This window comes from Mesorhizobium sp. 8, assembly GCF_006351905.1.
Classification (GTDB): Bacteria; Pseudomonadota; Alphaproteobacteria; order Rhizobiales; family Rhizobiaceae; genus Mesorhizobium; species Mesorhizobium composti.
Map to the genome: position 1 here is coordinate 2952501 of NZ_CP040914.1, position 111611 is coordinate 3064111.

Here is a 111611-nt window from a genome sequence, read left to right on the forward strand (position 1 = left end):
GTGCGCTTTGTCGCCCATATCGACCTGCCGGGCAGCATCGAGGCCTACTATCAGGAGACGGGACGCGCCGGGCGTGACGGCCTGCCCTCCGACGCGCTGATGCTCTACGGCTCCGAGGACGTCGCGCTGCGCAGCCGCTTCATCGAGGAGTCGGAAGCGCCCGAGCAGCGCAAGCGCATGGAGCGGCAGAAGCTCGACGCGCTGCTCGGGCTTGCCGAAACGGCGACCTGTCGCCGCCAGGCGCTGCTCTCCTATTTCGGCGACCGCTGCGAGCCTTGCGGCAACTGTGACACCTGCGCCGAGCCGCCGCGCCTGTTCGACGGAACCATCGCGGCGCAGAAAGCGCTTTCCTGTATCCACCGGACTGGCGAACGCTTCGGCCAGGCCTATGTCGTCGACGTTCTTCTGGGCGTCGAAGATGAGCGCATCCTTCGCTTCGGCCATGACGGCATTTCCACCTTTGGCATCGGCAAGGAGCACGACAACCGCACGTGGCGGGCGATCCTGCGCCAGCTGGTCGCGCTCAGGCTGATCGATGTCGATCTCGCCGGCCACGGCGGCCTGTCGATTTCAGAGGCGGGCCGGCGGTTCCTGCGCGAAAAGCAGACCCTCATGCTGCGCGTGCCGGCGGCACCGCGGGCGCGGCAGGGGAAAGTTTCGCGCCAGCAGGCGTCGGCCACCCTGCCCGACACCGATCGCGCGTTGTTCCAGGCGTTGCGGGAAAAGCGCATGGAGATCGCCCGCGCGCAGAACGTGCCGCCCTACGTGATTTTCCATGACAGGACGCTAATTGAAATCGCCGCCGCGCGTCCTACGTCGCGCCGCGAGATGGCGGCCGTTCCCGGTGTCGGCGAGGCCAAGCTGGAGCGTTATGGTCCTGCTTTCCTGTCAGTGATTACCGAGCATGCGGACTGACCGGCGCATGCCAGTACTTCCGCATTTAGCCGGCTTATTATAGATTGGCGAATTGAGAGACAAAGACGGCGGGGAGGCATTATTCCTCCGCGAGCACTCTGAAAAATCGCCTGCTTTCAGTCCTGCTTGAGACGCCGACACAACTCGTCGAGCTGCTCCAGCGTGCGGTAGCCGATGCGGACCTCACCGCCCCGGTCCTTGTGCGCCACCTGCACCTTCATGCCGAGCGTGTCCGACAGGAGCTTTTCCAGGGCCAGCGTGTCGGCATCCTTTTCGGCCGGCGCGCCGGGCTTGGCTTCGCGCTGTGCGGCAGCTGGCATCTGCGCCAACGCTTCCGCCTGGCGCACGGACAGGCCCTCCTCGACGATCCGCTTGGCCAAGCCTGCCGGGTCCTCCGCCGTGACCAGCGTGCGGGCATGGCCGGCCGACAGCGCGCCGTCCACCAGCATGTCGCGGATAACGGGCGGCAGCTTCAGAAGCCGCAGCGTGTTGGCAACATGGCTGCGGCTCTTGCCGATCACCTGGCCGAGATCGGCCTGGCTGTAGCCGTGCTCGTCGATCAGCTGCTGGTAGCCTTGCGCTTCCTCGACAGGATTCAGGTCGGCGCGCTGGACATTCTCGATGATCGCCAGTTCGAGCGCCGTCCGGTCACTGACCTCGCGAACGATGATTGGGATCTCCGTCAGCCCGGCGCGTTGCGCCGCGCGCCAGCGCCGCTCACCAGCGATGATCTCATAGCGCCCGGATTGCGACGGGGAGGGGCGTACCACCACGGGCTGGACGATGCCGTGTTCGCGGATCGACTGCGCCAGATCCGTCAGATCGGCCTCGGCGAAGCTGCGGCGCGGATTCTTCGGGTTCGCCGAAACGAATTCGATCGGCGCCTTGCCATCGGCCGCCGCGCGCTTTTCCGGAGCGGGAGCAGGGCGGTCCATTTCGCCGATCAGCGCGGCAAGGCCTCGCCCAAGCCGCTTTCTGGAAGGATCTTCATTCATTCTTGAATCGTTCCGGTATCGAATCGTTTATGCGGCACGCAACCGGCGCTCGCGGCGGATAACCTCGGACGCCAGTTGCAGATAGGCTTGGCTGCCCGAGCATTTGAGGTCGTACAGGATCGCCGGCTTGCCGTAGGACGGCGCTTCCGAGACCCGCACGTTGCGCGGAATGACCGTCTCATAGACCTTGTCGCCCATATGCGCGCGCACGTCCTGCACCACCTGGTTGGCGAGATTGTTGCGGCCGTCGAACATCGTCAGAACGATGCCCTGGATCGTCAGGTCCGGATTGATGGAACCCCGCACCTGCTCGACGGTTTCGAGCAACTGGCTAAGGCCCTCGAGGGCAAAAAACTCGCATTGCAGTGGCACCAGCACCGAATCGGCAGCCGCCATGGAATTGAGCGTGAGCAGGTTGAGCGAAGGCGGGCAGTCGATCAGCACATAGCTGAACATGCCCGACCGCTGGGCCGCGTCGCGCAACGCGTTGCGCAGCCTGAGCACCCGGTCTGGTGCCGAAGCGATCTCCATTTCGATGCCAAGAAGATCGAGCGTGGACGGCACGATCGACAGACCCGGGACAGCCGTCGGCATCGCCGCGGCCTCGATATCCAGTTCGCCCGTCAGCACATCATAGGAGGAAACCGTCCGGTCGCGGCGATCGATGCCGAGGCCGGTACTGGCGTTGCCTTGCGGATCGAGATCGACGATCAGCACGCGCTCGCCGATCGCGGCCAGCGCCGTGGCGAGATTGATCGCCGTTGTCGTCTTGCCGACGCCGCCCTTCTGGTTGGCGACAGTGATGATCCTGGGTGCGGTCATGCTCATCATATATCAGAACTGCATATATCAGGACTCGACCCGGTGAAGATTGGATATCTCGAGGATAACGCCGTCCGGATCGATCAGACTCGGATGTTGTAACAGATCGAAGGACCAGCGGTGAACGCTTTCTTCGATCTCGCGCCGGTAATCCCGGCCTTTGTGGAACAGGGCCGTGGCGCCTGCCGAAAGCCACGGTGAAGCAAGGTCCAGTAGGACATCAAGGGAAGCCAGCGCGCGTGCTGTGACCACCTGCGGCTGGGTCACCGCAGCCGGGGCGTCCTCGATTCGAAGCGGGACAACGCGCGCGGGCAGGGCGAAATGGCTGATCGCGGCCTGCAGAAACCCCGCTTTCTTCCGATTGCTTTCAACCAGTTCGACGAAGCCGCCGCGTTCCTTTTCAATGAGCGCGACAATCAGACCGGGAAAGCCGCCACCGGAGCCAAGATCCAGCCATCGCTGCGCTTGCGGCCGCAATACCGCCAGCTGCGCACTGTCGAGGATATGCCGCGACCAGAGATCCGATTCGGAGGATCGAGCGGCAAGATTGATGCGCTGGTTCCATTTGCGAAAAAGCGCTTCGAATTCGACAAAGCGGTCGAATGTTTCACGTGAAACGGGACCAGCGACCCTTTGCAGCCCTTCAAGAGACTGCAGGCTCACGCCGCGCCCCTATCGGCCAGTTCACTGGCGCGCACATGCGCGACGATGAGCGCCAGCGCCGCCGGCGTCATGCCCTCCATGCGTTGCGCGTCCGCCACCGAGCGCGGGCGCCGCTCGCGCATCTTCTGTCGCAATTCGTTGGATAGGCCGGGCACGGTCGAAAAATCCAGTGAGGTCGGGATGGCACGCGCCTCTTCCTGCTGCAATTGCGCGACGTCGGCCTTCTGACGCTCCAGATAGACGGAATATTTCGCTTCTGTTTCAAGAGCTTCCGCCGTCTTGGCATCGATCTTTGCGAAGGCAGGATCGACGCCGGCAAGCCAGGCGACGTCCACACCGGGCCGCGTAAGCAGATCGTAACCGGAACGACGCACGCCATCCTGGTTAATTTCCAGTCCGTGGCGCGCCGCTTCATTGGGCGTCAACTGCAAGGACAGCGCCAGCGACCGCGCCTCATCGATCCGCGCCTTCCCTTCGCCGTAACGTCTCGCCCGTTCGCTTGAGACAATACCCAGCGCGATCGCCTTCGGCGTCAACCGTTCGTCCGCATTGTCGGCGCGCAGAGACAGCCTGAACTCTGCCCGCGACGTAAACATTCGATAGGGCTCCTTGATGCCACGGCTTATAAGGTCGTCGATCATCACCCCGATGTAAGCTTCGCCGCGGCCGATCAGGACCGGTTCCGACCGGGACGCGGAGTTTGCCGCGTTGAGGCCGGCGAGCAAACCCTGCGCGGCAGCTTCCTCATAGCCGGTGGTGCCGTTGATCTGGCCAGCCAGAAACAATCCCCGGACTTTCGCAGTCTCCAGCGTCGGTTCCAGCTCGCGCGGATCAATGTGGTCGTACTCGATGGCATAGCCTGGCTGCAGCATGACGGCCCGCTCGAGCCCCGGTATGGTCTTGAGCAATTCGAGCTGCACGTCCTGCGGAAGCGATGTGGAGATGCCGTTCGGATAGATGGTGTGATCGTCGAGGCCCTCAGGCTCCAGGAACACCTGATGGCCTTCGCGATCGCCGAACTTGACGATCTTGTCCTCGATCGACGGACAATAGCGCGGACCGATGCCTTCGATAGACCCCGAATACATCGCCGACCGGCCGAGATTGGCGCGGATGACTGCGTGGGTATCAGACGTCGTCCGCGTTATCCCGCATTCGACCTGCGGGGTCGTGATCCGGTCCGTCAGCAGGGAGAAAGGTACGGGCTCGTCATCCCCCAGCTGCATGTCGAGCGAGGCCCAGTCGATGGTGCGGCCGTCGAGGCGAGGGGGCGTGCCGGTCTTCAGACGGCCCAGCCGAAAGCCGGCCCCGGCCAACGTTGCCGACAAGCCTTCGGAGGCCTGTTCGTTCATCCGCCCGGCAACGATCTTGCGCTCCCCTATGTGGATCAGCCCGCGCAGGAATGTCCCGGTGGTGAGCACGACGGCGCCGCAAGACAGCCTCCGACCGTCGGCCAGCATGACCGCTGCGACCTGTCCGCCAATGATCTCGAAATCGACCGCCTCGCCCTCTATAACCTCAAGGCCTTCCTGTTCTTGAATGGCAGCCTGCATTGCCACACGGTACAGCTTGCGATCCGCCTGGGCACGCGGGCCGCGCACAGCCGGCCCCTTCCGTCGGTTCAGCAAGCGAAACTGGATTCCGGCGGCATCCGCCACCCGGCCCATCAGCCCGTCCATGGCATCGATCTCCCGCACCAGATGGCCTTTCCCAAGACCACCGATCGCAGGGTTGCAGCTCATCACGCCGATCGTATCGAAGCGCAGCGTCACCAACGCCGTCCGCGCGCCGGAACGCGCTGCCGCGCTCGCGGCCTCGCAACCGGCATGCCCGCCACCGATGACGACGACGTCGTAGTTTCTGGTCATGGTCCTTCCATCCTTGGGCGCGACACTTGGGCGTCGGCCACGCTCCTGTCAAGCCAGCCGTTTCACGTGAAACAATCTCGACCGCGATGTTTCACGTGAATCATCGCTCAATAGCGCAACGCTGTTTCACGTGAATCACTTGCCGATGCAGAACTGCCCGAAAATCACGTCAAGAAGATCTTCCACGTCGACCGCCCCAACAATCCGGCCCAACCGATCCGTGGCCAGGCGCAGCATCTCGGCCTGCACATCGCGTTCCTCATATCGCTCCACCGCCTGGCGTAGAAACCCAAGCGTATCCCTGAGCAATTCGACATGCCTGAGGCGCGACGGAAGGATGTCTCCGGCGCTTTCGACCTGAGCTTTCGCGCGGCGCGCGATCTCATCCGTCAGCTCGGTCAGGCCGGCGCCGGTTCTAGCCGATAGGACGAGTTCGTAGGGCTTGTCCCGGCCTGAGGGTTCGAGGTCCGCTTTTGTCCCGATGTGCAGGACTGGCACGGATCCAACCCCTGCTGGATCGATCTGATCGGCCCCGGCCATATCATGCAGCAACAGCACCAGATGCGCATCGCGGGCGCGGGTTTTCGCCCTTTCGATACCGATCGCTTCGACCGCGCCTGCGGCTTCCCGCAATCCTGCGGTATCGACAATGCGTACATAAAGTCCGTTCAGGTCGAGCGAAACCTCCAGCAGGTCGCGCGTCGTGCCGGGTTCGTCCGTGACAATCGCCACGTCACGCCGGGCCAATGCGTTGAGAAGGCTGGATTTGCCGGCATTGGGTGGGCCTAGAATCACGACCTCGAAGCCGTCGCGGATGATCTCGGCAGCCCGAAACCCCTCGATATGCGATCCGATCTCACCAGTCAGGATGCCAATATCCGCCATGACCGCATCGGCGACCGAACCGGGCACATCGTCTTCGTCGGCGAAATCGATCTCCGCTTCGATCATCGCGCGCGCGTGAATGAGCCGCTTGCGCCAGCTCTGGTAAAGGCGACCCTGTGCGCCATCGGCATTGCCCACCGCGAAACGCCGCTGCGCTTCCGTCTCGGCATTGATGAGGTCGGCAAGCGCCTCGGTTTGCGGAAGATCGAGCTTTCCGTTCAGAAAGGCGCGCCGGGTGAATTCGCCGGCCTCCGCATGGCGGACCCCCTCAAATGCCGTCAACCGATCAAGCAGAGCGGAAACAGACGCCTTGCCACCGTGAACCTGGAATTCCGCTACATCCTCGCCGGTAAAACTGTTGGGTCCGGGGAAGAAAAGGACAATCCCATGATCGATAGTGCCACCGTCGGCATCACGCAACCGGCGAAAGACGGCGACGCGCGGTTCAGGAAGGATTCCAGCAATCGTTTCGATAACGAATCGAGTTTCGGGACCGGAAACGCGGACGACCGCGACGCCCGCCGGCAAGCGGCCGCTCGACAATGCGACTATGGAACCAGAGAAGATCATTTGCCTGCCCGGCTGGTCCGCCCTACGTTCAGTTCCCAGCGGAGATAAATATCACTCATGCCCCTGCCTCCGGAAAACCTGCTGGCCCGCGAGGCGAGCCCCTACCTGCGCCAGCATGCCGACAACCCCGTGCATTGGCGGCCCTGGTCGCGGCAAGCCCTCGCCGAAGCAGAGGCGACCGGCAAGCCCGTTCTCGTTTCGATCGGCTATGCCGCGTGCCACTGGTGCCACGTCATGGCGCACGAAAGCTTCGAGAACGCCGAAGTTGCTGACGTCATGAACCGGCTGTTCGTCAATATCAAGGTCGACCGGGAGGAACGGCCGGACATCGACCAGATCTACATGGCCGCGCTTGCCGCCATGGGAGAGCAGGGCGGCTGGCCGCTCACCATGTTCCTGACCCCGCAAGGCAAGCCATTCTGGGGCGGAACCTACTTCCCGCGCGAACCGCGCTACGGCCGGCCGGGCTTCATCCAGGTGCTGGAAGCGGTCGACAAGGCATGGCGGGACAAGGCCGAAAGCCTTACCCAAAGCGCCGACGCGCTGATCGCGCATGTCGATGCCCAGCTATCGGCAAACGCCGGCAAGACGCAACTCGGTTCCGGAAGCCTCATCGCTTTGGCCGAGGGCATAGGCGGCATGATGGATGGCGAACGTGGCGGCTTGCGCGGCGCGCCGAAATTCCCGAATGCGCCCTTCATTCACACGCTTTGGTTGTCGTGGTTAGCTTCCGGCAACCACCAGCATCGCGACGCCGTCCTGATCAGCCTGGAAGCCATGCTTTCCGGCGGCATATACGACCATATTGGCGGCGGGCTCAGCCGATACTCGACCGACGCCGAATGGCTGGTGCCGCATTTCGAGAAAATGCTCTACGACAACGCACAGCTGCTGCGCCTGTGCAACTGGGCCTATGCCGCGACCGGAAAGAAACTGTTCCGGACCCGAATCGAGGAAACCATCGATTGGCTCTTGCGCGAAATGCGAACCGATGACGGTGCCTTCGCCGCCAGCCTGGACGCCGACAGCGATGGAGAAGAAGGGCTTTTCTACACCTGGACGCGGATGGAGGTCGCCGCGACAGTCGACCCGGCCGATTTCGACCGATTCTTCTCGCTCGCCAGCCCGCCTGGCTGGGAAGGCAATCCCATCATCTTCCAGACCGTCGACCAGCGCGAGCGCAGCCTTCAAGAGCCAGAGCGCGTCCGGACGTTGAAAAGCGCGCTGCTCTCGGCGCGCCAACCCCGTGCCAGGCCGGGTCGCGACGACAAGATCCTGGCCGACTGGAACGGGCTCGCCATCGTCGCCCTTGCCGAGTGCGGCCGCAGTCTCGATCGGCCGGACTGGATCGAAGCGGCGCAAGCGGCATTTGCCCACATCCTCGCTGCGCGCGCGCAAGATCGGCTACCGCATTCCATCCTGGGTCCGGCGCGATTGTATCCCGCCCTCTCCAGCGACTACGCCGCCATGGCCAACGCCGCCATCGCACTATTCGAGGCAACCCTCGAGCAGGACTACGTCGCAGCGGCAGGTGCACTGCTCGAACAGCTCGATGCCTGGTACCGCGACGAGGAGGGTACAGGGTATTATCTGACAGCCTCAGACAGCATGGATGTACCGCTTCGCGTTCGCGGCGACGTCGACGACGCGATCCCGTCGGCGACGGCGCAGATCATCGAAGCGCAAGTCCGCTACGCCAGCCTGACCGGCGACGCCGCTTTGGCCGAGCAAGCCTATCTGATCGCCGAACATGCGGCGGGCCGCATCGCCAGACAGGCCTATGGCCAGGCCGGCATCGTCAACGCCTGCGCCATGGCGATCGAACCGATGAAACTCGTCGTGATCGATACACCAGAAGCACCAAGGCTCGTTCCGGTGGCGAATCGGAATCCGGATCCGCGCCGCGTCGATATCCTGCTTGCAGTTGGAACGGAGGCGAATCGACCGATTCTGCCGGGAAACATGCTGCCGCCCGTGGACAGACCCGGCGCTTATCTGTGCACCGGACAGGTTTGCCTGCCGCCGGTCACCGATCCGGGCGAACTGAACGACCTCCTGCGCCGCCGGTGACGTCCAACATCTCGACCCACGCATCAGGAACCAAAACAGAAACGGCCGCTTGCGCGGCCGTTCTTCATTCCGAGATGCCGTGCCTCGCGGCGCGGTTCAGGTGTTCATCGAATCGAAGAAATCCGCATTCGTCTTGGTCTGCTTGAGCTTGTCGATGAGGAACTCGATCGCATCGGTCGTGCCCATCGGCGCCAGGATGCGGCGCAGGACGAAGATCTTCTGCAGGTCCGCGCGGGGAACGAGCAGGTCTTCCTTGCGCGTGCCGGACTTGAGGATGTCCATGGCCGGATAGATGCGCTTGTCCGCCACCTTGCGGTCGAGCTGGATCTCGCAGTTGCCGGTGCCCTTGAACTCCTCGAAGATCACTTCGTCCATGCGGCTGCCGGTGTCGATCAGCGCGGTGGCGATGATGGTGAGCGAGCCGCCTTCCTCGATGTTGCGCGCCGCGCCGAAGAAGCGCTTCGGCCGCTGCAGCGCATTGGCGTCGACACCGCCGGTCAGCACCTTGCCGGAGGAGGGGACGACGGTGTTGTAGGCGCGGCCGAGGCGCGTGATCGAATCGAGCAGGATGACCACGTCGCGGCCGTGCTCGACCAGGCGCTTGGCCTTCTCGATCACCATTTCAGCGACCTGCACGTGGCGCGCCGCCGGCTCGTCGAAGGTCGAGGAAATCACCTCGCCCTTGACCGAGCGCTGCATGTCGGTGACTTCCTCCGGCCGCTCGTCGATCAAAAGCACGATCAGATAGCATTCCGGATGGTTCGTCGTGATCGAGTGCGCGATGTTCTGCATCAGCACCGTCTTGCCGGTGCGCGGCTGCGCGTTGATCAGCGCGCGCTGCCCCTTACCGATCGGCGCCACCAGGTCGATAACGCGCGGCGAAATATCTTTGCCAGCCGGCACTTCCGTTTCCATCTTCAGCCGCTCCGTCGGGTAGAGCGGCGTCAGGTTGTCGAAGTGGATCTTGTGGCGGATCTTCTCGGGATCGTCGAAATTGATGGTGTTGACCTTGAGCAGCGCGAAATAGCGTTCGCCTTCTTTCGGGCTGCGGATCGGTCCTTCCACCGTATCGCCGGTCTTCAGCGAGAAGCGGCGGATCTGTGAGGGCGAAATGTAGATGTCGTCCGGACCCGGCAGATAGTTCGCATTGGCCGAGCGCAGGAAGCCGAAGCCGTCCTGCAGCACTTCCACCACGCCGTCGCCGATGATCTCGACGTCCTGCGCCGCCAGTTTCTTCAGGATCGCGAACATCAGCTCCTGCTTGCGCATGACGCTGGCGTTTTCGACCTCGAGCGATTCGGCGTAAGCGATCAGCTCCGGCGGCTTCTTGTTCTTGAACTCTGCGAGTTTCATTTCCTGCATAGGCGGACTCTGAATAGGCGATGGGAGAAAGATCGGCGGAATGCGACGATTGCCGACGCGGCCGCAAGCAGACAAAGGCGGGCGCATGGCGGGAGGAAGACCCGTCTTTTATCGCTCGCCCCGGCAAAGAGCAAGCGGGCTTTTCATCAGGGTCGCGGCGCTCAGAACGGCTTCACGATTACCAGGATGACGATGACGATCATCAGCAATGTGGGGATTTCGTTGACGATCCGCCAGTGCCGCGCCGGCTTTTCGTTGCGATCCTGCGAAAATTTCCGCACCGCCGCCGACAGATAGCCATGCACGGCCGACAGCGCGATGACGGCGGCAAGCTTGGCATGCAGCCAGCCGTCGGAGAACCAGTGTCCCTTCCAGGCGAGCCACAGGCCAAACGCCCAGGCAACCACCATGGCCGGATTGATGATGCCGCGCAGCAGGCGCCGTTCCATCACCTTGAACGTCTCGGACTGCACCGAGCCCTTCTCGGCCTCGGCGTGGTAGACGAACAGCCGTGGCAAATAGAGCATGCCGGCCATCCAGGAAATGACGGCTATGACATGGATCGCCTTGGCCCAGGGATAGAAATCGTCCGGGCCGAACAGGAAGAGCAGCCCTGCCAGGACGAGGAAGATGACGATGGCAATCGCCGCCCGCTTCAGCGCGGTCGCTCCGCTGTCCGCCGTTCCGCTGCCGCTCGTCATCGCACCGCGCTCCGCACCTGCCTTACCATCGTCTCAACATGGGCGATCGGCGTCTCCGGCACGATCCCGTGACCGAGATTGAAGATCAGCGGACCATTGCCGAGCGCCTTCAGGATGGCATCCACCCCGTCTTCGAGCGCCCGCCCGCCGGCCACCAGCCGCAACGGATCGAGATTGCCCTGCACTGCGCCTTCGCGCTGCAAGGCCTGCGCCGCCGTCAACGGAACGGTCCAGTCGAGCCCCAACCCGTCTACGCCGGTCTTTTGACGATAGGAGGCATAACCGGCGCCGGCGCCCTTCGGGAAGCCGATCACCGGCACATCGGGATGCGCCGCCTTCACCCGCGCCACGATCTCCCTGACCGGTTCCACGCAGAAGGCCTCGAACGAAGCCTCGTCCAGCACCCCCGCCCATGAATCGAAGATCTGCACCGCATCGGCGCCCGCCTCGATCTGCCGGATCAGATAGTCTGCCGATTGCGCCGCAAGCAGTCCGAGCAACTTGCGAAAGGCTTCCGGCTCCCGATAGGCGAACAGCCTCGCCGGCGCCTGGTCCGGCGTGCCGTGGCCGGCGATCATGTAGGTCGCCACCGTCCAAGGCGCCCCGCAGAAGCCGATCAGCGTCGTCTCGGCCGGCAATTTCCGCCGCAGCCGCCGGACCGTTTCATAGACCGGTGCCAGATTCACGTGAAACGCTTCCGTCTCCAACGCGTCGATCTCGCGTGCCGTTATCGGCGTCATCTGCGGGCCGCGGCCTTCCTCGAAGCGCAGCATCCGGCCCAGCGCATGCGGCACGACAAGGATATCGGAAAACAGGATGGACACGTCGAAGCCGAAGCGCTCGATCGGCTGCAGGGTCACCTCGACGGCCAGATCCGGATCGTAGCAGAGATCGAGGAACGATCCCGCGCGCCTGCGGGTCTCGCGATACTCGGGAAGATAACGGCCGGCCTGCCGCATCATCCAGAGCGGCGGCGGAAACACCGTTTCGCCCTTCAGCACCCTCAGCACTGTCCGTTCCGGTGCCATCGCGCTCGCTTTCACAAGGTGTCCTTAAATCAAAGAAAAGAGATTTTAAGGAATCTTCTGATTCTAAGAGTCTGTTTGAATCGGGAATGCGCAGCTGTCCAGTTCCGGCGCCTTAAAGTCCAGTCGCCATAGTGTCGCGACCAGTATTTCGCCTTCGGGAAAAGACGGTGGATGGCCAGGAATCACAAAGAAAATACAAAGCCTTGAGCTCGCCTCCATAGGCTGTGGCCTGTGGATAGTGCAGGAACGGTTCGGCTCGTCCCCGAACTTGTCCCCACCCAGCCGGAGGATACCGATCCGGCCTCGATTGTGGACAAATCGGCTTCTGATACAGTCGCCTTGGCGGCGGCCGTCCGGCTCTCCCGCTTTGTCCACACCGGCCCACAGGGTGCAAAGAAGATCGTGAACAAACCGCAAAGCTTCTTCCATCTGCACCTGATTTCGGATGCGACCGGCGAGACTCTGCTGGCCGCCGGCCGCGCCGCGTCGGCGCAGTACAAGGATGCGCGCGCCATCGAGCACATCTATCCGCTGATCCGCACGGACAAGCAGTTGATGAAGGTGTTCGAGGATATCGAGGAGGAACCGGGCATCGTCCTCTACACGGTGGTCGACCAGGCCTTGGCGCATCGCATCGACGAGCGCTGCGCGGCCATGGGCCTGCCCTGCGTTTCGGTGCTGGAGCCGGTGCTGACGGTCTTCCAGTCCTATCTCGGCACGCCGGCCGGCCGCCGCGTCGGCGCCCAGCATGTGCTCGACGCCGACTATTTCCGCCGTATCGATGCGCTGAACTTCACGATGGAGCACGACGACGGCCAGCTCCAGCACGATCTCGACGAGGCCGACATCGTGCTGATCGGCATCTCACGCACGTCGAAGACGCCGACCAGCATCTACCTCGCGAATCGTGGCATCAAGACCGCCAACATCCCCATCGTGCTCGGCGTGCCGGTGCCGCAAAGCCTGATCGAGCTGAAAGGCCCGCTGGTTGTCGGCCTCGTCGCCACCGCCGAACGCATCTCGCATGTGCGCCAGAACCGCTTGCTCGGCACCACGCCGGGCTACGATTCGGCGACCTATGTCGATCGCGCCACGATTGCGGAAGAACTCGCCTATGCCCGCCAGCTTTGCAGCCGCCATGGCTGGCCGCTGATCGACGTCAGCCGCCGCTCGATCGAGGAGACGGCGGCCGCGATCCTGGGACTGCGCAGCAAGGGGCGGTAGCGGCCGGAGCAATTCCAGGAAAAGTGGGAACCGGTTTCCGTCCGGACTTGTGAGGAAAGAATCTATTCCGCCGCCAATGCCGTCACTTCCCGCCTGAACGGCAGGGCGTCGCCGATGTCCGGTTCGTCCAGCTCGCGCGCGAAGCGGTGGCCGGCATAGGTGGCCCAGGCGATGGGTCCGGGCGCCTCGGCATCGCCGATCACCCTGATCGTGCGGATGCCGTTGTCGGCCCATTCGCCGCGGCGGCCCTTCAGCTCCTGCCACAACGCGTCGTTCTGTTGGCGCGAGGCCACCAGCACCACCGCATCGGCATCCATCTCCCGTTCGGTGCCGGTATAGACGCAGGCCGTCTTGACGCCGCCGCCGGCGATCCGCGTCACGGAGCGGTTCAGCACGATCTCGACGCCCAGTTCGGCCAGCCTGCGATGGATGGCGCCCTGTTCCAGCGTGTTGCGGGTCCAGTCCGAGACATAGGCGGAAGGCGTCACCAGCGTGACCTTCGCACCCTGCCGCGCCATCAGTTCCGCCAGCACGCCGCCCATATAGTAATGGTCGTCGTCGAACAGCACGACGTCGCCGGAAGGCACCTTGCCGTCCATCAGGTCGTCGGGGGTGTAGACAGGCATGGCGGGGTCGATCGGCATCGGCACGACATGGGCGCGTGCAACGCCGTCGCGTCGCCATGTCGAGCCTGTGGCAATCGCCACGTTCTGGAAGCCGAAGGCGAGGATGTCGTCGGCGGTGAGCCGGCTGTCGAAATAGACGTCGACATTCGCCATCTTGCCGATCTGAAACTGGCGGTAGTCGCGCACGCGGCCCCAGGCCGAAAGGCCGGGCAGCCTGCATTCGCGCGCCACGCGTCCGCCGAGCTCGGCGCCGGCTTCGGCCAGCGCCACCTGGTAGCCGCGCAGGCCGAGCGCGCGCGCCGCTTCCAACCCGGCCGGACCGGCGCCGACGATCAGCACGCTTTCGCTGTCGCCCTTGGCCTGCATGCGTTCGGGGTGCCAGCCCTTGCGCCATTCCTCCATGAAGGTCGGGTTCTGCGTGCAGCGCGAGATCGACATGGTCATGTCGCCGGTGATGCACATGTTGCAACCGATGCACTCGCGGATGTCCTCGATACGGCCTTCCTCGACCTTCTTCGGCAGGAACGGATCGGCGATCGAGGGCCGGGCGCAGCCGATGAAGTCGAGCGTGCCGGATTTGATCATCCGGACCATGACGTCCGGCGAGGTGAAACGGCCGACGCCGACGACCGGCTTTGACGACAGTTCGCGGATGCCCTTGACTAGCAGCTCCTGCGCAGCCTCTTCCTTGAAGCGCGAGGGGCCGGAGCAATCCTCCCAGGCGCCGTGGGCGAGATCCCAAAGGTCCGGAAGGTCGGCGTTCATTGCGACGAACTCGCGGACCTCGGCGTTGGAAAAGCCGAGTTCGCCGATCGTCTCGTCGAGGCTGACGCGCATGGTGATCGCGGTCGTGTCGCCGACGGCTTCGCGGATATCGGCCACCACCTCGCGGGCAAAGCGCGAGCGGTTTTCCAGACTGCCGCCGTATTCGTCGGTGCGCTGGTTGGTGGCGCGCGACAAAAAGTGCTGGAAGATGCCGAAGCCGTGGGCGCCGTAGAGGCAGATCAGGTCGAAGCCGGCGATCTTCGAGCGTTTCGCCGCGTTGACGAACCAGCGGCGGAGATTTTTGATGTCGGTGAGGTCGAGCGCGCGCGCCTGCACCGGATCGTTGGTGAAGGTGCGGATCGGCAGGGCGGAGGGGGCCAGCGGCACTTCCTTGGTATAGAAATTCGGGCCGTTGATGCCGGAATAGGCGAGCTGGATGCCGGCGAGCGCGCCATGCACCTTCATGGCGTCGGACATGCGGCGAAGGCCGGGGATATCCTGGTCCTCCCACAGGCGCAGCTCGATGAAGGGCGTGATCTCCGAGGTGTGGTGCATCTCGGTCTGCTCGGTGAAGATGACACCCCAGCCGCCCTCGGACTTGATGCCGCGCATGGCCGCTGCCGCGGAAGGATCGCGATAGCCGCCGCCATTGCAGTGCGGCACCTGGTAGAACCGGTTCTTCGCGACATGCGGGCCGATCTTCATCGGCTCGAACAGGATATCGTAGCGTGCGTCGCGCATGGAAACTCCTCCTGCTGTCGCGGCGGGTCCGGCACGGCGAAGCCGTGGCCGCGGACGTGAAGCCGGATGGCGCCATCACTCTTAGATCGCGCGACGGGGCGGGAAACAAAAGTTTTCTTCTGCATCGATTAGGAGGGTCCTAATGGGTGTCACCGGCGGTGTGGATTAAGACGCGGCGATGCCGCGCGTCGTCAAAAGCGAGTTTCGGATCGCCGTGGCAGGATGCTAGACATGACCGGAACAAAGAGGTCGCGAGCATGGACAGCATCGAAATCCTTGAAAGGCTCATCGCCTTCCCGACGGTGAGCCGGGACTCCAACCTCGACCTGATCTCCTACGTGGCCGGCCTGCTCGAGGCCCATGGCATCGCATCGCAGATCATCCACAGCGAGGATGGCCACAAGGCGAACCTCTTTGCCACGATCGGACCGGCGGGTGGCGCCGGCGTCATGCTGTCCGGCCACACCGACGTCGTTCCCGTCGACGGGCAGGACTGGACGCTGCCGCCGTTCGAGATGACCGCGCGCGACGGCAAGCTCTACGGGCGCGGCGCCGCCGACATGAAGGGCTTCGTCGCCAGCGCCCTCGCGGCGGCACTCAAGGCCGCGAAGATGGAGCTGAAGACGCCGCTGCATCTGGCGCTTTCCTATGACGAGGAGATCGGCTGCATCGGCGTGCGCAGCTTGGTCGAGATGCTTCGCGCCGCGCCGCGAAAGCCGGCTTTGTGCATCGTCGGCGAACCGACGGCGATGCAGGTCGCCACCGGCCACAAGGGCAAGATCGGCGCGCATGCGATCTGTCGGGGGAGGGAAGGCCATTCGGCGCTGGCGCCGCTCGCTCTCAACGCCATCCACCTCGGCTGCGATTTCGTCGCCGCCTTGCGCAAGGAGCAGGACCGGCTGGCCCGCGACGGCGCGCGCGACGGCGACTACGACGTTCCCTACACCACCGTGCATGTCGGCAGGATGAATGCCGGCGTTGCGCTCAACATCGTTCCGAATCTGTGTCGGATCGATTTCGAGATCCGCAACATCGCCGCCGACAATGCCGAGGCGATCCTTGAACGGATCAGGAAGGAAGCCGCGCGCATCGCCTCCGAGGCGTCTTCCATCGCGCCAGAAGCGGCGATCGATATCGAGGTCTTCAACACCTATCCGGGTCTCGACACGCCGACGAATTCCGAGGCCGTCGCCTTCGTGAAATCGCTCATCGGCGCGAACGGCACCATCAAGGTCGCCTTCGGCACCGAGGGCGGACTGTTCAGTCGCGATGTCGGCACGCCGACCGTGGTGTGCGGGCCGGGCTCGATGGCGCAAGGCCACAAGCCGGACGAGTTCGTCAGCGTGGAACAGATGCAGCGTTGCGACGCCATGCTGGACAAGCTCCTGGAGCGGCTCGTCGCCGGTATTGCCTGAAGCATGTCTCCCGAAAGTGGGAACCGGTTTCGGGACGAAGACATGCGTAGACTCGGGAAGCCAAAGCGTACGGAGCGAATCTGAAAGATCGCGACGCGCTTGGGCGGGCAGGGCGGCTGGCCTACCTCACCACGCGCTCGATGCCGAACACGCCCTGCTCGGCGACGAAGCGGCGGCAATGGTCGATGAAGGCCTGCACGGTTTGCGTGCGGTGCTCGGCATTGGGCAGGAGCACGCCCATGGTGAGGGGTCGGATATCGCCCTTGATCGGCACGAACACCAGCGGCTTGCCGTCGGGCGACATGGTGTTGAGCGGGCGCATATTGGCGATGCCGTAACCGAAGCCGTTGGCCACCATCGAGCGCATCACCGCGATATCGCCGGTGCGCTCGGCGATGTTGGGCCGCAACCCCTTCTGCTGGAAGGTGGAGAGGAAGTATTCGCGGCTGAACGGCAGGTCGAGCAGCACCATCGGCTCGTCTACCAGTTCCTCCGCGGTCAGCACCGTCTTGCCGGCGAAGCGGTGGTTGGCGGGCAGCATGGCGTAGGCGGGCAGCACCATCAGCGGTTCGAAGGTGATATCCTGCGACAATTCGAGGTCGTAGGTCAGTGCCGCGTCGATCTCGCCGGTCTGCAGCATCTGCAGCAACTGGCCCTGGTCGCGCTCCAGCTGCCTGACGCGCACGTCCGGATAGGCCTGCTCGAACTTCAGCCGCAGCGCCGGCAGGACGATCTGCGCGAAGGTCAGCAGGCAGCCGATGGCCAGCGGGCCGCGCACCTTGTCGGCGATGTCGCCCGCGATGTCGTGTAGCGCCTCGGCGTCGGCGAGCAGCCGCGCCGCCTCCTTCAGGAACACCCGCCCGCCGGCCGTCAGCGACAGGCCGTGCGAATGCTTGCGCACGAAGAGCTGGACGCCGAACTCGGTTTCCAGCTGCGCGATCGAGGCCGAGATGGACGGCGGCGAGACGTTGACCTGCTCGGCCGCCTTGGCGATGGAGCCGGCTTCGCCCACGGCGACGAAGTATTCCAGTTGTCTGAGGGTGAAACGGAGCGGCATGAGCCGCACTCTTGCCGCTTCGCGGGGCGGCAATCAAGCCGTGGCGGCCGTCAATACTTGATCCAGGTCGTCTTCAGCGCCGTGTATTTGTCGAAGGCGTGCAGCGACAGGTCGCGGCCGAAGCCCGATTGCTTGAATCCGCCGAAAGGCGTCATCGGGCTCAAGGCATCCACGGTGTTGACCGAAACCGTGCCGGCTCTCAGCCGCTCGGCGATGCGGTGGGCGCGCGACAGGCTGTCCGTCCACACGGATGCGGCCAGCCCGTAGACGCTGTCGTTGGCGATGCGGATGGCCTCGTCCTCGTCGTCGAAGGCGACGACGGCAAGCACCGGGCCGAAGATCTCGTCGCGGGCCAGCACGTCGTTGGGCGCGACGTCGTCGAAGATGGTCGGCTGCACGAAGCTGCCGCGCCCGTTGACGCTGATTTGCTCGCCGCCGGCAACCAGCCGCGCCGTCTTCCGGCCGGCCTCGATGAAGCGCATGACGTTGGCGGTGTGGGCGGCGTCGACCATGGCCCCCATCTTCGAGGCCGGGTCGAGAGGATCGCCGGGCTGCATGCTTGCGGCGCGCTGCACCAGCTTGTCGACCAGCGCGTCCTTGACGCTCCGCTGCACGAGCAGGCGCGAGTTCGCCGAGCAGACCTCGCCCTGGTTGAAGAAGATGCCGAAGGCCGCCATGTCGGCCGCCGCATCGAGATCGCTGCAATCGGCGAAGACCAGGTTGGGGCTCTTGCCGCCCGTCTCCAGCCAGACCTGCTTCATGTTCGACTGGCCGGAGTATTGCAGGAACATCTTGCCCACCGCCGTCGAGCCGGTGAAGGCGAGGCAGTCGACGTCCATATGGCGACCGAGCGCTTGGCCGGCGGTTTCGCCCAGGCCCGGCACGACGTTGAGGACGCCGGCTGGCAGCCCCGCCTCCATGGCGAGTTCCGCCAGCCTGAGCGCCGAGAAGGGCGACTGCTCGGCCGGCTTCAGCACCACCGAATTGCCGGCGGCGAGCGCCGGCGCGCATTTCCATGTCGCCATGTCGAGCGGGAAGTTCCACGGCACTACGGCACCGACGACGCCGAGCGGCTCGCGGCGCACAAGGGCAAGATTGCCGGTGCCAGTCGGGGCGACCTCGTCGTAGAGCTTGTCGATGGCCTCCGCGTACCACTGGAAGATCGCCGCCGAGCCCGGCACGTCGACGGTGGCGGCGTCGTTGACCAGCTTGCCCATGTCGAGCGATTCCAGGAGCGCCAGCTCATGCAGGTTTTCGCGCAGCAGCCTGGCGAGCCGCAGAAGCACCTCCTTGCGGTGCGCTGGCGCGGCGCGCGACCAGACGCCGCTTTCGAAGCTGCGCCGCGCCGCGGCGACGGCAAGGTCGATGTCCTCCTCGCCACAGGAGGCGACTTCCGCCAGGATCTCGCCGGTTGCCGGGTTGATGCTGGCGAAGGTGCGGCCCGAGCGCGCGGCGACCGGTTTGCCGTCGATGAAGGCCTTGTCGCGAAAGCGGATCGTTGCCGCCTTGCCGATCCAGTCCTTGTGGCCGAGTTCGCTCATGACGGCTCCTGCTCGCTTGGTGTCGTCGGCTATTCGTCGCCCGGCACGCCGTAACTCGGCGCGTCGGAAGGATTGAGGGCGCGGGTCACATAGGCGTCGAGCTGCGGCTTGTAGATCTCCCAGATCGTCGCCAGTTCCTCGATCGGGCAGCCCTCGGTCCAGTCGCAGCGCAGGTCGGCGACCGGCCAGGCGACATCCCGCACCAGCTTCATGCCGGCCGAGCGCACCGGCCCGGCCTCGCCGCCGGCCTTCAGCGCGGCACGCATGGTGGCGACGATGCGGTCGCCGAGATGGCCTTCGGAGGCGAGGAACGCCTCGACCATGGCTTGCGGCACGCCGTCATGGGCAAGCAGGTTGCCGCCGCAGGCGACGTTTTCCGCCCGCGCCTCGGCCCAGGTGCCGAGCGCCTTCGGGCCGGAATGAATGGCGCTGATGCCGTTCGCGTCGACCGCCAGCACCTGCCGGTATTCGGGATAGGCGCCGGTGCGTTTCAGGATGGCGACGGCCTCGGTGGCGGACGCGCCGCGCGCCATCAGCTCCAGCCCGCGCGTCCCCAGCGTCGGGTCGGTGACGTTCTGGCTGGCGACGGCACCGACTTTCGCCTGCGCATAGGCGCAGCGCGCCGCAACCGCCGGCGAGGAGGAGGAAACGGCGACACCGAACATGCCGGTCTTGGCGCAGCGCGCGACGATCGAGAAGGTCATGGCGTGGAGACTTTCCGTGTCATTGTGAAACGTTCAAGGGGTCGATTTCCACGCATGTCTTTGTCCCGAAACCGGTTCCCACTTTCGGGAGACATGCGTTAGTCCGGAATGACGGCGGTGCCGTCGATCTCGACCAGCCAGTTGGGACGGGCGAGCGCGGTCACCACCAGCCCGGTCGAGACGGGATGCACGCCTTTGATGTATTCGCCCATGGTGCGGTAGACCGCCTCGCGGTGGCGTACGTCGGTGATGTAGACCACCACCTTGACCAGGTGTTCCATCTTGCCGCCGGCTTCCTCGATGAGCTGCCTGATGTTCTGCATGACCTTGTGGGTCTGCTCGACCGGATCGTGGCTGCCGATGTCCTTTGCGGTGTCGAGGTCCTGCGGGCACTGGCCGCGCAGGAAGATCGTCGTGCCGCGCGCCACCACCGCTTGGCACAGGTCGTTGTCCAGCTTCTGCTCGGGATAGGTGTCCTTGGTGTTGAACTTGCGGATTCTCGTATGCGCCATGGTGCTCTCCGTCGGGGTGGATCGGGCATGCGCCATGCTGCGCATGCCGTGAAAGGGTTTCGGCTCGCCTTGCCGCTCAGCCGTTCGCGGCGCGGGCCAGGTCTGCGTCCTTGCGGTTCGCGGCCGCGTGATAGGCCAGATACTTGCCCTGCGTGGAAATGCGGTCGGCGAGATGCTTGGCGTCGTGCCAGACGCCCCAGATGAAGCTGGAGCCCCGGCGCGACTGCCACGGCAGGCCGAGGAAATAGATGCCGGGCTCGGCCGAGACGCCGCGCTGGTGTTTCGGCCGGCCCTTCTCGTCGAAGGCGTCGACCTTCAGCCAGCCGTAGTCGACCGCGTAACCGGTCGCCCAGATGATCGAGGTGATGCCGGCCTCCTTGATGTCGAGTTCGAGGATGGGGTTCTTCAGGCAGTCCGGATCCGGCCCGATCGTGCGTGCCTCGGGTTCTTCCGGCAGGTCGATGCCGTTGCGGGCGACATAGGCGTCGGCCTCGTCGAGCAGCGACATCAGGTTGGCGTCGCCGCGCGCGACGTTTTTGCCAAGGTCGGGCGCAAAGCGCATCAAGCCGTCCTTGTAGGATTCGGTGAGGCCGACGAGCGTCATTCCCTGCTGAGCCAGGCGGCGGAAGTCGATCGTCTCGCCGCCGCGCGCGCCACTCACGGCGATCGTCACATGCTCGGTTCCGGGACCTGGTGTCTCCATGTCCCATTTGCCGAGCACGCCCAGCCACCAGCAGAAGTCACGCCCGCGATAGGCGCGGGGCGGGCGGTCGTGGGGTCCGACTGACAGATAGACGCGCTTGCCGGCGCGCAGCAATTCGTCGGCGATCTGCACGCCCGAGGACCCGGCGCCGACCACCAGCACCGCACCCTCGGGCAACTGGCCGGGATTGCGGTAGTTGTTGGAGTGCATCTGCGTCAGGCCCGCCGTCTCGGGAACGAGGTTCGGCCAGACCGGGCGCTGGAACGGGCCGGTGGCGGCGACGACGTTGCGGGCCTCGATCACGCCCTGCGAAGTCTCGACGCGGAAGCCGGCGCGGCCGACGTTGCGGCGCACTTCCTTCACCTCCACGCCGCAGCGGATGGGCGCGCCGATCTTTTCGGCATAAGCGACGAAATAGTCCGCCACCTCTTCCTTCGGCGCGAAGCCGTCGGCATCGGTGCGGGGGAACTCCATGCCGGGGAAGCGGTCGTGCCAGGCCGGGCCGTTGGCGACCAGCGAATCCCACCGCTCCGAGCGCCAGCGCTCGGCGATGCGGTGCCGTTCGAGCACGAGGTGAGGCACGCCGCACTTGCTCAGGTGCTCGCTCATGGCCACACCCGCCTGGCCAGCGCCGACAACGAGCGTGTCTACCGTTTCAACCGACATGTCTGCGTCCTTTTCTGGCTCCCCGCGAGGCGTCGCGGGTGCGGCGGAGGTCTTCTTGCTGGTTTACCGGAGGGCCCGGATGGCGAAAATTACGATTTCACGTGTCAGTGGTTAGCCTGTCCCTAAATGCCGGCCGGAGCGAAAATCCCGGTCCGGACTAAAGGTAGAGGCTGCGGGCCGTCCGCGACGACAGAAGCTCCCTGGCCGGTCCCTCCTGCGCCACCTTGCCCTTGACCAGCACGTAGCCGCGGTCGGCGATGCCGAGCCCCATTTCAGCGTTCTGCTCGATCAGAAGCACGGTGGTGCCGCGACGGTGGATTTCCTGCGTGATCTCGAAATATTCGCCGATCAGCTTGGGCGAAAGGCCGAGCGACGGCTCGTCCATCACCACCATCTTCGGTTCGCCGATCAGCGCGCGTGCCAGCGCCACCATTGCCTGCTCGCCGCCCGAGAGCGTGCCCGCCGCCTGGCGCAGCCGCTCGCGGATGCGCGGGAACAGCGCGCACATCTTTTCCAGCTGCGGCTCGAAATCGGGTCCCCTGCCGGAAACGGCGTCGTAGCCGAGGCGCAGGTTCTCCTGCACGGTCAGGCCGGGGAACAGCCGCCGCCCTTCCGGCACAAGACCGACGCCGAGCGCCGCGAGGTTTTCCGTGCCCAGCGCGGCGATGTCCTTGCCCATCACCTCGACCTTGCCGCGCTGCGCCTTGACGACGCCGCACACGGTCATGAAGGTCGTCGTCTTGCCGGCGCCATTGGGGCCGAGCAGGCAGACCAGTTCACCGGGCCTGACGCTGATGGTGACGCCGCGCAGCATCGGCACCGCGCCATAGGCGGTGTCCACGTCCTTCAGCTCAAGCATCGGCCGCCGCCTTTCCGAGATAGGCTTCCTGGACACGCGGATCGCTGCGGACAGTGGCGAAGCTGCCTTCGGCGATCTTGCTGCCGTAGTCGATGCACATGACGTTGTCGGGGAAGGCCTCGACCACCCGCATGTCGTGCTCGATCAGGATCACCGCCAGCTCCGGATTTTCCACCCGCAGCCGCCTGATGTCGGCGACCAGGGCGTCCGTCTCTGTTTCGTCCATGCCGACGGAAGGCTCGTCGAGCAAAAGCAGCTTCGGTTCGGAGGCCAGCGCGCGGGCGATCTCCAGCCGCCGCCGGTCGGCCTGCGCCAGCGCGCCGGCAGGGCGGTAGCGCTGGTCGTAGAGGTCGCCGGAGCCGGCCTTGAGCAGCGCCTCGGCCTTGGCGACGCAGGCGGCCATCTCGCGCTTCGATGCCGCGGGACGGAACAGCGCGTCGAGCACACCGGTGAGGGTGCGCGTGTGCATGCCGATGATGACATTGTCGAGCACGCTGAGGTCGCCGAACAGGCGCGACGACTGGAAGGTGCGGGCGATGCCGCGCTCGACCACGTCGTAGGCGGGCTTGCCGGTGATCTCGGCGCCGGCGAACGTCACCGTGCCGGCGGTCGGCTTGTAGACGCCGGTAATGACGTTGAACAGCGTCGACTTGCCGGCACCGTTCGGGCCGATCACCGAAAGCACCGCGCCCTTCGCTAGCGAGAAGCCGACGTTGTTGACCGCCACCAGCCCGCCGAAGCGCATGGTGACGCCCTCGACCGTCAGAAGCGCGCTCACGAACGGCCTCCGTAGCTGCGCATGCGCTGCGGGAACAGGCCCTGCGGCCGGATCATCAGGAAGCCGATGATGACGACGCCGAAGAACAGCAGCCGGTAGTCGGAGAAGGCGCGCAGCTTTTCCGGCAGGATGGTGAGCAGGAAGGCGCCGACGATGACGCCGAAGATGTTGTCCATGCCGCCGACGATGACCATCGTCATGATGGTGACGGAGACGAGGAAGGTGAAGTTGTCGGGCGAGATGTAGGAGACATAGAAGGCGTAGATGGTGCCGGCGAAGGCGGCGAGGAAGGCATCGACCGCGAAGGCCAGCACCTTGAACCAGGCGACGTTGATGCCTTGCGCCCGCGCCGCGATCTCGTCGGCGCGCAGCGCGTTCCAGGCAAGTCCGATGCGCGAGCCGTGCAGCCGGTGCGCGGTGACGATGGCCACCACCACCAGCGCCGCCGAGAGATAGTAGAAATTCGCCTGGCTGGGCAGCTTGTGGCCGAAGATCACCAGTGGGTCGGCGAAGGAATGGCCGAACAGGCTTGGCGCCGGAATGCCGACCAGCCCGTTGGGACCGCCGGTGAAGTCGAAATTGTTGAGAAGCTGCTGCACCACGACGCCGAAGGCGATGGTGACCAGCGCGAGATAGGTGTCGCGCGTCCGCATCGAGGGGATGCCGATGACGAAGCCAAACAGCGTCGCGGCAAGGGCTGCGAGCGGCAGCGTCAGCCAGAAGCTCAGGCCGAAGTTGATGGCGAGCAGCGCCGAGACATAGGCGCCGATGCCGTAGGAGGCGCCGGTGGCGAAATTGGGAATATTGGCGCTGCCGAGCTGGAAGTTGAGCGCCAGCGCCAGCACGGCGTAGAGCTGCGCCACGATCAGAAGGTGCAGCATGTAGGTGTTGGAGCCGACGGCGAACGGAAACGCCACGACCACCACGGCCGCCACCACCATGGCGAGAAGCGGCAGGCTGGCGAGGCTCGCCCTGGCGAACTCCGCGACCTGCGGGAATTTTTCCAGAAGAGTGAAGCCAAGCCCGAGCACGGCGAGCAGGCCAACGACCTGCCAGCCGCCGTCGGCCTTCAGCAGGAAATAGAGGAACGCCGCGCCGCCGAGTTGCGAGAGGACGACGAAGGCGGCGGCCGCCGCCTTGCTTGGCGTTGCCGGGGAAGCCGCGACGGCGGAAGCTTCGGCCTGCATGCTACACCTTTTCCATGAGGGGGCGGCCGAGCAGGCCGGCGGGGCGGAAGACCAGCACCACGATGACGAGCACGAAGACGAAGACGAGGCGGTAGGAGGCGCCGTCCGGCACGAAGGTCTGCGCCAGCACCTCGATGCCGGCGATGATGAGGCCGCCGAGGATGGCGCCCGGCATCGAACCCAGGCCGCCGATCACCGCCGCCGAAAAGCCGAGCAGGCCGGCCATGATGCCGAAATCGAAGCGCGTCACCCCGGCGTAGCTGGCGAACAGCAGCCCGGCGATGGCACCGATGGCGGAGGCGATGAAGAAGGTTGCGCGAAAGACGCGCCCGTCGCGGATGCCCATCATGCGCGCCACCACCCGATCCTCGGAGGCGGCCCGTATGCGCAGGCCGAGCGGCGTCATGCGCAGGAAGACGAACAGCAATCCGATCAGCACGACGGTCAGCACCGTCACCAGCAGCGCGAACCAGTTCACCGGCACGCCGGCGATCTCGAAGGCGACGCCCGAGACCAGTCGCGGGAAGGCATGCGGGTTCGAGCCTTCCGGATAGAGGTGGCGGATCGATTCGCGGATGACGATGCCGAGCGCCACCGTCGACACCAGCGCCATCATCGCCGGCGCGTCGCGGAACTGGCGGATGACGACCCGGTCGAGGACAACGCCGATGATGCCGACGGCGAGGATCGCGATCACCAGCGCGAGAACCAGCCAGGTCGGGCTCGTCGCGCCGAAGGCGGTCGCCAGCGCCAGGCAGATGAAGGGCGCCGTCATGGCGACGTCGCCATGCGAGAAGTGGATGACGTTGAGCACACCGAAGATCAGGCTGAAGCCGATCGCCAGCAGCGCATAGATGCAGCCGAGGGTGATCCAGTTCAGGCCTTGCTGGATGAGCAGTTCCGCCATGCGCCACATTTCCGATTGGAGCCGGCAGGAATACCAGCCGTGCATACGGGCGCACATAATGAATCTCCGAAGTCACGGATCGCAATTTCCGAATTTCGCATCCCCGCGCCCGCCCATACTTTAGCGTCAACCGACATTCGGGATCGGACGGGCCGCTACGCTGGCGGCGATAATCTAAAAAGAGGTGGAACTATGCAGAACCGGAGAACCGTGTTCATTCGTGTCTCGTCGATGCTGGCCGGCGCCGTGCTCGCCGTCTCGCTGGGCGCTGCCCAGGCCAGGGCCGACCAGATCAAGCTCGGCTTCATCGGCCCGCTTTCGGGCGGCAACGCCCAGCAGGGGCTCGGCGCCCGCAACGGTTTCCTGCTCGCCATCGACCAGGCCAACGAAAGCGGCTACCCGCACCAGGTGGAAGCCGTCGTGCTCGACGACGCTTCCGATCCCGCCGTCGGCGTCTCGGCCGCGCAGAAGCTGATCAACGATCCGGCCGTCGTCGCCGCGACCGGCCACTGGAACAGCCCGGTGGCGCTGGCGACGATGCCGATCTTCAACCGCGCGCAGATGCCCTTCATCGTTTGGGGCGCGGTCAGCCCGAAGATCACCGACCAGAACATGCCCAACGTCACGCGGGTGACGCCGACCCTCGTGAACGAGAACAAGCCGCTCGCCGAGGCGATCGCCAAGGAGGGCAAGGTCAAGAAGATCGCCATCATTTCCGACACCACCGACTATGGCGCGGCCAACACCAAGTGGTTCGGCGACTTCTTCAAGGCCGCCGGCGGCGAGATCGTCTTTTCCGACGCGGCGGCCGTCGGCACCACCGATTTCCGCGCCATGCTGACCACGGCCAAGGCGGCTTCGCCCGACGCCGTCTATTTCGGCGGCGTGGTGACCGAAGCAGCTTTGGTGCGCAGCCAGATGGCCGATCTCGGCATGGGCTCGCTGCCGATGTACGGCATTTCCGGCATCTACGATCCGAAGTTCATCGAGATCGCCGGCAAGGCGGCCGAAGGCACCATCGTCGGCATCCCGGCGGACCAGAACAACCCCAAGCTCGACGCCTTCTACAAGGCCTATGAAGCCAAGAAGTATGCCGAGCCGGCCGGCTCCTATGCGAAATACGCCTACGAGGCCGCCCAGATCCTGCTCGAGGCGATCAAGGAGAAGGGCATCGAGGACAAGGAGGGGCTGAGCAAGGCGATCCGCGAGATGCATCACGACGGCATCCTCGGCAACATCTCCTTCGACGAGAACGGCCAGATCGAGATGAACGTCGTCATCGACACCTACGCCGTCAAGGACGGCAAGTGGGTCAAGCAATAACCTGCCAGCAATCGAAACCGCGCCGCCCGACAGGGCGGTGCGGTCCGTTTTTCGGGCCGCACCTCCTGGGGCGACCCCATCCCTGCCGGGGGCAACCGCATGGACAACAACGGCTCGTCTGAGCAGGCCAAGGCCATCGAGATCAGGGGCGTGTCGAAGAGCTTCGGCGGCTATCAGGCGCTGAAGCCGGTCACCTTCGACATCCGCGAGAACGAGTTCTTCACCTTGCTGGGGCCTTCCGGCTGCGGCAAGACCACCTTGCTGCGCATGATCGCCGGCTTCGAACAGCCTTCCGGCGGCGAGATCCTGCTACGTGGCGCCGACATCAGGGGCCTGCCGCCGCACAAGCGGCGCGTCAATACCGTGTTCCAGAGCTACGCGCTGTTTCCGCACATGACGCTCAGCCAGAACGTGGCTTTCGGGCTGGAGAATCTCGGTTGGGCGAAGGAACGCCGCGAGGCGCGCGTCGCCGACATGCTGCGTCTCGTGCATATGGAGCAGTTCGCGGCGCGCAGGCCACAGCAGCTCTCGGGCGGCCAGCGCCAGCGCATCGCGCTTGCAAGGGCGCTGGCCCCAGAGCCGGAAGTGCTGCTGCTCGACGAGCCGCTGTCGGCGCTGGACCTCAAGCTCAGGCAGGCGATGCGCGACGAGTTGCGCACGCTGCAGCGCCAGACCGGCATCACCTTCGTTTTCGTCACCCACGACCAGGAAGAAGCGCTCGACATGTCCGACCGCATCTGCGTGCTCGGCGACGGCGAGGTCCAGCAGATCGGCACACCGGCCGCGATCTACGAGGAGCCGTCCAACCGCTTCGTCGCCGACTTCATCGGCGAGACGAACTTCCTGGAAGCCGGCGTCCTGTCGGTCGACGGCGATAACGCCACGGTGTCGACGCCGCTCGGCGTCACGCTGAGCGCGCCGCAGAAACGGGCGGCGGCGGGCGGGCAGGCCTGGATGTCGATCCGTCCGGAAAAGATCAGCCTGCCGGCGCGGCCCGGCCAGATCGCTGTCGACGGCACCATCGAGGGCGCCAACTATCTCGGCGGCTACACCCATTATCTCGTCGATGCGGGTGCCGCGAAGCTGCGCGTCTCCAAGCGCAACGCCGCCTCGCGCGGCCGCATGTTCGAAGTCGGCCAGCCGATCAAGGTGAGCTTCGCCGCCGAATCCGTCAGGATCCTGGGAGCATGAACGCCGAGGCGAGAAACGCCCGCTGGAACGTCCTCGGCCTGCTGCCGGCGCAACTGATCATGCTCGCCACGCTGATCGTCCCGGTCGGTATCATCGTGCTCGTCTCGTTCTCGACGCGCGGCCCCTATGGCGGCTTCGACTATATCTTCACCACCGCGCCCTACCGTCAGATCCTGTTCAACGAGGGCTGGACCGGCGAGCTGGAGTTCAACCCGCAATATCTGATCGTCGTCGCCCGGACCATGATCCTGGCCGCGGCCACGACCTTCATCTGCCTGCTCCTGTCCTTTCCGGTGGCCTATTTCATCTCGCTGCAGAAGGCGACGGCGAAGATGCTTTTGATCTATCTGGTGACGCTGCCCTTCTGGGTGTCGATGATCGTGCGCGTCTATTCCTGGATCATCATCCTCGGCAACGACGGCGTCATCGCCAAGACCCTGCATGCGCTGGGACTGGTCGACAGCATGGGCAGCCTGCTGTTCACCGACACGGCCATGCTGATCGGTCTCGTCTACTCCTATATCCCGCTGATGATCCTGCCGATCTTCGCCTCGATCGAGAAGCTCGATCCGGCGCTGGTCGAGGCCTCGCACGATCTCTACGGAAGCCGGCTGACGACCTTGCGCCGGGTCATCCTGCCGCTCTGCCAGCCGGGCATGATGGCCGGCTCCATCCTGGTCTTCGTGCCCTGCCTGGGTGCGGTGCTGGAGCCGATTCTGCTCGGCGGCGGCAAGACGATGATGATGGGCAACCTCATCCAACTGCAGTTCGGCGCCGCCCGCAACTGGCCGCTGGGCGCCGCTATCTCCATCGTGCTGATGGCGGCCGTGCTCGTCTTTCTCGTCTGGCGCGGCTTGCGCGCGATCCGCAGGGAAAGAGCGGAGGCTGCGGCATGAGCGGCAATTCGGACGTGCGGCGCTATCCCGGCTTCGGCCCGCTGAGTGTGCTCTTCTTCGTCTATCTCTACCTGCCGATCGCCGTGGTGGTGTTCTATTCCTTCAACGCCAACCGCATCGTCGCCAACTGGGGCGGTTTCTCGCTGCACTGGTATTCGACCGCCCTGTCGAACGCGGCCCTCGTCGGCGCGGTCAAGACGTCGCTGCTGGTCGCCGCCGTCGCCACCACCTTGTCGACCGTCGTTGCGCTGATGGCCGCCCTTGTGATTGTCCGCGGCAGGCAAGTGCGTTTCCGCCGCGCCTCCGAGACCATCGTCAATCTGCCGCTGCTGTTGCCGGAGATCGTCGTCGCCGTCGCCGTGCTGATCCTGTTTTCCGAGCTCGGCCTGACCAGCGGCCTGCTGAAGCTGATGATCGCCCACACCACCTTCTGCATCCCCTTCGCCTTCCTGCCCATCCGCGCGCGCCTGCAAGGCATGGACGCCGACCTGGAGGAGGCGGCGCGCGATCTCTACGCGTCCGGCTGGGTGGCGTTCCGGCGCGTGACGCTGCCGCTGATCATGCCCGGCGTGTTCAGCGGGGCGATGCTCGCCTTCGTCATCTCGATGGACGATTTCATCACCAGCAACCTGTTGAATTCCGGCGGCGCCACCACCTTGCCGGTCTACATCTTCTCGCTGATAAAGCAGGGCGTGTCGCCGCAGCTCAACGCCATATCGACGCTGATCATGATCGTCTCCGTCGTCCTGGCGACGGTCGCCTTCCTGGTGCAGCGCCGGCGTTGAGGAGCGAGCTTTTTCCTAAGCAGCGCGTCGGGCAATTCAAATTTATCGATGCAAGGCGTTTGCTATCGTCCCCTCCGGGACAAGAACTTCCAGGGGAAAACCATGACCAGAAAAACCTCCATCTCGTTGCTCGCGGCCGTTGCGGCGGCAGGCCTCGCCTTTGCCGGATCGGCGCGGGCCGACGGCAGCCTCTCGATCTATGCCTGGGCGGATTCGATCTCGCCCGACATGGTGGCGAAGTTCGAGAAGGAAACCGGCATCAAGGTCACCGTCGATGCCTTCTCCTCTAACGAGGACCTTCTGACCAAGCTGCAGGCCGGTTCGTCCGGCTACGACATCGTCACGCCCTCGCAGCATTTCGTGAAGATCATGGTCGACAGCGGCCTGCTGGAGGACATCGGCGCGTCCTCGCTGCCGTCCTTCGAGCGCATCCTGCCGGACTGGCAGAAGCAGTGGTGGGACCCTACCGGCAACTATTCGGTGCCGCTCGCTTTCGGCAATGCCGGCTTCACCGTCAACCGCGACCTCTACAAGGGGCCGGTCGATAGTTGGAAGGTCTATTTCGAGCCGTCCGACGAGTTGAAGGGCAAGATCGCCAGCCTGGCGCAGCCGGACGAGGTGATCCCGGCGGCTGAAAACTATCTCGGCATCCCCTATTGCAGCGAGGACCCGCAGGAGATGAAGAAGGTGCTGGACCTCCTGCAGGCCCAGAAGCCCTTCGTTGCCGCCTATTCCAGCGACAACATCGAGAACCGCGTCGGCAGCGGCGAGGTGGCGGCGCATTTCTGGTGGGACGGCAACACCATGCGCCTGCGCCGCAACGACCATGCCAACGTCGAATATGCGATGCCGAAGGAAGGGCTGGTCGGCTGGCTGGATTCCTATGCCGTGCCGAAGGGCGCGGCCAATCTCGACAACGCCAAGAAGTTCATCGACTTCATGACCCAGCTCGACAACGCCACCGAGCAGTACAACTATTACGGCCATTCCTCGCCGATCAAGGTCGATCCGGCCAAGGCGCTCTACAACAAGGAGAACGCGCCTGAGCTGTTCCCAACGGTGCCGGTCAAGATGGGGCAGGCCTGTTCGCCGGCGGCGCAGGAACTCGTCACCAAGGTCTGGACGCAGCTTCTGCAATAGCGCGTGTCGGCCAGGATCGTCCGCGCTCCCGGCTTCTGCCTAGGCGAAGCATCGAACTGGTGAGGGCCGGGTGCCAAGCGATAGCTATGACTATATCGTCGTCGGCGCGGGGTCGGCCGGCTGCGTGCTGGCCAACCGCCTCAGCGCCGATCCGGCCGCGCGCGTCTGCCTGATCGAGGCGGGCGGCAGCGACGACAGCCTGCGCGTCAGGGTCCCGGCCGGCATCCTGTCGCTCTACGGCAATCCGAACTACGACTACTGCTATTTCGGCGTACCGCAGCCGCACCTGAACAACCGCTCCATACCGGTCAACCGCGGCAAGGCGTTGGGCGGCTCGTCGTCGATCAATTCGATGGTCTATATCCGCGGCGCGGCACAGGACTACGACGAATGGGCCGGGCTTGGCTGCGCCGGCTGGGCCTATGACGACGTGCTGCCCGTGTTCAAGAAACTGGAGCGCAACCTGCTTGGCCAGGACCCGCGCTTCCACGGCACCGGCGGCGAGCTTCTGGTCGACAACCCGCGCGACCCCAACGTGCTGTCGGCCATGTTCGTCAAGGCCGGCGCCGATGCCGGCCTTCCGGAGAATCGCGACTTCAACGCCGAGAGCCAGTTCGGGCTCGGCGTCTACAACGTGACGCAGGATCGCGGCCAGCGCTTCAGCAGCTATACCGCTTTCGTCCGGTCCGTCCTCGACCGGCCGAACCTGACCGTGCTCAGCGGCTGCGAGGTTGCCGGGATCGTCGTGGCGGACGGCCGCGCGACCGGCCTGCGCGTGCGGCAGGACGGTGGCGAAAGGGCGCTGACCGCCACGCGCGAGATCGTGCTGTCGGCGGGGGCGATCAACTCGCCCAAGCTGCTGCTCGCCTCCGGCATCGGACCGGCGGCGGAGCTGCGGCAGATCGGCATCGAGCCGGTGCTCGACCTGCCCGGCGTCGGCAAGAACCTGCGCGATCACGTCGACGGCATGATTACCGTGCGGTCGTCGAGTGCCCTCACGCTCGGCCTGTCGGTGCAGAACCTGCCCAGGATGCTGGCGGCGCCCTTCAGCTATTTCGCCCGGCGCAAGGGCATGCTGACGACGAACTACGTCGAGGCCGGCGGTTTTGCCCGCACCCGCTATGCCGACGGGCTCCCCGACATCCAGTTCCATTTCGTGCCGGGCTATCGCAGCCATCGCGGTCGGCTGGTCGAATACGGCCACGGCTATGCGATCCACACCTGCGTGCTGCGGCCGAAAAGCGTCGGCGAAATCCGCCTTTCGGGCGGAGACGGGCGTAAGGTCCTGATCGACCATCGCTTCTTCTCCGACGAGCAGGACGCCAGGGTACTGGTTGAAGGCATCAAGGTCGCGCGCCGGATCTTCGCTTCGCCGGTGTTCGATGCCATACGCGGCAAGGAGATGCTGCCGGGCAGGGACGTTCGCACCGACGACGAGATCCTCGCCTATCTGCGCGCCGAGGCGCTGACCGTCTACCACCCGGTCGGCACTTGCAAGATGGGCACCGACGCCATGGCGGTCGTTGATCCCGCGACGCTCAAGGTGCGCGGCATCGACGGGCTGCGCGTCGCCGATGCGTCCATCATGCCGACGCTGATCGGCGGCAACACCAACGCGCCGTCGATGATGATAGGCGAGCGCGCCGCGGAAATGATCCTGAGCCGTTGAGCTGCGGGTTGCGCCTATTCCCGCGCCATGAATTCGAAGCACTGCAGGAACGGCTCCCGCTCGGTGGAAATGTCGGGCTTTTCGCAGACACCGCGATGGTGATACGGAGCCGGCCTGTGACAGGGCTCGCACCGTGAAACGGCAGTTTCAATCTCTGGCCGAAATGCTTTAAGGAGCCATGGCAGGGAGCCCAAGCCGGCCCCACGCAGCCGAACCGAGCCAAGCGGAGCGCATCATGGCCGAAACACTCATCCTCGCCTCGGGCAGCCCGTTTCGCCGGGTCATGCTTGAAAACGCCGGCGTCGCGGTCGAAGCTGAGCCCGCCAATCTTGATGAGCGCGCGCTGGAGGCGCCGCTGAAGGACAGCGGCGCGTCGCCCGAGGACGTCGCGCTGGTGCTGGCGGAGGCGAAGGCGGTCGCCGTCTCGGAAAAGCATCCGGGCAGCCTGGTGCTCGGCTGTGACCAGACACTCTCGTTGGGCGATGAAATCTTTCACAAGCCGGCCGACATGGAAGGCGCCCGCCGTCATCTTCTGGCGCTGTCCGGCAAGACCCACCGCCTGAACAGCGCTGCCGTGCTGGCGCGTGATGGCGTCGTGTTGTGGCGTCATGTCGGCGTCGCCGCGCTGACCATGCGCAAGCTCGATCCCGCCTTCATCGGCCGCCATCTGGCGCGCGTCGGCACCAAGGCGTTGCAAAGCGTCGGCGCCTACCAGATCGAAGGCGAGGGCATCCAGCTTTTCGACAAGATCGAGGGCGACCATTTCACCATCGTCGGCCTGCCGCTGCTGGCGGTGCTCGGCGAACTGCGCCGCCTCGGGGCCATCGATGGCTGAGCCGGGGAAAAGGGCCTTCGTCATCGGCCATCCGATCGCCCATTCACGCTCGCCGAAAATCCACGGCCATTGGTTGGCCGCCCATGGCATCGCCGGCAGCTACGCGGCCATCGACGTTGCGCCGGCGGACCTCTCCGCCTTTCTCGTCGGTTTGCGTAAGAACGGCTTCAGCGGCGGCAACGTCACGCTTCCGCACAAGGAAGCTGTATTCGCCGGAGCGGGGCGCCGCGATGAGGCGGCCGAGTTGATCGGCGCCGTCAACACCTTGTGGTTCGAGGACGGTCTTTTGACCGGTGGCAACACCGACGCCTACGGTTTTGCCGCCAACCTCGACGAATACGCCCCCGGCTGGACCGGCAACGGCGCGGCTGTCGTGCTCGGCGCCGGCGGTGCTGCGCGAGCCGTCATCCACGCGCTGAAGACGCGCGGGGCGAACGACATCCGCATTGCCAACCGCACCCTTGCCCGCGCCGAGGAGTTGCGCGACCGCTTCGGCGCCGGCGTCACGGCTCATCCGCTGGAGGCGGTGCCGGAATTGCTCGGCGATACCGGCCTGCTCGTCAACACGACCTCCGTTGGAATGGCGGGCAAGGGCAAGGAAGAATTGCCCGCCGATCCGGCGCTTCTGCCCGCCCATGCCGCCGTCACCGACATCGTCTACGTGCCGCTGGAGACGCCGCTGCTGGCCGCAGCACGCGCTCATGGTCTGAAGACGGTGGATGGGCTCGGCATGCTGCTCCATCAGGCCGTGCCCGGCTTCGAGCGTTGGTTCGGCATTCGGCCGAGGGTGACTCCGGAATTGCGGGCATTGATCGTCGCCGATCTCGGGGCCGCCGCATGATCGTGCTCGGCCTCACCGGTTCAATCGGCATGGGCAAGTCGGCGACGGCGAGGATGTTCTCTGAGGCCGGCGTGCCGGTGCACGATTCCGACGAGGCGGTGCATCGGCTCTACGCCAGCAAGGCAGCCCCGCTGATCGAGGCGGCCTTTCCCGGCGTGGTTGTGGATGGCAGCGTCGACCGCACCCGCCTCGCGGCCCGCGTGCTTGCCGACCCGACCGCCTTGAAAGCGCTCGAAGCCATCGTGCATCCGCTGGTGCGCGCCGACGCTGACGCCTTCGTCGCGCGCCATCGCGCCGCCGACACGCCGCTGGTCGTGCTCGATATCCCGCTGCTGTTCGAGACGGGCGGGCGCGGGCGCGTCGACAAGGTCGCTGTCGTCAGCGCGCCGGCCGCCATGCAGCGCGAGCGCGTTTTGGCCCGGCCCGGCATGACGGCGGAGAAATTCGAGGCCATCCTGGCCCGGCAGGTTCCGGATGCCGAGAAGCGCCGGCAGGCGGATTTCGTCATCGACACGAGCCGTGGCTTCGACGTCGCGCGGGCGGAGGTGGAACGGATCGTCGCCGCGCTGACGAGCGGGCAGCCGGCTTGACGGCTGCCGTGGACAAATCCTCATCGATCTTGCGTCCGACAGGCCGAGACTCCATCTTGGGCCGGGAGCGATTCGATGCGTGAGATCATTTTCGACACCGAAACCACCGGCCTCGACGCCCGCGAGGACCGCATCATCGAGCTTGGCTGCATCGAGCTGGACAACCGGTTCCCGACCGGCCGCACCTTCCATCATTACATCAATCCGCAGGGCCGCGCGATTAACCCCGAGGCGCAGGCCGTGCACGGCATCGGCCCCGAGCAGCTGGTCGGCAAGCCGACCTTCGGCGATCTGGCTGAAAAATTCCTCGCCTTCATCGACGGCGCCAAGCTGGTCGCCCACAATGCCGGCTTCGACATGGGCTTCATCAATGCCGAGTTTGCCCGCCTCGGCCATCCGGCGGTGGGTCAGGAGCGCGTGGTTGACACGCTGGCGCTGGCGCGCCGCAAGCATCCGATGGGACCGAATTCGCTCGACGCGCTGTGCCGGCGCTATGGCATCGACAACAGCCATCGCACCAAACACGGCGCGCTGCTCGATTCGGAACTACTGGCCGAGGTCTATATCGAGCTGATCGGCGGCAAGCAGGCCGCGCTCATCCTGGATAGCGCCGCTCGCCCGGACGCCGTTGCCGTGCAGGCGACAGTGGAAATCGTCGTCGCCGCGCGGCCTGTGCCGCTGCAGTCTCGCCTCAGCGAGGCCGAGCGCGCTGCGCACGCCAAAATGGTCGAGACTCTGGGCGAAAAGGCACTCTGGCTGCGGCAGTAAGGCACAAGCCCGAACGGGAGCCTTCCGCTTTTGGACTATTCCGATGTCCAAGACAAAAACCCGGCGCGAAGCCGGGTTTTTCTTTCGTCGGTCGAAGAGCTGTCAGCTCGCCTTGACCTTGGAGGCCGCTTGGTCCTCGGCCAGCTTCTGCTGGAACATCTGCGCGAAATCGATGGGGTCCAGCATCAGCGGCGGGAAACCGCCGTTGCGGGTCGCCTCGGCGATGATCTGGCGCGCAAAGGGGAACAGGAGGCGCGGGCATTCGATGAACAGCAGCGGCAGCATGTGCTCCTGCGGGAAGCCGTCAATGTTGAAGACGCCGCCATAGACCAGCTCGACGTTGAACAGCACATCCTTGTCGAACGAGGCCTTGGCGTTCAGCGTCAGGTTGACGTCGAACTGCTTGTCGGACAGCGGGTTAGCGTTGACGTTGACGTTGATGGCGATGCCGGGAGCCTTGTCGCGGCCGCGCAGCGAGTTGGGCGCGCCGGGGCTCTCGAAGGAAAGGTCCTTCACATACTGCGCCAGCACGTTGAGCGTCGGCTGCGTTCCGTTGCCGTTGGCTGCGGCGCCCGTCGGTGCTTCGTTGGTTTCGGCCATGAGCCCTTTTCCTTGTCGAACGTGGTGTATACGGGCCGAAAGACCCGGTGAATCCGGGGGTTCGCTATCACGCCCGGCCTGACAACACAAGGTTCGGCCGCTACTGTCGCCGAACGGGCGGCGCTCACTCGTCGCCGAGGCGGCGCCAGGGCGAATCCGGGTTCGGCTTGCGCGAGAACTCGTCGCTGTCGAGATCGATCGTCCGTTCCGGCCGCCGGCCGGGGCCGCCCCCGCGTCCCGGCCCCATGCCGAAGCCGCCGACCACGGTGATGCGGTCCTTGAGCCGGCGCCAGGCGAGGTCGCGCACCGGCGGCAGGAACAGGAGAAGGCCGGCGATATCGGTGATGAAGCCCGGCACGATGAGCAGGATCGAGGCGACCACGATCATCGCGCCATGGGCGAGATGGCGGCTGGGGTCGCGGCCGGCTTCCGTCTCGGCCCGGATGCGCGCCATGACGCCGAAACCCTGGTGGCGCAGGAGCAGGCCGCCGGCGACGGCGGACAGAAGCACCAGGCCGACCGTCGCCAGCGCGCCGATCTGACGGCCGACGACGACGAAGCCGGCGATCTCCATCAGCGGCAAAGCCAGCAGGAAAAAAGGGAGGAAGGAAATGCGCACGCTCTGTCCGCTATCGCTTGTTGTGCCGAAAGCCGCTTGCTGCCGGCGTCGAAGCCGTTAGATAGGCATATCCGGCTTTGATTTGAATGATTGTGAGCCGCGTTCTATATGCTTTGTTGAATGGACGCCATGCCGGGCGCTCCACGGATTGATTGGCGCAGAGATGGAATTTTTCGACATCGGCACGATTTTCTTCCTGGTCGCGGCGGTCGTGATCTTTTTCCAGTTGCGCAACGTGCTGGGGCGTCGCACCGGCAATGAGCGGCCGCCTTTCGATCCCTATTCCGCCCGCCGCGACGCGAAGGACGCCAAGGATGCCCCCCAGGCGCCCGAAAACGTCGTCGCCCTGCCGCGCAAGCGCCCGCCGGGCGAGCCGGCGCCCGATGCATACGCCTCCATCGATGCCGTCGCTAAGCCGGACACCGATCTCAATCGCGGCCTGCGCGCCATCAAGGATGCCGAGGCTTCCTTCGAGCCGAAGGGTTTCGTCGACGGCGCCAAGATGGCCTACGAGATGATCGTGATGGCCTATGCCGACGGTGACCGCAAGACGCTCAAGAATCTCCTGTCGCGCGAGGTCTATGACGGTTTCGTCGCGGCAATCGGCGAGCGCGAGGCTAAGTCGGAGAAGGTGCAGTCCTCCTTCGTCGGCATCGACAAGGCCGACATCGTCGCCGCCGAGATGAAGGGCTCCGAGGCGCATGTGACGCTGCGCGTCGTCAGCGAGCTGATCTCGGCCACCCGCGACAAGGCCGGCACCGTCATCGACGGCGATCCCGAGACGGTCGCCGAGGTCAAGGACGTGTGGACCTTCGCACGCGATACCCGCTCGCGCGATCCCAACTGGAAACTGGTCGCCACCGAGGAAGAGGACTAGCCGGGCACAGGGGAGGGCCGCAACCATGCCGCTCTCCGAGGCTTTCCGGCCCGTCTCCTTCGCCGATCTGCCCGGTTGGGCGGACGACGATCTCCTTCCCGCTTTCGAGGCTTTCCGCCGCTCGGCCTTCCAGGTCCTGACCAAGCCCTACAGCACGGGGGCGCTCGGGGTCGATCTTATCGCCTTTGCCGAAAGCCATGCGGCGGCAAGAGCCGTTTCGGCGCCGAATCGGTCGCAGGCGCGTGCTTTCTTCGAACGGCATTTCGTACCCGCGCTGGTAAGGCCGGACACTGGCAATCGGGGGCTGGTCACAGGTTTCTACGAGCCGGAAGCGGAAGCTTCGGCGGTCCGTACGGCCGAATTCACCGTGCCGTTGCTGGCGCGACCGGCCGATCTGATCGACATCGACGATACCAACCGGCCGCAAGGCATGGACCCCTATCTCGCCTTCGCCCGCCATACCCAGCCGGGGCCGGTGGAGTATTTCGACCGTGCTGCCATCGAAGGCGGCGCTCTGGCCGGGCGCGGACTGGAGATCGCCTGGCTCAGGGACAAAGTCGATGCCTTCTTCATCCATGTGCAGGGTGCGGCACGGCTTGCCATGACCGACGGGCGGCGGCTGCGCGTCACCTATGCGGCGAAATCCGGCCAGCGTTTTTTCGGGCCGGGCCGAATCCTGGCCGATCTCGGCGAAATCCCGCTGGAAAAGGTGACGATGCAGTCGATCCGCGCCTGGTTTCGGGACAATCCGAACCGCGTCGACGAGATCCTGCAGCAGAACCGCTCCTACATCTTCTTTCGCGAGGCGCCGGTGGACGATCCGGCGCTCGGCCCGGTCGCCGCCGCCAAGGTGCCGCTGACCCCCGGCCGCTCGGTCGCCGTCGACCGGCTGTTGCACACCTTCGGCACGCCATTCTTCATCGTTGCGCCGGCCTTGCAGGCTTTCGGCGATGGCGGTTTCCGCCGCCTGATGATCGCGCAGGACACAGGCTCGGCCATCGTCGGCGCTGCGCGCGGCGACCTGTTCGCCGGTTCGGGGGATGCCGCCGGCGAGATCGCCGGCGTCGTGCGCCATGCCGCGGATTTCTATGCACTGCTGCCGCGCCCGCTTGTTGCGAGGGCCGAAGGATGAGCCGCCGGCCGGCAAAAAATCTGACGGATGAGGATCGGGTTCTGTGGTCGCTGGTGGCGCGCAGCGCGACGCCGCTGCGGGGCAAGCGCTCGGTCGAGGTGCCGGATGTCGTACTGGAACCGGAAAAGGCGCCTCCCAAGTCCGAGCCCGTACCGCAGCCGGCATCGAAACGGTCCGAAAAAGCCGGCGCCGGCCACGCTATCCACGCGCTCGACAGGCCGACGCACGACAAGCTGGCCAGAGGCCGCATGCCCATCGAGGGGCGTGTCGACCTGCATGGCCTGACGCAGGACGAGGCGCACGCGCTGCTCTATTCCTTCCTCAGTCGCGCCCATGCCGGCGGCGTGCGCTATGTGCTGGTCATCACCGGCAAGGGCTCGTCCTCGGGCGGCGACGGCGTGCTGCGACGCTCGGTGCCGGCATGGCTGTCGACGCCGCTGTTTAGGCCGCTCGTGTCCAGCCACGACCACGCCGCGCGCAACCATGGCGGTGCCGGCGCGCTCTATGTGCGGCTGCGCCGCGTCAAGGCGTGAGGAGAAGGCCATGACGCCGCTCGGCGAACGCATCCGGGAACTCCGCCGCGAGCGCGGCGTCAGCCAGAAGGACATGGCCGCGGCCATCGGCGTCTCGGCCGCCTACCTGTCGGCGCTGGAACACGGCCGGCGCGGCATCCCGACCTGGACGCTGATCCAGAAGATCATCGGCTACTTCAACATCATCTGGGATGACGCTGAGGACCTGCAGCGGCTGGCCGAAGCCTCGCATCCGCGCGTCCGGCTGGATACGTCCGGCCTGACGCCGGCCGCCACCGAACTCGCCAACCTTCTGGCGGAAAACATCGGCAGGCTGGGTGAGGACGACATAGAGCGGCTGACGCTCTCCGTGAAACGGGCGCTCGCCGACCGGCGGTCCTGAGCGGCGCGGCGGCGTCAGTTCAGCACATGCACCAGCCAGAGCGAGAGGGCGGGGAAGGCCGTCAGGAGCGCCAGGCGGATGAGGTCTGCCAGCACGAACGGGATCACGCCCTTGTAGGTGCTGATGATCGGTACGTCCTTGGCCACCTTGTTGACGACGAAGACATTGAGGCCGATGGGCGGTGCGGCAAGGCCGATGGCGACGACGACAAGGACGAGAATGCCGAACCAGATGGCGACGTCTTCGCTGGTCATGCCGAAATCCAGCGTCAGCACGATCGGCATGAACACCGGCAGCGTCAGCAGGATCATCGCCAGTTCGTCCATCACCGCGCCGAGGATGATGTAGGCGACCAGCATGCCCCACACCACTGCGTAGGGCGACAGGCCCGAATCGCCGATCATTTCGGCTAGGCCCATCGGCATCTGCGTCAGTGCCAGGAAGGCGCCGAAAACTTCCGCGCCGAGCAGGATCAGGAAGATCATGCCGGTCGTCTCGGCTGTCTGGAGGAAAGCCACCTTGATGCGTTTGCGGTCCAGCGACCCTTGAGCGACGCCGATCGCCAGCATGATCGCCGCGCCCACCGCAGCCCCTTCCGTCGGCGTGAACACCTCGCCATAGATGCCGCCGACCACGATGATCGCCACCGCCGCCGCCGGGATGATGGCGAAGTCGAGGAGCAGGAAAACCAGGCCGACGATGCCGAGCAGCAGCGCGCCGACGGTGTTGGCATAGCCGACCGACCATAGACCGATGGCTGCGATCACCGCGATCGCTCCCAATGGCCGTGCCCAGACCGGGCGGGGCGTCGCCTGCGGCGGCGTGATCTCCAGCGGCGGCGCCAGTTCGGGCTTTCGCCGCACGATGATGGCGATGGCGATGCAGTAGAAGGTCGCCGCCATCAGTCCGGGGATGAGGGCTGCCTGGAACAGCTTGGCGATGTTCTGCTCGGCTGTGATGGCGTAGATGACCAGGATAACCGAGGGCGGGATCAGGATGCCCAGCGTGCCGCCGGCGGCGATGGTGCCGGTGCCGAAACCGGGATCGACCTTGGCGCGGCGCAGTTCCGGCAGCGCCGCACGGCCGAAGGTGGCGGCGGTGGCCACCGAGGAGCCGCAGATGGCGCCGAAACCGGTGCAGGCTGCGATCACCGCCATCGGCATGCCGCCGCGCACGCGCCCCAACCTTCGTTCCGCCGCACGGAAAAGGGTCGAGGCCATGCCCGATCCCTCCGCCAGCGCACCCATGAGGATGAACAGCGGGATGACCGACAGCGTATAGCTGGCGAACTGGCTGTAGGCATTGACGCGCAGGTAATAGATCAGCGCATGCATGCCGTTGAGATACGCATAACCGGCGGAGCCGACGACCAGCATGGCGAGCGCGATCGGCATGCGGATGGCGATCAGCACCAGCATGGCGCCGAAGCCGATCAGCGCGATGGAGAACCCGCTCATTCGCGTACCTCTGACGATGTATGCACCGCGGGCGGGAGCCGGTGGATGATTTTGAGGATCGCCGTCGCCACCGCGATCAGGCAGGCGAGCCCGGCAAGCACGGAGCACAGCAGGTAGACCGGCCACACTGGCCACGGGAGCTGGATCAGCGTCAGCCCGTTCGTGCGCGCATCCATGCCGCCGGCGAACAGGCCCCAGGCGAAGAAGCCGAGGAACGCCGCCAGCACCAGATCCCAGACGCCGTCTATCGTCGCGTTCACCCTGGCCGGCAGCTTGAGCGTGAAGGTATCGACGGCGATGTGGCCGCTGCGCGCTTGCGTCTGGCCGAGGAAGGCGAAGACGGATACGCCCACCGCGATCTCGACCATTTCGTAGTCGGCGGGGATCGGGCTGTTGAACAGCCAGCGGCCGACGACGCTGACCGTCACCAGCGCGGCGGCGAGGCATGTCAGCGTGCCGCCGGCCACCGCAAGCGCGGCGGCCAGCCGGTCGATCCACCGCACGTCTGGCGCGCTGTCAGGGGGTGCCGGTGTTTCCATGGTCAAACCCCTGCCGCCTGGCGCTCAGGACGGCATCGCCGCCGCCCGGTTTGGCGCGCCGTCACGCTGTTCGTCACGCCTTGCCGTATTTCGCGATCAGCTCCTGCGCGGTCTTGATCAGTGCGTCGCCGTCGAGCCCCTTGGCCTTGACGTCCTCGACCCATTTGACGTGGACCGGCTTGGTGGCCTCGATCCAACGGGCTTTCTCTTCCTCGGAAATCGAGGAGACGACACCCTTGCCGTCGGCCTTGATCTTGTCGCCCACTTCCTTGCCGACAGTGTCCCACATTTCACCGGCAAGGTTGGCGAAATGCATGCCGCTCAGCTTGTCGAGGACGCCGCGCTGGTCGTCTGACAAGCGCTCGTAGCTGCCCTTGTTCATCGCCAGGAAGAAGGTCGTCGTATAGAGCGTCGGCGAGCCGGGGATGGCGGTGTGGAACTTGGTCAGCTCGTCCACCTTGACCGAAGGCACCACCTCCCACGGAATGACGCAGCCGTCGATGGCGCGCTGCGCCAGCGCCTCGGGCACCTGCGGCACCGGCATGCCGACCGAGGTGGCGCCGAGCGCCGTCAGCGCCTCGCCGGCCAGCCGCGTCGGGTTGCGCAGCTTCAATCCGGCAAGGTCTTCCTTCGTCTTGATTTCCTTGTTGGTGTGAATCAGGCCGGCGTCATGCGCCCAGAAGCACAGGATCTTGGTGTCGGCCGTCTCCTTGGCGATATGCGTCTCGCCGAATTCCTGGCAGGCCGGCGCATTGGCCTTGGCCTCGGCCGCTGCCACGAAAGGCAGCTCGAACACCTCGGTGGAGGGGAAGCGGCCGGGCGTGTTGCCCGGCAGCGTCCAGACGATGTCGACAACGCCGTTGGCCGCCTGGTCGTAGAGCTGCGGCGGCTTGCCGCCGAGCTGCATGGCCGGGAAAATCTGGATCTTCAGTCTGCCCTGGCTCTCGTCCTCGATCGATTTCGCCCAGGGCGTCAGAAGGCGGGCGTGCACGTTGGAGACCGGCGGCAGGAAATGGTGCAGCTTGAGCGTTACCGTATCCTGCGCGCGGGCGATGCCGCTCTTGAGCAGAGCGGGCGCAGCCAGAAGCGCGCCGGTGGTTTTCACGAAGCTGCGGCGAGATAGTGTCATGGTTTCCTCCCTGGAAAACGGCAAGGCGCCGCCATTTCGTTGATAGCCCGGACGAAGCGCCGGGTTTTGTTGGCCGGTTGCCCGGTTGTCCTCCCTCGACGGCTGCCGCCGTTCAAGCAGCCTGCATCATCCTTTCCGGACGATCAACCGGCATGGGTTGCGGCTTCGAGCGTCGTTTGGTGCCACAGACGACCCCCGCCGGCAACCCGGATGCGATCCCGTCGTCCTCCGATGACGGTTTGCATCTTGCTTCACACGTTAATTTTAGCTGGCCGGCGCTGTCAAGGCGCGGGATCGGCTACGCCGCTTCCCGCACCTGATAGTCCTTGATCGCGGCGAAGCGGATGGCCTTCCAGCGTTCGGCCTCGTAGTTGAGCGAGAACTCGTGCTGGGCCAGGAAGACCGGATCGCCGTCGAGGTCGCGGGCGATGTCGCCGCGATGCCCCTCGACGAAGCGGGTGAGTTCCGCACGCTCGTCGGCCGAGATCCAGCGGCAGACGGAAAAGCGCGACATTTCGAAGTCCACCGGCAGGCCGTATTCGACGGAAAGCCGCTCCTTCAAAACGTCGAGCTGCAGAGCGCCGACGACGCCGACGATGGCCGGCGAGCCGTCTTCCGGCTGGAAGAGCTGGACGACGCCCTCCTCGGCCATCTGCTGCAAGGCTTCCTTCAGCTTTTTGGCCTTCATGGCGTCGCCGAGACGCACGCGGCGCAGGATTTCCGGCGCGAAGTTCGGCACGCCGCGGAACAGGATTTCCTCGCCCTCTGTCAGCGTGTCGCCGATGCGCAATGTGCCGTGGTTGGGAATGCCGACCACGTCGCCGGCATAGGCCTCGTCGGCGGTGACGCGCGAGCGCGCGAAGAAGAATTGCGGCGCCGAAAGGCTCATCGGCTTGCCGGTGCGCACAAGCTTGGCCTTCATGCCGCGCTCCAGCGTGCCGGAGCAGACGCGCACGAAGGCGATGCGGTCGCGGTGGTTGGGGTCCATATTGGCCTGGATCTTGAAGACGAAGGCACTCATGCCCGGCTCGGTCGCATGCACCGTGCGCGTGTCGGCTTCCTGGTCACGCGGCGGCGGGGCGAAGGCGCCGAGCCCCTCGATCAGGTCGCGGACGCCGAAATTCCTCAGCGCCGAGCCGAAGTAGACCGGCGTCAGGTGGCCTTCGCGGAAGGCATCAAGGTCGAAAGGTCGGCAGGCTTCCCGCGCCAGCTCCAGTTCCTCGATGAAGGTCGGCCGCTCGTTGTCGGGCAGCAGGCCGGCGACGCGGTTGGAATCCGGCCCGTTGACCGGCGTGCGCCCGGTCTCCGTGTCGGACCGCCGCACGGCGTTGTCGGCCAGGTGGTAGGTGCCCGAAAAAGTCTTGCCCTGGCCGATCGGCCAGGTGATCGGCGCGGTGTCGAGCGCCAGCTTCTGTTCGATCTCGTCGAGGATCTCGAAGGTGTTGCGCGCCTCGCGGTCCATCTTGTTGACGAAGGTGACGATCGGGATGTCGCGCAGCCGGCACACCTCGAACAGCTTCAGCGTGCGCGGCTCGATGCCCTTGGCGGCGTCGATGACCATGACGGCCGAGTCCACCGCCGACAGCGTGCGGTAGGTGTCGTCGGCGAAGTCCTCGTGGCCGGGCGTGTCGAGCAGGTTGAAGACGTTGTCGCCATACTCGAAGGTCATCACCGAGGTGACGACCGAGATGCCGCGCTCGCGCTCGATCTTCATCCAGTCGGAGCGCGTCTGGATGCGATCCTTCTTGGCCTTGACCTCGCCTGCGAGCTGGATGGCGCCGCCGAACAGGAGCAGCTTTTCCGTCAGCGTCGTCTTGCCGGCGTCGGGGTGGGCGATGATCGCGAAGGTGCGGCGGCGCGAAACCGCCTGGGAAATCGTCTCGGCCATGTGAGGAATCCGTTGTCGCGCGGCTTATAGCGGCGGGGCGCTGGCCTGTCGAACAGGAATTTTCGGCCGTCGGCTCCGCCAGCTTGACAATGGCATAAGTCTTTACTTATGATAAGCTATGGCTAATAGCAGTGCACAACTCACCGCACTCGGCGATCCGACCCGCAGGCAGATTTTCGAGCTTGTCGCCGAGAAGCCCCGGTCGGTGGCGGAGATCACGCGGGCGATGACGGTTTCGCAATCGGCCGTTTCCCAGCATCTCAAGGTCCTGCGCGAATCCCGGCTGGTCCGCGCCGAGCCCCGGGGGGCTTCCAACGTCTACCAGATCGACCCGGAGGGCCTTGGCCAGATGCGGGCCTGGCTCGATCGGTTCTGGAGCCGGACGCTGGCGGCCTACAAGATCGCCGTGGAGCAGCCCGGCGAACGGCAACCGCAAGAGGAGCAGACATGAACACGCATGTGCCCATCGCAACCGTGAGGCAATCCGTCGTCGTCGAAGCGCCGATCGAGCGAGCCTTCAAGGTTTTCACCGAGGACTTCGGCAGCTTCAAGCCGCCCGAGCACAACCTGCTTGCCGTGCCGATCGCCGAGACGGTCTTCGAGCGGCACGTCGGTGGCCATATCTATGATCGTGGCACTGACGGCAGCGAATGCCGCTGGGCGCGCGTGCTGGCTTATGAGCCGCCCGACCGCCTGCTGCTGAGCTGGGACATCAGCCCGCGCTGGCAGATCGAGATGGACCCCGACAAGACGAGCGAATGGGAAGTGCGCTTCACCGCCGAGACGCCGAGCAGAACGCGCGTCGAGATCGAGCATCGCAACCTCGACCGCCACGGTATGGGCTGGGAAAGCGAGCGCGACGGCGTTGCCGGCGATCAGGGCTGGCCGCTCTATCTCAGCCGGTTTGCCAAACTTTTCATATAGGCTGACGATCCAGGGCGATACCGCGCCAGTTACACAGGAAAGGTCGGCAGCCGCGCCTATGCCGGCTGCCGATCGCGTCGTATGCCAGTGGAACTGCCGCATCAGGCCACCGCGGCTTTGTGCTCCCTCGCGGCAATTGCCGGGACCCAGTCGCGCAGGGCGGCGCCGATCATGTCGGGATGGTCTTCCTGCAGGTAGTGCGCGCCGGGGCCGAGGTTTATCACCTTGCAGTCGGTCAGGGTGGCCGCGAAGGCATTGGCTGCGGCGGGCGAAACCAGCGCGCCAGGCTCGCCGTGGAACAGGATTTTCGGGTAGGTCGAAAGGTGGAGCGCCCGGTGGTCGTGCGCGCTGATGGCCGCGACATCGGCGGGCAGACCTCCGATCGGCATTTCGTTGGGCATGCTCAGGATCGGCTTGCGTGAGGCCGGCGTCGGGAAGGGCGCACGGTAGGCGTCCATCTCCTCGGCGCTCATCTTGCGCATCACCGAAGCGGGCAGCACCCGCTCGATGAAGATATTGTCCTCGAGAACGAGCTTTTCGCCTTGGCCGGGCGTGCGGAACGCCTTGAACAAGGCGCGCGCCTCGTCGCGCTGGTGAAAATCCTCCCAGCGGTCGAAGGGCCGGATGAATTCCATGAAGGCGAGGCCGAGAATGCGGTGCGGCCGCCGCGACGCCAGGTGAAAGGCGAGCGCCGTGCCCCAATCCTGCGCCACCAGCACCATGTCGCCGATGCCCAGCTTTTCGATGAAGGCGTCGAGATAGCGCACCTGGTCGAAGAAACGGTAGGCGATGTCGGGCTTGCCGGACTGCCCGTAGCCGATCAGGTCGGGCGCGATGCAGCGGCCGACCGGTGCGACGTGGGGAATGATGTTGCGCCAGATATAGGACGAGGTCGGGTTGCCGTGCAGGAACAGGACGGTCGGCCCGTCTCCGCCCGCCTCGACGTAGCTCATCGTCGAATCGAGTACGTCGATCTCGTGGCGCTGCTGCTTCAAAGTCTGGTCGGCACTCATGACGGAACCTTTCCAAATGTTGTTGCGAAGATGATCCTCTTGAACCGCTCCAGCGGTTCGGGGCTGCGCTCCACCTTCATGCGCAGCATCGCCCCCTGCCACGACGACAGAAGGAAATCGGCGAGGTCGTCGGCTTCGAACCGGTCGTCGATCTCGCCCGACGCCTGGCCTTCGCGGATGCAGTCGGCGAAGGGCTGGCGCCAGCGCTCGAAGATGGACACCAGTTGCTGCCGCAGCGGCTCGCTGTGCACGACAGTCTCCAGGCTGAGGTTTCCGATCATGCAGCCGCGCGCCCAGTCGGCGGCCTCTAGCTTCGAGGTGATGACGTCGAGATAGCGCTTCAGGCGGCCCACCGGCGGCGTGCCGTCGGCGGCAAGGGCCGTTTCCACCAGTCCGGAGACATAGGCGAAGTAGCGGTCAAGCACCTCGCCGACGAACGCTTCCTTGGACGGGAAGTGGTTGGTGAAGGAGCCCGGCTTTGCCCCTGCCGCCGCGACGATGTCGCGGACGCCTGAGGCGGAGTAGCCGGCGTCCCAGAGGGTGCGGAAGCCGGCGTCGAGAAGTGTTTCACGGAGCGATTGTCTAGCCATGAACGGAATAATACGTACGTACGTATTGAAGTCAAGTATGAAAATTCACGTAGGCGTCAGCGACATCGGCGCTAGGGCGGATAGGAGCTTTTCGCCAGATCCCGAGGCGGGGAAATGCAGCCGGAACAGCAAGGAACCCGATGCTGCGGCTCCGGCGAGGATCGGCACGCCACGACCGCTGCAAATGGGAGCGCGCAGCCGTCTCACATCGCCAGGATGGCGCCGCCGCCGTGGCGGATACGGCGGGATCGCCAGGGGGCGAGCGGCGCCGTCAGCCGGCCAGCGCCAGGTCCTCGCTTGCCGGCTCGAACGGCCGCACCGTCATGCCTTGCCGGGTCAGCGTGACGAAGCTGCCCGGCGGCACTGCCTGCCAGTCGCAACCGTCGCGGTCGAGCGGTTCGGACATGATGCAGCGGCCCTCGCCGAAGGCCGACGCATAGAGTGTCGGCGCGGTGGCGTGCGTGGTGTAGCGCACGGCGTAAAGCGTCTGCCCGTCGGCCAGCGCTGCGGTGAGCTTGAAGGACGGCTCGATGCCGGCACCGCGTTGTGCCGCGATGACGCGCCGGGTGGCGCGTTCCATCGCGCCCTGCGGGTCCTGTTCCAACCCCTCGGCAAACAGGAGAAGAAAGAAGAGTTCCGAATCGGTACCGCCTTCGAGCCGTTCATAGAGGTCGTCGGTCAGGCCGGCCTCAAGGGGGCGCCGGATCTTCTCGAAACCGCCGATCTGGCCGTTGTGCATGAAGGCCCAGCGACCGAGGATGAAGGGATGGCAATTGGCGCGGCTGGTAGCGCCGCCGGTCGAGGCGCGCACATGCGCCAGGAACAGCCGGGACCTGATCTGCCGGCACAGGCTTTTCAGGTTCGGGTCGGACCATGCCGGCAGGATGTCGCGGTAGAGGCCGGGTTCCGGCCGGTCGCCGTACCAAGCGACGCCGAAGCCGTCGCCGTTGGTCGGTGTCTTCGCCTCCAGCGCGTGGTGGCTCTGCTCGATCAGCGAATGGCAGGGCGCGGTGACGATGTCTTCCAGGAAGACCGGTTCCCCGAGATAGGCCGCCCAACGGCACATGATCGCCTCTCCTTGGCTCGCGACGCCTGCACCAGAATCGCCGATCATGGGTAAAAAAGCGTGAACACGGCATTTTTCCGCCTCCTTTGTCGGCAAGCTGCAACCAACCTGCCGGCATGTCATGACGGGTATTGAGAAAAGCCGTTGAAAGCGACCGCCCGCCGATTGACCCGCGCCGTCCCCTGGCCGATAGGATCGCCGCCATGTCCGCTCCCTCCCAGCAATCCGTCATCCCCCTGATCGGCTTCGTCCGCTTGCCGCATGGCGAGGGTCTGCCCCTGCCCGCCTATGAGAGCTCGGGTGCGGCCGGCATGGACCTGCGCGCCGCCGTGCCGGAGGATCGGCCGCTATTGATCCTGCCCGGCCGCCGGGTGCTGGTGCCGACCGGGCTGGTCATGGAAATCCCCGAGGGCCTGGAAGGTCAGGTCCGGCCGCGCTCCGGCCTGGCGCTGAAGCACGGCATCACCTGCCTCAACACGCCCGGCACCGTCGACAGCGACTATCGTGGCGAGGTGAAGGTGCTGCTGGTCAATCTCGGCGACGAGGATTTCACCGTCGAGCGCGGCATGCGCGTGGCCCAGATCGTCTTTGCGCCGGTCGTGCAGGTCCGGGTCGAAGAACGCAGCCTCGCCAACGGCACCGCGCGAGGCGCCGGCGGCTTCGGCTCGACCGGGACGGCGTGAGTATGGCAGCGCCGAAGCTGGTGATCTTCGACTGCGACGGCGTGCTGGTCGACACCGAGAATATCGCCAACGAGCGGCTGGCCGCCTGGCTGACCGAGGCCGGCTATCCGGTCACCTTCGAGCATTGCCGCAAATATTTCTCCGGCCGCTCCATGGTGTCCGTGCAGCAGGAGGTGGAGGCCGCCGGCGCCAGCCTCGGCGCCGATTTCGTCGAGCGCTGGAACGCCGGCCTGCCGGAACTCCTCGGCGGCCGGGTCGAGGCCGTGCCGCATGTGCGCACCTTCATCGATACCGTGCGCACCGCCGGCATCCCCTATTGCGTCGCCTCTTCCGCGCGGGTGACGAAGATGCACATCACGCTCGGCGCCACCGGCCTACTGCCGCTGTTCGAGCACGCCATGTATTCCGCCACGATGGTCGGCCGGGCGAAACCGTTCCCGGATCTTTTCCTCCATGCGGCACAGTCGATGGGCGTGGCGCCGATGGACTGCGTCGTCATCGAAGACAGCGTCGCCGGTACGATGGCTGGCATCGCCGCCGGCATGCGCGTGTTTTCCTATCATGGCGACGCCTATGCCGATCCCGACGGGCTGGAACTGGCCGGCGGCATCCTGTTCGACGACATGCGCAAGCTGGCCGGACTCATCCCCATTTCCGCCTAGGGCTGCTCCCGCATCTTTCGCTGTCGCGGCGCGCTACGAACCCGATTCCGATGCTTTCGCGCGGCTCGCCGAAGAGAACGAGAAGCACTTTCGGGCAAATGGCAGGAGCCTGCGTCTGAGCCAATCGCATTCGTTTGCCCGGCCAATGCCGGAAGACTACCTTGCATCAAATTCAGCTTCTAGGAGACGTTCCATGGACAAGGGCAAGGTTTTCCGCGATCTGCACGCTTCCACTTTCGTCATCCCGAACCCCTGGGATATCGGCACCGCCCGGCTGCTCGCCTCGCTCGGCTACAAGGCGCTGGCGACGACGAGCGCCGGCTATGCCTTCTCGCGCGGCCTGGCCGACGGCGCCGTCGGCTTCGAGGCGATGATCCATCACTGCCGCGAACTGGTCGGCGCCACCGACCTGCCCGTGTCGGCCGATCTCGAAAAGGGCAAGGGCGACAGCCCCGAGCGCGCCGCCGAAACGATCTTCGCCGCCGAGGCCGCCGGTCTTGCCGGCTGCTCCATCGAGGATTTTTCCGGCGACGAGAGCCAGCCGATCTACGAGTTCTCGCATGCGGTCGAGCGTGTCGCCGCCGCCGCCGAGGCCGCGCGATCGCTGAAGCGGGATTTCGTCTTCACCGCCCGCGCCGAGAATTTCCTGCATGGCCGCCCCGACCTCGACGACACGATCAGGCGTTTGCAGGCCTTCGAGAAGGCGGGCGCCGACGTTCTCTACGCGCCCGGCCTTTCCAGCGTCGAGATGGTGCGCACCGTCTGCTCGTCCGTGTCGAAGCCGGTCAACGTGCTCGCCGTGCCGGGCTTCTCGGTTTCGGAACTGGCGGCGGCCGGCGTCAGGCGCATATCGGTCGGCTCGAAGCTGACGACGGCGGCGTTCGGCGCCGTGCGGCGCGCGGCGGTCGAGATGCTGGAGGCCGGAACCTTCGACTATGCCAGGGAGGCGATGGCCTTCGGCGACCTGCAGGGGCTGTTCGCCGGCAACAAGGCCTGACGGCGGCGCCGGGTTGCAAATCCGGTGCAAGCGGCTAGAACCGCCCGCGGTGAGCAGCACCGCGCGGGGAGCCCGATGAGCCAATACGACGTTCTGTGCATCGGCAATGCCATTGTCGATATCATCGCCCAGTGCGACGAAGCGTTCCTGGAGACGAACGGCATCGTCAAGGGCGCGATGAACCTCATCGACACGCACCGCGCCGAACTGCTCTATTCGCGCATGGGGCCGGCGATCGAGGCATCCGGCGGCTCCGCCGGCAACACGGCGGCCGGTGTCGCCTCCTTCGGGGGCCGCGCCGCCTATTTCGGCAAGGTCGCAAAGGACCATCTCGGCGAGATCTACGCGCACGACATCCACGCCCAGGGCGTCGCCTTCGACACCATGCCTCTTGAAAGCGGTGCCCCGACCGCGCGCTCGATGATCTTCGTCACCCCCGACGGCGAACGCTCGATGAACACCTATCTCGGCGCCTGCGTCGAGCTTGGCCCGGAGGATGTCGAGCCTGAAAAGGCGAAAGGTGCTGCCGTCACCTATTTCGAGGGCTATCTGTGGGATCCGCCGCGCGCCAAGGAAGCGATCCGCCAGACCGCGGCAATCGCCCACGCCGCCGGGCGCGAAGTGTCGATGACGCTGTCGGACTCGTTTTGCGTCGACCGCTATCGCGGCGAGTTCCTCGACCTGATGCGTTCTGGCACCGTCGATCTGGTGTTCGCCAATTCGCATGAGATCAAATCGCTCTACCAGACGGCTTCCTTCGACGAGGCGCTGGCGCAGATCCGCAAGGATTGCCGCATCGCCGCCGTCACCCGCTCGGAAAAGGGTTCGGTGATCGTGCGCGGCGGCGAGACGGTCGTCATCCAGGCGACGCAGATCAGTGAACTGGTCGACACCACCGGCGCCGGCGATCTTTATGCCGCCGGTTTCCTGCACGGCTACACCAAGGGGCTCGACCTGAAGCATTGCGGCGATCTGGGCTCGCTTGCCGCCGGACTGGTTATCCAGCAGATCGGCCCGCGTCCCCGCCAGAATCTGCGCCACGAGGCCGAGCGGGCGGGCCTGCTGTAGGGGTTGGCCGTCTATCCGCCGTATCGCGCGGCGAAGTCGGAGATGCGTTGCACCACCTCCTTCGACACTGTGAGGCCGCGCGCCGCTGCCTTTTCGGCTGCCTCCGCGCCGCTGCGGCCGGGAATGTGCACGCCATAGCGTCGCCTCAGCCGCTCGATCTGTTTGCCGAGACGATCCTCGAAATCGGCATCGAACAGAACAGGAGAAATGGCGACGACGAACAGGCCGGAGCCGGGGCTTTCGGCGCCTTCGGTGAAACCGGGGGCATCGAGCGACCAGTTGGCGCCCGACAGGCCGGCCGCCAGCACCTCCACCATCAGCGCGACATTGGCGCCGCGATTGCCGCCGAAGGCAAGCAACGCGCCCTTCATCGCCTCGGCCGGATTGGTAGTCGGGTTGCCGTGGACGTCCACAGCCCAGCCATCGGGGATCGCCTTGCCGGCCTCGGCCGCTTGGCGGACCTTGACGAAAGCGGTGGCGCTCGACGCCTGGTCGATGACCAGCGGTGCGCCGCCGGCGACGGGCGCCGCGAAGGACAGCGGATTGGTGCAGTAGACCGGCTTGATCGAGCCGCCGCCGGCCAGCAGCGCCGGCCCGTTGGTGGCGGCCAGCGCCACCAGTCCTCGTTCGGCCAGCCGGCGCGTGAACCAACCCAGCGCCCCGCACGTATACGCGTTCTTCTGCGCGAAGACGGCGATGCCGAACAGCCGCGCCGCCTTGGCGACATCGTCCAGCGCACGCTCGAAACCGGTGTGAGCGACGCCGCGCCGGGCGTCCGACAGGAAAACGGCGAGCGCCGGCCGGGTGATGGCGGGCTCGGCATGGCGGTCGATGCGGCCGGCCGCAAGCGATTCGAGGTAGTCGAGATGATGCGACAGGCCGACGGCGGCGTTGCCTTCGGCTTCCGCCGTCACGGTGGCGCGCGCCAGCAGGTCGGCCACCTCCTCGCCGGCGCCTGCGCCGAGGGCGGCCATGCGGCAAAGGGCGGTCGCCTGTTCGAGGCTCAGTTGCATGGTTTCGGTTCCGGTTCGAAATCCGTCATGCTGCCTGCGCCGCTGTCAGCCGATGCGCGTCGGAATGCGCGCTTCGAGCTTGCGGAACAGGAAGACGATGACGCCGGTTATCGCCATATAGACGGCGGCCAAGAGCAGCAAGGGCTCGTAGGTGACGAACAGGTCCTGCCGCACGCGAGAGGCGACGGCATAGATGTCGACCATGGTGATGGTGGCGACCAGCGGCGTCGCCTTGAGTTGCAGCACCGTCTCGCCGGCCAGAGTTGGCAGCGCCCGGTGCAGCGCCTGTTTCAGCCAGATGCGGCGGAAGATGGTGAAACGGCTCATGCCGAAGGCGCGGGCCGCTTCCAGCTGGCCGCGCGGCACACCGGCGAAGGCGCCGCGCATCACCTCGCCCTCGTAGCCTGCATAGGACAAGGTCAGCGACAGCACGCCATAGGGCCAGGCCTGCCTGAGATACGGCCACAGGAAGGAGTCGCGAATCCACGGGAATTGCGGGAACAGAGAACCGAGCCCGTAGTAGAGCAGCCACAGTTGCAACAGAAGCGGCGTGCCGCGGATGATGGTGCAGAACGTCTTGGCGGGAGCGGCGAGCCAGACCGGCCCTGCCGCCTGCGCGAGGCCGAGGGGTATGGCGAGCGAGATGCCCAGCACCGACGTCACCACCAGGAGCCAGATGGTCCGCCAGATGCCCTGGATCGCCAGCGGCATGTATTGCGGCAGCCAGTCCCAGCGCATCAGGAAGATCGACGCCAGCACGATCGCCAGGCCGATGGCGATCAGCACGATGCGGTGCGGCTTCAGCCAGTTCGTCGCCGTTCGCTTCGGCCTGACGTCCATCAGCGCTTCGCTCATCGGCCGGCTCCCGCGACCGAGGGCATGCCGCGCCGCGCCCAGCGCTCGATGCGGCCGATGAAGGCGCCGGAGAACAGCGTCAGCGCCAGATAGATCGCGCCGGCGGCCATGAAGAAGGTGAAATAGGCCTTTGTCGCGCCGGCAGCGGTGCGCGTCACCTGCGTCAACTCGTTGACGCCGACGATGGCCAGGAGCGCTGTATCCTTGGTCGCGATCAGCCACAGGTTCGCCAGTCCCGGAATGGCGAAGGGCAGCATCGCCGGCAGGGTGATGCGCCGCATGATCAGCGACGGCGACATGCCGTAGGCGCGGGCTGCCTCGATCTGGCCCTGCGGGATGGCGAGGATCGCGCCGCGCAGCACCTCGGTCGAATAGGCGCCCTGCACGACGCCGAGCACGAAGATGCCGGCCGCGACGCCTGGGATATCGGTCGGCGGGTAGCCGAAGGCGGCCAGTGCCTTGTTGAGCAGGTCGGCGCCGGCGAAATAGAGGATCAGGATCAGCACCAGTTCCGGCACGGCGCGCACGATGGTTGTGTAGACGGCGGCGAGGTCGCGCGCCACCGGCCCGCCGTAGAGCTTGCACCAGGCGCCGCAGACGCCGAGGCAGAGGCCGACGACGGTGGCGCCGACGGCGATCATCACCGAATTGAGGAAGCCGGCGAGCAGGAAGGAACCACGCCCCGGCGGCTCCAGCGCCAGGAGCCCCAAAGTGCCGTTGCCGAACAGGCCTGCCAGAGCGTCGATCAGGTCACGTCCCCCGCATCGTCACCTCCGGCACGGTCCTGCCGGGCCGGAGGCAAAAGGACGCCGGCCATGCCGGAGTGCATGACCGGCCGTCGCCGTCAGTTCGACTGGGCGTCGTCGCCGTAGATGTCGAAGTCGAAGTACTTCTTGGTGATCTCGGCGTATTTGCCGTTGGCGCGGACCGCCTTGATGGCGGCGTTGATCTTGTCCTTCAGCTCCGTGTCGCCCTTGCGCACGCCGGCGCCGACACCGGGGCCGAGCACTTCGAGGTCGGGCGCGACGTAGCCCTTGAGGTCGCAGCAGGCCTTGCCCTCGTCCGATTTCAGGAAGGCGTCGAGCGCGATGGAATCGGCCTGCGTGGCGTCGATGCGGCCGGCGACCAGATCCTGGTTGGCCTCATCCTGCGTCTGGTATTCCTTGATCTCGGCGGCGATGCCGCCGAAGTGCTTCTTGGCGTAGGCGGCATGAACCGTCGAAACCTGGACGCCGAGGATCTTGCCCTTCACGCCGTCCGGCGTGGCGTCGAATTTCTGGTCCTTCGGCCCGATGATCGCGGTCGGCGTGTTGTAGTACTTGTCGGAGAAGTCGATCTCCTTCTCGCGCTCGGCGGTGATCGACATCGAGTTCATGATGGTGTCGATCTTCTTCGATTTGAGCGCCGGAATGAGGCCGTCCCACGGGATCGGCGTCAGCACGCAGTCGAGCTTGGCCTCGGCGCAGATCGCCATGGTGATGTCGACCTCCCAGCCGCCCCATTTGCCGGAGGCGTCCTGGCTGTAGAAGGGCGGATAGGCTTCAGGCGAAAAGCCGACCTTGATCTCCTCGGCGCTGGCCGACCATGCGCCGGCAAGCGTCAATGCTGCGGCCGCGAAAGTCATCTTGAAAATTGTCTTCATGTTCGTTCTCCCGTTCTTGGCGGACGTTTCCCGTCCTGTTTCAACCCTGTTGCCGGTTCATCCCACATTGCGCAGGAACTGTTTGAGCCGCTCGGATTTCGGTGCGCCGAAAAGCTGGTCGGGCGGCCCCTCCTCCTCGACCAGCCCGTTGCAGAGGTAGACGACATGGCTCGCGACCTCGCGGGCGAACTTCATCTCGTGCGTCACCAGCACCATGGTGCGACCCTCGCGCGCCAGGTCGCCGATCACCTTGAGCACCTCGCCGACCAGTTCCGGGTCGAGCGCAGAGGTCGGCTCGTCGAACAGCATGACGCGAGGCTGGATGGCGAGCGCGCGCGCGATCGCCGCGCGCTGCTGCTGGCCGCCGGACAGGAAGGCGGGATAGACGTCGCGCTTGTCGGCGAGGCCGACGCGCGCCAGCAGCGCCTCGGCGGTGCGGATCGCCTCCTCGCGCTTGACGCCGAGGACATGGATGGGAACCTCGATGACGTTTTCCAGAAGCGTCATGTGGCTCCACAGGTTGAAGCTCTGGAACACCATGCCGAGCCGCGAGCGGATGCGCTCAATCTGCCGGCGGTCGGCCGGCACGCTGTTGCCATGGCTGTCGGCCTTCAGCCGGATTTCCTCGCCGTTGACGCGGATGATGCCGCTGGTCGGATTTTCCAAGCAGTTGATGCAGCGCAGCAGCGTCGACTTGCCGGAGCCGGAACCACCGATGATGGCGACCACCTCGCCGTCGCGCGCCGACAGCGACACGCCCTTCAGCACATGCAACTCGCCGAACTTCTTGTGCAGGTTCTCGACATGGATGGCTTCGGCGGGGGCCTGTCCACCTGAAGACCGTGCCTGGGATACCTGCGTGCCGGCCGTCAAACCGCCGCCTCCGCGTGGCGCCTGCCCCGTTGTCGGATACTCGTCCGGCTGCGCATATCCCGTCACCGACTGCGCCTTTGCGGCCCAAGAGCCGTCGGCGCGCTCCCCATTTTTGCGGCATATTACGGCACTTGCGGCGGTCGGATGCAAGTGTATAAATGCCGGTACATGAAATTTTCTCTTATTTTTTCAGGAATGAGGCGCGCGTGAAAGCTTACGGTTCGCAATCCATGGCCGCACCGCTCAGGCGCGTGCTGATGCGCTCGGCCGCCAGCGCCATGCCGCGCGCCAGAGCGTCGGAATGGCACTATGGGCCGGGCTTCGAGGCTGGCAAGGCGGCGCTCCAGCATGAGGAACTGGCGAAGCTGGTCGCCGCCAACGGCGCCGAAATCGAATGGCTGACCGATGCCGACGACGGGCTGGCGGACTCAGTCTTCACCCACGATCCCTCGCTGATGACCGACCACGGTGCCATCGTCCTGTCGATGGGCAAGGTGCTGCGCGAGCCGGAACCGGCGCTGCACGCCGCCGCCTACCGGCGCATGGGTATTCCGGTTCTCGGCAGCATCGAGGCGCCGGGCCGGGTCGAGGGCGGCGATTGCGTGTGGGTTGACGCCAAGACGCTGGCCGTCGGTCGTGGCGTGCGCACCAACGAGGCCGGTATCCGTCAACTCGCCGGCCTGCTTGAGCCGAAAGGCGTCTCCGTCCTTGGCTTCGACTTGCCGCTGTGGCAGGGCGAGGAAGCCTGCCTGCATCTGCAATCGGTAATCTCGCCGCTGGCCGACGATCTGGCGCTGGTCTATGCCCCGCTCCTGCCGGCTGCTTTCTACCAGCTCCTGCGCGAGCGCGGCATCGCGCTCGTCCATGGCGACGCCGACGAATTCGCCGCCTCGAACGGGCTCAGCCTCAACGTGCTGGCCACCGCACCGCGACAGGTGATCGCCGTCGCCGGCTTCTTGAAGACGGCCGCCGCCATGCGGGCTGCCGGCTGTGCGGTCCAGACCTTCGAGGCCGATGCGCTCTGCATTGCCTGCGAGGGCGGCCCGACCTGTCTGACGCGGCCGATCCTCAGGCAATGACCACCCTCGGCGAAGCCCTCATCACGCTGCTGGAGGCCCACGGCGTCGACACCGTGTTCGGCATTCCGGGCGTCCATACGGTGGAGCTGTATCGCGGGCTGGCGCGCTCGAAGATCCGCCACGTCACGCCGCGGCACGAACAGGGCGCCGCCTTCATGGCGGACGGTTACGCCCGCGCTTCGGGAAAGCCCGGCGTGGCCTTCGTCATCACCGGGCCGGGCCTGACGAATGCCGTCACCGCCATGGCGCAGGCGCGCGCCGATTCCGTGCCGATGCTGGTGATCTCGGGCGTCAACGCCATGCCGACGCTCGGCAAGGGACTGGGCCACCTGCACGAGATGCCCGACCAGCGCGGCATGACGGAGAAGGTGGCGCTCACCTCCACCCGCATCGCCGAGGCGCGCGCACTGCCCGGCGCATTGGCATCCGCCTTTGCACGGTTTGCCTCGTCCCGGCCGGGACCAGTGCATATCGAGATTCCCATCGACGTCATGACAGTGCCGGCCGACGGGCTGGTGCCGTCGCGGCCCAATACGGCGCCGGCAGACCCTGATACGGCCGCTATCGCCGAGGCGGCACGGCTTGTGGAAGCTGCGCGGCGGCCGCTCATCCTGGCCGGTGGCGGCGCGAAGCGGGCGGAAGCGCAACTGCGCGCCCTGGCGGAGCGGCTCGACGCACCGGTCGTCCAGACCGCCAATGCGCGCGGCCTGATGCACCGCCATGCGCTCACTGTGCCCGCCAGCCCCAGCCTCAAGGCCGTGCGCGCGCTGATGGCAGATGCCGATTTCGTCGTCGCCGCCGGCACCGAGTTCGGTCCGACCGACTACGATATGTATGGCGACGGCGGCTTTGCCCTGCCGGCCAATCTGGTGCGCATCGACATCGACGCGGCGCAACTGGCGCGGCGGTCAGCCACGGTTTCCATCCAGGCCGATTGTGCAAGAGCGCTGGAGGCGTTGATGGCGGAACTGGACGAGACCGGCCACCATGCCTCCTCACAACAGGTCGCCGCGAGAGCCGATGGCGGCGGAGCGCGACCGGCCACCCCTGGCGTCGCCCGTGCCGCCGCCACGCGTGACGCCGCATGGGCGGAGATCGATCCGGCCGCGCAGGCACAGGTGAAAGTCGTGGAAACGATCCGCGACGCCCTGCCCGGCGCGCTCATCGTCGGCGATTCCACTCAGCCGGTCTATGCCGCCAATCTTTATTACGACCATGACCGTCCCGGCGGCTGGTTCAGCGCCGCGACCGGCTTCGGTGCGCTGGGCTACGGCCCGCCGGCGGCCATCGGTGCGGCACTCGCCGTTCCGGACGCGCCGGTCGTCTGCCTCACCGGCGACGGCGGCTTCCAGTTCACTTTGCCGGAGATCGGCGCGGCACTGGATTCGGGCGCCAATGTCATCTTCGTGGTGTGGAACAATCGCGGTTATCGAGAGATCGAGACATCGATGCGCGACGTCGGCGTCGAACCGGTCGGCGTGTCGCCGATGCCGCCGGATTTTCTGAAGATTGCCGAGGCCTACGGCATCGAAGCCGAGCGTCTGGCCGGCCCGTCAGAGCTGGGCGAGGCGTTGCTGCGCGCCCGGCTCGCGCAAAAACCCCGCCTCATCGAGATTTCGGTTGAGTGACAACCGAAAAGGCGCGACGGTCCTATCGGGGTGAAAACGGGATTGAAGTGAGAATGACTGCGACTTTGGCAGGCAGGCATGTTGTGGTGACGGGCGGCACCGGCGCGCTCGGCACGGCGGTGGTGTCGCGGCTCCTCGATGAAGGCGCGATCTGCCATGTGCCGAACAGCCACGCCGCCGCACCCCCCGGTTTCGGTTTCGAGGGGCACGAACGCGTCCGCCTCGTCCACAACATCTATCTCGCCGATCCGGCGGTGGTGGACGAGTTCTACCGCGACGTGCCGGAGCTGTGGGCATCCATCCACATCGCCGGCGGATTCGCCGCCGCCCCCCTGGACAAGACCGAATCCGCGTCCTTCGCGGAGATGATGGAAACCAACGTACGCACAGCCTTCCTGTGCTGCCGCGCGGCGCTGCGCGCCATGCTGGCTGCCGAAACCGGCGGCCGCATCGTCAACGTCTCGGCCCGTCCCGGCCTCGATCCGCGCCGCGGCGCCGGCATGGTCGCCTATGCCGCCAGCAAGGCGGCGGTGGCCGCGATGACCGTGGCGCTGGCGGAGGAGGTCAAGGCGAAGGACATCCTGGTCAACGCCATCGCGCCCTCGACGCTCGACACGCCGGCCAATCGCGCCGCCATGCCAGACGCCAATCCCGCTCGCTGGGTAGCGCTCGACGCGGCGGCCGAGACGGTCGTCTATCTCGCCTCGCCGGCCAACCGGGCGATGAGCGGCGCGCTGGTGCCGCTCTATGGGCAGGCCTGATACAGACAGCTCTTTCCCGTCGTGAAACGAAAGAACCCGCCGGAGCGATCCGGCGGGTTCTTTTTATTCCTGTCGGCCGCGCCGCGGAAAACGGCGCGACCGGATGTCGAATAGACCTTAGTTGCCCTGCTTCTTCAGCGCGGCCCCCAGGATGTCGCCCAGCGAAGCGCCGGAGTCGGTCGAGCCGTACTGCGCGACGGCCTCCTTCTCCTCGGCGATTTCCAGCGCCTTGATCGAGACCTGCAGCTTGCGGGTCTTCTTGTCGTAGGCGATGACGCGGGCGTCGACCTTCTGGCCGACGGTGAAGCGCTCGGGGCGCTGCTCGTCGCGGTCGCGCGACAGGTCGGAGCGCTTGATGAAGGTCTCCAGACCGCTCTCGACCAGCTTGACCTCGAGGCCGCCGTCCTTGATGCCGGTCACTTCGCACGTCACCACGGCATTCTTGCGCAGTTCGCCGGAAGCTGCGGCATCCCCGGCCGCGTCACGCGAAAGCTGCTTGATGCCGAGCGAGATGCGCTCCTTCTCGATGTCGACGTCGAGCACCTGGGCCTTGACCATGTCGCCCTTGTTGTACTCCTCGATGACCTGCTCGCCCGGACGCGTCCAGTCGAGGTCGGAGAGGTGCACCATGCCGTCCACGTCGCCGTCGAGGCCGATGAACAGGCCGAACTCGGTCTTGTTCTTGACCTCGCCTTCGACCTGGCTGCCGACCGGATGGCTGCGGGCGAACGCTTCCCACGGGTTCTCCAGCGTCTGCTTGAGGCCGAGCGAGATGCGGCGCTTGGCCGGATCGACCTCCAGCACCACCACGTCGACCTGCTGCGAGGTCGACAGGATCTTGCCGGGGTGCACGTTCTTCTTCGTCCACGACATTTCTGAGACGTGGATGAGGCCCTCGATGCCCGGCTCCAGCTCGACGAACGCGCCGTAGTCGGTGATGTTGGTGACCGTGCCGGTGATCTTCTTGCCGATCGGGAACTTGGTGCCGATGTCGTTCCAGGGATCGCTCTCGAGCTGCTTCATGCCGAGCGAGATGCGGTGCGTTTCCTGGTTGATGCGGATGATCTGCACCTTGACCGTCTGGCCGATGTTGAGGATCTCGGTCGGATGGTTGACGCGGCGCCACGCCATGTCGGTGACGTGCAGCAGGCCGTCGATGCCACCGAGGTCGACGAACGCACCGTAGTCGGTGATGTTCTTGACCACGCCCTCGACCACCTGGCCCTCTTCGAGGTTCTGGACGATCTCCGAGCGCTGCTCGGCGCGGCTCTCTTCGAGCACGGTGCGGCGCGAGACGACGATGTTGCCGCGGCGGCGATCCATCTTGAGGATCTCGAAGGGCTGCGGGTTGTGCATCAGCGGGGTGACGTCGCGGATCGGGCGGATGTCGACCTGCGAACGCGGCAGGAAGGCCACGGCGCCGTCCAGATCGACGGTGAAGCCGCCCTTGACCTGGTTGAAGATGACGCCTTCGACGCGCTCGCCCTTGGAGAACTTCTCTTCGAGGCGCACCCACGACTCTTCGCGGCGTGCCTTGTCGCGCGACAGCATGGCTTCGCCCAGCGCGTTTTCGATGCGCTCGACATAGACTTCGACAGTGTCGCCGACCTTGAGGCCGCCTTCCTTGGCGTCCTTGCCCTTGGCGCCGAATTCCTTCAGCGGCACGCGGCCTTCGACCTTGAGGCCGACGTCGATGATGGCCATGTCCTTCTCGATCGCGGTGACGAGACCGCGCACGACCTGGCCTTCGCCCGAATGGCCGGGCGAGAATGATTCTTCGAGCATGCTCGCGAAATCGTCGCGAGTGGGGGTAGCTACTGACATATGGTCTCCTGAAAAGCCTCCTCATGGAGGCGGGCGCCGTGGGTTAGCGTTGCGGTTGGCCTGCCGGCGTTCCGGGTTTCCTTTGGAAGCCCTAGCCGCATAAGCGGCAAAAAACTCGGCGCATGAAGAATGCTGGCAGGCTGGTTTCACCTGATATGGATATTCTGCCTGCCGTCACCAACGGCGTGAAGCAAAAAAGCCGATCAGGCTGTGTCCCGTTTGGCGAGCGCATCGTCCACGATGGCGCGCGCGGCGCGGAACGCGGCCTCTATATCCATTTCCGACGTATCGAGCAAGTGCGCGTCGGCAGCGGGCTTCAGCGGCGAGTCTGCGCGGCCCATGTCGCGCTCGTCACGGCGCTCGATGTCGGCGAGGATGGTGGCGAAATCGCCCGATCCGTCCTTGGCCTCGATCTCGGCCAGCCGCCGCCGCGCCCGCACCTCGGCGCTCGCCGTGACGTAGAGTTTCACGCTGGCATCCGGACACACCACCGTGCCGATGTCGCGGCCGTCGAGAACGGCGCCGCCGGGTTGCGCGGCGAAGGCGCGCTGCTTGTCGACCAGGATCTTGCGCACCTCGGGAATGACCGCGACCTTGGAGGCAGCCTCGCCTACCGCGTGCGCCGACAGCACCGAACGGTCGAGCGCGGAAAGATCGACCAGCTTCGCCGCCTCGATGGCGTGCGGGGCGTCGCCCAGCGGCCAGCCCCTGGCGATCAGCATATGCGCGACGGCCCGATAGGTCAGCCCGGTGTCGAGATGCGGCAGGTGATAGTAGTCCGCCAGCCTCCTGGCCAGCGTGCCCTTGCCCGCGCCTGCCGGGCCGTCGATGGCGATGAGGAGGCGGGTCATACCGACCGCATCAGCCCGCCGTCGACGCGCAGGTTCTGGCCGGTGATGTAGGCCGCGCCGTCCGAGACCAGGAAGGCGATGGTCGCGGCGATCTCTTCGCTGGTGCCGTAGCGCTGCATCGGCACGCTGTCGCGGCGTTCGTCGAGTGCGGGCAGTGAGTCTATCCAGCCCGGCAGCACGTTGTTCATGCGCACATTGTCGGCCGCGTACTGGTTGGCGAACAGCTTGGTGTAGGCGGCGAGCCCCGCCCGCGCCACGGCCGAGGTGGGGAACAGCGCCGTCGGCTCATCCACCCAGGCGGTCGAGATGTTGACGATGGCGCCCTTCTTCTGGGCGACCATGATCGGCGCGACGAGACGCGTCGCCCGCACGACATTCATGAAATAGGTGTCGATGCCGGTGTGCCACTGCTCGTCGGTGATCTCGAGAAGCGGCGCGCGCGGCCCGTGGCCGGCGCCGTTGACCAGCGCGTCGATACGGCCCCATTTTCCGATGGTCAGATCGACGAAGCGCTTGAGGTCGTCGTTCGACTGGTTCGAGCCGGTGAAACCGATGCCGCCGAGTTCCTTGCCGAGCGCCTCGCCCTTGCCGGAAGACGACAGCACCGCGACGGCGAAGCCGTCCGCCGCCAGCTTGCGTGCCGCGGCCGCGCCCATGCCCGAGCCACCGCCGACGATCATCGCGACTTTCGTATCAGCCATGTCAGTCCTCCTGTTCGATCTCTGCGCCAAGGTCTTTCATGAGCCCCATGAATTCGGGGAACGATGTGGCGATCATGGTGGCGTCGTCTACCGTGACCGGCTTCTCCGCCGCCAGACCCAGGACAAGAAAGCTCATGGCGATGCGATGGTCCAGATGGGTTTCGACCGCATCGCCCTTGCCGGCACCGCCCAGGCCCTTGCCGCCGGGGATGCCGCGTACTGCAAGCGTCGCCTCGCCTTCGGTGCAGTCGACACCGTTGAGCTTCAGGCCGCTGGCAACGGCGGCAAGCCGGTCGCTTTCCTTGACGCGCAACTCCTCCAGGCCCTGCATCAGGGTCTCGCCTTCGGCGAAGCCCGCCGCCACCGCCAGCACCGGATATTCGTCGATCATCGACGGCGCGCGCTCCGGCGGCACCGTCACGCCCTTGAGGTCCGAGTGCCGCACGCGCAGGTCGGCGACGTCCTCGCCGCCCTCGCTGCGCGGGTTGATGACGTCGATCCGGCCGCCCATCTCCATGAGCGTGGTGATGAGTCCGGTGCGGGTCGGGTTCATCAGCACGTTTTCGATGACGATGTCGGAACCCGGCACGATCAGCGCCGCCACCAGCGGAAAGGCGGCCGACGACGGATCGCCCGGCACGGCGATGACCTGGCCGGTGAGCTTCCCCTGCCCCTCGATGAAGATGTGGCGCACGCCGCGCTCGTCAGTCTCGACATCGAGATTGGCGCCGAAACCTTTCAGCATCTTCTCGGTGTGGTCGCGCGTCATCACCGGCTCGATCACCGTGGTGATGCCGGGCGTATTGAGGCCGGCCAGAAGCACGGCCGACTTCACCTGCGCCGAAGCCATCGGCACGCGATAGGTTATGGGCGCGGCGTGCTTCGGGCCACGCAGCGTGATCGGCATGCGGTCGCCGGGCGCGGCCTTCAACACCTGCACGCCCATCTGGCGCAGGGGGTCGAGCACGCGGCCCATCGGCCGGCTGGACAGCGAGGCGTCGCCGATGAAGGTCGTTTCCATGTCGTAGGTGCCGACCAGGCCCATGGTGAGGCGCGAGCCGGTGCCGGCGTTGCCGAAGTCGAGCGGGCCTTCAGGCTCCAGCAGCGCGCCGTTGCCGGTGCCGCGGATGATCCACTCGGCGCCTTTCTTCTCGATCTGCGCGCCCATGGCTTTCATGGCGGCGCCCGTGCGCAGCACATCCTCGCCTTCGAGCAGGCCGGTAATGCGGGTTTCGCCGGAGGCGAGGCCGCCGAACATGAAGGAGCGGTGCGAGATCGACTTGTCGCCCGGCACGCGCGCGGTGCCGGAAAGCGCTTGCGACCGCCGCGCGGTCGCGGGGATTTGTTTGGCGTCGTGCGCCATCGTCTTGTCCTGGATTTAAGTGGGCCGAGCCTTGTTGGTCGAAACCGGGCTCCAGGCCGGGTGGCGTTTTTGCGCGGCTTTCCTATCATGGAGGGCCGGTCGCGTCATCCCGAAAACGGACCGCGAAGGTGGCTTTTGGGAGCCGGTTTTTGGCTTTGACAGCGCCATGAACAGCGGTTAAGGGGACCATTCTTTCTTGACGAGGCTTGCCGTGGCAAAACCTGAACTTGGCACCAAACGCATCGACCCTGAAACGGGCCGCAAATTCTACGATCTGAACAAGGATCCGATCGTCTCCCCCTACACGGGCAAGAGCTATCCGCGTTCCTATTTCGAGGAAGGCAAGGGTTCTTCCGTCGAAGAGGAGGATGAAGTTGAGGAGAAGGAAGTCGACTCCGAGGAGGAAGGCGCCGAAATCGTTTCGCTCGAAGAGGCCGATGACGAGGCCAAGGGCGGCGACGATCTGCCCGATCTCGGCGACGACGACGACGATGTCGAACTGGACGATGACGACGACGACACCTTCCTCGAAGACGAGGAAGAGGAGAATGACGACGTCTCCGACATGATCGGTGTCGGCGACGACGACGACGAGGTTTGACGGCGTGCCGGCGCGGCTTTCGCGCCGGTTCTCAGGCCCGATGCGAAAAAGCCTCTTTCTGAGGCTTGCCATCGGGCAAAGGCGGCGCTAGAAGCCGCCTGCATTGACGGTCGGGTTCCCAAGCCTTGCCGAACTATACGCCGGAAACGGCGCCGGTCTTTGCCGGAACGTGGGGCCATAGCTCAGTTGGGAGAGCGCTTGAATGGCATTCAAGAGGTCGTCGGTTCGATTCCGATTGGCTCCACCAGTTTCCTCCCCGACAACGAAACTATCGATCCGGGCGGGCCTTCGGGCCGGGCCGGAAGCGACCTGACATACGTCAGAGCGGATTGCCGAGCGCCTTCTGTCGCCTTGATGGCGGAAAGAACGATCGGAAGCTTTCCGCCCGGGCAGGCCGGCCGACGTGGAAACCCTGGGCCAGGTCGATGGCGAGTTTCCGAAGCAGGTCCATCTGCTCCTCGCTCTCCACCCCCTCGACCAGGATTTTCTGACCGCGGTTGCGTAGCAGCCCGACAATATCGCGGAACATGGCCTGGCCGCGGGGCGAGACGCAATCATGCAGGAAGGAACGGTCGACCTTCACCACGTCGAAATCGATCAGCCGCAGCCAGGACAGGCCGGCGAAGCCGGTGCCGAAATCGTCGAGCCAGATTTTTATGCCGAGCAGCTTCAGGTCGCTGATGCAGCGCAGCACGTCCGAGTGCATTTCCATTTCCAGCCCTTCGGTGATCTCGAAGGCCAAACGGCTGCCGGGTACGCCCGCTTCGCCCAAGGCTGCGGCCACCGAGGCGGCGAAGCCCGGCGCCTTGAGCTGGACGGGGGACACGTTGACGCTGATCGTGCGGATATGCTCGTTAGCCATGAGCTCGCCGCATGCCGTCCTGATCGCCCAGCGGCCCAGTTCCAGGATCGCCCCCGTCCGCTCCGCCACCGGGATGAACAGGCTGGGCGGCACGGCCGTGCCGTCCGGCATGGTCAGCCGCATCAGGGCCTCCAGCGCTTCCACCTGGCCGGAACGCACGCTGAGGATGGGCTGAAAGACGAGCGAAACGAGATCGCGTTCGATGGCGATCTTCAGAAGCGCCGCGATATTTTCGCTCTCGTCGCTGCTTTGCGGATCGTTCGGGTCGAAAAGACGCGCGCAGTTGCGGCCATTGGCCTTGGCCAGGTAGAGCGCCCTGTCCGCCTCGTGGATGATCTTCTCGAGCTTCGTGCCGGCCTGGTCGCGCGTGAACGCCGCGCCGACGCTGATCGTAACCACCTGGGTGCCGTCCCGGCGCTCGTTGTGAGTGATTCCCAGCACCTCGACGGCCTCCCGGATTTCCTCCGACAGTCTTGCGACGTCTTCGAGCGTCTGCAGCGGGGACAATACGATGAATTCCTCGCCGCCGTAGCGGCCGATCGAGGCATTGCGCATCTCCACCAGCCGGCGAAGGCTGTCGGCGACCAGCGTCAGGCAGCGATCGCCTTCCTGGTGGCCGTAGTGGTCGTTGAAACGCTTGAAGAAGTCGACGTCTATCAGCAGAACCGCAAAGGTGCTGCCGTGAAGCTGCCAGGCGTTCCAGAGGTCCCTCAGCCGTTCGTCGACGGCACGCCGGTTCTCCAGTCCGGTCAGCGGATCGGTCCGCGACAGCCTGAGCAGGGCCTTGCCGCGCTCGGTGGCTTCCTTGTGCTGGTTCCGGGCCTCGAGCGCATTCAGGAAGACGTTATAGCGCTCCCGGTTCAGCTTCCAGTTGATGTAGGACGTGAATACGAAGCAGGATATGTAGAAAGCGCCGAAAACCAGCTTGTAGTTCGAGCTCGACGGCACGAAATAATTCACGACGTACAGTATGGACAGTATGAGCAGCGACGTTACGACCGAAAACCGGAACCGGAACGTGAAGAAAAGATTGGCGCTCATCATGAATATGGTTCCGAAGACCATATAATATGAGACGCTTTCGTGATTGACGCTGGCGGCTGTCGGCAGCAGCCAGCCGATATAGCCGAGAATGATCGCGCCCGCGCAGGTCGCGTCGAGCCACTCCGTGCGGGCGTCGAAGCGGAGCAGGGTTTCCAGAATGGCCAGCGCGCTCACGCCGACCGCGAAGCGCACCGTTATGGTGTAGATGGCGACGTCCGGCACCAGCAGGAGATCGGCGACTGCGAAGAACAGATAGACGACGACGGCGATGTAGAGCCCGGGCCGCGCAGCGGCCCTGCGCGCCGCTTGCGATTGCTCGTGGAAAAGCCTGCGCAATTCGGCGGCCTCGGGCAGCGCCTGGGCCTGGGTGACCGGTTCCATCGGCGCAAGATCGCCCAGCGCGGATATCGCATAGTCGCTCATCGCCGAGAGACTTCTCAGGAAGGGCTTTTGCGGCCCGCTTGTTGCTTCCGCCCTCAACGCACAACAACTCCAACGTGCGACGGCGATCTCTACGCCTCGCAAACAATGGGGCCAGGGGCCACAAGGTTGGGTTAATCGCACAGGGAATCCGGCGCGAAATGCCCCGGTGCGCTCAAAGTGGGTTAATCAGACGTCAAGGAAATCGTTAGAATGCTACCGGGCGCGAAACCTGGTGGGGAGGACCGGTGACGCTGTTGGCGAACCGTTAACCATGGGGATTCTGGTGGCTACCGCTCTTGACGGAAAAAGTCTGATTACGGACGAAACGATCGCTGCCGGCCTTGGACGGCGGCTTGATAACCGAAGCGAAGCTTTCGACAAGGCGCGCGCCGAGCTTGCGCTCATCCTCCATGCCACCCAGCAGCAGATCCACCTGCAAAAGGCGCCGGCCGAGATCATACAGCCGCTGATGGCGCGTCTCGAAGCGTTGCGCCTGCGGCTTCATGCCGATGTCTGGAACGCTCTTGCGCCCATTATCCAGAATCACCCCGTCCTCGACTATTTTCTTGAAGACCCGCTGACACGGTGGTCGTTCGACAAGCCGCGAGGCTATTCCGGCGACGCCGAGTTGCTGGACTATATCTATTGCGATCCGCACGTCGCCGACAGCGTCGCAAGCGCTTCCGAAGTCGGCAGGGCGCTCTACGGCTATACCCAGAATGTTCCCTCTTGCGTGGCGGCGCGCGAGCGACGGGATCTGCTCGCCCGGTATGTCGACGAGATCGCCGCCACGAAAGGAAGCGAGACCGAGGTGCTGGCGATCGCTGCCGGCCATTTGCGGGAAGCGAACCGGTCTGTCGCGTTGCGCGAGGGGCGCCTGAAGCGCTGGGTGGCGCTCGACCAGGATCCGCTGAGCGTCGGGCTGGTCGCGCGCGATTTCGCCGGCACCGCGGTTGAGACGATCGACGGCTCCGTGCGCACGGTGCTGGCGAGAAGCCACAAGCTCGGCAAGTTCGACTTCGTCTACGCCTCAGGCCTCTACGACTATCTTCAGGACAAGGTGGCGGTGAAACTGACCAAGACCTGCCTCCAGATGCTGAAACCCGGGGGAACCTTCCTTTTCGCGAATTATGCCGAGGGCAATCCGGATGCCGGCTACCGGGAAACGTTCATGAACTGGGTTCTGCTGCTGCGTTCCGAAGCCGACATGTGGAACATCGTCAATGCCAGCGTCGACCGCAATTCCGTCGAGGCGCGGGTATTCTTCGGCGAAAACCGCAACGTCCTGTACGCGGTGATCGAAAAGCGCGACTGACTGCGCTGAGGTTGGGCTCCGACCGGTAGGCCGGCGTCCTGCCCTCAAATGTCCGTGCTGCCGGCTCTTTTCGTCTCGTTGGGAAGGCGGGACTTACAGGAAAATCTTGGCGGCTATGAGCACGATGGCGGTGAAGCTTATCAGCGCGATCCAGCCGGCCGCCGCCTCGCGCCGGGCTGCCCGGACCTGCTCGGGCGTCCTGTGGTCTCGCGTGAACAGGTATTCGTTGTGCGTGTACTGCATCGTCCGTCTCCAGTCGGCGTGACGTAATCACCAATGGTGCCGACGGGCAAGGGAAGACTTCTGCCGGCGCCCGGTCCTATCCGGTGTCACGAACAAAAACCGTCGGCAGGGCGTTTGTGATGGAAAGTGTCCTTCGGTTGCCGGAAAGCCGGCTCATGTGACGGATCGATGTCGATTCTGTTACAGGAGGATGACAGTGGCACAGGCGTTTTCCCCGGACCATGCAGCAAGCCTGAAAGGCGCGACGCAGCGGACGGTCGGCCAGCTTCCCTTCCTGATCGCGGCGTTGGTTGTCATCGGCGCGATCACCTGTGTCTCGGCCCTTGCCGCGATCCTCGATCCCGGCATCCGACCTCTCCTTTTGCAGGAGGATGGTATCATCGAGATGGCGAGCGCCGTTGTCCTGTTCCTTGTCGTCGTGGGATCGGCTTACGCGATCTGTCGATGGGGGTTGCGTCTGCCCTTCGCCATTGCCGGGCTCCTCGGCTTTGCCGAACTGATGGACGAGACCAGCTTCGGGTCGCGGATTTTCGGGTTCGACCCTCCGCCGCTTTACGGCGGCGGACAGTTGGACGGTTTCCACGACCTGCTGATCCTCGTCTTCCGGCTGGCGCGGGATTTCAATGCCGACCTTGCCTGGCTGTGGGTGGGTATCCTGCTGGCGGGGTCGATCGCCCTCGTCGCCTTTGCGCTGTTCCGGTTCTGGCAAGGCATCAGCCTTAAGGCGCTTGCTCCGGCGGACCATACGTTGCTCGTCCTGCATGTCGGCCTGATCGGCTTGGCGCAGGCAATCGACGTCGCCACCCATTCGCACATCCTGTCGGCCATGGAGGAAGTGTTCGAACTGAACGCCGAAATCCTGCTGGGCTTCTATCTCGCGCAGCATGCCTACCTGGCGTCCAGGCCCGGCGAAGGCTACGCCGCAACGGCGTAAGGCGCGTCGCGGGGCGACGGCTTTGTGACCCTGCGGGTAACGCACGGTTGAAGCGTCCCTTTCACATTCTACTGGCATGAAGCCTGCGGTTGAGGGATTGTCGCGGCCATTGCTTTCATGCGTGGATGCGGCGGGCCACGTCGAGGACAGGAGAAATCATGCAGATCGGAATGATGGGATTGGGCCGGATGGGCGCCAACATGGTCAGGCGCCTGATGCGCGCCGGCCACCAATGCGTCGTCTACGACATCAACGCCGACGCCGTGGCAGCCCTCGTCAAGGACGGTGCGATTGGCGCCTCGACGATGGAGGAATTCATCTCCAGGCTTTCGAAGCCGCGCACCGCCTGGCTGATGCTGCCGGCCGCCATCACGCCGAAGATCGCCGATCAGGTAGCGGCGCTGATGGAAGACGGCGACACCGTCGTCGACGGCGGCAATTCCTATTATCACGACGCGGTCGACCAGGCCGCCGAACTGGCGAAGAAAGGCATCGATTTCGTCGATGTCGGCACCAGCGGCGGCGTCTGGGGGCTGGAGCGCGGCTACTGCCTGATGATCGGCGGCCCGGACCGCGCGGTGAAGCGGCTCGACCCGATCTTCGCCGCGCTGGCACCCGGGGCGGATCCCGGGGCCACGCCGGACAAGGCCGCCGGTACCGCGCCCTTCGGCTACCTGCACTGCGGGCCGAGCGGTGCCGGCCATTTCGTCAAGATGGTGCATAATGGCATCGAATATGGCGTCATGGCCGCCTATGCCGAGGGCATGAACATCCTGAAGGCCGCCAATGCCGGCAAGGAAAAGCGTGCTGCCGACGCCGAGACCAGTCCGCTGCCGACGCCGCAATATTACCAGTTCGACATCGATCTGCCGGCGGTGGCCGAAGTCTGGCGGCACGGCTCGGTGATCGGCTCCTGGCTGCTTGATCTCACCGCCGGCGCGCTGAAGGACGATCCGGCGCTGGCGAAGTTCGGTGGCCGCGTTTCCGATTCGGGCGAGGGGCGCTGGACGCTGAAGGCGGCCATCGACACCGGCGTGCCGGCGCCGGTGCTCTCCTCGGCACTGTTCGACCGCTTCTCCTCGCAGGGTGAGTCAGCCTTCGCCGACAAGCTCCTGTCGGCCATGCGCTTCGCCTTCGGCGGCCACGTCGAGAAGAAGGGCTGAGGGGGTATGAGCGAACAACGATCCGACGTGCTGGTGCTGTTCGGCGCCACCGGCGACCTCGCCCACAAGAAGATCTTTCCCGCGCTCTATTCGATGGTGCAGCGCGGCATCCTCACCGAACCTGTGGTCGGCATCGCCTATGACGACTGGACGGTCGAACAGCTCGTCGAGCGCGCCCATGACGGCATCAAGGCTGCCGTCGGCAAGGTCGACGAGAAGGTGTTCAGGAAGCTCGCCGGCCTGTTGCGCTACGTCAGCGGCGACTATCGCAACCAGTCCACCTTCGACAAGCTGACCGAAGCGCTGCAAGGCTTCCATCGTCCGCTCTACTATCTCGCCGTGCCGCCCTCGATGTTCGAGCCGGTGGTGCAGGGGCTGGAGCAGTCGGGCGGCGCCAGGGGCGCGCGGCTGATGGTGGAAAAGCCGTTCGGCCGCGACCTGCAATCGGCGCGCTGGCTGAACCGGGTGCTGCATCTGGTGTTCGAGGAAAAGGCGATCTTCCGCATCGACCATTATCTCGGCAAGGAAGCGATCCAGAACCTGCTTTATTTCCGCTTCGCCAATTCCTTCCTCGAGCCGATCTGGAACCGCAACTATGTCGAGAGCGTGCAGATCACCATGGCCGAGAATTTCGGCGTCGAAGGGCGCGGCAAGTTCTATGACGAGGTCGGCTGCATCCGCGACGTCGTGCAGAACCATCTGCTCAACGTGCTCCTGCTGCTCGCCATGGAGCCGCCCATCAGCCAGCAGGCCGACGACCTGATCGACGAGAAGGTGCAAGTCTTGAAGGCAGTGCGCACGCTGACCAAGGACGATGTCGTGCGCGGCCAGTTCGACGGCTATCTGAAGGAGCCGGGTGTCAAGCCGGGCTCGACAGTGGAGACCTTCGCCGCCGTCCGCTTCTTCGTCGATACCTGGCGCTGGCAGGACGTGCCCTTCTTCATCCGCGCCGGCAAGAACCTTCCCGTTCGCGCCACCGAGGTGGTGGTGCAGTTCCGCCGCCCGCCGCTTGCCGTCTTCGACCAGTTCAAGCGCAACCAGGGCAACTATGTGCGCTTCCGCATCAGCCCCGAGGTGGCGATCGGCATCGGCGCGCGGCGCAAGGCGCCCGGTGACGAAATGGTCGGCGAGCAGGTCGAGCTGACCGCGCTCGATGACGCTCGGGGTGACATGGAGCCCTACGAGCGGCTGATCGGCGACGCCATGAACGGCAACAGCCAGCTCTTCACCCGCCAGGACGCCAGCGAGATCGCCTGGCGCATCGTCGGCCCGGTGCTGGACGAGGCGGCCGCCCCCGCCGTCTACAAGCCCGGCACCTGGGGGCCGGCCGAGGCGATGAAGGATTTCGCGCCGCCCAACGGCTGGATCGACCCGGAGAAGTGACGGCGATGGCGAAAAGCGCCCGGTCCGGCGGCGAAAAGGTCGTGCTGGCCGTCGATGTCGGCGGCTCGCATGTCAAGATCCGGCTGAGCAGCGGCGGCGACGAACGGCGCGTCGATTCCGGCCCCGACATGAGCGGCCCCCAGATGATCGAGGCGGTGCAGAAGATGGTCGGCGATCTCGCTTTCGACGTCGTCTCTATCGGCTATCCCGGATCGGTAGTCCGCAACCGCATCACGCTGGAGCCGCACAATCTCGGCAAGGGCTGGGTCGGTTGCGACTTCCAAAAGGCTTTCGGCAAACCGGTCAAGGTCGTCAACGACGCGCTGATGCAGGCGGCCGGCTCCTACGAAGGCGGGCGCATGCTGTTCCTCGGCCTCGGCACGGGCCTGGGTGCGGCGATGATCGTGGAGAACGTCGCTCTGCCGATGGAGCTGGCGCACCTGCCCTACAGGAAGGGGAGGAGCTTCGAGGCCTATGTCGGCGAGCGCGGGCTGAAGAAGCGCGGCAAGAAGAAATGGCGCAAATACGTGTTCGACGTGGCCGAGCGCCTCTCGTCCGCCCTTCAGGCCGACTATGTCGTCATCGGGGGCGGCAATGTCGATTTCCTCGACGCCTTGCCGCCGAACGCCCGGCGCGGCGACAACGAAAACGCCTTCAAGGGCGGCTTCCGGCTCTGGCACGAGCCGGCTCTGGTGGTCTAAGCCTCCAGTGAAAAAAGGCCGGGCGCGTCGCACCCGGCCGACAGGCATGAAGCCACTCAGAGGAATCGTCCGGTCGCAACGGGAAGCGAATGGACGATTTTTGCATCATCGCCCCATATGCCAGTGTCGGCCAAGCATGGCATTCCAAAATACCGGACCCTGAAGCCAAATCTTTGCGTCGACTCCGATCCTGATTTGGCGGCAGCCGCCGTCGTCTTGCCGCCGTACGGCCGCCGCTGCTATGCCCGCGCCACGATGACCATTCGCGCCCTTCCCGAGCTTCCCGTAGCGGCTGCGCTGCCGGCGCTCCTCGACGCGCTTGCTGCTGGCAACGCCGCTGTGCTGGTGGCGCCGCCGGGCGCCGGCAAGACGACGCTGGTGCCGCTCGCTCTGCTCGATGCGCCATGGCTCGGAAATGGCCGTATCGTCCTGCTCGAACCGCGCCGGCTCGCCGCCCGCGCCGCCGCCCGCCGCATGGCCGAACTGCTTGGCGAGGAGGTCGGCGGCACCGTCGGCTATGCCATGCGCATGGAGAACCGCACCTCGGCACGGACGAAGATTCTCGTCGTCACCGAAGGCGTGCTGGCGCGCATGATCCTCGACGATCCCGAACTGCCCGGCGTCTCGGCCGTGCTCTTCGACGAATTCCACGAGCGCTCGCTGGACGGCGATTTCGGTCTCGCGCTGGCGCTCGACGTCCAAGGCGCGCTCAGGCCGGACCTGCGTCTGCTGGTGATGTCGGCGACGCTTGACGGCGCGCGCGTGGCCAAGCTGCTTTCCGGCGCGCCGGTGGTCGAGAGCGAGGGACGCTCCTTCCCTGTCGATATCCGCTACCATGAACGGCCGCCGGGAGAGCCGATCGAGGACGCGGTGGCGAGAGCCATCCGGGAGGCGCTTGCCGAGGAGAGCGGCAGCGTGCTTGCCTTCCTGTCCGGCCAGCGTGAGATCCAGCGCACCGCCGAGCGGCTGGACGGCCGCATTGGCGCCGACGTGGATGTGGTGCCGCTTTACGGTCAACTCGACGGCAAGGCACAGGACGCGGCGATCCGCCCGGCGCCGCCCGGCCGCCGCAAGGTGGTGCTGTCCACCGCGATCGCCGAGACCTCGATCACCATCGACGGTGTGCGCGTGGTGATCGATTCCGGCCTGTCGCGGCTGCCGAAATACGAACCCGCCTCCGGCCTGACACGGCTGGAGACGGTGCGTGTGTCGAAGGCCTCGGCAGACCAGCGCGCCGGCCGCGCCGGCCGCACGCAGGCGGGCGTCGCCATCCGGCTGTGGCGGGCCGAGCAGACGGCGGCGCTGCCCGTCTTCACGCCGCCGGAAATCCTCGAAGTCGACCTTTCGGGGCTGATGCTCGACTGCGCCGCCTTTGGTGTCGCCGATCCGGCGAGCCTGGCCTTTTTGGACCCGCCGCTGGTCCCGGCGCTCGCTGAGGCGCGCAGCCTGTTGCGCACGCTGGACGCCATCGACGAGGCCGGCCGGCTGACGGAATCCGGCGCCGCCATGCGCCGGCTCGCTCTGCCTGTCAGGCTGGCGCATATGGTGGCCGAGGCGGCGCGAGCGGGTGCCGCACGGCCAGCGGCCGAGCTTGCCGTGCTGCTCACCGAGCGCGGATTGGGCGGCGACGCCGTCGATCTGGAACGACGGCTGATGCGTTTTCGAAGCGAGAGATCGCCGCGCGCCAATGCGGCGCGGCAATTGGCGGAGAGACTGGCAAGAAGTGCTTTGTCGGCAACGGGCTTGAAAGAACCCCCACCCCTGATGCCTCCCCTCAAGGGGGAGGGGGACTTGGCGCGCGGTAGCTTCCCCTCCCCCTTGAGGGCAGGGGTCAGGGGTGGGGGTATGCTGCCCTACGCAGAAGCGAACCGCTCCGCCACTTCGCTCTCAAGACAAGAGGCCAGCCCCGGCGCCCTCCTCCTCCACGCCTGGCCGGACCGCGTCGCCAAGGCACGTGGCGAGCGCGGCCGTTTCGTTCTCGCCAACGGTTCGGGCGCGGCGCTAGACGCTGCCGATCCGCTGGCGGGCGAGCCGTGGCTGGTCGTCGCCGATCTCACCGGCAAGGCGAGGGAAGCGCGCATTACCGCCGCGGCGGCGGTAGACGAGGCCGACGTCCGCGCGACCCTTGGCGAGCGCATCGAGATTAGCCGCGAAACGGCCTTCGATCGTGAGCGCGGCGCGGTCAGGGTGCGGGAGACGGAACGGCTCGGTGCCGTCACGCTCGCCGAGCGCATGCTGCCGGCGCCCGCCGGTGCCGATGCGGACCGCGCCATCCTCGACGCCGTGCGCGCCAACGGTCTCGCCATCCTGCCGTGGAACAAGGAGACGGAGGCGCTGCGCAATCGGCTCGCCTGGTTGCATCACGGCCTCGGCGCGCCGTGGCCTGATATGGGCGACGCGGCACTGCTCGACCGACTCGACGACTGGCTGGCGCCGTTCCTGACCGGTGCCGCGACGCTGGCCGTCATTTCGCCGGGCGTCCTGTTTTCCGGCCTGCTGTCGCTGGTGCCGCACGACCTCCAGCGCAGGGTGGATCAGCTCGCGCCGACTCATTTCGACGCGCCGTCAGGCAGCCGCGTGCCTGTCCGTTACGACCGGGGGGCGCCGGTCCTGGCGATCCGCGTGCAGGAGTTGTTCGGCCTCGACCGCCACCCGTCCATCGCCGGTGGCACCGTGCCGCTGACACTGGAGCTTTTGTCGCCGGCGCATCGGCCGATCCAGACGACGCGCGACCTGCCCGGCTTCTGGCGCGGCTCCTGGATCGACGTGCGCGCCGACATGCGCGGCCGCTATCCGAAGCATGTCTGGCCCGAGAACCCGCTTGCAGCGGCGCCGACCAGCCGCGCCAAGCCGCGCGGCGGCTAAAGGTCATGCCGCCGGCCATCTGGAGGCTGTCGGCCACTTGCGGTAAGGCTTTGCCATGATGGACATACAGCGCTCGCCCGATTTGCAGCAGAGCCACGGCCTGCGGCTGAACACGCTGATCAGGCTGCGCTGGCTGGCCATCGTCGGCCAGAGCGCCACCATCATCGCCGTCGCCTACGGGCTGGATTTTCCACTGCCGGTCAGCCTGTGCTTCGCGCTGCTGGCCGCCTCCGCCTGGCTGAACCTGTTCCTGGCGTTCCGCTTTCCGGCGGCGCACCGGTTGAAGCCCCTGGCGGCGATGGGCATCCTCGTCTTCGACAGCCTGCAACTCGCCGGCCTGCTCTACATGACCGGCGGGCTGACCAATCCGTTCTCGCTTTTGATGAGCGTGCCGGTCATCATCTCGGCCACCTCTCTGCCGATCCGCTTCACCGCTTTTCTCGGCACGCTGGTGATGGTGCTGGCGACGCTGCTGGTCTTCTTCCATCTGCCGCTGCCCTGGTATGAGGGCGTGCAGTTGCTCATGCCCTTCATCTATGTCGCCGGCATGTGGATGGCGGTGTTTTCCTCCATCGCCTTCACCGCCATCTACGCTTTCCGCGTCGCGCAGGAGGCGCGCCTGCTCGCCAATGCGCTGGCGGCGACCGAACTGGTGCTGCAGCGCGAACAGCACCTGTCGGCGCTGGATGGGCTGGCGGCAGCGGCGGCGCACGAACTCGGCACGCCGCTTGCCACCATCACGCTGGTGGCCCGCGAGATGGAGAAGGCGCTGGGCGACGATCCGAGATACCGCGACGACGTCACCTTGCTGCGCTCGCAGGTCGAGCGCTGCCGTGAAATCCTGAAGCGCCTGACCAGCCTGTCGAGCGCCGGCGAGGAGCATCTCGCCCGCCTGCCGCTGACCTCTCTGGTCGAGGAAGTGACGGCGCCGCACCGCGATTTCGGCATCGCCATCCGGTTGAAGGCGGACGAGAGCGTCGGCCCCGAGCCGGTCGGCCGCCGCAACCCGGGCGTCCTCTACGGACTGGGCAACCTGGTGGAGAACGCCGTCGACTTCGCCCGCGAGGCCGTCACCGTGCGCTGGAGCTGGAACGAGGATCAGGTCACCTTCACCGTCGTCGACGACGGGCCGGGCTTCACGCCCGAAATCCTCGACCGTATCGGCGAGCCCTACATGTCCACCCGTTCGGGCGCCGAGAAGGGCGGCGGCGGTCTGGGCCTCGGCCTGTTTATCGCCAAGACGCTGCTCGAACGCTCGGGCGCCGCGCTCGAATTCCGCAACTCCGGCGGCCTGGGCGAAGGCGCGGTGGTGCGCGTTGCCTGGCCGCGGGCGGCCTTCGTCAACCCGGAGGCGACCGCCGACACCATGTTCGACATCGCATAGAATCTTGGCGCCGCATCCGATCGTTGGACATTCGGGCCGCGCGGCTATATCTGCGTCATGAAAGACACGGGATCGAAATCATGACCGGTGACGAAGCCAACAGCGCAGCCCTGATCGGCGAGGATGCCTCGCTGCTCATCGTCGAGGACGACAAGCCTTTCCTGACCCGGCTGGCGCGCGCCATGGAGACGCGCGGCTTCGCCGTCGAGACGGCCGAGAGCGTCGAGGAGGCGGTGGCCAAGGCGCGCGCCAATCCGCCGGCCTATGCGGTGGTGGACATGCGCCTCGGCGACGGCAACGGCCTCGACGTGGTGGCGGCGATCCGCGAGAAGCGCGAGGACGCGCGCACCATCATCCTGACCGGTTACGGCAATATCGCCACCGCGGTGACGGCGGTGAAGCTCGGCGCCATCGACTACCTGTCGAAGCCGGCCGATGCCGATGACGTCTTCGCAGCGCTGACCCGCACCTCGGGCGAGCGCGCCGCGCCGCCGGAGAATCCGATGTCGGCCGACCGCGTGCGCTGGGAGCATATCCAGCGCGTCTACGAAATGTGCGACCGCAACGTCTCGGAAACGGCGCGCCGTTTGAACATGCACCGCAGGACGTTGCAGCGCATCCTGGCCAAGCGGGCGCCAAGGTGAAGGGGAATAGGGAAATAAGGGAGTAGGGGAGTACGAGGCTTATTCCCATATTCCCTTACTGCCCTATTCCCCTGTTGCCTTCCCTATTCGCTCTCCCCCTCGATCGCCGCCACCGGCACGCCGGCGAGCTCCGCCGCCAGCAGGCGCGCGGCGCCGGCGCGGGCTATCCTCAGCATCAGCGCCTTGCGCGTGGCGGCGGCGATGCGGTGTTCCGGCGCCTCGCGCATCACCTCCGCGCCATAGCCGTCGGAAAGGATGAAGCCGCATTCTTCCGGGAAGATGTCGGCCGGCACGCCCGGATGGGTGGCGAAAAAGAAGCGGTCGCAATGCAGCCGGTAGTCCGGCCATTTGCGGTCGACGCGGAAGTCCTCGATCGAGGATTTGATCTCGATGATCCAGATGTCGCCCTGCCGGGTGAGCGCGATGAGGTCGGCGCGCCGCCCGGTGGCGAGCGACAGTTCGGGCAGCACATGCGCACCCATCTGCGAGAGAAGCCGCTGCACGCCGCGTCGCACCAACATGGCGCGCTCCGACTGGCGGCCGTCGATCAGCGGATTCTGGGCAAGTGGAGAAACAATGGGCATGGCCCAGTATGGCCGATTCTGTTCACGGTTTGAACCCGTAGCTTGCCCGTCGTTTCAGGAAACGCCCTCGCCCGCGATCTCCTCCAGGATCGGGCAGTCCGGCCGCTGGTCGCCGTGGCAGGCGTGGATCAGTGTTTGCAAGGTGGCGCGCATGGATTGCAGCTCGCGCACCTTCTCCTCGATGGTGACGACATGGGCGGCGGCGATGGCGCGCACGTCCTGGCTGGCGCGCGAGCGGTCCTGGTAGAGCGCCATCAGCTGACGGCAGTCGTCGATGGAGAAGCCGAGATTGCGGGCGCGCTTCAGGAAGGCGAGGCGGTGGATGTCGTCGCCCGAATAGTCGCGATAGCCGTTGCCGGCGCGCGCCGGGTCGATCAGGCCGATCTCCTCATAGTAGCGGATGGTCTTGGCCGGCAGGCCGGAACGGCTGGCGGCGGTGCCGATGTTCATCGCTTGATCCCTCCGATAGCGGGTGCGCGAAAGCGGGTCATTGATTTTGTTCACCAATCCGTGAAGGGCTGTTGCCGAAATGTCGCAGCATCTGCCTTACAGTCGTAGGTTGAACACGTATGAAGCGGCTCCGCGCTTGGCAAGCAAAAGAAATGCCAGCATGAATGCGACAAAATACGGTCCGAATCGGGCCGGGAGAAGGATCTTCAGGCGGGGCGACAGGTTCTCATGCGGGTGAAATCGATCATTCTTGCTGCCGCGTTGTCGGCCGTTCTGGCCGGGTGCAGCACCGTGGGCCTCGGCCCGATGCAGGTGTTCTCCAACGACTACGGAGCCCGCACCGACGCCGGCTACGCCCTCCCGCGCATCCCGATCGAGAAGGTGCCCTACAAGTATCGTCGCCAGATCGTGCGCTACGAGACGAGCGAGAAGCCGGGCACCATCATCGTCGATACCAACCAGAAGTTCCTCTATTTCGTCCTCGATAACGGCAAGGCGGTGCGCTACGGCATCGGCGTCGGCCGTGAGGGCTTCGAGTGGCACGGCACGGCCCGCATCGCGCTCAAGCGCGAATGGCCGACCTGGACGCCGCCCGGGGCGATGATCAAGCGCCAGCCGGAACTCGCCAAGTGGCGCAACGGCATGCCGCCCGGACTTTCCAACCCGCTCGGCGCCCGCGCCATGTACCTCTTCAACAAGGGCGGCGATTCCGGCTATCGCCTGCACGGCAGCCCCGAGTGGAATTCCATCGGCCATGCCATGTCGTCCGGCTGCATCCGGCTGATGAACCAGGACATCATCGACCTCTACGACCGCGCCGAGGTCGGCGCCAAGGTCATCGTCATGTAGGGGCGAGCCGGCCGGGCGCGGCGGCGCTGGCCGGGAGACAGAGTTTCGTACGCGGACCGTCTAGGCAACAACGGACGTCCCAACGAGAAACCGGGCTCCAAAGGCCCGGTTTTTTGTTGTCCGCGGATGCGGAAGCGCGCGGCGCGCGTCAGGGCAGGAGATGCAGGGCGTGCCGCGACGGCGTCAGGAACACCGTCTCGCCGACGCGGTGCAGTGGCGCCTCGGCCGGATTGGCGCTGTCGACGATCCATGAGCCGACACCGTCCACCTCGACCAGATATTCCGCGATGTTGCCGAGGAACATGACGCGCCTGACCATTCCCTTGAAGGGGCCGGCGTCGGGCGAAAGGTGGATGGCCTCTGGCCGCAGCACCGCGGCGACGGTCTCCCCCGGCGAGCGGGTCGGCATTTCCGCGACGGGCAGGCGCACGCCGGATATCTCCACCGTTTCGCTGTCTGCGACGGTCGCGGTGAGGAAATTCGCCTTGCCGATGAAATCGGCGACGAAGCGGCTGGAAGGCCGCGCATAGATCGCATGCGGCGTGCCGACCTGCTCGACCACGCCGGCGTTCATCACGACGATCTCGTCGGAGATGCTCATCGCCTCGACCTGGTCGTGGGTGACGTAGATCGAGGTGATGCCGACGCGCTGCTGCAGCTCGCGAATCTCGACGCGCATCTGTTCGCGCAGCTTGGCGTCGAGGTTGGAGAGCGGTTCGTCGAACAGCAGCACGCGCGGTTCCATGACGATGCAGCGCGCCAGCGCCACGCGCTGCTGCTGGCCGCCGGAAAGCTGGCTGGGCGAGCGCCGTGCATAGCTGGCGAGCCCCGTCTGCTCCAGCACCTTGTCAACGCGCTGCTCGATCTGTGCCTTGCCGAGCTTGCGCAGCCTCAGTCCAAAGGCGACGTTCTCGAACACGTCGAGATGCGGGAAGACGGCGTAGGACTGGAACACCATGGCGGTGTCGCGCCGGTTCGGTGGCTCGTCGTTCATGCGCTTGTCGCCGAAGAAGATGTCGCCGGAGGTCGGCTCCTCGAAGCCGGCGATCATCCTGAGCAACGTGGTCTTGCCGCAACCGGACGGACCCAGCAGCGTTACCAGCCTGCCGGCGCCGATCTCCAGATTGATGTCGCGAACGGCGGCCACCGTGCCGCCGTCGGGGCTGGCGAAGGCCTTGTTCAGGCCGACGATGCGGATGCTGTCGGTCATTGTTCTAGAACCTCACCATGGATGTATGCCGGCTCCAGCGGTTGACGAGGCGGCTGATGATGACGATCGCCACCAGCACGATGACGATGACGACCACGCTGAAGGCGGCGGCCACGCCGAGCCGGCCGGAGCCGACCTGGTTGAGGATCTGCACCGTCATCAGGTTCCAGTTGGCGGAGACGAGGAAGATCGCCGCGCTGATCGCCGTCATGGCGCGCACGAAGGCGTAGACGAGGCCGGAGAAGAAGGCCGGCGCGATGAGCGGCAGCGTTATCTTGCGGAAGGTGGTCAGGCCGGTGGCGCCGAGGTTCTGCGCCGCTTCCTCGATCGCCGGGTCGATCTGGCGCAGCACCGCGATGCCGGACTGGATGCCGACCGGCACGTAGCGGAAGACGAAGCACGCCACCAGGATCGCCAGCGTTCCGGTGAGCACCAGCGGCGGTGCGTTGAAGGCCATGATGTAGCCGATGCCGACGACAGTGCCCGGTACGGCGAAGGACAGGATGGAGCCGAACTCCAGCGCGGCGCGTCCGGGAAAGTTCCGCCGCACGACGAGGAAGGCCACCAGCATGCCGAGCAGGCCGCTGACCGGCGTCGTTACCAGCGCGACGACGAGCGTATCCTTGACCGAGTCGAAGCCGACGTCGAAGACGTAGAGGAAATGCGCGATCGTCGGCGTGTAGTTGAAGCCCCACACCTTGGTGAAGGCGCCGACCAGGATGACCGCGTAGAAGGCCGTCACCAGCAGCGCGAACAGAAGGGTAATGCCGTAGAGCACCCATTTCGCGGCCGGGCTGACGACTTTCGAGGTTGAGGCCGTCGGCTTGCCGGTGACGGTGATGTACTGCCGCTTCGACAGGTAATAGCGCTGGATGGCGAAGGCGGTCATCGAAGGGATGAGCAGCACGATGGCCAGCGTCGCGCCGCGCGACAGATTGAACGAGCCGGTGATCTCCAGATAGGCCTGCGGCGCAAGCATCGGGAAGGCAGCGCCCGCCAGCACCAGCGGATTGCCGAAATCGGCCATCGATTCGATGAAGACGACGAGGAAGGCGCTGGCGATGCCCGGCAGCGCCAGTGGAAAGGAGACCTTCCAGAACGCCTGCCAGCGGGTGGCGCCGATGTTGAGCGCGGCGTCCTCCAGCGTCGGACTGAGCGAGGCGAGCACGCCGCGCAGCGACAGATAGGCGATCGGCGCGAAGGTGAAGACCTGCGAAAGCACCACGCCGTGGAAGCCGTAGATGGAAAAATCCTGAAGGCCGAGCAATTGGCGCGTCACCAGCCCGTTGAAGCCGAACAGGAACAGGATCGACACCGCGCTGACGAAAGGCGGCGAGATGATCGGCAGGATGGTGAGGTAATGCAGCAGCGTCTTGCCGGGCACGTCGAGCCTCGTCAGTACGAAAGCGTTGACGAAGCCGATGGCGACGCCGATCACGCCGACGAGAACGCCGACGCCGAGGCTGTTGATCAGCGCGTTGCGGTAGAGTTTCCGTTCCGCAAGCTCGGCATAGCCGGCAAACGACCAGGCTCCGTCGACCTGGAAGCTCGCCAGCAGGACCTTGATCAGCGGATAGACGACGAAGATGGCGATCGACACGGCGATCGCCATCAACAGGACAAACAGCACCGGATCGCGCGCAAGCTGCCGCAATTGCGCGCGCGCGGTGCCGGACAAGGCCGCCATCCTACTGGCCGAGCACGTCCTTGGTCCAACGCTCGACCAGCCGCTTCTTGTTCTCGGCGGCGAACTTGGGATCGCTCGATACCAGCTTGATCTTGTCGAGCGCCGGCACGCCGGTGCCGCCGCTGACGTCGCTGCGGATCGGCAGGAAGTAGGTCTTGGTGGCGCTGAGCGCGCCCTGGCCGTCGGCCGAGGTCATCCAGTCGACCAGCTTCTTGGCGTCGTCGACGTTCTTGGCGCCCTTGAGGATCGACATGGCGGCGACTTCGTAGCCGACGCCTTCGCTGGGAAACACCACCTGCACCGGATAGCCCTCGTCGGCGAGCTTCAGGAAGCCGGGCGTGAACTGGATCGCCAGCGGCGTCTCGCCGACGCCGAGCGCGCCGGAGGGTGCGGTGCCGCTCTGCGTATAGGTCTGCACGTTCGGATTGATCGCCTTCAGGTAGTCGAAGGCGCCGTCCTCGCCGCGCTCGTCGATGAGCGTCAGGATGAGCGCATAGGCGGTACCCGACGACTGCGGCGACGGCATCTGGATCAGCCCCTTGTAGGCGGGGTTCTTCAGGTCCTCCCACGAGGTCGGCACCGGCGCCTTGCGGCTCTCGAGGATGTCGGTGCGCACGCCGATCGCCAGCGGGTTGGTATAGATGGCGTGCCAGTAGCCTTCCTTGTCCTTGAACTCGTCGGAGAGTGCGGCGGCGTTCTGCGAGACGTAGGGTTCGGTCAGGCCGCGCTCCTTCGCCAGGATGTGGTTCTCGCTCGGTGCGCCGAACCAGACGTCGGCCTGCGGATTGGCCTTCTCGGCCTCGATGCGCGACAGGGCGGGGCCGGACGACAGGAACACCATCTGCGTTTCCACGCCGGTCGCCTTGGAGAAGGCATCCAGCAGCTTCTTGGCGTTCTCTTCATCGACGCTGGAATAGACGGTGAGCGCGTGCGCCGAACCGATCGCCAGCAGCGACGTGACCGCCGCCGCCGCGACGCGAACCAAGAACCTCATGATGGCCTCTCTTTCCCCGGATGGTGTTGCCGAATTGATAGTCGGCAAAACTATCGCGCGGGAAAGCGCCGGGTCAACCTTTGGCAGCCCGGGAATCGGTTGTACCTGGCACGGGCTCGGGCAGCAGCGCGGCCGGCACGTTCTGGTAGGCGACCGGGCGCAGGAAACGGCGGATCGATAAAGTGCCGACGCTGGTCGCGCCGAAATTGGTGCTGGCCGGGTAGGGGCCGCCATGCACCATGGAATCGACCACTTCCACCCCGGTCGGGAAGCCGTTGACCAGCACGCGGCCAGCCTTGCGCTCGAGGATCGGCATCAGGGCGCGCGCGGCGTCGAGGTCGGCGTGGTCCATGTGCAGCGTCGTCGTCAGCTGGCCTTCGAGGCCGAGCGCCAGCGTGCGCATTTCGTCGAGCGAGCCGACCCGCACCACCAGGCCGAGCGGGCCGAACACCTCCTCGCCCATCGTGTGGTCGCGCAGGAACTGCGCGCCGGTCGTCTCGAACAGGTTGGGCGAGGCGTTGCGCCCCTCGGATTCCGTCACCAGCACCGGGCGGATCGAGTTGCGGGTGGCGAAACGCTCCTGGCCGGCGCGATAGGCGGCGGCGATGCCGTCGGTCAGCATGGTCTGCGCCGGCACCTTTTCCAGCGCCGCGCGGGTCGCGCCGACGAAGCGGTCGGCATCTGCGCCGTCGATCACCACGGCGATACCGGGATTGGTGCAGAACTGGCCGGCGCCCATGGTGAGCGAGCCCGACCAGCCCTGGCCGAGCGTCTCGGCGCGGTTGGCGACGGCATGCGGCAGCACGAACATCGGGTTGACGCTGCCCAGTTCGCCGAAGAAGGGGATCGGTTCCGGCCGTGCCGCGCACAGGTCGAACAGTGCCCGCCCGCCGGCGAGGCTGCCGGTGAAGCCGACCGCCTTGATGTGCGGGTGCTGCACCAGCGCTTCGCCGACAGAGCGGTTGCCGCCCTGGATCAGGCTGAAGGTGCCCTTCGGCATGCCGGTCTTCTCGATGGCCGCCTTGACCGCTTCGGCGACGATCTCGCCGGTGCCGGGATGCGCCGAGTGGCCCTTGACGACCACCGGGCAGCCGGCGGCCAGCGCGGCTGCCGTGTCGCCGCCGGCGGTGGAGAAGGCGAGCGGGAAGTTGGAGGCGCCGAACACGGCGACCGGGCCGATCGGGCGCTGGATCATGACGATATCGGGACGCAGCGCCGGCTGGCGCTCGGGCAGGGCCGCGTCGTGGCGGCGGTCGAGATAGTCACCCTTGCGGATATGGCTGGCGAACAGGCGCAGCTGGCCGGTCGTGCGGCCGCGCTCGCCCTGCAGGCGGGCGACCGGCAGGCCGGTTTCCTGCGTGCCGATTTCGGTGATCGCCTCGGCACGCGCCTCGATCTCGTCGGCAATGGCGTCGAGGAAGGCGGCGCGCGCCTCGCGCGATGTGGCGCTATAGGTCCAGAAGGCGTCCTCCGCCGCCTGGCAGGCGCGGTCCACCAGCTCCGCCGTGCCGGCAAAGAACTCATGCGAGGAGCCATGGGCGGGCGAAGAGGAAAACCGCGTGGCGCTTTCCACCCATTCCCCGGCGATCAGGTGTTTGCCATGTGGTGTGAAGGTCATAGGAATGCTCCTGTTCGTGGGGAGGGCAACGCACTATAGCGCAGGATGCGGGGTTGCCATTCTGTCGGCAGTTTAAATACAATATGTATGCAGATATGCAACCATCGGAATTGGAAAGAAGCTGCGATGAATGAAACCGTGGTCCTGAGCATCGAGGCGCTGACCGGGCGGGTCGAGACGATTTTCCGCAGGGCCGGCTTGTCTTCTATGCATGCGACGGCCCTTGCCCGCGTCATCGTCGCCGGCGAACGTGACGGCTGCAAGTCACATGGCGTCTATCGCATCGAGGGTTGCCTGCGCACGCTGAAGGCTGGCAAGGTGTCGGCGGATGCTGTGCCTGTCTTGGACGATGACGGCACGGCCGTGCTCAGGGTGGCGGCAGGCGGCGGCTTTTCCTGCGCGGCGTTCGAGCTTGGTGCTCCCATCCTCGCCGAGCGGGCGAAGCGGCTCGGCCTTGCGGCGCTGGTCATCAACGACTGCACGCATTTTTCGGCGCTGTGGCCCGAAGTGGAGGTGCTGACCGGGATGGGCGTGGCGGCTCTCGCCATGTGCCCGAGCTATTCGACCGTCGCGCCGGCCGGCGGGACCCGGCCGCTGCTCGGCACCAATCCGATGGCCTTCGGCTGGCCGCGGCGAGGGCAGCCGCCCTACGTCTTCGACTTCGCCACATCCGTCGCCGCGCGCGGCGAGATCGAACTGCATCGCCGGGCGGGCCGGCCCTTGCCCGAAGGCTGGGCGCTCGACGCCGAAGGCAGGCCCACGACCGGGCCGGAAGCGGCACTGGCCGGCGCCATGCTGCCCTTTGGCGGCCACAAGGGATCGGCCATCTCGACCATGATCGAGCTTCTGGCCGGCGCGATGATCGGCGACCTGACCAGCAGCGAGGCGCTGGATGTGCTGGGCAGCACGGCGCTGGCGCCGCGGCATGGCGAACTGATCCTCGCCTTCTCGCCCGAGCGTTTCGCCGCCGGTCGGCCGGGTGATCCATTCCAGCGCGCCGAGACGCTGTTCGAGGCTATCGTCGGGCAGGGTGCGCGGCTGCCCTCGCAGCGGCGCTTCGCTGCCCGCCGGCGCACGATGGCGGAGGGCATTGCGCTCACCGCAGCAGAAGCGGACCAACTGCAGCGGTTGGAGGCGCTCGGAATGGACGCCGTTCCCTGATCCATGAAAAAGGCCCTCCCGCCGGGAGGGCCTTGCGTTTCGCATGGGGACGCTGGACGTCAGGCGGCGTATTTCTGCACCGCGCCGGTCTGCCTCGACCAGTTGGCATACCAGGTGTCGAACAGCTTCAACTGCGCCTCGACATAGCCGCGCTGGCTGTCGGACAGCGCGTCGGTCTCGTTGAAGTGCAGCGTATATTCCGGATTCCCCTTCAGAACCATCATGTGCTTGAAGTAGAGGACGAGGTCTGGGCCTTCGTCGAAGGAGGAGAGCACGCCCAGCGCGGCTTCCAGTTCGAGCACCCGCTGGCGAGCCTCGACGTCGCCCTTCGCCGCCGCCTGGCTGAGGGCGACGAGGTGCAGGACCTCCTTCGGCAGCACGCAGCCGATGCCGGTAATGGCGCCGCCGGCGCCGCAATTGACGAAGCCGTGGACCACGCAAGTGTCGACGCCGATCATCAGCACGACCTCGTCGTCGCGGCTGGTGATGTTCTCGGCCGCGTAGCGCAGGTCGGCATGGCCGCCGAATTCCTTGAAGCCGACGAGGTTCGGATGCTCGGCGCGCAGCGCGAAGAACAGGTCGGCGCGGGTGGCGAAGCCGTAATAGGGGCTGTTGTAGATCACCGCAGGCAGGTCGGGTGCGGCGGCGAGGATCGCCTTGAAGTGGTTCTTCTGGGCGGCGATGACCGAGCCGCGCGACAGGACGCGCGGGATGACCATCAGGCCGCGGGCGCCGACCTTCTGGGCATGCGCGGCGTGCGCCACGGCCGAGGCGGTGTTGACGGCGCCGGTGCCGACGATGACCGGCACGCCGGCCTTCACCAGCCGCTCGACGCCTTCCATGCGCTGCGCGTCGGTCAGTAGCGGCCAGTCGCCCATCGATCCGCAATAGACGACGGCCGACATGCCGGCGGCGATCAGTTCCTTGCCCTTGCGCACCAGCGCGTCGAAATCGGGGCTGCGGTCGTCCTTGCAGGGGGTCATCAGGGCCGGCATGCAGCCGGAAAAGACCTGCGCGCTCATTCTCGTCTCCTCGGGTCGGTGTTGGGTGGCGTCCAGTCAGGTTGAACACATAATACCATTTGTATTTTATTTGTCGACAAGAAAATTCGAGACGAAAAATCCTTTCCGGAGCGGCGGCAGCCACCCGGCCCGATAGCGGTTTAAAGCGTGATCTGCTGGCGGCGGTCGCGCGCGATCAGGTCCTGGATCTGGCGCACGATCTGGTCGGCATGGGCGCTGGCCAGCCGGTCGGCCGCCTCGATGTCGCGCGCCTCGATTGCCGCGATGATGTCCTCGTGCTCGATCACATAGCGGCGGGGCAGCCGGTCGTCGAACGACGAATAGTAGATGCGCAGGATACGCCGGCCCTCGTCGAGCAGCCGGCAGAACAGGCCGGTGTAGTAAGGGTTGCGTCCCGCTTCGGCGATCCGGGCGTGGAAGTCGCGATTGGTGGCGATCATGGCGAGCGCATCATGCGCCTCGACGGCGCGGGCGAACTCCGCCTGCCTGGCGCGGATGGCCGCGAGGTCTGCGTCGGTGCGGAACTGCGCCGCCAGCCGCGTCGTCACGCGGTACATCAGCGTCATCGCGTCGAAGAAGCTGTGCAGGTTGAGGAAGTCGATGTTCGACACCACCGTGGAGCGGTTGGGCAGCGTCGTCACCAGTCCTTCGCCGGCCAGCCGCACCAGCGCCTCGCGGATCGGCGTGCGCGACATCGAAAGACGCTCGGCCAACTGCACCTCGTCGATAGGGCTGCCGGGCGGCAGGACGAGGTCGAGGATGTCGTCGCGCAATATGTCGTAGACGAACTTGACCCCTTCGCCGCGCTTACGCTCCGCCTGCGATGCCGTCGCCTTGTCGCTCATGCCGATATCCTGTTGTCGACATGATGAATACAGGCTTCTCCCAACGGGATCAATCGCCGGGATTTTACCCAACGGCGGACGGGGCCTTCAGCGGATTTCGTTGATGTAGCGGTGATTCGCCGTGGTGGCGTGATGCAGCGCCAGGATCATCGGTGCGTTGGCCTGATCGTATGCGATTTCCTCGATCATCAGCACGGGGGCCGTGGCCGCGATCTCCAGCGCCGCGCCGACGGTCTCGCCGGCAAGCTCGGCGCTGATCTTTTCGCGCACGGCGGCGATGCGGATACCGTAGCGGTCGAGCAGGTGCTGATAGAGCAGCGGCGGCGCCTCCTCCGGGCGCGAGGCGAAGCCGGGGACCCTGTGCGCGGGAAAGACGAAGAGGTCGAGCATGACCGGCTTGTCGGCGACGCTGCGCAGGCGCCTGAAGCGGATGACCTCGCCGCCCTCCGCCAAGGCCAGTCCCTCGCGCTCCTCGGGCGTCGCGAGCCCTCGCTCCAGCGACAGATTGATCGAGCGGGATTCCTGCAGCGCGCCGTCGGCGCCGTGCAGCCGGAAATAGCGGAACAGGAAGCGCAGGCTGTGCTGGGGCGTGCGCCCGGTCACCACAGTGCCGGTCTTGCGCCTGCGGCTGAGCAGGCCTTCCTGGGTGAGGTCGGCAAGCGCTCGCCTCAGCGTGCCGACGGCGACCCCGAAGCGGTTGGCGAGCGCGATCTCGTTCGGCAGCACCGTGCCGGCCGGCCAGTGGCCGAGCAGGATCGCGTCGGTGATCTGCTGCTTGACCACCTGGTAGAGCGGAAAGGCCGTGTCCGACGCGCGGGCCGGGGCGCCGGGAGCGCTCGCGGCAAGGTTCTCGCGGCCGTCCTTCTGGTCCTGCATTCGTCTCTCCCTTGAATTACTATATACTATATAGTAATAGCGGAAATCTGTCCTGCCCCGACGACAAAACGAGGAGTCTACCGTGAAGCAGATCAAGCTCGGCCTGTCGATGTGGCGGATGGGTTATCATATCGCCGCATGGCGCCATCCGAACGTCCGACCCGACGGGTCGATGGATATCCGCTACTTCCTCGATATCGCGCGCGCGGCGGAGCGCGGCAAGTTCGATCTCGTTTTCATGGCCGACGAACTCGCCATCAGGGGCGCCGACAACCCGCCCGGCGCCCGCACCCGCCAGAGCAACGGCGCCGAACTCGAGCCGATCACGCTGCTTGCGGCGCTGGCGCCCAACACCAGCCGCATCGGCCTCGTCTCCACCGGTTCCACCACCTACAGCGAACCGTTCAACCTCGCCCGGCAGTTCCTGTCGCTCGACCATATCAGTGGCGGCCGCGCCGGCTGGAACGTGGTCACCTCCTGGGGCACGGAGGATGCGTTGAATTTCGGCCACATGAATTTTCCCGACTACGACCTGCGCTACGAGCGGGCTGGCGAGTTCGTCGACGTGGTGCGCGGCCTCTGGAACAGCTGGGAGGCGGATGCCCTCCTGCGCGACAAGAAAAGCGGGCTCTACTACGACGAGGCGAAGCTTCACACGCTCGGCCACAAAGGCAAATATTTTTCCGTGCGTGGCCCGCTCAACGTGGCACGCTCGCCGCAGGATGAGCCGGTCATCTTCTTTGCCGGTGATTCGGAGCCGGGCCGTGAGATCGCCGCCAAATCGGCCGATGTCGTCTTCACTGCCAAGCAGGATCTTGGCAGCGCGCGCGACTTCTATGCGTCGATCAAGGAGCGGCTGCCGAAATACGGCCGCGCCGACGACGATGTCTTGGTCATGCCCGGCCTGCTGCCGGTGGTGGGCCGCACGCGCGCGGAGGCGCAGGCAAAGTATGACGAGCTGATGGAGCTTATCGATCCTGTGGTCGGGCTGGCCTCGCTCTACGACCGGCTCGGCGACCTGTCGGACTATCCGCTCGATGGGCCGGTGCCGGAGCCGAAGGACCCTGTCTTCAAGAGCCGGGCGGAGACGATGTACAAGCTTGCGCAGCGCGAGGGCTACACGATCCGCCAGCTTTACATGACCCAGGCGCTGGGGCGTGGCCACCGCATCGTCATCGGCACGGCGGCCGACGTGGCCGACGAAATGGAGCAGTGGAAGACGGCGCGCGCCGCCGACGGCTTCAACATCATCCCCTCGCACCTGCCTGACGCGATCAACGCTTTCGTCGAACTGGTCGTCCCTGAAATGCAGCGCCGTGGCCTCTACCGTACCGACTACGAGGGCGCGACGCTCCGCGAAAACCTTGGTGTCTTCAAGGGGCGGCGTTGACGCTCCTCCATCCTTTCGGAACAGTCATGAGGAACGGTGATTTCGGGCGTAGACAGTATACTGATTTCGCCGTCACTTTCACCTGAATGCCCGGATATGCCGGCCCTTTCGGGGTAAGGGACGAAAAGCCCCTATCGTTCACGGCATTTTCAGAATACAGATTCCCACGTTTAACTTGACACCGGCTTCGTCGACGGTACTTTATGCTTAAATAAATCCGCGGCCATCAGGGAGGTCGGCTTGTCGTGGGTCTGTGAGGTTGCCGTCACGGGAAGCCCGGATCGAACTGCGCCGCTGGCCGCATGGCTGTCTCGGGCCGAGCGTCCGCTGTTGACCGCTCTGCCGTCGCTCGATCGGCTCGACGCCTATGTCCCGACCGGGGAGGAAAGCCGCGACCCCTACAACCGCAAGGAAGAAGCGCCGCTGCTCCTTCTCGTCGCGGCTTTCGCCAGCGAAGCCGGGTTGAGGGCGGCCTTCGCGGCGCCGGCGCTGCGCGAGGCGCTCGAAGCGCTGCCTGAGGGCGTCGAAGCGACGGTCAGCGCCCTGAGCCGCACCTTCTATGCCCCTTCGCAAGACGGCCGCCTCGATGCTCCCGTCTCCTATGTGGTGCGCTATACGCGCCCGGCTGCCGACGAGGCGCTGTTCGTGCGCAACTATGTGGACAGCCACCCGTCCACCCAGGCGCATCTGCCCGGCATCCGCGCTGTCATGTGCTATTTTCCGCTGCGCGACCTTGCGCTCGCTGGTTGGCCCGCCAGGGATTACCTGATCGGCAACGAGGTCGCCTTCGACAGCGTCGAGGCCTTCAATGCCGCCATGCTCTCGCCGGCCCGGGAGGAATTGCGGGCGCATTTTCGCGAGTTCCCAGCCTATTCGGGCATCAATTCGCATTTTCTGATGCGGCGCCGGCGTCTTGGCGCTGACGTTGGCGAGGCCTGACGCCGTGGCGGCGGCAGGTGTGAAAGCGGCCCGGCCACCGGTCCGAAACCATATGATGCCGTTGCTTCCGGCGTGACGCCGACCGACAGGGGAGAGAGACATGACGTTTGAAATCAATCGCAGAAATCTGCTTCAACTCCTGGCGGCGGGCGCCGCCGGCGGCAAGCTGCTGGCGGGCAGCTCGATCGCCTTTGCACAATCGGCGGATTCGGTCACCATAGGCTGGCCGTCGGACGTCCCCTCCTGGGACCCGAACCAGCGCACGGTGCCGGATGCGCAGCCGATCTACAAGCTGGTGTTCAACCAGCCGATCGGCCAGAACCCGAAGCTGGAACTCGTCCCCGAACTGCTGACCAAATGGGAGCTAGCCGCCGACGGGCGCTCGATGACGGTCGAGCTGCGCGACGACGTCACCTTCCATGATGGCTCGAAGATGACGATGGCGGACTTCCGCTACACCTTCCTCGAGCGCAAGCTGGCCGGGCACAAGCTCGATATCGTCAACACCTGGCGCAACATCGAGGAGATCGAGGTTGCCTCGCCGACCACCGGCACCATCCGCTTCAGCGCGCCGTCGCCGACCGCTCCGCAGTGGATGGCCTTCATGGCGAGCTTCGTGGTTCCCAAGGCTTATGTCGAAAAGGTCGGGCCGGACGGCTTCCGCGACAAGCCGATCGGCTCCGGCCCCTACAAGCTCGTCGAATACCAGATGAACTCGCGCGCCGTTTTCGAGCGCAACGACGCCTACTGGGGCGAGAAGCCGGCCCTCAAGCGCATCACCGTCGACGTCATCAAGGATTCCTCGGCCCGCGTGGCCGCGATCCAGTCCGGGCAGGTGGACCTCACCACCTCGGTTCCGGTGCGCGAGCTGGAGCGGCTGGGCAAGCAGGAGGGCCTTGCCGCCGAGGCCAATCCGTTCACCCGTCTCATCCTCCTGCAGATGCGCAACGATCTCGCCTTCGCTGACGAGAACGTGCGGCTGGCCGCTCACCACGCCATCGACAAGCAGGCTTTGTCGAAGGCCTTCTACAACGGCGCCGCCGTGCCGCTTTCAGTGCCCGCAACACCCGGAACGCCCGGCTTCGTCGAAGGCTTCACCTTCCCCTACGATCCCGACAAGGCGGTCGAGCTCCTGGCCAAGGCCGGCTATTCCAAGGACAAGCCCGTCAAGTTCAGGTTCGCCACCTTCAACGGCCACTTCCCGAGCGACTACGACATCGCCCGTGCCATCGCGCAGATGTGGAAGAAGGTCGGCATCGAGGCCGATCTGGAGGTGATCGAATACACCAAGTATTTCGAGCTCAACCGCGGCCACAAGCTGCCCGAGGCGACGCTCTACATCTGGGACAACGCGACGGGCGACCCGGAAATCTTCGCCGGCTATATGCTCAGCCCCAACCTGCCGTTCTCGTCGTGGAAGGGCGAGGAGCCGGGCAAGGAACTGAAGGCGCTGTTCGCCGAGCCCAACTACGAAAAGCGCATCGCCGGCTACCAGAAGGTCAACCAGATGGCCGTGGAGATCGGCGCGACGATTCCGCTCTTGCAAAGCGTCCAGACGCTCGTGCGCAAGAAGGATCTGGAGTACACCAAATATGGCAACGGCTGGCTGCTCGGCAGCACCATGAAGTGGGCGTAACAGGCGGCGCAACGCATCGGCGGGGTCGGCGGCAGCCGGCTCCGCCCGCCACACCGGCAGCATAAGGGTCCTGATGTTCGCAACGATTGCCAAGCTTCTGGCCAGGCGGATCCTCGTTTCGATCCCGATCCTGCTGCTGGTTTCGATGCTGCTGTTCATGATCCTCAGGGTGCTGCCGGTCGATCCGGCGGCCATGTCGCTGCCGCCCAACGCAACGATCGAGGAGATCGAGGCCAAGCGCGTCGAGATGGGCCTGACCCTGCCGCTGCCACAGCAATATGCGATCTGGCTCTCGCAGGTCGCGCACGGCGACTTCGGGACCTCCATCCAGTTGCGCACCAGCGTCACCAGGCTGATCGGGCAGACGCTCCCCGCCACGATCGAACTCGCCGTGCTGGCCATGGCGATCGCTTCCGCGCTCGGCATCGCCGGCGGGCTTCTGCTTTTCTATCTGCGCGGAACCCGCTCCGAGACGGTGCTCGACGTCGGGTCGATCGCCCTGCTTTCGCTGCCGGAATTCCTCTGGGGCCTGTTCCTGATCCTGCTGTTCGGCGTCTGGTTCGAGTTCTTGCCGTTCACCGGCGTCCTCAGCGCCGGCTACCAGAAGCCCGACATCACAGGTTTCCTGCTCGTCGATTCGCTGATCACCGGCCAGTTCGCCACCTTCTGGAACGCCGTCCAGCACCTCATCCTGCCGGCCTTCGCGCTCGGCGTGTCGTTCTCGCCGCCGATCATGCGCGTGCTGCGCTCCAGCCTGCTCGACGTCTACCAGGACGATTATATCCACCAAGCGCGGCTGCGCGGTCTTTCGGAGCGGCGCATCCTGATCGGCCATGCCTTGAAGAACGCCATCCTGCCGACGCTCTCCCTCATGGGCGTGCAGTTCGGCTTCCTGTTCGGCGGCACGCTGCTGATCGAGATCATCTATTCCTATCCCGGCATGGGCAACCTGATGGTCGATGCGATCCGCAACACCGACCTGCCGATCATCCAGGCGGTCGGCCTGACCTATTGCGTGGTGGTGCTGGTCATCAGCATCCTGGTCGACAGCCTCTACCTCATCCTCAATCCCAAGCTGAGGACGCGATGACGTTAGCCGCCTTGCCCCGCTGGCTGCGATCGGGCCGGGTCCTGATCGGACTGCTGATCCTGCTGTTCGTCGTCGCCTGCGCGCTGTTTGCGCCGTATCTCGCGCCCAACGATCCCAACGAGCAGAACCTGATCGCCACGCTCCTGCCGCCGGCATGGGCCGACGGCGGCGACCCTGCTTTCCCGCTCGGCACCGACAGTCTCGGCCGCTGCGTGCTCTCGCAACTGATCTACGGCGCCAGGCTGGCGTTGACGGTGGCCCTGATCGCCTCCTTCGGTGCCATGATCATCGGCGCGGTGCTTGCCCATGTCGCCGGCTATTTCGGCGGCTGGGTCGACTGGCTGATCGGCCGCATCGTCGATATCTGGCTGTCCTTCCCGCCTGTCATCCTGTCGCTGATCCTGATGGTGGGGCTGGGCACCGGCGTGCAGAACGTCATCCTGGCCATCGTGCTGGTCGACTGGACCCGGTTTTGCCGAGTGCTGCGCTCGGAGGTCATCGTCGTCACCCGGCGCGACTATGTGGCGGCGGCGCGCCTGCTCGGCTTCTCGCACTGGCGCACGGTGACGCGCGAGATCGCGCCGGCCACCTTCCCGCTGCTCATCACCCTGCTCAGCCTGGAGATGGGCGTCGCCGTGGTCGTCGAGGCGATTCTGTCCTTTGTCGGCATGAGCGTCGGCGCCGACATTCCGGCGTGGGGGCAGATGGTCGCCGACGCCCGCCAGAACATCTACCAGGCGCCGTGGAACCTGATCTGCCCGATCCTGGCGATCTTCATCACCGTCTTCGGCTTCAACGTTCTCGGCGACGGTCTGCGGCGCACCCTCGATCCTCGCCTCAGCCAGACGGAGCGCGGCTGATGGCCCTTCTTGCGGCAAACAACCTGTCCGTCGCGCTGACCAGGGGCGGCAGCGCGTTCCCGGTGATTTCCGACCTCTCCTTCCAACTGGAACCCGGCAAGATCCTCGGACTGGTGGGCGAATCCGGCGCCGGCAAATCGATGATCGGCCGCACCATCGCGCAACTGCTGCCCTCCGGTTTCTCGGTCACCGGCGGCACGCTCGATTTCGCCGGGGAGGACCTTGTCACCATGGCGCCGGAAAAGCGGCGCCGGCTTCTCGGCCGCGACATCGCCTTCATTCCGCAGGAGCCGCTTTCGGCGCTCAATCCGGTGCTCACCATCGGCCAGCAGATGCGCGAGCATCTCGCGCGCATCGGCAAGACGGAGCCGGCGCGCTGGCGTGAACATGCGCTTGCCATGTTCGCGGCCGTGCACCTGCCACACGGCGCCGAACTGCTCGACAAGTACCCGCACCAGCTGTCCGGTGGCATGTGCCAGCGCGTGCTGATCGCCATGGCTTTTGCCAGCCGGCCGCGGCTCCTGGTGGCCGACGAGCCGACGACGGCGCTCGACGTCACCATCCAGGCGCGTATCGTCAAGCTCATCGAGGAGATGCGACAGCGCGAGGATACGGCCGTCGTCTTCATCACGCACGACCTCAGGCTCGCCGCGCAGATCTGCGATCAGGTGCTGGTCCTCTATGCCGGCCGCCCTGCCGAATACGGTCCTGCGCGCGACGTGTTCGCTCGCCCCGCCCATCCCTATTCGCGTTGCCTCCAGCTCGCCAGCCCGGGCATGGGCAGCGAGCGGCGCGGTCTTTTCATCCTGCCCGAGCGCATGCCCGGCCTGCAGGCCATCAAGACGCTGACCGGCTGCCGCTTCGCCGACCGCTGCCCCAATGTCGTGGCGCAATGCCGTACGAGCGAACCGCCGCTGGCGAAGGTCGACGGCGAGCGCGTCGCGGCCTGCATCCGCCCCGAGGCGACCGCCGCCATTGAAGCGCCGCCGGCGGCTGCGCATGCCAAGGTCACCGGTGAAACCGTGCTCGAGGCCAGCGGCGTCTCGAAGGATTTCGTCACCCGCAGGCGGCTGTTTCGGGCACCAGCGACGTTCCGGGCCGTGGACAAGGCCGACTTCGTTTTGCGCGAGAACGAGTTCGTCGGCATCGTCGGCGAAAGCGGCAGCGGCAAGAGCACGCTGGCGCGCCTCGTCGTTGGGCTGGAAAACCCGTCGCAAGGCCGGCTCACCCTGCTGGGCAGGGACGTGACGGCGAACCGGACGTCGGAGCGGGCGTTCCGGCGCGAGCATCTGCAGATCGTTTTCCAGGACCCGCAATCGGCGCTCAACCCGCGCCGCAGGGTGGCCGGTATCGTCACCCAGGCGATGGAGGCGGCGGGCGGCGGCACCGGCACGGAGCGTTTCGAACGCGCGCGCTCGCTGCTCAACGAGATCGGCCTAGCACCCGAGACGGCGCTGCGCTATCCCTCGCAGCTTTCGGGCGGCCAGAAGCAGCGCGTCAACATCGCAAGGGCGCTGTGCGCGCTTCCTCGGGTTCTGGTGGCCGACGAGATCGTTTCCGGCCTCGACGTGTCGGTGCAGGCGCAATTGCTCGACCTGCTGCTGCGGCTGAGGCAGGAGCGCGGCTTCTCCATGCTGTTCATCTCGCACGACCTGTCGGTGGTGCGCTATCTGTGCGACCGGGTGCTGGTGATGTATCGCGGCGAGATCGTCGAGAGCGGCCCGACCGAGACGGTCTTCGCCGCGCCAAGCCATGCCTATACGCGGGCGCTGCTCGCTTCCGTGCCGCCGGACGATGCCGATGCAGCGTGGAACCGGGACGACGCCGGCGATCTTGCTCTGGTGGAAAGGACCTGACCATGCGCGCTGTCCGCTTCGCCCGCCATGGCGGTCCCGAGGTGCTGGAGATGGTCGAGGTGCCGCATCCCGTCGCCGGACCGGGTGAGGTCGTGGTCGCGGTCCGTGCCGTGAGCGCCAATCCGGTCGACGGCAAGATTCGTCGCGGGATGCTGGGTGCCAACCTTGCCGCCCTGCCTTCGGGCACCGGGCGCGACGGCGCCGGTGTCGTTGTCGGGACGGGCGAAGGCGTGCCGGCCGACCTCAAGGGCCGGCGCGTCTGCTTCCTGGCGCCGCGCGGCGTCGGCAGCTGGGTCGAGGAGATCTCCCTGCCCGCCGCAATCGTGGCGCCGATCCCCGACGACCTCTCCTTCACCGACGCCGCGAGCCTGCCGCTCGCCGGGACCAGCGCGTGGATCGGCCTCATCGATACCGCCGGCGTGAAGGCCGGCGACCGTGTGCTTGTCCATGCGGCGGCCGGCGGCGTCGGCGGCATGGCCGTGCAGATCGCCCGCGCGGCCGGGGCACAGGTCTTCGCCACCTGTTCGGCCCGCAACGCGGCCTATGTGCGCGGCCTCGGCGCCGACGAGGTCGCCGCCTACGACGAGGTGGCGTTCGAAACCGTCTTCCGCGACATGGATGTCGTCTTCGACCTGATGGGCGGAGAGGTCCACCAACGCAGCTATCCGGTGCTGAAGCGCGGTGGCACCATGGCCTATCTCAACGCCGCGCCGTTCGAGGATCGCCACGAGGCTTTCGGCGTCACCGTGAAGGTGGCGCAGGTGTTTCCGGATCGGGCCGTGCTTGACGCGCTGCTCGACCGGGTCCGCTCAGGCGTCATCCGTCCGACCGTCGAAAAGGTGCTCCGTTTCGAGGATTATGCCGAGGCGCAGCGCCTTTCCGATACGGGTCATGTGCGCGGTAAGATCGTGCTTACGCTGCTGTAGCCGCACCTACCAGCGGATCGACGGATCGGGGATGGGAATGGCATCCAGCAGTTCGCGCGTATAGGCGTGCTGCGGCCGCTCGAACAGGTCTGCGGTCGCAGCATCCTCGACGATCTCGCCCGAGCGCAGCACGATGACGCGGCTGCACAGCCGGCGGATGACCGACAGGTCGTGGCTGATGAAGACCAGCGTCAGGCCGAGCTCGGCCACCAGTTGCTCCAAGAGCATCAGCACTTGCGCCTGCGACGACACGTCGAGGCCCGAGACGATCTCGTCGGCGAGGATGAAGTCCGGCCTCATGGCGATGGCCCGCGCGATGCCGACGCGCTGGCGCTGGCCGCCGGACAGTTCGTGCGGGTAGCGCCGGGCGAAAGCCGCCGGCAGCCCGACCTGCTCCAGCGCGGCCTTGACGCGCGGATCGCCCGCCCCGGCGCTGAGGGGCGCAGCGATGGTGCGGCCGACCGTCAGGCGCGGATTGAGCGACGACATCGGGTCCTGGAAGATCATCTGGATGCGCGGCCTGAGCGCCCGCATGTCGGTATCGGAAAGATGCGCGATGTCCTGCCCATCGAACAGCAGGCGGCCGGCGCTCGGCTCGATGAGCCGCACGAGCGTGCGGCCCAGCGTCGTCTTGCCCGAACCGGAACCGCCGACGATGCCGAGCACCGCGCCGCGCGGAATATCGAAAGAAATGCCCTTGAGGATTTCCAGCCGGGGTGCGGCGCCGAACAGCGGCTTGCGCGTCATGTCGGGCACGTCGACGCGCAGGTCGGAGACCTGGAAGATGGTGTCAGCCATGCGCGCCTCCCTGCGGGCGCCAGGCGGCATCGTCGGCCGCGACCTCGGCCATCGCCGCGTCGATCACCGCCTGCGGCACCGGCTGGAGCGAGGCCGCCGGATCGGTGTGGCGCGGCGTCGCGGCCAGCAAGGCTTGGCTGTAGGGATGCTGCGGCGCGGCGAAGAAGTGCTGGACCGTGGTGTCCTCCACCACCTTTCCGGCATAGAGCACAGACAGCGTGTCGCAGACTTTCGAGACGACGCCGAGGTCGTGGGTGACGAACAGAAGCGCCGTGCCGTGGCGCGCTTGCAAGGCGGATATCAGCTTGAGGATCTGCTTCTGCACGGTCACGTCGAGCGCCGTCGTCGGCTCGTCGGCGACGATCAGCTTCGGCTCGGCGGCGAAGGCGGAGGCGATCAGGATGCGCTGGCGCATGCCGCCCGACAGTTCGTGCGGATAGAGCCGCATGACGCGCTCCGGCTCGGGAATGCTCACTTCGGCCAGAACCTCGAGCGCTCGGCTGGCTGCGCGCGCCTTCTCGCAGCCGAGGATGTCGACCAGCCGGTCGGTGATCTGCGGGCCGATGCGCCGCGACGGATTGAGCGCCGTCAGTGGATCCTGCGGGATCAGCGCCGCCTTGGCGCCGATCAGCCGGCGCCGCTCGGTCGGCGGCACCTTCAAAAGGTCCTGCCCGTCGAGCAGGATCTCGCCCTCGACGATCTCGACGGCCTTCGGTAGCACGCCGAGCACCGCCTTGCCGATCATGCTTTTGCCGGCGCCGCTTTCGCCGACGAGGCCGCGCACGGAGCCGGCGGGAAGCGAAATGTCGACCGAGCGCAGCAGCCGCTGGCCGGTGCCGGCGAGCCTTGCCGACAGGCCGCGGATTTCGAGGAAGCCGCTCATCTCAGCACCGGGTCGAAGCGCTCGCGCAGGCCCTCGCCGAACTGCGCGAAGGACAGCACCGTGAAGAACAGCGCGATCAGCGGGAACACCAGCACCCACCACGCCTGATGGATGGAGGTGCGGCCTTCGGCGATCATGCCGCCCCAGGTCGGCTGGTCGGTGGAGATCGACAGGTTGACGAAGGACAGGATCGCCTCGACGATGACGGCGATGCCCATCTCCAGCGTCAGTAGCGCGACGATGGTCGGCAGCACGTTGGGCAGGATTTCAGCCAGCAGCGTGCGCAGACGGGTGAAGCCGGCGACCTTGGCGCTGTGGACGTAGTCCATCTTCGACTGGTTCAGCGTCTCCGCCCGCACCACCCGGCAGAACCGCGTCCAGTCGATGATGACGATGGCGAGGATGACCGAGGACAGGCCGGTGCCGAGCACTGCGATCAGCAGGATGGCGAACAGCACCGGCGGGAAAGCCATCCAGATATCGACGATGCGCGAGATGATGCGGTCGGCCCAGCCGCGATAGAAGCCGGCGACCAGCCCCAGCGCCGAGCCGATCAGGCAGGTGGCAAGGCCGGCGACCAGCGCCACGGCAAGCGCCACCTGCGCGCCGTAGATGATGCGCGTGAGCACATCGCGGCCGAGGCTGTCGGTACCCAGCCAATAGCCCGGTTCGGAACCCGCCATCCAGGCTGGCGGCAGCCTTTCCAGCATCAGGTCCTGCGCCAGCGGGTCCTGCGGGCTGATCAGCGGCGCGAGGACCGCGGCCAGCACGAACAGGGCGAGCCACAGGCCGGAAAGCCAGAGCCGCGCGCCGGCGCGCCGGCGGATCAGGCCGCGACCGTCAAGCATGACGCAGCTTCGGGTTGAGGAAGGCGTAGGTCATGTCGACGGCCAGGTTGACGAAGGTGAAGAGGATGGCGAACAGGATGACGATGCCCTGGATCAGCGGCAGGTCGCGATTGATGACGGCGTCGATCGCCATGTTGCCGAGCCCCTCGTAGGAGAACAGCCGCTCGACGATGATGGTGCCGCCGATCAGGAAGGTGAACTGCACGCCGACCAGCGTCAGCGTCGGCAGGATCGAGTTCGGCAGCGCTTCGGACAGAATCACCCTGGTCTCCGAATAGCCCTTGGTGCGCGCAAGCACGGAATAGTCGAGATTGACCGTCTCCTTCAGCGACTGCTTGAGCAGTTGCGAGATGATCGCCGCCAAGGGCAGCGCCAGCGCCAGCGCCGGCATGAACATGTGGCTGAGCAGGTCGGCGGTGAGGTCGAAGCGCAGCCGCATGATGCTCTCGAACAGGTAGAACTGGCTGGTGAAGGGCAGGTCGAGGCTGGGCGACACGCGCCCCGAAATCTGGAACACCGGCCAGATGACGCCGAACAACAGGATCAGCGCTAGCCCCCACAGGAAATCCGGCACGGAGAGGCCGATGCCGTTGGCGACGTCGATGCCGGCTTCCGCCTTGCGGCCGCGCAGGCGCGTGCCGAGGATGGCAAGCGTCACGCCGATAATGACGGCGATGACCAGCGCCATGATCGACAGCTCCAGCGTCGCCGGCAGCCGGTCCAGCACCAGCGACAGAACCGGCTGGCGCGTCGTGATCGAGGTGCCGAAATCGCCGTGCAGCACGTTGCCGAACCAGATGAGGAACTGCTCGGCGATGGACTTGTCGAGTCCGTAGAGCGCCTTCAGCCGGTCGATATCGGCGGCCGAGGCGCCGGGCGGCAGCATCATGGCGATGGGATTGCCGGGCACCACGCGGATGACGACGAAAACGATGACGGCCACGCCGATCAGGGTGATCAGCGTGGTCAGGAGCCGCGAGAAGGTGAGGCGAAGAAGCAGCATGGCTTGATGACCTCCGGCCCGGCATGAACCGGACCGGAGCCGTCCGCGATCAGGCGGGCGTCATCAGCGCCGGCAGCAGCGCGCCGGACTTGTGCTGCACCACGTTGACGCCCTTGGCGTGCACGATCGGCTGCGCGTACTGCAGCAGCGGCAGCACATAAGCGTTGTCCGCGACCAGCTTGGACACCGCCTTCCAGCCGGCGATGCGCTTGGCCTCGTCGGCCTCGCCCCACAGCGGGTTGATGGCGTCGATGACATCCTGGCTGTCCCACACCGAATGGGGGCTCGGCCCGTACATGGCGAAACCCGTCGAGGTGGTGGGGTCGCCGACGGCGTTGCCCCAGTTGTAGAAGGCTGCCGGCGCCAGCTTGTCGGCAGCGCGCAATTCGAAGTGCTTGGCGATCTCGTAGACCTCGATCGTCGCCTCGATGCCGACCTTGCGCCACATGCCGACGATCGCCTGGATCATCTCGTAGTCCTTGGGCTTGAAGCCCTTGGTCGTCTGGATGGTGAACTTGACCGGCTTGTCGGTCGAATAGCCGGAGGCGGCCAGCAGTTCCTTGGCCTTCTCCGGATTGTACTCGACCTTGATCGACGGATCGTAGGCCTCGTATTCCGGCGTCTCCAGCGTGTCGAGCGGCAGGCCGTAGCCGCGCAGCAGCCGGTCGACCAGGAGCTTCTTGTCGACGGACATAACGGCGGCGTGGCGCACATTGGCGTCGAGCATGACATCGATGTCGTTGAAGAAGATCATGCCGATGTCGGACACCGTCTCGCAGGAGCCGGCCAGCCCGTCGTTGGCGATCAGCCGGTCATATTCCTCGTAAGGGATTTCCAGCGTCACCTGCGAGTTGCCGGATTCGAGCTCGGCCACGCGGCTCGCCGCGTCGGTGACGAACTTGATGGTGACGTTCTCGAACGCCGGCTTGCCGCCCCAGTAGTTCGGATTGGCCTTGAGCCGCATGAAGGCGTTCTGCTCGAACTTCTCGACCATGTAGGGGCCGGTGCCGATCGGCGCCTTCTCGAAACCTTCCGGACCGACCTTCTCGTAATAGGCCTTCGGCAGCACGTAGCCGGTGAGGAACGACATCCACTTGAAGATCGTCGGCTCGAATTCCAGCACGTCGGCGGTCACGCGATTGCCGTCGGCCTTGATGTTGCCGATCTTGGCCCAGACGAACTGGATCGGGTTGCCGGTCTCGGCCTTGCCGGCGCGCTCCAGCGACCAGGCGATGTCCTCGGCGGTGAAGGGACTGCCGTCATGCCAGGTGACGCCGTCGCGCACCGTCATGTGGATCTGCTTGTGGTCGTCGCTCCAGCCCCATTCGGTGAGCAGGCCGGGCGCGAAGGACAGGTCCGGCTTCTGCAGGATGAACTGGTCGAACACCGACTGGTAGAGCCCCTGGATGGTCGGGTTGACCGCCGACGGTCCGGTGGTCGGGTCCCAGGAGGGCAGGTTGACGTTGTAGGCGATGGTGAGCTCGTCCTTGCTCTGGGCGATGGCGAGGCGCGGCAGGCCCGCGGCTATGGCGCTGGCGCCGGCAAGTTTGAGAAGCGTTCGTCTGTCTGGATGCGGTTTCATGCTGTTGTTCCCCTTGCATTGACCTGTTGACGATGAGATGGCCGGCTCTTTCTCAGAGAGCCGCGATGGCCTCGATTTCCACCAGGAAGTCCGGCAAAGCGAGGGCCTGAACGCCGATGAAGGTGTTGGCGGCCGGAAGCGCGTCGCCGTAGAAGGCAGCGATCTCGGCCGTGACCGGCCCGAGTTTTTCAGGCGAATGATTGACGACATAGGTCCTGAGCCGCACGACATCGGCCGGCGTCGCGCCGACCTCGGCCAGGACGACCTTCAGGTTGGCCAGCGCCTGCCGTGTCTGGGCGACGAGATCGCCCGCGCCGACCAGTCTGCCCTCGCCGTCCCAGGCGACCTGGCCGGAGAGGTGCAGCGTGCGGCCGCCGTTCTGCTCGACCGCATGGGAAAAGCCGAAGGGCACCGATTGGTAGAGGCTGCTGGGATTGATCGCCTTGCGTTTCATTGCCTATTCCTTGCTGATCCGTGCGTTGGAGGCCGGGCGACCGCCCGGCATCGTCATCCGCCGGCGAGTTGCCTTGCAAGCAGGAAGCCCGATCCGGCGCCGACGCCGGCGCCCGGCCAGGTGGCGGCGCCGGCGAGATGGAAGTTCTTCACCGGCGTGCTCCAGTCGGCGAAACCCGGCGCGGGGCGGAACAGGAAGTTCTGCGCCAGATGGTGGCTGCCGCAGATCTGGTCGCCGCCGACCAGGTTGGCGTTGCCGCGCTCGAGGTCCAGCGGGCTCATCACTGTACGCTTGATGATTTTTGCCGAAAGGCCCGGCGCATGGCGTTCGATGATGGCGATGGCCCGGTCGGCATAGGTCTCTCGCACCGCTTCCCAGTCGCGCTCGCCGATGACGCCGGCCGCGTCGCCCTTGATCTCGGCCGGCACGACGCGCGTCTGTAGCCAGAGAATATGTTTGCCGTCCGGCGCGCGGCCGGGATCGATGGCCGTCGGCTGGCCGACGACGATGACCGGCTCCGCCGGCAGCAGCCCGGCCTGCGCCTCCTGATAGGCGCGCGCCATGACGTCGAGCGACGGCGCCACATGGACATAGGCGAAGCGCTTCAGTTCGGGATCGAACCAGTCCGGCAGCGAGTCGACCGCCAGATGGATCATCATCGTGCCCGGCGCGTGGCGGAAGGCGCGCATCTTGTCGTCGAAGCCGGCCTCGCCCGAGCCCTGCGGCAACAGTCTCGTCAGGGCGCCCGGCGCGACGGTGGCGACGACGGCGCGGCCGGCCTCGATGCGGCGCCCGTCGGCCAGCATCACGCCGGTTGCCCGGCCGCCCTCGGTCAGCACGCGCTCGACGCGGGCGTTGCATTCGATCGTGCCGTCACCGGCTTCCACCATGGCGGCCAGCGCCTTGACCATCGTGTCGGCGCCGCCCTTGCCGAGCACCATGCCGAAGCTCTGGTTGGCCATGCCTTCGAGGTAGGGGAAGACGGCGCCGCCGGCGATGTCGGGGGCGAAATCGAGATGCAGGCCCCAGGCGCCAAGCAGCGCCTTCACCTCCGCGCTCTCGAACGTCTCGTCCAGCCACGCGCGCGGCGAGGACAGCAGGAAACGGCCCAGTTCAAGCGCGCCTGACAGTCCCGCCTTTCGCCACAGCGAAAACAGGATACGTGCAAGTGCACGCTTTTTCATCGGTCCGCCGAGGATCGAGAAGATCAGTTCGGCGCGCGCCGGGAACACCGCAACGAGGCTTTCCCACGTGTGCGCATCGCGCTCGGAAAAGGCACGGATGCGCGCCACAGTAGTGGCGAGATCGGTCGACACGCCAACCCAGCGCCCGCCGGCAAACACAGAGGCGAAACAGTCCTGCACGGGGGCGAATTCCAGCCCGTGTTTCGCCAGATCCGCGCCGTAAACCTTGTTGAAAGCAGAGCCCGCGAACAGGCTGAGGTTCATGGCGGCAAGGTCGTGGCGGAAGCCCGGCTCGGTCAGTTCCAGCGTCTTGACGGCACCGCCCGGACGGTCGGCGGCCTCGAACAGCCCGACCTTCCAGCCGCGCCTGGTCAGATGCGCGGCACCGGCGAGCGCGTTGTGTCCCGCGCCAATGAAAATGGCATCGAACTGGGCCATGGAATTATTTTACCCCTAAAATGATATTTGCATATGCATCTAAACTCGTCTAGCCTTCTCGTGGAGGAAAACCGGCGCGAACGGCAAGCATCGCCGAGCCGGCGCAGGGTCCGCACGACACGCAATCAGGAGGAAAATCCATGACCGCAGCAAGCGCGCTCGCCAGCCTGGCCGAGCTTTTGTTGAGTGGAAAGGTCGAGGTCGTCGACCTGTCGGCGCCGCTCGGACCGGACACGCCGCTTTTGAAGCTGCCGCCGGAACTGGCCAAGGACACGCCGAAGATCGAAATCCATTCCATCTCGGAGTACGACAAGGACGGGCCATTCTGGGCCTGGAACTGGCTGAAGATCGGCGAGCATTCCGGCACGCATTTCGACGCGCCGCACCACTGGATCACCGGCAAGGATTATTCCGACGGCTACACCGACACCATCGCGCCGCGCAATTTCGTGGCGCCGGTCAACGTCATCGACTGCTCGGCGGAATCGGCGAAGAACCATGACTTCCTGCTGACCGCCGACGGCGTGAAGGCCTGGGAAGCCAAGCACGGCGCCATCGGCAAGGGCGAATGGGTGGTCATGCGCACCGACTGGGACAAGCGCAACGGCTCGGAAGAAACCTTCCTCAACGCCGATGCCAACGGTCCGCATTCGCCGGGCCCGACGGTGGACTGCATCGAGTACATCATCGAGCGCGGCGCCATCGGCTGGGGCACGCAGTGCATCGGCACCGACGCGGGCGCGGCCGGCGGCATGACGCCGCCCTTCCCGGCCCACAACATGATGCACAAGGCCAATCGTTACGGCCTCGCCAGCCTGTGCAACCTCGACAAGTTGCCGGCCAAGGGCGCTATCCTGATCGCGGCGCCGCTGAAGATCGTCCACGGCACCGGCAGCCCGATCCGCGCGCTCGCACTGGTGCCGCGGGCCTGATCGCGGGCCGACGACCGTGGCCCACGATCACGTCATCATCGGCAGCGGCATCAACGGACTGGTGGCGGCAGCGATGCTGGCCAGGCAGGGCGCGTCGGTGCTGCTCTTGGAGCGTGAGGAGCGTCTCGGCGGCTGCATGATGAGCAGCGCCGCCACGCTTCCCGGCTTCACCCATGACGTGATGGCGGCCACCTTCGTGCTGTTCCTGACCGGCCCGGCCCATGCCGCGCTCGGTCAGGACCTTGCCCGCCACGGGCTCGAATTCTGCCATACGCCGCATCCGACGGCGGTGCTCAGGCCGGACGGCTCCAGCGTCGTGCTGACGATGGATCGCGCCGCCAACGTCGCGGCCTTCAACGCCCTCTCAGTCGGCGACGGCGACCGCCACGCCGCCGACGTCGGCTCGATCGAAGCGAACGCGCCGCTGTTGTTCGGCCTGCTCGGCGGGCAGTTGTGGAGTTTCGCCACGGCAAAGCTTCTGGCGCGCGAGGCCTGGCGGCGCGGCCTGCGCGGGCTGGTCGATTATTTCGGCACTGCGCTCAGGCCTGCGCGCGGCTGGCTGGAGGCAGGCTACGCCTCGCCGCAGATCCAGGCGCTCTACGCGCCCTGGACGCTGCATTGCGGCCTGTCGCCGGAAGACACCTATTCGGCCGAGATGGGCAAGGTCGTCGCCTTCGCACTGGAGGCGGCTGGCGCGCCGATCGTCAAGGGTGGCGCCGGCAAGGCGGCGGATGCCTTTCGCGGCCTCATAGAAGAGCACGGCGGCGAAATCCGGACCGGAGCCGACGTCGAGCGCATCCTGGTGCGCGGCGGCAAGGCGGTCGGCGTGCGGCTTTCCGGCGGGCAGGAGATGGAGGCGAAAAAATCCGTCATCGCTTCGGTCCCGCCAAGCCAGCTTTACGGCCGGCTCCTCGGCGATGACGCACCCGCCCCCGCGCGCGAGGCAACGCGCGCCTATCGTCACGGTCGCGGCGACTTCCAGCTCCATTATGCGCTCGACCGCGCGCCACGCTGGAAAACGCAGGGGCTCGAAAAAGTCGCGCTCACCCATCTTACCGACGGCATCGACGCCGTCTCCAAGTCCCACAACGAGGCGACGCGCGGCATGCTGCCCGAGACGCCGACGCTATGCGTCGGCCAGCCGGCGGCGCTCGATCCATCGCGCTGCCCCGAAGGCAAGGCGATTCTGTGGATCCAGGTGCCGGACGCGCCGCGCGCCATCAAGGGCGATGCGGCGGGCACCATTCCCACGCAAGGAACGTGGGATGAGCCCATTCGCGAGGCCTTCGCCGACCGTATCGAGGCGATCCTCGCCAACCACATCGAGGGTTTCCGCGAGACCGTGCTGGCGCGGCGCGCCTATTCTCCTGCCGATCTGGAGGCGATGAACGTCAATCTCGTCGGCGGCGACCCGTATGGCGGCGCCTGCACCATCGACCAGTTCTTCGTCTGGCGTCCCCTCGCCGGTTCGGTCAACCACCGCACGGCGATCCGCTCCCTCTATCACATCGGGGCCTCCACCCATCCGGGTCCGGGCCTCGGCGGCGGCTCGGGCTTCCTCGTTGCCAAGGAGTTCGGATGAACGACCGCGCAACCATCGGCGAACAGGCGGAAGGCCCGCGCCTCGGCGAGATCGGCCTGCAACAGTTCGCGCCTTACCTGATGAACCGCATCATGGGCCGCTACAACGCCTCGCTGCGCCACGACCTTGCCAAGCTCGGCCTGACGACGCCGAAGATGCGGGCGCTGGCGGTGCTGTCCGTCATCGAGGGGCCGACGATCTCGCAATTGGCGGTCTATGCGGTGGCCGAGCAATCGACGCTGAGCCGCGCGCTGGATTCGCTGGAGGCCGACGGGCTGGTGCGCCGCATCGCCGATCCGGCCGACAACCGCGCCACCCGCGTCTCCGTCACCGAGGCGGGGCGCGCCGCCTTCGAGACGCTGTGGCCGACGATGCGCAAGAGCTATGCGCGCATGTTCAAGGGCATCGACGCCGAGGAACGTGCCGCTTTCGTGGCGACGTTGCAGAAGATGCTGCGCAACATCCGCAAGCACGACTTCTGAGGCGCCGGCACAAATCTGAGGAGATGACCCAATGGCCGAGAGATCGTTCGCCAAAGAGGTGAAGAAGCTGAAGCTCGGCGCCGGCGAGGAATTCACCGGCGAAGGCATTCTCGCCATCACCAAGGCGCTGCTGCAATGCGGCGTCGGCTATGTCGGCGGCTACCAGGGCGCGCCGATCAGCCACCTGATGGACGTGCTGGCCGACGCGCAGGAAATCCTCGGCGAACTCGGCGTGCATTTCGAGGCGAGCGCCTCGGAAGCCACTGCCACCGCCATGCTGGCGGCCTCCGTGCACTACCCGATCCGCGGTGCCGCCACCTTCAAGTCGACCGTCGGCACCAACGTCGCTTCCGACGCGCTCGCCAACCTTTCGTCCGGCGGCGTCACCGGCGGCGCGCTCATCATCGTCGGCGAGGATTACGGCGAAGGCTCCTCCATCATGCAGGAGCGCAGCCATGCCTTCGCCATGAAGAGCCAGGTCTGGCTGCTCGATCCGCGGCCGAACCTGCCCTCCATCGTCGCCGCCGTCGAGCACGGCTTCGAGATGTCGGAAGCCTCGAACACGCCGGTCATGCTGCAGGTGCGCATCCGCTGCTGCCACGTGCACGGCTCCTTCACCGCCAAGGACAACAAGCGCCCGACCATGACGGTGGCCGAGGCGCTGGAAAACCCGCGCCGCGATACCCAGCGCATCGTTTTGCCGCCCGCTTCCTTCCTGCACGAGAAGGAAAAGATCACCAAGCGGCGGCCGGCGGCCATCGACTACATCAGGCGCCATAAGTTGAACGAAACGTTCGGCGGCAATGGTCCGGTCGGCATCGTCATGCAGGGCGGCATGTATAATGGCGTCATCCGCGCCCTGCAGCGGCTCGGCCTCGCCGACGCCTATGGCGACACCGAGGTGCCGCTGCATGTTCTCAACGTCACCTATCCGCTGGTCGAGGACGAACTGGTCGGCTTCTGCGCCGACAAGGAAGCGGTTCTGGTCGTCGAGGAAGGCCATCCCGACTATCTCGAGCAGGAACTGGGCTCCATGCTCTACAAGGCCGGCGCCTCGGTGAGGCTGGAAGGCAAGGGCCTATTGCCGATGGCCGGCGAATATACCGGCCAGGTCATGCTCGACGGCATCGGCGCCTTCCTGCGCCAGCACGCCGGCGACATGCTGGCGCCGGAAATCCGCGCGCCCAACGTGCCGGCGCCGCCGATCTACGACGACCTCGCCAGGACCGTGCCGGCGCGGCCGCCGGGCTTCTGTGTCGGCTGCCCGGAGCGGCCGATCTTCGCCGCCACCAAGCTGGCCGAACAGGAACTCGGCCAGCACCACATCGCCTCCGACATCGGCTGCCACCTGTTCTCGATCATGCCGCCCTTCGAGCTGGGTGCGACGACGATGGGCTATGGCCTCGGCCCGGCCTCGGCTTCGGCCTTCAATTCGCCCGACGCCAAGCGCCGCTCCATCTCCTTCGTCGGCGACGGCGGCTTCTGGCACAACGGCCTGACGTCCTCCATCGGTAACGCCGTCTTCAACAAGAACGACGGCGTCATCGTGGTGGTGGACAACTACTATTCGGCCGCCACCGGCGGGCAGGATATTTTGTCTTCGCGCGCCAACAACCGGACGAAATCGACCAAGCATCCGATCACCGAGGCGATCAAGGGCATGGGTGTGAACTGGGTGCGCCACATCGAGCGCACCTACGATGTCGGTGCCATGCGCGCGGCGCTGAAGGAGGCGCTGACCACCGAGGAGAAGGGGCCGAAAGTCATCGTAGCCTCCTCCGAGTGCATGCTGAACCGCCAGCGCCGTGAGGCGCCGCTGAAGAAGAAGATGGCGGCCGAAGGCAAGCGCATGGTGAAAACCAAGTTCGGCGTCGACGAGGACGTCTGCACCGGCGACCACGCCTGCATGCGGCTGTCCGGCTGCCCGTCGCTGACGGTCAAGCACCTCGACGACCCGCTGCGCGACGATCCCGTCGCCTCCATCGACGAGAACTGCGTCGGTTGCGGCAATTGCGGCGAGGTGGCGGACGCAGCCGTGCTGTGCCCCTCCTTCTACCAGGCCGACGTGGTGTCCAACCCGACCGGCTGGGACCGCTTCCTGTTCGGGTTCAGGCAGCGGGTGATCTCGGCCTTGCAGCGGCGGCGCGAACGCGGCCGGCCCGTATTCGGGGAGCAGGCGGCATGAAACTCGGTCTGCCTGAAGGGCCGGACACGACCGGCCGCATCATCAAGATCTGCATCCTCGCCGTCGGCGGCCAGGGCGGCGGCGTGCTGTCGGGCTGGGTGACTGACGTCGCCCAGCGCGCCGGGTGGCATGTGCAGTCCACCTCCGTCGCCGGCGTGGCGCAGCGCACCGGCGCCACCATCTACTATGTCGAGATGATGCCGCGCGATCCGGCTCGGCCGCACGACGAGCCGGTGCTGTCGCTCAGCCCCTCGCCGGGCGACGTCGATATCCTCATCGCAGCCGAGCTGGCGGAAGCCGGCCGCGCGGTGCTACGCGGCTTCGTCACGCCCGAGCGCACCACGCTGATCGCCTCAAGCCACCGCATGCTGGCGGTTTCTGAAAAGATCGTGCCCGGCGACGGCCGCGCCGATTCCGATACGGTGATCCGCCGTTCCGGCGACGCTGCCAAACGCTTCATCCATTTCGACATGGAGACGATGGCGAAAAAGGCCGGCAGCGTCGTTTCGGCCAGCCTGTTCGGCGCTCTCGCCGGTTCCGGTGAACTGCCATTTTCGCGTGAGGCGTTCGAGGCCACGATCGGCGCCGGCGGCAAGGGTGCGCAGGCAAGCCTCGTGGCCTTCGCACTGGCCTATGATCGGGCGGCCGGCACCACCGGCGATGGCGAAGCCGCAGCCAAGCCCACTGAAGCGCGCCCAACCGTCATTCCGCAGCGGTTGGCGCAGGGCTGGCAGGAATTGCTCAGCCGCGCCGCCGCGCTGCCTGGACCGGTTCGCGACATGGCCGAGCCTGGCCTGCGCAAAACGGTGGACTTCCTGGACCTCGCTTACGGCGAGGAATACCTCAAACAGATCGAGCGCATCGTCGCCACAGACAGCGCCGAGCACGACTTCGCCTTTTCTCGCGAGGCGGCGAAGTACGTCGCCAACGCCATGGTCTATGACGACATCGTGCGCGTCGCCGACCTGAAGACCCGTGCGGGCCGCGCCGACCGCGTGCGCGCCGAGGTGAAGCTGGCCGACAGCCAGACGCTCGCCACGACGGAATATTTCCATCCGCGCATGGAGGAGATCGTCGGCCTGATGCCGGCGGGCTTGGGCGCGGCCATCGAGGCGCGGCCGGGGCTGATGAAGACGCTGAACCGTTTCGTCGATCGCGGCCGGCGCATCCGCACCGATACCATCCGTGGCTTCGGCATGCTGTGGGTCATCGGTGGCCTGCGCCGTTTCCGCCGCAGCCTTTTGCGCCACAAGGTCGAGGCCGCGCACACGAAGGAGTGGCTGGCTCTGGCCGAAGCCGAGCGCGCGCGCGATTACGCGCTCGGTGTGGAAGTG

At 65.9% G+C, this 111611-nt stretch carries 104 protein-coding genes and 1 tRNA gene (2 of these 105 cut by a window edge); 51 read left to right on the top strand and 54 right to left on the bottom strand.

Annotated elements, in window-relative coordinates; genetic code table 11:
- Window positions 1–915 carry the 3' portion of a DNA helicase RecQ gene (gene recQ, locus FGU64_RS14435; RefSeq protein WP_139953838.1) on the top strand. The gene continues 888 nt to the left of window position 1, outside the view, so the window shows 915 of its 1803 coding nt (coding positions 889–1803); its start codon lies beyond the left edge, outside the window; the stop codon is at window positions 913–915.
- A gap of 116 nt (window positions 916–1031) precedes the next feature.
- Here the strand turns inward: recQ and FGU64_RS14440 are convergent, their stop codons facing one another.
- The 5 genes from FGU64_RS14440 to mnmE form a co-directional block, all read right to left on the bottom strand.
- On the bottom strand, window positions 1032–1910 hold the full coding sequence (locus FGU64_RS14440; RefSeq protein WP_136357523.1) for a ParB/RepB/Spo0J family partition protein: 879 nt from the start codon (window positions 1908–1910) through the stop codon (window positions 1032–1034).
- 27 nt (window positions 1911–1937) lie between these two features.
- Window positions 1938–2732 carry a ParA family protein gene (locus FGU64_RS14445; protein ID WP_168734516.1) on the bottom strand — a complete coding sequence of 265 codons (795 nt, stop codon included), beginning with the start codon at window positions 2730–2732 and terminating at the stop codon, window positions 1938–1940.
- 27 nt (window positions 2733–2759) lie between these two features.
- Complete coding sequence (gene rsmG / locus FGU64_RS14450; RefSeq protein ID WP_139953839.1) at window positions 2760–3395, bottom strand: 16S rRNA (guanine(527)-N(7))-methyltransferase RsmG; 636 nt, start codon at window positions 3393–3395, stop codon at window positions 2760–2762.
- Window positions 3392–5263 (bottom strand): tRNA uridine-5-carboxymethylaminomethyl(34) synthesis enzyme MnmG, encoded by a 1872-nt coding sequence (gene mnmG / locus FGU64_RS14455; RefSeq protein WP_139953840.1) that lies wholly within the window; start codon window positions 5261–5263, stop codon window positions 3392–3394. Before mnmG ends, rsmG begins: the two co-directional genes overlap by 4 nt.
- A gap of 135 nt (window positions 5264–5398) precedes the next feature.
- Window positions 5399–6718, bottom strand: a complete 1320-nt coding sequence (mnmE, locus tag FGU64_RS14460; protein WP_139953841.1) for a tRNA uridine-5-carboxymethylaminomethyl(34) synthesis GTPase MnmE — start codon at window positions 6716–6718, stop codon at window positions 5399–5401.
- Window positions 6719–6775: 57 nt separating this feature from the next.
- Between mnmE and FGU64_RS14465 the strand changes: the two genes are divergently transcribed.
- Window positions 6776–8788, top strand: coding sequence for a thioredoxin domain-containing protein (locus FGU64_RS14465; RefSeq protein WP_139953842.1), 2013 nt, complete (start codon window positions 6776–6778; stop codon window positions 8786–8788).
- Window positions 8789–8884: 96 nt separating this feature from the next.
- Here the strand turns inward: FGU64_RS14465 and rho are convergent, their stop codons facing one another.
- The 3 genes from rho to hemE form a co-directional block, all read right to left on the bottom strand.
- Complete coding sequence (rho, locus tag FGU64_RS14470) at window positions 8885–10150, bottom strand: transcription termination factor Rho (protein ID WP_139953843.1); 1266 nt, start codon at window positions 10148–10150, stop codon at window positions 8885–8887.
- A gap of 161 nt (window positions 10151–10311) precedes the next feature.
- Window positions 10312–10851: a protoporphyrinogen oxidase HemJ gene (hemJ, locus tag FGU64_RS14475; protein WP_139953844.1), complete on the bottom strand. Its 540-nt coding sequence runs from the start codon at window positions 10849–10851 to the stop codon at window positions 10312–10314.
- Window positions 10848–11879: a uroporphyrinogen decarboxylase gene (hemE, locus tag FGU64_RS14480; RefSeq protein ID WP_139955390.1), complete on the bottom strand. Its 1032-nt coding sequence runs from the start codon at window positions 11877–11879 to the stop codon at window positions 10848–10850. Before hemE ends, hemJ begins: the two co-directional genes overlap by 4 nt.
- 402 nt (window positions 11880–12281) lie before the next feature.
- Between hemE and FGU64_RS14485 the strand changes: the two genes are divergently transcribed.
- On the top strand, window positions 12282–13103 hold the full coding sequence (locus FGU64_RS14485; RefSeq protein ID WP_139953845.1) for a pyruvate, water dikinase regulatory protein: 822 nt from the start codon (window positions 12282–12284) through the stop codon (window positions 13101–13103).
- Between the two features lie 62 nt (window positions 13104–13165).
- Here the strand turns inward: FGU64_RS14485 and FGU64_RS14490 are convergent, their stop codons facing one another.
- Entirely contained in the window at window positions 13166–15235 is a 2070-nt protein-coding gene (locus FGU64_RS14490; RefSeq protein WP_139953846.1) for an FAD-dependent oxidoreductase, read from the bottom strand.
- 257 nt (window positions 15236–15492) lie between these two features.
- On the opposite strand from FGU64_RS14490, the gene argE reads away from it, so the two are divergent.
- A complete protein-coding gene (gene argE, locus FGU64_RS14495) occupies window positions 15493–16650 on the top strand; it encodes an acetylornithine deacetylase (protein ID WP_139953847.1) in 1158 nt (385 codons plus the stop codon).
- Window positions 16651–16771: 121 nt separating this feature from the next.
- On the opposite strand, the gene FGU64_RS14500 is transcribed toward argE, so the two are convergent.
- The 9 genes from FGU64_RS14500 to FGU64_RS14540 all read right to left on the bottom strand — a co-directional run bounded on the left by FGU64_RS14500 (window position 16772) and on the right by FGU64_RS14540 (window position 25621).
- Complete coding sequence (locus FGU64_RS14500; protein WP_139953848.1) at window positions 16772–17707, bottom strand: LysR family transcriptional regulator; 936 nt, start codon at window positions 17705–17707, stop codon at window positions 16772–16774.
- Window positions 17708–17757: 50 nt separating this feature from the next.
- Window positions 17758–19248, bottom strand: a complete 1491-nt coding sequence (locus FGU64_RS14505; RefSeq protein ID WP_139953849.1) for an aldehyde dehydrogenase — start codon at window positions 19246–19248, stop codon at window positions 17758–17760.
- Between the two features lie 29 nt (window positions 19249–19277).
- A complete protein-coding gene (locus tag FGU64_RS14510; protein WP_136357500.1) occupies window positions 19278–19952 on the bottom strand; it encodes a DUF1028 domain-containing protein in 675 nt (224 codons plus the stop codon).
- A gap of 98 nt (window positions 19953–20050) precedes the next feature.
- Window positions 20051–20464 carry a RidA family protein gene (locus FGU64_RS14515; RefSeq protein WP_136357498.1) on the bottom strand — a complete coding sequence of 138 codons (414 nt, stop codon included), beginning with the start codon at window positions 20462–20464 and terminating at the stop codon, window positions 20051–20053.
- 76 nt (window positions 20465–20540) lie between these two features.
- On the bottom strand, window positions 20541–21833 hold the full coding sequence (locus FGU64_RS14520) for an NAD(P)/FAD-dependent oxidoreductase (RefSeq protein WP_139953850.1): 1293 nt from the start codon (window positions 21831–21833) through the stop codon (window positions 20541–20543).
- Window positions 21834–21990: 157 nt separating this feature from the next.
- Window positions 21991–22692: an ABC transporter ATP-binding protein gene (locus tag FGU64_RS14525; RefSeq protein WP_139953851.1), complete on the bottom strand. Its 702-nt coding sequence runs from the start codon at window positions 22690–22692 to the stop codon at window positions 21991–21993.
- Complete coding sequence (locus tag FGU64_RS14530) at window positions 22685–23470, bottom strand: ABC transporter ATP-binding protein (RefSeq protein ID WP_246671122.1); 786 nt, start codon at window positions 23468–23470, stop codon at window positions 22685–22687. The genes FGU64_RS14525 and FGU64_RS14530 overlap by 8 nt, the downstream gene beginning before the upstream one ends.
- A complete protein-coding gene (locus tag FGU64_RS14535; RefSeq protein ID WP_139953852.1) occupies window positions 23467–24657 on the bottom strand; it encodes a branched-chain amino acid ABC transporter permease in 1191 nt (396 codons plus the stop codon). Before FGU64_RS14535 ends, FGU64_RS14530 begins: the two co-directional genes overlap by 4 nt.
- A 1-nt stretch (window position 24658) precedes the next feature.
- Window positions 24659–25621 (bottom strand): branched-chain amino acid ABC transporter permease, encoded by a 963-nt coding sequence (locus FGU64_RS14540; protein WP_246671123.1) that lies wholly within the window; start codon window positions 25619–25621, stop codon window positions 24659–24661.
- Between the two features lie 135 nt (window positions 25622–25756).
- Here FGU64_RS14540 and FGU64_RS14545 point away from each other — a divergent pair, with 135 nt between their 5' ends.
- The 10 genes from FGU64_RS14545 to dnaQ all read left to right on the top strand — a co-directional run bounded on the left by FGU64_RS14545 (window position 25757) and on the right by dnaQ (window position 35602).
- Window positions 25757–26887 carry a branched-chain amino acid ABC transporter substrate-binding protein gene (locus tag FGU64_RS14545; protein WP_139953854.1) on the top strand — a complete coding sequence of 377 codons (1131 nt, stop codon included), beginning with the start codon at window positions 25757–25759 and terminating at the stop codon, window positions 26885–26887.
- A 99-nt stretch (window positions 26888–26986) separates the two neighbouring features.
- Window positions 26987–28078: an ABC transporter ATP-binding protein gene (locus tag FGU64_RS14550; protein ID WP_139953855.1), complete on the top strand. Its 1092-nt coding sequence runs from the start codon at window positions 26987–26989 to the stop codon at window positions 28076–28078.
- Complete coding sequence (locus FGU64_RS14555; RefSeq protein ID WP_139953856.1) at window positions 28075–28974, top strand: ABC transporter permease; 900 nt, start codon at window positions 28075–28077, stop codon at window positions 28972–28974. The genes FGU64_RS14550 and FGU64_RS14555 overlap by 4 nt, the downstream gene beginning before the upstream one ends.
- Complete coding sequence (locus FGU64_RS14560; RefSeq protein ID WP_139953857.1) at window positions 28971–29759, top strand: ABC transporter permease; 789 nt, start codon at window positions 28971–28973, stop codon at window positions 29757–29759. The genes FGU64_RS14555 and FGU64_RS14560 overlap by 4 nt, the downstream gene beginning before the upstream one ends.
- A 102-nt stretch (window positions 29760–29861) precedes the next feature.
- Window positions 29862–30899 carry an extracellular solute-binding protein gene (locus tag FGU64_RS14565; protein ID WP_136357480.1) on the top strand — a complete coding sequence of 346 codons (1038 nt, stop codon included), beginning with the start codon at window positions 29862–29864 and terminating at the stop codon, window positions 30897–30899.
- A 70-nt stretch (window positions 30900–30969) separates the two neighbouring features.
- Window positions 30970–32568 carry a GMC family oxidoreductase N-terminal domain-containing protein gene (locus FGU64_RS14570; RefSeq protein ID WP_139953858.1) on the top strand — a complete coding sequence of 533 codons (1599 nt, stop codon included), beginning with the start codon at window positions 30970–30972 and terminating at the stop codon, window positions 32566–32568.
- Between the two features lie 235 nt (window positions 32569–32803).
- Entirely contained in the window at window positions 32804–33403 is a 600-nt protein-coding gene (locus FGU64_RS14575) for a Maf-like protein (RefSeq protein WP_139953859.1), read from the top strand.
- Entirely contained in the window at window positions 33396–34244 is an 849-nt protein-coding gene (locus FGU64_RS14580; protein ID WP_139953860.1) for a shikimate dehydrogenase, read from the top strand. The genes FGU64_RS14575 and FGU64_RS14580 overlap by 8 nt, the downstream gene beginning before the upstream one ends.
- On the top strand, window positions 34241–34834 hold the full coding sequence (coaE, locus tag FGU64_RS14585; RefSeq protein WP_139953861.1) for a dephospho-CoA kinase: 594 nt from the start codon (window positions 34241–34243) through the stop codon (window positions 34832–34834). The genes FGU64_RS14580 and coaE overlap by 4 nt, the downstream gene beginning before the upstream one ends.
- Before the next feature lie 75 nt (window positions 34835–34909).
- Entirely contained in the window at window positions 34910–35602 is a 693-nt protein-coding gene (dnaQ, locus tag FGU64_RS14590) for a DNA polymerase III subunit epsilon (protein ID WP_139953862.1), read from the top strand.
- Window positions 35603–35704: 102 nt separating this feature from the next.
- Here the strand turns inward: dnaQ and secB are convergent, their stop codons facing one another.
- A complete protein-coding gene (gene secB, locus FGU64_RS14595; RefSeq protein WP_136357468.1) occupies window positions 35705–36202 on the bottom strand; it encodes a protein-export chaperone SecB in 498 nt (165 codons plus the stop codon).
- 124 nt (window positions 36203–36326) lie between these two features.
- Complete coding sequence (locus FGU64_RS14600) at window positions 36327–36821, bottom strand: FxsA family protein (protein WP_139953863.1); 495 nt, start codon at window positions 36819–36821, stop codon at window positions 36327–36329.
- Between the two features lie 163 nt (window positions 36822–36984).
- Between FGU64_RS14600 and FGU64_RS14605 the strand changes: the two genes are divergently transcribed.
- The 4 genes from FGU64_RS14605 to FGU64_RS14620 are packed head-to-tail and all read left to right on the top strand — an operon-like array spanning window position 36985 to window position 39745.
- The gene (locus FGU64_RS14605; RefSeq protein ID WP_139953864.1) at window positions 36985–37698 is read left to right on the top strand and encodes a Tim44/TimA family putative adaptor protein; all 714 of its coding nucleotides are present in this window, start codon (window positions 36985–36987) and stop codon (window positions 37696–37698) included.
- Window positions 37699–37723: 25 nt separating this feature from the next.
- The gene (locus FGU64_RS14610; RefSeq protein WP_139953865.1) at window positions 37724–38830 is read left to right on the top strand and encodes a murein transglycosylase A; all 1107 of its coding nucleotides are present in this window, start codon (window positions 37724–37726) and stop codon (window positions 38828–38830) included.
- On the top strand, window positions 38827–39363 hold the full coding sequence (locus FGU64_RS14615; protein ID WP_139953866.1) for a Smr/MutS family protein: 537 nt from the start codon (window positions 38827–38829) through the stop codon (window positions 39361–39363). The genes FGU64_RS14610 and FGU64_RS14615 overlap by 4 nt, the downstream gene beginning before the upstream one ends.
- Before the next feature lie 10 nt (window positions 39364–39373).
- Entirely contained in the window at window positions 39374–39745 is a 372-nt protein-coding gene (locus tag FGU64_RS14620; protein ID WP_139953867.1) for a helix-turn-helix domain-containing protein, read from the top strand.
- Window positions 39746–39759: 14 nt separating this feature from the next.
- Here FGU64_RS14620 and FGU64_RS14625 read toward each other — a convergent pair whose 3' ends face one another.
- From FGU64_RS14625 to FGU64_RS14640, 4 genes are all read right to left on the bottom strand, one after another.
- Window positions 39760–41202 carry a TRAP transporter large permease gene (locus FGU64_RS14625; RefSeq protein ID WP_139953868.1) on the bottom strand — a complete coding sequence of 481 codons (1443 nt, stop codon included), beginning with the start codon at window positions 41200–41202 and terminating at the stop codon, window positions 39760–39762.
- A complete protein-coding gene (locus FGU64_RS14630) occupies window positions 41199–41741 on the bottom strand; it encodes a TRAP transporter small permease (protein WP_139953869.1) in 543 nt (180 codons plus the stop codon). Before FGU64_RS14630 ends, FGU64_RS14625 begins: the two co-directional genes overlap by 4 nt.
- Before the next feature lie 73 nt (window positions 41742–41814).
- Window positions 41815–42870 (bottom strand): TRAP transporter substrate-binding protein, encoded by a 1056-nt coding sequence (locus FGU64_RS14635; protein ID WP_139953870.1) that lies wholly within the window; start codon window positions 42868–42870, stop codon window positions 41815–41817.
- Between the two features lie 298 nt (window positions 42871–43168).
- Window positions 43169–44758: a peptide chain release factor 3 gene (locus FGU64_RS14640; protein ID WP_136357453.1), complete on the bottom strand. Its 1590-nt coding sequence runs from the start codon at window positions 44756–44758 to the stop codon at window positions 43169–43171.
- Between the two features lie 118 nt (window positions 44759–44876).
- On the opposite strand from FGU64_RS14640, the gene FGU64_RS14645 reads away from it, so the two are divergent.
- Both FGU64_RS14645 and FGU64_RS14650 read left to right on the top strand, forming a co-directional pair.
- Window positions 44877–45209: a metalloregulator ArsR/SmtB family transcription factor gene (locus FGU64_RS14645; protein ID WP_136357451.1), complete on the top strand. Its 333-nt coding sequence runs from the start codon at window positions 44877–44879 to the stop codon at window positions 45207–45209.
- Window positions 45206–45682 carry an SRPBCC family protein gene (locus FGU64_RS14650; protein ID WP_139953871.1) on the top strand — a complete coding sequence of 159 codons (477 nt, stop codon included), beginning with the start codon at window positions 45206–45208 and terminating at the stop codon, window positions 45680–45682. The genes FGU64_RS14645 and FGU64_RS14650 overlap by 4 nt, the downstream gene beginning before the upstream one ends.
- A 101-nt stretch (window positions 45683–45783) precedes the next feature.
- Here the strand turns inward: FGU64_RS14650 and FGU64_RS14655 are convergent, their stop codons facing one another.
- The 3 genes from FGU64_RS14655 to FGU64_RS14665 form a co-directional block, all read right to left on the bottom strand.
- Window positions 45784–46695, bottom strand: a complete 912-nt coding sequence (locus tag FGU64_RS14655) for a haloalkane dehalogenase (RefSeq protein ID WP_139953872.1) — start codon at window positions 46693–46695, stop codon at window positions 45784–45786.
- A complete protein-coding gene (locus FGU64_RS14660; RefSeq protein ID WP_139953873.1) occupies window positions 46692–47285 on the bottom strand; it encodes a TetR/AcrR family transcriptional regulator in 594 nt (197 codons plus the stop codon). Before FGU64_RS14660 ends, FGU64_RS14655 begins: the two co-directional genes overlap by 4 nt.
- 271 nt (window positions 47286–47556) lie before the next feature.
- On the bottom strand, window positions 47557–48351 hold the full coding sequence (locus FGU64_RS14665; protein WP_139953874.1) for a class II glutamine amidotransferase: 795 nt from the start codon (window positions 48349–48351) through the stop codon (window positions 47557–47559).
- A 203-nt stretch (window positions 48352–48554) separates the two neighbouring features.
- Here FGU64_RS14665 and dut point away from each other — a divergent pair, with 203 nt between their 5' ends.
- The 4 genes from dut to FGU64_RS14685 all read left to right on the top strand — a co-directional run bounded on the left by dut (window position 48555) and on the right by FGU64_RS14685 (window position 51761).
- The gene (dut, locus tag FGU64_RS14670; RefSeq protein ID WP_139953875.1) at window positions 48555–49034 is read left to right on the top strand and encodes a dUTP diphosphatase; all 480 of its coding nucleotides are present in this window, start codon (window positions 48555–48557) and stop codon (window positions 49032–49034) included.
- Between the two features lie 2 nt (window positions 49035–49036).
- Window positions 49037–49696, top strand: coding sequence for an HAD family phosphatase (locus FGU64_RS14675; protein ID WP_139953876.1), 660 nt, complete (start codon window positions 49037–49039; stop codon window positions 49694–49696).
- A 193-nt stretch (window positions 49697–49889) separates the two neighbouring features.
- Complete coding sequence (locus tag FGU64_RS14680; RefSeq protein ID WP_139953877.1) at window positions 49890–50693, top strand: isocitrate lyase/phosphoenolpyruvate mutase family protein; 804 nt, start codon at window positions 49890–49892, stop codon at window positions 50691–50693.
- A gap of 75 nt (window positions 50694–50768) precedes the next feature.
- On the top strand, window positions 50769–51761 hold the full coding sequence (locus FGU64_RS14685; RefSeq protein ID WP_139953878.1) for an adenosine kinase: 993 nt from the start codon (window positions 50769–50771) through the stop codon (window positions 51759–51761).
- Between the two features lie 11 nt (window positions 51762–51772).
- On the opposite strand, the gene FGU64_RS14690 is transcribed toward FGU64_RS14685, so the two are convergent.
- The 5 genes from FGU64_RS14690 to FGU64_RS14710 form a co-directional block, all read right to left on the bottom strand.
- Entirely contained in the window at window positions 51773–52774 is a 1002-nt protein-coding gene (locus FGU64_RS14690; protein ID WP_139953879.1) for an Ldh family oxidoreductase, read from the bottom strand.
- Between the two features lie 45 nt (window positions 52775–52819).
- Entirely contained in the window at window positions 52820–53629 is an 810-nt protein-coding gene (locus tag FGU64_RS14695) for an ABC transporter permease (protein WP_139953880.1), read from the bottom strand.
- Window positions 53626–54270, bottom strand: a complete 645-nt coding sequence (locus tag FGU64_RS14700; protein ID WP_139955392.1) for an ABC transporter permease subunit — start codon at window positions 54268–54270, stop codon at window positions 53626–53628. The genes FGU64_RS14695 and FGU64_RS14700 overlap by 4 nt, the downstream gene beginning before the upstream one ends.
- Window positions 54271–54473: 203 nt before the next feature.
- Window positions 54474–55271 (bottom strand): transporter substrate-binding domain-containing protein, encoded by a 798-nt coding sequence (locus FGU64_RS14705; protein ID WP_139953881.1) that lies wholly within the window; start codon window positions 55269–55271, stop codon window positions 54474–54476.
- Between the two features lie 57 nt (window positions 55272–55328).
- Entirely contained in the window at window positions 55329–56144 is an 816-nt protein-coding gene (locus FGU64_RS14710; protein ID WP_139953882.1) for an ATP-binding cassette domain-containing protein, read from the bottom strand.
- Between the two features lie 230 nt (window positions 56145–56374).
- On the opposite strand from FGU64_RS14710, the gene FGU64_RS14715 reads away from it, so the two are divergent.
- Genes FGU64_RS14715 through FGU64_RS14725 form a run of 3 tightly spaced genes read left to right on the top strand, consistent with a single transcriptional unit; the run spans window position 56375 to window position 59612 of the window.
- Window positions 56375–57223, top strand: a complete 849-nt coding sequence (locus FGU64_RS14715; RefSeq protein ID WP_139955393.1) for an arginine deiminase family protein — start codon at window positions 56375–56377, stop codon at window positions 57221–57223.
- A complete protein-coding gene (locus tag FGU64_RS14720) occupies window positions 57220–58851 on the top strand; it encodes a 5-guanidino-2-oxopentanoate decarboxylase (RefSeq protein ID WP_139953883.1) in 1632 nt (543 codons plus the stop codon). The genes FGU64_RS14715 and FGU64_RS14720 overlap by 4 nt, the downstream gene beginning before the upstream one ends.
- A 53-nt stretch (window positions 58852–58904) precedes the next feature.
- Window positions 58905–59612 (top strand): SDR family NAD(P)-dependent oxidoreductase, encoded by a 708-nt coding sequence (locus tag FGU64_RS14725; RefSeq protein ID WP_139953884.1) that lies wholly within the window; start codon window positions 58905–58907, stop codon window positions 59610–59612.
- A gap of 117 nt (window positions 59613–59729) precedes the next feature.
- On the opposite strand, the gene rpsA is transcribed toward FGU64_RS14725, so the two are convergent.
- The 4 genes from rpsA to aroA all read right to left on the bottom strand — a co-directional run bounded on the left by rpsA (window position 59730) and on the right by aroA (window position 64351).
- Window positions 59730–61436, bottom strand: coding sequence for a 30S ribosomal protein S1 (gene rpsA, locus FGU64_RS14730; protein ID WP_136357413.1), 1707 nt, complete (start codon window positions 61434–61436; stop codon window positions 59730–59732).
- A gap of 203 nt (window positions 61437–61639) precedes the next feature.
- Window positions 61640–62287 (bottom strand): (d)CMP kinase, encoded by a 648-nt coding sequence (gene cmk / locus FGU64_RS14735; protein WP_139953885.1) that lies wholly within the window; start codon window positions 62285–62287, stop codon window positions 61640–61642.
- Window positions 62284–62988 (bottom strand): SDR family oxidoreductase, encoded by a 705-nt coding sequence (locus FGU64_RS14740; protein ID WP_139953886.1) that lies wholly within the window; start codon window positions 62986–62988, stop codon window positions 62284–62286. The genes cmk and FGU64_RS14740 overlap by 4 nt, the downstream gene beginning before the upstream one ends.
- A 1-nt stretch (window position 62989) precedes the next feature.
- The gene (gene aroA, locus FGU64_RS14745; RefSeq protein WP_139953887.1) at window positions 62990–64351 is read right to left on the bottom strand and encodes a 3-phosphoshikimate 1-carboxyvinyltransferase; all 1362 of its coding nucleotides are present in this window, start codon (window positions 64349–64351) and stop codon (window positions 62990–62992) included.
- A gap of 211 nt (window positions 64352–64562) precedes the next feature.
- Here aroA and FGU64_RS14750 point away from each other — a divergent pair, with 211 nt between their 5' ends.
- Window positions 64563–64952, top strand: coding sequence for a TIGR02300 family protein (locus FGU64_RS14750; RefSeq protein ID WP_139953888.1), 390 nt, complete (start codon window positions 64563–64565; stop codon window positions 64950–64952).
- Between the two features lie 171 nt (window positions 64953–65123).
- A tRNA-Ala gene (locus tag FGU64_RS14755) sits at window positions 65124–65199 on the top strand.
- Window positions 65200–65271: 72 nt separating this feature from the next.
- On the opposite strand, the gene FGU64_RS14760 is transcribed toward FGU64_RS14755, so the two are convergent.
- Window positions 65272–67239 carry an EAL domain-containing protein gene (locus FGU64_RS14760; RefSeq protein WP_246671351.1) on the bottom strand — a complete coding sequence of 656 codons (1968 nt, stop codon included), beginning with the start codon at window positions 67237–67239 and terminating at the stop codon, window positions 65272–65274.
- Between the two features lie 325 nt (window positions 67240–67564).
- Here FGU64_RS14760 and FGU64_RS14765 point away from each other — a divergent pair, with 325 nt between their 5' ends.
- Window positions 67565–68596 carry a class I SAM-dependent methyltransferase gene (locus FGU64_RS14765; protein WP_139955394.1) on the top strand — a complete coding sequence of 344 codons (1032 nt, stop codon included), beginning with the start codon at window positions 67565–67567 and terminating at the stop codon, window positions 68594–68596.
- Between the two features lie 93 nt (window positions 68597–68689).
- On the opposite strand, the gene FGU64_RS23330 is transcribed toward FGU64_RS14765, so the two are convergent.
- Complete coding sequence (locus FGU64_RS23330) at window positions 68690–68839, bottom strand: hypothetical protein (RefSeq protein WP_168734515.1); 150 nt, start codon at window positions 68837–68839, stop codon at window positions 68690–68692.
- Window positions 68840–69035: 196 nt separating this feature from the next.
- Here FGU64_RS23330 and FGU64_RS14770 point away from each other — a divergent pair, with 196 nt between their 5' ends.
- The 7 genes from FGU64_RS14770 to FGU64_RS14800 all read left to right on the top strand — a co-directional run bounded on the left by FGU64_RS14770 (window position 69036) and on the right by FGU64_RS14800 (window position 77913).
- Window positions 69036–69773 carry a hypothetical protein gene (locus FGU64_RS14770; protein ID WP_139953890.1) on the top strand — a complete coding sequence of 246 codons (738 nt, stop codon included), beginning with the start codon at window positions 69036–69038 and terminating at the stop codon, window positions 69771–69773.
- A 158-nt stretch (window positions 69774–69931) separates the two neighbouring features.
- Window positions 69932–70936 (top strand): phosphogluconate dehydrogenase (NAD(+)-dependent, decarboxylating), encoded by a 1005-nt coding sequence (gene gnd, locus FGU64_RS14775; RefSeq protein ID WP_136357398.1) that lies wholly within the window; start codon window positions 69932–69934, stop codon window positions 70934–70936.
- Window positions 70937–70942: 6 nt separating this feature from the next.
- Window positions 70943–72319 carry a glucose-6-phosphate dehydrogenase gene (gene zwf / locus FGU64_RS14780; RefSeq protein ID WP_139953891.1) on the top strand — a complete coding sequence of 459 codons (1377 nt, stop codon included), beginning with the start codon at window positions 70943–70945 and terminating at the stop codon, window positions 72317–72319.
- 5 nt (window positions 72320–72324) lie between these two features.
- Window positions 72325–73020: an ROK family protein gene (locus FGU64_RS14785; RefSeq protein WP_139953892.1), complete on the top strand. Its 696-nt coding sequence runs from the start codon at window positions 72325–72327 to the stop codon at window positions 73018–73020.
- Between the two features lie 255 nt (window positions 73021–73275).
- Window positions 73276–75885: an ATP-dependent helicase HrpB gene (gene hrpB, locus FGU64_RS14790; protein ID WP_139953893.1), complete on the top strand. Its 2610-nt coding sequence runs from the start codon at window positions 73276–73278 to the stop codon at window positions 75883–75885.
- Between the two features lie 55 nt (window positions 75886–75940).
- Window positions 75941–77269 (top strand): ActS/PrrB/RegB family redox-sensitive histidine kinase, encoded by a 1329-nt coding sequence (locus tag FGU64_RS14795; protein ID WP_139953894.1) that lies wholly within the window; start codon window positions 75941–75943, stop codon window positions 77267–77269.
- Between the two features lie 80 nt (window positions 77270–77349).
- The gene (locus FGU64_RS14800; protein ID WP_139953895.1) at window positions 77350–77913 is read left to right on the top strand and encodes an ActR/PrrA/RegA family redox response regulator transcription factor; all 564 of its coding nucleotides are present in this window, start codon (window positions 77350–77352) and stop codon (window positions 77911–77913) included.
- 83 nt (window positions 77914–77996) lie between these two features.
- On the opposite strand, the gene FGU64_RS14805 is transcribed toward FGU64_RS14800, so the two are convergent.
- Entirely contained in the window at window positions 77997–78497 is a 501-nt protein-coding gene (locus tag FGU64_RS14805; RefSeq protein WP_139953896.1) for an MmcB family DNA repair protein, read from the bottom strand.
- 54 nt (window positions 78498–78551) lie between these two features.
- Window positions 78552–78947 (bottom strand): Cu(I)-responsive transcriptional regulator, encoded by a 396-nt coding sequence (cueR, locus tag FGU64_RS14810; RefSeq protein ID WP_139953897.1) that lies wholly within the window; start codon window positions 78945–78947, stop codon window positions 78552–78554.
- Window positions 78948–79175: 228 nt separating this feature from the next.
- On the opposite strand from cueR, the gene FGU64_RS14815 reads away from it, so the two are divergent.
- A complete protein-coding gene (locus FGU64_RS14815) occupies window positions 79176–79796 on the top strand; it encodes a L,D-transpeptidase (RefSeq protein WP_136357382.1) in 621 nt (206 codons plus the stop codon).
- 148 nt (window positions 79797–79944) lie between these two features.
- Here FGU64_RS14815 and FGU64_RS14820 read toward each other — a convergent pair whose 3' ends face one another.
- From FGU64_RS14820 to FGU64_RS14835, 4 genes are all read right to left on the bottom strand, one after another.
- Window positions 79945–81006, bottom strand: a complete 1062-nt coding sequence (locus tag FGU64_RS14820; RefSeq protein WP_139953898.1) for an ABC transporter ATP-binding protein — start codon at window positions 81004–81006, stop codon at window positions 79945–79947.
- 4 nt (window positions 81007–81010) lie between these two features.
- Window positions 81011–82693: an iron ABC transporter permease gene (locus FGU64_RS14825; protein ID WP_139953899.1), complete on the bottom strand. Its 1683-nt coding sequence runs from the start codon at window positions 82691–82693 to the stop codon at window positions 81011–81013.
- Between the two features lies 1 nt (window position 82694).
- A complete protein-coding gene (locus FGU64_RS14830) occupies window positions 82695–83687 on the bottom strand; it encodes an ABC transporter substrate-binding protein (RefSeq protein WP_136357376.1) in 993 nt (330 codons plus the stop codon).
- Between the two features lie 73 nt (window positions 83688–83760).
- Window positions 83761–85305: an aldehyde dehydrogenase (NADP(+)) gene (locus tag FGU64_RS14835; protein ID WP_139953900.1), complete on the bottom strand. Its 1545-nt coding sequence runs from the start codon at window positions 85303–85305 to the stop codon at window positions 83761–83763.
- A 126-nt stretch (window positions 85306–85431) separates the two neighbouring features.
- Here FGU64_RS14835 and FGU64_RS14840 point away from each other — a divergent pair, with 126 nt between their 5' ends.
- Window positions 85432–86466 carry an Ldh family oxidoreductase gene (locus FGU64_RS14840; RefSeq protein ID WP_139953901.1) on the top strand — a complete coding sequence of 345 codons (1035 nt, stop codon included), beginning with the start codon at window positions 85432–85434 and terminating at the stop codon, window positions 86464–86466.
- A 59-nt stretch (window positions 86467–86525) separates the two neighbouring features.
- Here the strand turns inward: FGU64_RS14840 and FGU64_RS14845 are convergent, their stop codons facing one another.
- The 3 genes from FGU64_RS14845 to FGU64_RS14855 all read right to left on the bottom strand — a co-directional run bounded on the left by FGU64_RS14845 (window position 86526) and on the right by FGU64_RS14855 (window position 89209).
- Window positions 86526–87488 carry a dihydrodipicolinate synthase family protein gene (locus FGU64_RS14845; protein ID WP_139953902.1) on the bottom strand — a complete coding sequence of 321 codons (963 nt, stop codon included), beginning with the start codon at window positions 87486–87488 and terminating at the stop codon, window positions 86526–86528.
- A gap of 140 nt (window positions 87489–87628) precedes the next feature.
- Window positions 87629–88333 carry a GntR family transcriptional regulator gene (locus tag FGU64_RS14850; RefSeq protein ID WP_139953903.1) on the bottom strand — a complete coding sequence of 235 codons (705 nt, stop codon included), beginning with the start codon at window positions 88331–88333 and terminating at the stop codon, window positions 87629–87631.
- An 87-nt stretch (window positions 88334–88420) separates the two neighbouring features.
- Complete coding sequence (locus tag FGU64_RS14855; protein ID WP_139953904.1) at window positions 88421–89209, bottom strand: GntR family transcriptional regulator; 789 nt, start codon at window positions 89207–89209, stop codon at window positions 88421–88423.
- 82 nt (window positions 89210–89291) lie between these two features.
- On the opposite strand from FGU64_RS14855, the gene FGU64_RS14860 reads away from it, so the two are divergent.
- From FGU64_RS14860 to FGU64_RS14890, 7 genes are all read left to right on the top strand, one after another.
- Window positions 89292–90599 carry an LLM class flavin-dependent oxidoreductase gene (locus tag FGU64_RS14860; protein WP_246671124.1) on the top strand — a complete coding sequence of 436 codons (1308 nt, stop codon included), beginning with the start codon at window positions 89292–89294 and terminating at the stop codon, window positions 90597–90599.
- A gap of 240 nt (window positions 90600–90839) precedes the next feature.
- A complete protein-coding gene (locus FGU64_RS14865; protein ID WP_139953905.1) occupies window positions 90840–91538 on the top strand; it encodes a hypothetical protein in 699 nt (232 codons plus the stop codon).
- Window positions 91539–91638: 100 nt separating this feature from the next.
- Window positions 91639–93174, top strand: coding sequence for an ABC transporter substrate-binding protein (locus tag FGU64_RS14870; RefSeq protein ID WP_136357363.1), 1536 nt, complete (start codon window positions 91639–91641; stop codon window positions 93172–93174).
- 73 nt (window positions 93175–93247) lie between these two features.
- Complete coding sequence (locus tag FGU64_RS14875) at window positions 93248–94264, top strand: ABC transporter permease (protein WP_136357361.1); 1017 nt, start codon at window positions 93248–93250, stop codon at window positions 94262–94264.
- Window positions 94261–95124 (top strand): ABC transporter permease, encoded by an 864-nt coding sequence (locus FGU64_RS14880; RefSeq protein ID WP_139953906.1) that lies wholly within the window; start codon window positions 94261–94263, stop codon window positions 95122–95124. The genes FGU64_RS14875 and FGU64_RS14880 overlap by 4 nt, the downstream gene beginning before the upstream one ends.
- The gene (locus FGU64_RS14885) at window positions 95124–96980 is read left to right on the top strand and encodes an ABC transporter ATP-binding protein (protein ID WP_139953907.1); all 1857 of its coding nucleotides are present in this window, start codon (window positions 95124–95126) and stop codon (window positions 96978–96980) included. Before FGU64_RS14880 ends, FGU64_RS14885 begins: the two co-directional genes overlap by 1 nt.
- A 2-nt stretch (window positions 96981–96982) precedes the next feature.
- Entirely contained in the window at window positions 96983–97906 is a 924-nt protein-coding gene (locus FGU64_RS14890; RefSeq protein WP_139953908.1) for an NADP-dependent oxidoreductase, read from the top strand.
- A gap of 6 nt (window positions 97907–97912) precedes the next feature.
- Here FGU64_RS14890 and FGU64_RS14895 read toward each other — a convergent pair whose 3' ends face one another.
- Genes FGU64_RS14895 through FGU64_RS14925 form a run of 7 tightly spaced genes read right to left on the bottom strand, consistent with a single transcriptional unit; the run spans window position 97913 to window position 105096 of the window.
- Window positions 97913–98704 (bottom strand): ATP-binding cassette domain-containing protein, encoded by a 792-nt coding sequence (locus tag FGU64_RS14895; RefSeq protein WP_139953909.1) that lies wholly within the window; start codon window positions 98702–98704, stop codon window positions 97913–97915.
- Window positions 98697–99587 carry an ABC transporter ATP-binding protein gene (locus FGU64_RS14900; RefSeq protein ID WP_139953910.1) on the bottom strand — a complete coding sequence of 297 codons (891 nt, stop codon included), beginning with the start codon at window positions 99585–99587 and terminating at the stop codon, window positions 98697–98699. Before FGU64_RS14900 ends, FGU64_RS14895 begins: the two co-directional genes overlap by 8 nt.
- Window positions 99584–100435, bottom strand: a complete 852-nt coding sequence (locus tag FGU64_RS14905) for an ABC transporter permease (RefSeq protein WP_139953911.1) — start codon at window positions 100433–100435, stop codon at window positions 99584–99586. The genes FGU64_RS14900 and FGU64_RS14905 overlap by 4 nt, the downstream gene beginning before the upstream one ends.
- Window positions 100428–101435 carry an ABC transporter permease gene (locus tag FGU64_RS14910; protein ID WP_180375720.1) on the bottom strand — a complete coding sequence of 336 codons (1008 nt, stop codon included), beginning with the start codon at window positions 101433–101435 and terminating at the stop codon, window positions 100428–100430. Before FGU64_RS14910 ends, FGU64_RS14905 begins: the two co-directional genes overlap by 8 nt.
- 52 nt (window positions 101436–101487) lie before the next feature.
- Window positions 101488–103020 carry an ABC transporter substrate-binding protein gene (locus tag FGU64_RS14915; protein WP_139953913.1) on the bottom strand — a complete coding sequence of 511 codons (1533 nt, stop codon included), beginning with the start codon at window positions 103018–103020 and terminating at the stop codon, window positions 101488–101490.
- Window positions 103021–103072: 52 nt separating this feature from the next.
- The gene (locus tag FGU64_RS14920) at window positions 103073–103474 is read right to left on the bottom strand and encodes a RidA family protein (protein WP_136357343.1); all 402 of its coding nucleotides are present in this window, start codon (window positions 103472–103474) and stop codon (window positions 103073–103075) included.
- Window positions 103475–103527: 53 nt separating this feature from the next.
- Window positions 103528–105096: an NAD(P)/FAD-dependent oxidoreductase gene (locus tag FGU64_RS14925; protein WP_139953914.1), complete on the bottom strand. Its 1569-nt coding sequence runs from the start codon at window positions 105094–105096 to the stop codon at window positions 103528–103530.
- 140 nt (window positions 105097–105236) lie between these two features.
- Between FGU64_RS14925 and FGU64_RS14930 the strand changes: the two genes are divergently transcribed.
- The 5 genes from FGU64_RS14930 to FGU64_RS14950 all read left to right on the top strand — a co-directional run.
- Window positions 105237–106028, top strand: coding sequence for a cyclase family protein (locus tag FGU64_RS14930; protein WP_139953915.1), 792 nt, complete (start codon window positions 105237–105239; stop codon window positions 106026–106028).
- A 73-nt stretch (window positions 106029–106101) separates the two neighbouring features.
- Window positions 106102–107610: an NAD(P)/FAD-dependent oxidoreductase gene (locus FGU64_RS14935; protein WP_246671352.1), complete on the top strand. Its 1509-nt coding sequence runs from the start codon at window positions 106102–106104 to the stop codon at window positions 107608–107610.
- Entirely contained in the window at window positions 107607–108092 is a 486-nt protein-coding gene (locus FGU64_RS14940; protein ID WP_180375535.1) for a MarR family transcriptional regulator, read from the top strand. The genes FGU64_RS14935 and FGU64_RS14940 overlap by 4 nt, the downstream gene beginning before the upstream one ends.
- Window positions 108093–108123: 31 nt before the next feature.
- Window positions 108124–110277, top strand: coding sequence for an indolepyruvate ferredoxin oxidoreductase subunit alpha (locus tag FGU64_RS14945; RefSeq protein ID WP_139953917.1), 2154 nt, complete (start codon window positions 108124–108126; stop codon window positions 110275–110277).
- A protein-coding gene (locus FGU64_RS14950) for an indolepyruvate oxidoreductase subunit beta family protein (RefSeq protein WP_139953918.1) crosses the window boundary here: on the top strand, window positions 110274–111611 show its 5' portion. Its footprint extends 231 nt past the window's final position; the window shows 1338 of its 1569 coding nt (coding positions 1–1338); the start codon lies at window positions 110274–110276; its stop codon lies off the right edge, out of view. Before FGU64_RS14945 ends, FGU64_RS14950 begins: the two co-directional genes overlap by 4 nt.

Excerpts from the sequence above, each read along its gene's own strand:
- FGU64_RS14440 (WP_136357523.1), bottom strand. The coding sequence starts at position 1,910 with ATGAATGAAGATCCTTCCAGAAAGCGGCTTGGGCGAGGCCTTGCCGCG.
- FGU64_RS14445 (WP_168734516.1), bottom strand. The coding sequence starts at position 2,732 with ATGACCGCACCCAGGATCATCACTGTCGCCAACCAGAAGGGCGGCGTC.
- mnmG (WP_139953840.1), bottom strand. The coding sequence starts at position 5,263 with ATGACCAGAAACTACGACGTCGTCGTCATCGGTGGCGGGCATGCCGGT.
- mnmE (WP_139953841.1), bottom strand. The coding sequence starts at position 6,718 with ATGATCTTCTCTGGTTCCATAGTCGCATTGTCGAGCGGCCGCTTGCCG.
- FGU64_RS14465 (WP_139953842.1), top strand. The coding sequence starts at position 6,776 with ATGCCCCTGCCTCCGGAAAACCTGCTGGCCCGCGAGGCGAGCCCCTAC.
- rho (WP_139953843.1), bottom strand. The coding sequence starts at position 10,150 with ATGCAGGAAATGAAACTCGCAGAGTTCAAGAACAAGAAGCCGCCGGAG.
- hemJ (WP_139953844.1), bottom strand. The coding sequence starts at position 10,851 with ATGACGAGCGGCAGCGGAACGGCGGACAGCGGAGCGACCGCGCTGAAG.
- hemE (WP_139955390.1), bottom strand. The coding sequence starts at position 11,879 with ATGGCACCGGAACGGACAGTGCTGAGGGTGCTGAAGGGCGAAACGGTG.
- FGU64_RS14490 (WP_139953846.1), bottom strand. The coding sequence starts at position 15,235 with ATGCGCGACGCACGCTACGATATCCTGTTCGAGCCGATGAAGATCGGC.
- argE (WP_139953847.1), top strand. The coding sequence starts at position 15,493 with ATGGACAGCATCGAAATCCTTGAAAGGCTCATCGCCTTCCCGACGGTG.
- FGU64_RS14500 (WP_139953848.1), bottom strand. The coding sequence starts at position 17,707 with ATGCCGCTCCGTTTCACCCTCAGACAACTGGAATACTTCGTCGCCGTG.
- FGU64_RS14505 (WP_139953849.1), bottom strand. The coding sequence starts at position 19,248 with ATGAGCGAACTCGGCCACAAGGACTGGATCGGCAAGGCGGCAACGATC.
- FGU64_RS14510 (WP_136357500.1), bottom strand. The coding sequence starts at position 19,952 with ATGACCTTCTCGATCGTCGCGCGCTGCGCCAAGACCGGCATGTTCGGT.
- FGU64_RS14515 (WP_136357498.1), bottom strand. The coding sequence starts at position 20,464 with ATGGCGCATACGAGAATCCGCAAGTTCAACACCAAGGACACCTATCCC.
- FGU64_RS14520 (WP_139953850.1), bottom strand. The coding sequence starts at position 21,833 with ATGTCGGTTGAAACGGTAGACACGCTCGTTGTCGGCGCTGGCCAGGCG.
- FGU64_RS14525 (WP_139953851.1), bottom strand. The coding sequence starts at position 22,692 with ATGCTTGAGCTGAAGGACGTGGACACCGCCTATGGCGCGGTGCCGATG.
- FGU64_RS14535 (WP_139953852.1), bottom strand. The coding sequence starts at position 24,657 with ATGCAGGCCGAAGCTTCCGCCGTCGCGGCTTCCCCGGCAACGCCAAGC.
- FGU64_RS14540 (WP_246671123.1), bottom strand. The coding sequence starts at position 25,621 with ATGTGCGCCCGTATGCACGGCTGGTATTCCTGCCGGCTCCAATCGGAA.
- FGU64_RS14545 (WP_139953854.1), top strand. The coding sequence starts at position 25,757 with ATGCAGAACCGGAGAACCGTGTTCATTCGTGTCTCGTCGATGCTGGCC.
- FGU64_RS14550 (WP_139953855.1), top strand. The coding sequence starts at position 26,987 with ATGGACAACAACGGCTCGTCTGAGCAGGCCAAGGCCATCGAGATCAGG.
- FGU64_RS14555 (WP_139953856.1), top strand. The coding sequence starts at position 28,075 with ATGAACGCCGAGGCGAGAAACGCCCGCTGGAACGTCCTCGGCCTGCTG.
- FGU64_RS14560 (WP_139953857.1), top strand. The coding sequence starts at position 28,971 with ATGAGCGGCAATTCGGACGTGCGGCGCTATCCCGGCTTCGGCCCGCTG.
- FGU64_RS14565 (WP_136357480.1), top strand. The coding sequence starts at position 29,862 with ATGACCAGAAAAACCTCCATCTCGTTGCTCGCGGCCGTTGCGGCGGCA.
- FGU64_RS14575 (WP_139953859.1), top strand. The coding sequence starts at position 32,804 with ATGGCCGAAACACTCATCCTCGCCTCGGGCAGCCCGTTTCGCCGGGTC.
- FGU64_RS14580 (WP_139953860.1), top strand. The coding sequence starts at position 33,396 with ATGGCTGAGCCGGGGAAAAGGGCCTTCGTCATCGGCCATCCGATCGCC.
- coaE (WP_139953861.1), top strand. The coding sequence starts at position 34,241 with ATGATCGTGCTCGGCCTCACCGGTTCAATCGGCATGGGCAAGTCGGCG.
- dnaQ (WP_139953862.1), top strand. The coding sequence starts at position 34,910 with ATGCGTGAGATCATTTTCGACACCGAAACCACCGGCCTCGACGCCCGC.
- secB (WP_136357468.1), bottom strand. The coding sequence starts at position 36,202 with ATGGCCGAAACCAACGAAGCACCGACGGGCGCCGCAGCCAACGGCAAC.
- FGU64_RS14605 (WP_139953864.1), top strand. The coding sequence starts at position 36,985 with ATGGAATTTTTCGACATCGGCACGATTTTCTTCCTGGTCGCGGCGGTC.
- FGU64_RS14610 (WP_139953865.1), top strand. The coding sequence starts at position 37,724 with ATGCCGCTCTCCGAGGCTTTCCGGCCCGTCTCCTTCGCCGATCTGCCC.
- FGU64_RS14615 (WP_139953866.1), top strand. The coding sequence starts at position 38,827 with ATGAGCCGCCGGCCGGCAAAAAATCTGACGGATGAGGATCGGGTTCTG.
- FGU64_RS14620 (WP_139953867.1), top strand. The coding sequence starts at position 39,374 with ATGACGCCGCTCGGCGAACGCATCCGGGAACTCCGCCGCGAGCGCGGC.
- FGU64_RS14625 (WP_139953868.1), bottom strand. The coding sequence starts at position 41,202 with ATGAGCGGGTTCTCCATCGCGCTGATCGGCTTCGGCGCCATGCTGGTG.
- FGU64_RS14630 (WP_139953869.1), bottom strand. The coding sequence starts at position 41,741 with ATGGAAACACCGGCACCCCCTGACAGCGCGCCAGACGTGCGGTGGATC.
- FGU64_RS14635 (WP_139953870.1), bottom strand. The coding sequence starts at position 42,870 with ATGACACTATCTCGCCGCAGCTTCGTGAAAACCACCGGCGCGCTTCTG.
- FGU64_RS14640 (WP_136357453.1), bottom strand. The coding sequence starts at position 44,758 with ATGGCCGAGACGATTTCCCAGGCGGTTTCGCGCCGCCGCACCTTCGCG.
- FGU64_RS14645 (WP_136357451.1), top strand. The coding sequence starts at position 44,877 with ATGGCTAATAGCAGTGCACAACTCACCGCACTCGGCGATCCGACCCGC.
- FGU64_RS14650 (WP_139953871.1), top strand. The coding sequence starts at position 45,206 with ATGAACACGCATGTGCCCATCGCAACCGTGAGGCAATCCGTCGTCGTC.
- FGU64_RS14655 (WP_139953872.1), bottom strand. The coding sequence starts at position 46,695 with ATGAGTGCCGACCAGACTTTGAAGCAGCAGCGCCACGAGATCGACGTA.
- FGU64_RS14660 (WP_139953873.1), bottom strand. The coding sequence starts at position 47,285 with ATGGCTAGACAATCGCTCCGTGAAACACTTCTCGACGCCGGCTTCCGC.
- FGU64_RS14665 (WP_139953874.1), bottom strand. The coding sequence starts at position 48,351 with ATGTGCCGTTGGGCGGCCTATCTCGGGGAACCGGTCTTCCTGGAAGAC.
- dut (WP_139953875.1), top strand. The coding sequence starts at position 48,555 with ATGTCCGCTCCCTCCCAGCAATCCGTCATCCCCCTGATCGGCTTCGTC.
- FGU64_RS14675 (WP_139953876.1), top strand. The coding sequence starts at position 49,037 with ATGGCAGCGCCGAAGCTGGTGATCTTCGACTGCGACGGCGTGCTGGTC.
- FGU64_RS14680 (WP_139953877.1), top strand. The coding sequence starts at position 49,890 with ATGGACAAGGGCAAGGTTTTCCGCGATCTGCACGCTTCCACTTTCGTC.
- FGU64_RS14685 (WP_139953878.1), top strand. The coding sequence starts at position 50,769 with ATGAGCCAATACGACGTTCTGTGCATCGGCAATGCCATTGTCGATATC.
- FGU64_RS14690 (WP_139953879.1), bottom strand. The coding sequence starts at position 52,774 with ATGCAACTGAGCCTCGAACAGGCGACCGCCCTTTGCCGCATGGCCGCC.
- FGU64_RS14695 (WP_139953880.1), bottom strand. The coding sequence starts at position 53,629 with ATGAGCGAAGCGCTGATGGACGTCAGGCCGAAGCGAACGGCGACGAAC.
- FGU64_RS14700 (WP_139955392.1), bottom strand. The coding sequence starts at position 54,270 with ATGATCGCCGTCGGCGCCACCGTCGTCGGCCTCTGCCTCGGCGTCTGC.
- FGU64_RS14705 (WP_139953881.1), bottom strand. The coding sequence starts at position 55,271 with ATGAAGACAATTTTCAAGATGACTTTCGCGGCCGCAGCATTGACGCTT.
- FGU64_RS14715 (WP_139955393.1), top strand. The coding sequence starts at position 56,375 with ATGGCCGCACCGCTCAGGCGCGTGCTGATGCGCTCGGCCGCCAGCGCC.
- FGU64_RS14720 (WP_139953883.1), top strand. The coding sequence starts at position 57,220 with ATGACCACCCTCGGCGAAGCCCTCATCACGCTGCTGGAGGCCCACGGC.
- FGU64_RS14725 (WP_139953884.1), top strand. The coding sequence starts at position 58,905 with ATGACTGCGACTTTGGCAGGCAGGCATGTTGTGGTGACGGGCGGCACC.
- rpsA (WP_136357413.1), bottom strand. The coding sequence starts at position 61,436 with ATGTCAGTAGCTACCCCCACTCGCGACGATTTCGCGAGCATGCTCGAA.
- cmk (WP_139953885.1), bottom strand. The coding sequence starts at position 62,287 with ATGACCCGCCTCCTCATCGCCATCGACGGCCCGGCAGGCGCGGGCAAG.
- FGU64_RS14740 (WP_139953886.1), bottom strand. The coding sequence starts at position 62,988 with ATGGCTGATACGAAAGTCGCGATGATCGTCGGCGGTGGCTCGGGCATG.
- aroA (WP_139953887.1), bottom strand. The coding sequence starts at position 64,351 with ATGGCGCACGACGCCAAACAAATCCCCGCGACCGCGCGGCGGTCGCAA.
- FGU64_RS14760 (WP_246671351.1), bottom strand. The coding sequence starts at position 67,239 with ATGGAACCGGTCACCCAGGCCCAGGCGCTGCCCGAGGCCGCCGAATTG.
- FGU64_RS23330 (WP_168734515.1), bottom strand. The coding sequence starts at position 68,839 with ATGCAGTACACGCACAACGAATACCTGTTCACGCGAGACCACAGGACG.
- gnd (WP_136357398.1), top strand. The coding sequence starts at position 69,932 with ATGCAGATCGGAATGATGGGATTGGGCCGGATGGGCGCCAACATGGTC.
- zwf (WP_139953891.1), top strand. The coding sequence starts at position 70,943 with ATGAGCGAACAACGATCCGACGTGCTGGTGCTGTTCGGCGCCACCGGC.
- FGU64_RS14785 (WP_139953892.1), top strand. The coding sequence starts at position 72,325 with ATGGCGAAAAGCGCCCGGTCCGGCGGCGAAAAGGTCGTGCTGGCCGTC.
- hrpB (WP_139953893.1), top strand. The coding sequence starts at position 73,276 with ATGACCATTCGCGCCCTTCCCGAGCTTCCCGTAGCGGCTGCGCTGCCG.
- FGU64_RS14795 (WP_139953894.1), top strand. The coding sequence starts at position 75,941 with ATGATGGACATACAGCGCTCGCCCGATTTGCAGCAGAGCCACGGCCTG.
- FGU64_RS14800 (WP_139953895.1), top strand. The coding sequence starts at position 77,350 with ATGACCGGTGACGAAGCCAACAGCGCAGCCCTGATCGGCGAGGATGCC.
- FGU64_RS14805 (WP_139953896.1), bottom strand. The coding sequence starts at position 78,497 with ATGCCCATTGTTTCTCCACTTGCCCAGAATCCGCTGATCGACGGCCGC.
- cueR (WP_139953897.1), bottom strand. The coding sequence starts at position 78,947 with ATGAACATCGGCACCGCCGCCAGCCGTTCCGGCCTGCCGGCCAAGACC.
- FGU64_RS14815 (WP_136357382.1), top strand. The coding sequence starts at position 79,176 with ATGCGGGTGAAATCGATCATTCTTGCTGCCGCGTTGTCGGCCGTTCTG.
- FGU64_RS14820 (WP_139953898.1), bottom strand. The coding sequence starts at position 81,006 with ATGACCGACAGCATCCGCATCGTCGGCCTGAACAAGGCCTTCGCCAGC.
- FGU64_RS14825 (WP_139953899.1), bottom strand. The coding sequence starts at position 82,693 with ATGGCGGCCTTGTCCGGCACCGCGCGCGCGCAATTGCGGCAGCTTGCG.
- FGU64_RS14830 (WP_136357376.1), bottom strand. The coding sequence starts at position 83,687 with ATGAGGTTCTTGGTTCGCGTCGCGGCGGCGGCGGTCACGTCGCTGCTG.
- FGU64_RS14835 (WP_139953900.1), bottom strand. The coding sequence starts at position 85,305 with ATGACCTTCACACCACATGGCAAACACCTGATCGCCGGGGAATGGGTG.
- FGU64_RS14840 (WP_139953901.1), top strand. The coding sequence starts at position 85,432 with ATGAATGAAACCGTGGTCCTGAGCATCGAGGCGCTGACCGGGCGGGTC.
- FGU64_RS14845 (WP_139953902.1), bottom strand. The coding sequence starts at position 87,488 with ATGAGCGCGCAGGTCTTTTCCGGCTGCATGCCGGCCCTGATGACCCCC.
- FGU64_RS14850 (WP_139953903.1), bottom strand. The coding sequence starts at position 88,333 with ATGAGCGACAAGGCGACGGCATCGCAGGCGGAGCGTAAGCGCGGCGAA.
- FGU64_RS14855 (WP_139953904.1), bottom strand. The coding sequence starts at position 89,209 with ATGCAGGACCAGAAGGACGGCCGCGAGAACCTTGCCGCGAGCGCTCCC.
- FGU64_RS14870 (WP_136357363.1), top strand. The coding sequence starts at position 91,639 with ATGACGTTTGAAATCAATCGCAGAAATCTGCTTCAACTCCTGGCGGCG.
- FGU64_RS14875 (WP_136357361.1), top strand. The coding sequence starts at position 93,248 with ATGTTCGCAACGATTGCCAAGCTTCTGGCCAGGCGGATCCTCGTTTCG.
- FGU64_RS14880 (WP_139953906.1), top strand. The coding sequence starts at position 94,261 with ATGACGTTAGCCGCCTTGCCCCGCTGGCTGCGATCGGGCCGGGTCCTG.
- FGU64_RS14885 (WP_139953907.1), top strand. The coding sequence starts at position 95,124 with ATGGCCCTTCTTGCGGCAAACAACCTGTCCGTCGCGCTGACCAGGGGC.
- FGU64_RS14890 (WP_139953908.1), top strand. The coding sequence starts at position 96,983 with ATGCGCGCTGTCCGCTTCGCCCGCCATGGCGGTCCCGAGGTGCTGGAG.
- FGU64_RS14895 (WP_139953909.1), bottom strand. The coding sequence starts at position 98,704 with ATGGCTGACACCATCTTCCAGGTCTCCGACCTGCGCGTCGACGTGCCC.
- FGU64_RS14900 (WP_139953910.1), bottom strand. The coding sequence starts at position 99,587 with ATGAGCGGCTTCCTCGAAATCCGCGGCCTGTCGGCAAGGCTCGCCGGC.
- FGU64_RS14905 (WP_139953911.1), bottom strand. The coding sequence starts at position 100,435 with ATGCTTGACGGTCGCGGCCTGATCCGCCGGCGCGCCGGCGCGCGGCTC.
- FGU64_RS14915 (WP_139953913.1), bottom strand. The coding sequence starts at position 103,020 with ATGAAACCGCATCCAGACAGACGAACGCTTCTCAAACTTGCCGGCGCC.
- FGU64_RS14920 (WP_136357343.1), bottom strand. The coding sequence starts at position 103,474 with ATGAAACGCAAGGCGATCAATCCCAGCAGCCTCTACCAATCGGTGCCC.
- FGU64_RS14925 (WP_139953914.1), bottom strand. The coding sequence starts at position 105,096 with ATGGCCCAGTTCGATGCCATTTTCATTGGCGCGGGACACAACGCGCTC.
- FGU64_RS14930 (WP_139953915.1), top strand. The coding sequence starts at position 105,237 with ATGACCGCAGCAAGCGCGCTCGCCAGCCTGGCCGAGCTTTTGTTGAGT.
- FGU64_RS14935 (WP_246671352.1), top strand. The coding sequence starts at position 106,102 with ATGCTGGCCAGGCAGGGCGCGTCGGTGCTGCTCTTGGAGCGTGAGGAG.
- FGU64_RS14940 (WP_180375535.1), top strand. The coding sequence starts at position 107,607 with ATGAACGACCGCGCAACCATCGGCGAACAGGCGGAAGGCCCGCGCCTC.
- FGU64_RS14945 (WP_139953917.1), top strand. The coding sequence starts at position 108,124 with ATGGCCGAGAGATCGTTCGCCAAAGAGGTGAAGAAGCTGAAGCTCGGC.